We start from the raw sequence: 115,343 nt of genomic DNA, 5'->3' as shown, positions 1-115,343 counted from the left end.
CCGTTCAGCAAGCATATCAACGAAGAACTTGCTGTTATCGAAGAATATGAGCCTAATTTATACAAGGCGGCAATGCACTTGTTCGGAAAATCATACGAATACACAGCAAAATACAGAGCCTTTGCAAAAGAGATGAAGGCTAAGGAAAGAGAGGAAAAGAAACGTGCTAAGTTATCTGCCAACAGTGCTGATACTGTCGATGATCCTGTCGCTTCTGATAGGAGTGCCGTATCAGCTTGAAAAGGCTCTTATCAAAGCGGAAGGCGGTGACGAAATATAATGTTTGAGCCTGATTTTCAAAGAAGAATACTTGCTCTTATCATGGGTTTCATCGTACATAATGCAGATGTTCCGCCCGAGATCACCGAAGTATCTGTCGAAGGTTTGGAAGTATCAACGATTTCCGTTTCCTGCTTAAAAGTCGAATGGGAGTCCGAGCCTGACAGAGATTACACTGTCACCTGTGAAGCGGTCTCGCCCGATTATGCCTACTATGACAATATGTACTTTGAGTTCAAATCGGACAGCCTGTGCTACATCACGGGTCTGCGTGAGGGTACGGAGTACACGGTGATGGTAGAGCCTGTTATTCTTTCTGAGGAAGAAAATACCGAAGCTGTACCTGTATCGGAGAACGGCAAGACCGAAACGGTTGAAGTCATTTGGGATTTTCCCCATGAGGACGGCTGGACTAACTGCTTTGCCGGCGAGAGGGCTTCGGGCTTGAAAGCACAGCCTGCTTCGGGTGCGATATATGGTTCTGTGGTCGATCCGATCACAAACACGGGCATTCGCCGTGATGAATACGGTGATTACTGCGCCGCATTAGGCTTGTTTTACGGCTATGATTGGGACAGGTACTTAGTGGAGCTTGAAAACGGAACTCAGTTTACCGTCAAGCAATGCGACAGCAAAGGCTGGGCTGATGATGGCGAGGGGAAATATCATAACTTCGGCGGTGACGGCAAATGTATCGTTGAGTTTATCTATGATGATAACAGTGTGCCGTCCTGTGTGGCATTTTCAGGCTCCTGGGGTTACTACAATTGGTGTGGTCTTGACCTCGGAGCGAACATAAAGTCAATCAAAAAAATCAACTATGGCGATCCCATAGAGTATTAACGGAGGGTTTTTATATGAATATCAAGAAGATCATCAAGTGTGTGGCAGGTCTCGGCGCTGTGGGCGGTATCGCTTATGCAGCGTACAAGTTCGGTGAGTGCAACGGTGAAGCCAATGCGAAGTTCCGTGACAAGTACGGCGATGACCTCGATGATTTTGACGAGGACGATGATGAGGACTTAGACAACTACTACGGCACTTGCTTTGAGCATAAGTATGATGAGCCTGATGACGGGTGTGTTGCTCCCAATAAGTACAAGATCGAACCTGAAAAAGATGTGGTGATGTATGTTTCCGACGGGGGTGCAATTGATTGAGCGTTCTTATTCTTGCCGAGAAACCCTCGGTCGGGAGAGCCTTGTCCTCGGTGGTGGGTGCTAACAAAACCAACAAGGGCTGCATCGAAGGCAGTGGCTACATTGTGTCATGGTGTGTCGGTCACTTGGTCGGGCTTAAAAATCCCAACGAATACGGCTGTGGGTGGGAGCAGAAATGGAGTTTTTCTCAGCTCCCTATGATACCCGAATCATGGCAGTTCAAGGTCACGGAAAGCACTAAGGAGCAGTTCGGCATTGTCAAGGCGCTTATGGGGCGTGATGACGTGACCGAGATCATCTGTGCCACGGACGCTGACCGTGAGGGAGAATGTATTTTCCGCTATGTCTATCAAATGGCTCGGTGCAGAAAGCCCGTCAAGCGTTTGTGGGTTTCTTCTTTGGAAGAATCGGCTATCAGGCAGGCACTCAATTCCATGAAGCCAATGTCCGCATACGATAACCTGTTCTATGCAGGCTTTTCACGGGCTAAGGCTGACTGGCTTGTTGGCATGAACGGTTCTCGGCTGTTCTCCTGTCGGTACGGCGGTAAGCTGAATATTGGCAGAGTGCAGACACCTACGCTTGCAATGCTTGTAAAGCGTAACTATGACGTTAAGCATTTCATCAAGCAGAAGTATTTTACTGCGGATATAGTCTGTGACGGCTTTACCCTGTCCTCTGCAAGAATCAACGATGAAACTGCGGTCAATGACCTGATTTCTTCTTGTGAGGGAAAGCCTGTTACGGTGAAGGCGGTCAAAAAGGAAGTCACAACGATCAGCGCACCAAAACTCTATGACCTTACCACCTTACAGCGTGAAGCCAACAAAACCTACGGTTACACTGCCCAGCAGACTCTTGACTACACGCAAAATCTGTATGAAAAGAAGCTGGTCACATATCCCCGAACAGACAGTCAATTCTTATCGGACGATATGGAGCAGACGGCGCTTGATGTGCTGAGGCTCTGCAATACCTATCTCGGCTTCAATATGGTGCATACTCCCGATCTGCGTAAAGTTATTAACAACAAGAAAGTCACGGGACACCATGCAATTATCCCCACAAGCGGTATTGCCACGGCTGACCTTAACGGACTTCCGGCAGGAGAAAAGAATATCCTTGTTCTTGTGGCGAGAAAGCTGATGTGTGCTTCTGCTCCTGCACATAAGTATGAATCGGTCAAAGTGACGGCTGAGTGCGGTGGTACTGAGTTTACGGCAAGCGGTAAGACCGTCCTTGATATGGGCTGGAAACGCTATGCGGTGAAATCCGCCGATGATAAGGAAGATGACAAGTCGCTCCCTGTCTTGACTGAGGGTCAAGTCCTGACCGGCAGTTTAAGCAAGGACGAACACTTCACAAGTCCGCCGAAGCCTTACACCGAAGATACTCTCTTATCCGCTATGGAACACGCCGGACAGGACGAATATGATGACGAATCCGAGAAAAAGGGCTTAGGTACGCCTGCAACAAGGGCCGCTGTCATCGAAAGTCTTGTCAAGAACGGCTATGCGGAACGCAAGGGCAAACAGATCATTCCCACCGACAGGGGCATTGACCTTGTGAGCGTAGTCCCCGATGAAGTGAAGTCGGCAAAGCTGACGGCTGAATGGGAAATGAAGCTCCGGCAGGTTGAACACGGACAGTATTCTGCTGACAGCTTTATGTCGGAGATCGAGCAGAATGTCCGTGAAATGTGCGGTAAATACGGCAAGTCCGATAATTCTGTTTCTTTTTCAGACGGCAAGTTTGAATCGGCGGGCAGATGCCCTAAGTGCGGTGCTGAGGTCATCAACGGCAAGTTCGGGTGGTACTGCAAGGGCAAGTGCGGAATGAATGTTGCTAAGGTCTTTGGTGTAACGCTGTCCGATGCTCAGGTCAAGGGGCTTCTGAACGGCAAAAGCACAAGCTACATGAAAATCGGCAGAAAGACTATCGTTTTGCCCGAAGTCGTTCCCAACGAATATCAGGGCAAGACATACTACAACTGGAAAACGGAGGGTAAGAAGAAATGAACGATTTAGACTATTCGGCTATCGAAAAGACGCTCGGTGTAGAGCCTGAAACTATCGCTACTATGCCCGAGGAGATCAGGGCGAAGATGAAAACCGTCCTTGAAACTATCGTGGTGAGGACTGATGAGGACAGAAAAGAGCTTTACAATGCCCTTGATCTGCTGTGGCAGAAAGGCTCTGTGCTTCTCACACTTGAAAAGGTATCTAAGGCAACGGGCATTCCTATGGTCACGCTGTCAAACCTTGACTTTGAGACACAGCAGGTCATTGTGTTTGAGTACCTTGCCAACAGTGCGAACACAAAGCAGATCTATATGCTCACTAATTCGGCGCTTGCGGTTATCGAGCTTGACAAGATCGCAAAGCTCATCGCTGTGCCTGTCAGAGAGCTAAGAAAACTCCCTCGCCGTATTCAGGAGCAGATGTGCGGTGCGTATGCAATGGAATTTGACAAGGACAGCACCAATGCGGAGCTTGTCGGTGAACTGAGAGGAATGATGCAGCAGTGAGTGACCATATTTTTTCCTTTGGTGAGGATAACTTTCCAAAAGACAGCAGAGAGTACGTCACACTTGATACCGACAAGGGCAAGCTGTTGGCAATCGCCCTTAAAACAAGCGGTGTACCGCATATCGGCACTTTTACGGATAAGCAGATGCGCTTTTCCTATGATGCCGATTATAAGGACACGGTTGATGAGATCGTGAAGAAAGCAAGTTCCGATGAGTTTGAAGAAATGCTCCGTGAGATCAAGGAGCATAAAGATGACAGCAGTTATCTTGTGCTTCTCCCCTCGGTGGCGCACTATCTCAATGTAACGGAAGGCACATTACGGAACAGACCGAACGAACTGCAAGTCCAGCTGTGCCGTATGTTTACACGGCTCTGGTACTGTGACACGCCCACCATTCAGCGTGAGCTGACAAGGGCGTATACTGCCAACAGGCAGACGGAGCGTGACCTGGAAGAAGCAAAGGAACGTGAGGTACAGCAGAACAATACTCCCGAAAAGCGTGAGACTGTATATTTTGCAGATACTCAGCACAGGCAGAATGTTCTCAAGGGTGACGAAGATCATCGGGACAAGGCTGAACTTGCGGACAAAGAGGAAGTCCGCACAGGGCTTATTTCAAGAGAAGTCATTCGCCGTCAGGCTGAAATGGTAAGACGCAAACAGGCGGTCAAGGACAAGCTGACCGCCGAGAAAACTGAAAGAGAAAGGAAATTCGGACAATGAAGAAGTTTATTATCATCACAAGCGCTGTTGTTACAGCAGTGACCGCAGGTATCATCGTTTTCGTTAAGAGAAGAAAGTGAGGTAGCCAATGCCCGTACAGGATAATGATGACAAGCGCACCAATGACCAGCCTGTGACTGACGCAGAGGAAGAACTTCGCAGAAAACAGGCACAGGCTCAGGAACATGAGCATGAGAACAATATTCAGAAATCGGGAAAACTTCTTCCTTTTCTGAATGCCAAAGCGGAACATCATCAGAGCCGTATCGACTCCCTTGATGAGAAGATCGCCAATCAGACGGACAAGATAGACCGAAACAGAGCGAAAATCGAAGCCCTGTCCGCTAAGGCTGACAAGCTGGAAGATACCAACCGTATGCTCTCGGCTACTCTCGGCGGTGTTCCCCTTGTGCAGAGCATGATCCGCCGTAATGAAGAACGTATCACGGCTATCCGTGAGGATAAGATCCCCAAGCGTGAGCAGAAGATTGAAAACGGCTGGAAGAAGATAGATGCCATGACCGCAAAGCGTGACACTATCTCCCACAAGCTGGACAGAGTGGTTGCTCTCAGCGATGCGATCAAGAGTTTTTCTATCGGCTTTAACAAGCACCGCCGTGAAGCCTTTTCCGATGCTATGGACAGGCTCAATGAAGCGACATTCAACTGTCTTATGGATAAGAAGAAGGCTCTTACCGCTAAAAAAGACAGTATCGTAGAGAAATACAATTCTCCCGAGACCAGCGTTGTTGACAAGTACAAACTGCAACAGCAGATAAATACGCTTTCAGAGCGTATTCAGTCTGTTGACGAGCGTATTGACAAGGTTCATCAGCCCGATGAGTTCTACTCCATGCAGGACAATGACACCCTTGACGCTCAGATGAAGCTGACAAGCGACAAGCTGGCTGATGTGGCTGAAAACGGCATTGAGACAACTTCGGGACTTGCGGAAGATACGCTTTTCTATGCTCAGGAGACCGAGGAACTTGACAAGTCGCAGATCGCTTCGCTGGCTGATAAGTTCAACTTGACGGTCGAGGAACAGCTTGAAGATGACTACAACATGATAGACGGCATTATCAACAACGGTTCAAAGGCTGACCTTGAAAAGACAAGGGCTGATTTAGCGGAGTCTATTGAAGCGGCGCAGACCATTGCGGACAATCCGCATATCAGACAGGAAATGCGTGAAATGGCAAACGAGGATATTGCAAGGCTTCAAGGCGAACTTGCGGTAGTCGAAAAGGCTCTTTCTTCCTTAGATGCCGTAAATGAAGAACGCACCCATGAGGAAGAAGTTTCCGAGGTGCAGGACTGGCTTCTTGATATGGTCGCTGACGGCAAGGCAGAGATGAATGAGGACGGCGCTTTCCGTGTCAATCCCGATTATTACAAGGAACTGCCGAGGAATGACCGCCACATTGAGAGCATGACCGAAGCACAGGCGGTCTCTGTTATGGCGGCGCTTTCCAATGCAGGCATTGAGTTTTCCGCCGCCGCTCGTGGCGATGACAAGGTGGGTATCACGGTATCAAAGAAAGACCTTGTGGCTCTCAATGACATTATGTACTCCACTATCGGCAAGATCGCCAAGACACAGGCGGCTAAGGAGAATGCAGGCAAAGGCGAGAAAGGCAAATACCAAACGATCAACCCCGAATACTATGCTTCTCTTTCCAAAGAGCAGAGACATTCCCGTGTTGAAGCGACAGAGGTTGCTCGTGAGATCGTAAAGGGGCTTATGGCTGAGAAAATTCCGTATTCTGCCGTAGTCCGCAAGAATGATACTGTTGCGATCACCGTATCGAAAGACAATGCTAAGGTTTACAAGCAGATAGAAAATAAGGTCAAGGGTGTGCGGGCTGCGGAGTATATCAATCCCGAATTTTACAAGGCTCTGCCCAAAGAGTTCAGGGTAACTCTGCCGATGACCGAGGAACAGGCAAAAGCAAAGGTCGCTGAACTTGACAAGAAAGGCATTGCACACTCCGCTGTTATGAACGGCGATAAGTCGGCTGTTACGGTATCGAAGAAAGACCAGGGACGGGCGTTTTTCTCACGTTCACAGCTGAAACGAGAGGTTCAGCGTATCAGCGGACAGGGCAAGAAACAGCCCCAGAAGCAGAAGTCACCCAAAAAGAAAGATACACAGGGGTTAGGCTAAATGAGACTGAGTGAAGAACAGATAGAAAGGGCAAGTACGGTCAATCTTCCGCAATTTCTTATGCAGAACGGCTTTGACCTGAAACGTGTGGGGCGAGAATACATCTGGAAAGACCATGACAGTATGCACATCAAGGACAATGCCCCCGGCGAACGTGGAGTATGGCACAGGTTCAGTACGGACGAGGGCGGTGACAACATCGCCTTCCTCCGTCAGTATATGAATATGTCGTTTGTCGAAGCGGTGGAAGCCCTGAACGGCGAACACTATGAACGCACATATACCCCGCCTCATACCGACACTCCCAAGAAAACTGCTGAAAAAGAGGGAGTGCCGGAAATAAATGAAGCAGATAACTGTAAACGTGTGTTTGCTTATCTTTGCAAAACAAGAGGACTTGACTATGACCTCATAGTTTCGCTTGTAAAACAGGGCTTGATCTCTCAGGAAGAAAAGAGAGGAAATGTTCTGTTCAAATTTTTTGATGAAAACGGTAAGGTCATCGGTGCAGAAAAAGTCGGTACATCAACTGAATACAGATTTAAGGGTATAGCTGAGTATTCGGCAGAAGGACACGGCTTTGAAGTCGTTCGTGGTAAAGGAGATAAAGCATTTTTCTTTGAGAGTGCGATAGATATGCTTTCTTATCTGCAAATGCACGATAAGGAACTTGATAACTGCCGTATGGTGTCCATGATGGGCTTGAAACCGAGTATTGTCCTTGATACGATACTTCGTTACAATATCCCGCCTCAGAATGTATTTTTATGCTCCGACAACGATGAAAAAGGCAATCAGTTTGCCGAAAGGCTTATGAGTGAATATCCCGATATGAAGCGTATCGTCACTCCCGATACATATAAAGACTGGAACGATATGCTCAGGGGTATCCCCAAAAAAGAGATAGATACAGAACAAAAGACAGAAGTAAAAAAGGAGGCTGACAGAATGGCTGCAATAGGCAATGAATATTGGAACTCTGCTACTGATAACAGGGACAAGGCTGTTATCAGCATGAGTGTTGAAGATTTCAGTGCTTTGTTTCAGAAACTCGAAGATTCGGGCTTGAATTATCGTGCATACAGAGTGGCAAGCGGTTTCAAAATGGCGGTAAATGCCGCTGATGTCGGAACAATAAGACAGCTTGCAGGCAAAAATCTTGAAGCGGCAGGCTCAACTGTTCCGTTTTCTCCGCCCGAAAAGAACATCATCGGCAATGTGGAATACAGATATATCCCCAACAAGGAGTACATTTCCGCTGACCGTGACCTTATCCTGAAAATGGCTGACACTCTGGACAAACAGGGTATCAAGTTTTCGGGAAGAATTTACCCGACAGGCAAAGGCACTTTGACCGTCAGCCGTAACGATCTTGCTTATGTGAGGTCTGTTCGTGACAATATCATCGGCAAGCGCCGTCAGGTCGGTATTGGCGAAAAGGGACAGGTCATCGGAAACCGTTCCGTTTCGGCACAGAACAGACATTTGTATATGTCAACCCTCACCCCGAAACAGTATGAGGAAGTCAAACCCTTTATCGAAACTAACGCAAGATACAGCGGTGTTATCCGTGACGGCAAAGTGATGTTCTCGGTTGACCGTGATGAAGCACAGGCTTTTCACAGGGCATTAGATACCGCAAAGCGTGAGGTGGGGCTTATCCACACCATGCAGGATCAGGAGCTTCCAATGGAGCAGATGATAGCGCTTTCGCCCGTAATGCACAGGCTGGCGGTGGAAGATGCACAGCTTCAGCTTTCTGACTTTTTCGATAAGCGTTATGATGAAGCACAGTTCGGTGAAATGCTGTCTCTTGTCAATGCCTATCTCGATCAGCCTGCTTCGGAGCGTTACGGCGAACACTCCAAGCTGAATGATATGCTTGAAGCGAAAAGCAGTTTTGACCGTACTATCGAACTTTCCGATTTCTTTTTCCAGCATGATTTCAGCGAAGAACAGAAGTCTGCGATAGCCACTATGTTTGTCGGTGAAGTCACAAGAGGGCAGATCGACAGCATTGACGAAACTTTCACCGCTGAGGATATTCAGGAGTATGCGGAGATACTGCAAAGTGCTTTGCAGGAATCGGATATTGAGGATTTCCTTGCAGAACACGCACATTCCGTACAGAAACAGGCTGACAGAGATCAGGCACTTGCCGATGCCCTTGCTTCACACAAGGATATACAGCTTTCGGGAAGCAGTGATGATCTCACAAATTTCCGTCTGCACTATGATACGGAGATCAACAACGGCGAAGGTGGTTATAACCTGATTGCTGACCGCACCGCAGCACCTATCATAAAGGATATGAGTATTTCGGTGCTTTCCGATGATATTTCCTTCGATACATTTAAGGACTTCCTTTCTTCTCACAATTTAGCTTTTGAGAGTGTGATCGACACGATCGTACCTGAGAAACAGGCAACTGAGGAAGAAGTGCTGTTCTCCAATGCTGACCTTGCCCGTTTCCTTGCGGAGCATACTCTGTCCTCCGATGAGTGGGAAAGCATGGCATATCCGCTGTTTGAGCGTGGGTATCTTGAAAAGCACCAGCCCAGCGATAATTCTTCTTTCGGCTATCATCTGCCCGAAAAAGAGCTGTATGCACTTGCGGAGCGTTATCATCAGGGTGATGATATTCGCCGTGAGCTTGCGCTCGGTCTGATGATCCACGCTTCTGATAATATCGCAGATAAGGATAAGGTGGAGTTCGTCTTTGAGGACGGCAAGATCTCTGACCGCACCTATTATTATGCCGAAAATCTCCGTCACACAATGCATCTGTCCTACGGCGATGACGGCATCACTTGTTCTTTCAGTGGTATGGAGCGTTTCGTTTCCTTTCAGGAGATTGGACAGGCTTTCATTGACCGTATTCATGAGGAATTTGACGACCTCGCATTTTGGTGGGTGCGTGACGATATTCAGGCGGCTGTTCCCGATATTTCCGATGAAAAGATCGCTGACCTCCTGACAGCTTTTGACGGTGCAGCTATGGCAGATTGGGAAAAGGGCGATAATCAGCCGAAGATCAATCGCATCAAAAAGGCTCTCTATGATATTCTCGGTGATGAAGCGCAGACAGAACAGGTATTTGCTATCATTGCAAAGGAAAAGTATCATGTGACTTTTGAGCCTGAGAGAAAGCCCGACAGCCTTGAATTTCAGTTCGGCTATTCTAAGGACGGCAATGACCGCTGGTTTACCGAAAGTGGTCTGCTGAGTGATTTTGCGGAGGAACACGGCGAGATCAGCTTTGCGCTTGCAAATGCTCTTATGGAGTATCTTGACGATAAACAGCATCAGGAGCGTATGATCCCCGACCTCAACGCAGGCTATTATAAGAAAACAAACTTTGAGATCAGGGCTGTTGTGGACGGACAGGAGTTTAATTTCTCCAACAGGTTTGACATAGGTGACGGCAAGGGTACTGGCGGTGGAAGTCTTATTGACCATATCCGCACTATCTGTGAAAATGCTCTTGCTTCGACAGCTTATCCCTACAACACACCCGAAAGCAAGGAAACTCCCCGAAATATGCTGAATGTCCTTGTTCCTTATCTGGAAGCCCATTCTTCGCTTACCGCTGAGGAACAGAAGATACTTGACGATTTCAAGGAGAAAAATCCTATCCGCACCATTGATGATGTGGAAAAGGCACAGGGTAAGTTTCAGATCTATCAGCTCCCAGGCGGTGACAAGTATCATGGTGTCCGCTTTGAGGGGCTTGACAGGCTGAAAGCAGAGGGCGTACAGCTCAACAAGGACGATTATGAGCTTGTGTATGAGGGCTTAGTCGGTGAGTTCAGAGGAAATGCGACTCTTGAGGGCATTTTCACTCAGTTCAACACTAATCACCCCGAAGATTTCCGTGGCCACTCGCTGTCTGTTTCCGATGTTATCGTCATTTCCGTGGACGATAAGGACACGGCATATTATTGCGACAGCTTTGGCTTTACCGAAATGCCCGATTTTTTCCTTGAAAAAGAAAAGGAACAGGAGAAGTCTGCGCCGTCTGTTGCCGATCTTGAAGTCGGTGATATTATAATGTATGACGGCGCTCGCCGTGAGATCGAGGAAATCAGCGCTGACCGTATCAAGATGAAAGACCTTGACGCACCCGATTACGGCGGTATTCTGATCGGCACTTCCGATGTGCTTGCCTATGACGGCTGGCAGCAGGATATGGAGAAAAAGGGCTTTGAGATTCTGTCTAAGGCAGAAAAGCCTGTACCTGTTGTAGATACTCCCGAACAGGCAGAACCGGAGGATAAAGGTCCGGTATCGATCCGCAAGGTCGGTGACTTTTACGAGATGTACGGCAAAAATGCGGAGATCGGTGAAGAAGTCCTCGGACTGCGTATGCTCTCCAAAAATGGGCAGCCTATGGTCGGTTTTCCCGATCATGTTAAGGACGAATACTCTGCAAAGCTCCGTGAAGCAGGATATACCGTCCTGATCGAACAGGCATTTGAGCTGAACCCTCCGAAGCGTGAAGCGGAAAAACTCCAGACCTTACAGCAGGTCGTTGACAAGTTCTTCGGCACTGACTGCGAATCTGCGGAAACAGAGGGCGGAACATGGAAAATTGCTATTGCTGACGGCGATAAGGTAGGAGAGCTTTTCTATGGTGGCGATCCCGTCTGCGGTATCTATAACCGTGTCGATAAGATGGAGATAGAGCCGTACCGTGAGCTGTCCACATTCCCGAAGCTCCTGCAAACGGCGATGCTTGAACATAACCCCGATAAGCCCGTAGAGATCATGGAGTATCAGCGTACCTTTGAAACTCCGCTTGACAAAGCAAAATGGCTTATCAACGATTTCTGTGAAGCTGAATATCGTGAGGGTGCTGATTTTGATGATCTGCACAATGTCGGTCTTGCGTTTACTACGCTGACGGACGATGAGCTGCCGATTCAGGTGACGGCTGACCTTGTGGATTTCAAGATCACTCACGAATTTGACGGTGAAGTGTATAACACTGAGAAGTATGACAGCATTGAGGATATGATCGAGAACGGTCTGACAGATCTTGATTTCAGCGACCTCATTTCCGTTCCCGATGAAGTAATCGAGCGTCATACTGGTAAGGACGAACAGACGGTAGAGCTTATGAGCGATGCCGCTGATGTTTCCGATACTTCTTCTCCTGCGGAAGATGTTCCGTCTGTTACGCTGAAATACAAGGGAGACAGCGAAAGTCTTGACGAGATCAAGGATAAGGCACTTTCCCTCGGTGCTACGGTTATCGTGGACAATGCGGAGGGTATCATTTCCATTGATACCTATGCAGACCACAAGAACGAGTTGGATAATCTTGCCTATGAACTGGGTGTAATGTCGGTTGACGATGTTCCTGTTTCAGATGTTCCTGCTAAGGAAACGGAAGAAATCTACGATGATGCTCCGCTGTTTGCCGATGATGATGTTATCGAACAGATACAGGCGGACGAAAAGGCAGATATTCCGTTTTGGCAGAAGCCCGACATTGAGGGCGAACAGCTTTCTCTGTTCGGTGATCCCGAGCCTATCCAGACCAAAACACCTGATAAGGCAAAAGTGGAGTTTGCTCCGGGGCCTGTTGTGGACGGTGTTCAGGTGTTTGAAGCGTTGGCTGCTGAAATTGACCGTGGAACAGGCTTTGTAAACGGCAAGATCAGAGTTCAGGAGTTCTATGAAAAGAGCAAAAGTGAGCCTAATCACCCGACAATTCAGGAGCTTGCAGACTTCTTGAAAAAGGAATATGGTATCGGCGGTCACAGCGGTGAGGGAAATATCTCGCTTGTTGACTATGACAGTAAGGGAATGACTTTCTCTTTTGAGAACGGCGAAAAGTTCCGTCACAGCTGGCACGATGTTGCTGTCATGACAGAATCAAGGCTGAAAGACAATACTTATCTTTCGCCCGAACAGCAGGAGCAGTGGCAGGCTATGAAAGCCGAACGCTCGGCTGAGGAAAACTTTGAGCCGTACAAGGTTGAAATCGGAGACAAGTTTCGCAACAAGGCTACGGGCGTGGTTTCAGAGGTTGTTTCGCTGACAGGTGCTTTGCCCTATTACACAGACGATTGCACTGTCAAGAGGTTAAGCGGAGCGTTTGAGATCACCGAAAATATCTCCTATGACAAACTGCTCAACAGCGGACTTTATGAGTATATCGGCAGAGATGAGCCTGAAAAGGAACAGTCTGCACCCGTGAAGCCTGAAAATGCTAAGGTCACACCCGATAATTCTGCGGTCGCTCCCAAAGCAGAAAAGCCCGAAATCCCTACTGTCAAGAACCTGTCTCAGCTCAAAAAGGCGATCAAGCCGGGAATGATGTTTGAGATAACTGACCACCTCCGTCCCGAATGTATTGGAGAGCGCCGTATTGTAACAGGCGTAAGCACTGTTGATTTTACTTCCCGAAAGCTCGATGAAAACGGCGAGCCTGCGGGCAAGGATATTCACATGGAGTTTGACAGAGCCAAAAACTGGACGTTTGACGGCGGTGAGCTGACTTCTCGGCTTGACAACGGCGATATGCTTATGAGCTTTCATTTCATTGACAGCTTGGAGCGTGAGCAGACAATTCATGCTGAGAAAGAGCCTATACCTTTATATACAGGAGAATGGGCTGTTGCGGATAACCGTGAGCTTTACAGAGAGATCGTTTCTGAAAACGAGCGATTTGCAAAAATGGCGAATGAGGTTATTGGAAACGGCAAAAATCCCGTTGACAGTGTAAAGGCTCTTGTTGGTGAGTTTGGTATGGAGCGTACTGCGTTTCTTACAGCTTTGAATATTGTCGCTCACCCAGGTGACGGCAGATTTTATCCTGTGGATAAGGAGTGGGCTTGTAAAGTTCTTTCCCCGTATTTGGAAGTCTCGCCCGATGAAGTAATTCATCGTACTCCTAAAAAAGAACAGCTTTTTGAGCGTATGATTGACGGTGGTAAGCTGTTTTCTATCCACAACACACATCTCGCTGAGTTTGCAGAAACACTTATGCCTGAATATGAGAAGTATTTGGAAAAGTCACGCTCTGCCGAAAAGACTTCGCCTGAGCTTTCTGTCGGAGATCATCTTGAATATAAGGGCAAGGAATACAAGGTCGAAAGCATTGATATGGGTGGATTTATCACACTTGCAGACACAGCACTTGAAGATGCTCCGAGACTTATGTCCCGTGTAACATTCCTTACTGACGAGTTTATCCGCAGCGGTGAATATAAGAAAATCACTCCTACGGTCGATGCTCCTGCACCGGAAGTTACTGCACCAGAAAAGGACGATGCTCTCAGCAGTAATAATGCCAATAGTGAAGAACATACCGATTTTTCTCAACATGACGATCTTCTAAAGAGTATGTTTGCGGTTAATCCTGAATTTTTCAGAGGATTGCTGCCTGACGAAATGATTGACGAGCAGGAGCAAGTTATCCAAAATGCTGTTGGTAATATCAGTCATGAGGATAGAATGGCTGTTCTTCATGAAATGATGAATGGTGAAGATACTCCAGAAGCTGATGATGAGGGTGAACGGCTGCCGGAAGAAAAAAGCAGTAACTTTGCGATTACAGACGATTCTCTCGGTGAGGGCGGTTCTAAGGCGAAATTCCGTGCCAATGTCGATGCGATCAGAACGCTGAAAACGCTTGAAGCTGAAAAGCGTCCTGCAACGGCAGAGGAAAAGGAAACGCTTTCACGCTATGTGGGCTGGGGGGCGATTCCGCAGGCTTTCGATAAGTCGGCGGATAAGTGGTCGGCTGAATACAAGGAACTTTCGGAACTGCTCACTCCCGAAGAATACAGACAGGCACGTTCTACCGTTGGCGATGCTTTTTATACCAGCCCGACAATCATTGAGGGCATTTATGAAGCACTCGGAAACTTCGGATTTGAGGGCGGTAATGTCCTTGAGCCTGCAATGGGTGTCGGCAATTTCTTCGGCTGTATGCCAAAAGAAATGCAGGACAGCTCTCACCTTTACGGTGTGGAGATCGACAGCATTTCGGGACGTATTGCTCAGGCTCTTTACCCCGATGCAGATATTGCGATAAGCGGTTTTGAGAAAAACAGCTTTCAGAACGGCTGTTTTGATGTTGCCGTAGGCAATGTTCCGTTCGGTGAGCTGGGCTTTAAGGACGAAAAACATTCCACCACAAAACTTCACGATTACTTCTTCATGGAGGCTATGGACAAAGTGAAGAACGGGGGCATTGTCGCTTTCGTCACTTCGGCAGGAACGCTCGATAAGCGTGATGAAAATGTCCGCCAGATGTTGGCTGACAAGGCTGACCTGATCGGTGCTATCCGTCTGCCTGGCGGTAAAAACGGTGCTTTCCATGACAATGCCGGTACGGACGTAACGACGGATATTATTTTTTTGCAGAAGCATGAGGGCAAGTCTGTTGCCGAAATGTCCAATATTCCCGATTGGGTGCATATTGGTGAAACGGCTGACGGTCTGCCGATCAACAAGTATTTTGAACAGCACCCCGATATGGTGCTTGGTACGGTGGTCGAGGGCAACAAGCTCTACGGCAGCGGTACTATGGTTATCGCTGAGGACGGTTTTGACCTGAGATCTGCACTTCATGAAGCGGTCGGTAAGCTCACCGCTGAGATCAGCCATGACAAAGCCCGTGACGTTTATGCTAAGACCGAACAGGGGCTTGCGGTGAAGATTCCGTCCGATCTGCGTAATTTCAGTTTCTTTATGCAGGACGATGCTATCTATTTCAAGAAAAATGCTGTTTCTTTTGAGCAGAGGTTTGACAAGAAAAACGCACAGTTCAGCAGATACAAGGCTTTTATCGAGCTGAGGGATATTACCCGTGAGCTTATTCAGGCTCAGGAGCTTAACAAGCCCGACAGCGTTATTGCTGACTTGCAGGCGAAACTCGGAAAGTCCTACGATGACTTCTATAATAAGTATGGGCTTATTCACAGCAAGACCAACAAACGCTATTTCAATGAGGATATTTCGTATAACCTTGTTGCAGGCTTAGAAAAGAAAATCGACAAGGATAAACTTGTCGAGAAGTCGGATATTTTCACAAAGCGCACCATTTGTCCTCCGAAGGCGGTTGAGTGCGTGGAGACAGCAATGGAAGCCCTCACGCTTTCGGTGGCTGAAAAAGCAAAAGTTGACTTTGATTATATGTCAAAGCTCACGGGAATGTCGGAAGATGAGCTGAAACAGGAGCTTGTGGGTGAAATTTTCAAAATTCCCCATACCGAAAACACTTATCAGACGGCAAGCGAATACTTGTCGGGCGATATTCGTGCGAAACTGCGTGAAGCGGAGGAAATTGCGGAGTATGACTCCGATTTCAATATCAACGTGAACGCTTTGCAGAAAGCAATGCCCGAGCCGTTAAAGGCTGGCGATATTGATGTGAAAATCGGCGCTACATGGTTAGACCCGAAGTATTACGATCAGTTTATGTATGAATTGCTCGGCACTCCCGACAACAACAGGGCTGACAAACCTCAGAGCCGTTGGTTCAAGCACTCTCTTATACAGGCGGAATATTCCGAACACTCCAACAGCTGGCATATCGCCAACAAAAAGGCTGACAGGTCGGTGCTTGTCAACCAAAAATACGGCTCTGGTAAGATGAACGCTTATGAGATCATGGAGCATTTGCTCAACCTGAAAGAGCCGAAAGTCTACAAGACTATCGAAGTTCCTGACGGCTTGGGCGATACTAAGGAAAAGCGTGTTATCGACGAAGAAGCTACCCGTGTCGTTCAGAAAAAGGCTAAGGAGATCAAGAAGGCTTTCAAGACATGGATATTCAAGGACGCTGAGCGCCGTGAAGCTATCGTTGACAGGTACAATGAACTTTTCAACTCCATTCGTCCCCGTGAGTTCGACGGCAGCGCTCTTTCTTTCCCGATGATGAACAGCAGTATTCATCTGCACGATCATCAGCGAAACGCAATAGCACACGCTATGTTTGGCGGTAACACGCTGTTTGCGCATAGTGTGGGTGCGGGCAAAACTTTTGAAATGATTGCAACTGCGATGGAATCAAAAAGGCTCGGTCTTTGCACAAAATCGCTGTTTGCCGTACCGAATCATCTGACGGAGCAGATCGGTGATGACTTTATGAAGCTCTATCCGGGCGCTAACATCTTGGTAGCGACTAAAAAGGACTTTCAGAAAGCAAACCGTCAGCAGTTATTTGCAAAAATTGCAACAGGCAATTATGATGCGGTGATCATCGGTCACTCACAGCTTGGCATGATACCGATGTCAAGAGAACGTCAGGAAATGGTTATCCAGAGCCAGATCGACGATATTCTTGAAGGCATTGAGGAACTGAAACGGAGCGAAGGTTCAAAGTTCCAGATCAAAGCCATGGAGAAAACAAGAAAGAGCTTGCAGAAACAGCTCGACAGGCTTGAAAAGGTCAACCAGGACGGCACTATCACCTTTGAACAGCTTGGAGTGGACAAGTTATTCGTCGATGAGGCCCATGAATTTAAGAATTTGTTCACCCCGACAAAGCTGACGAACGTGGCAGGCATATCCAATTCTGCTTCTCAGAAAGCCCTTGACTTGTTCCTGAAATGCCGTTATTTAGACGAAAAGACAGGCGGTAAGGGTGTGGTTTTTGCCACGGGAACGCCAATTTCTAATTCCGTAACAGAACTTCATACAATGATGCGTTACCTGGAATATGACTTCCTGAAAGACCACGGCTTACAGCACTTTGACAACTGGGTATCGACTTTCGGAGAGCAAAAGACCGATTGGGAGTTAAAACCGGCAGGAAATGGCTTCAAAGAGCGCACAAGAGTTGCTCAGTACACGGGTATGCCTGAGCTTATGAGTATGTTCAAGCAGGTGGCGGACATCAGGACGGCGGACACGCTGAAACTCGATGTACCCGACTGCGACTACAAGGTAGTTCAGGTGGAAGCTACTCCTTTTCAGGTGGAGCTTGTGCAGGAACTTTCCGACAGAGCCGATGCTATCAACAGCGGAAATGTCGATCCGTCTATCGACAATATGTTGAAGATAACGAGCGACGGACGCAAACTCGGTCTTGACCCGCGCCTTATTGATCCTGCGTTTGAGGATAACCCCGATACAAAGCTGAACAGGTGCGTTGAAAACGTTGCCCGTATCCACGCTGAAACGGCTGAGGACAAGCTGACACAGATCATCTTCTGTGACCTGGGTGTACCTCACAAGAACGCCGATGAAGTGAAATACGATGAGGACGGCGAAGTCATTTTCGATGACAGCAAGTCCGCTGCGGAACGTGAAGCGTTAGAGGAAGAATGTGACTTCTGTGTGTATGACGATATAAAGGCGAAACTTGTCGCTAAGGGTATTCCTGCTGATGAGATAGCCTACATACACGATGCTAAGTCCGAAAAGCAGAAAAGCGAGCTGTTTGAAAAGGTGCGTTCGGGAGAAGTGAGAATACTCCTCGGAAGCACCGCAAAAATGGGAACAGGCACTAACGTTCAGGACAAGCTGATAGCCGTTCACGATCTGGATATTCCGTGGAGACCGGCTGACCTGGACCAGCGCGCAGGACGTATTATCCGTCAGGGCAATCAAAACAAGAATGTTGAGATATACCGCTATGTGACGAAGGGTACGTTTGACGCTTACAGCTATCAGACACTTGAAAACAAGCAGAAGTTTATCAGCCAGATCATGACTTCAAAGGAACCGGCAAGAAAATGCGAGGACGTAGACCAGCAGGCACTCACTTACTCGGAGATCAAGGCACTCTGTACGGGCGATGAGCGTATCAAAGAAAAACTCATGCTCGACAACGAGGTCAAGGAGCTTAAAACGCTCTCCGCTGAGTACGCAAACACGGTTTACGAAATGCAGGACAAGATCAAGGCTTTCCCGATGAAGGAGGAACAGCTCACAACTGCACTCAGCAATTTGCAGGCTGACCGCAAGGCGCTGAAAGCTCTGCCGATTGATCCCGAAACGAAACTCCCCGTATTCAAAATGAAGGTCGGTGATGTGGAGTATACGGACAAGAAAGAAGCGGCAAAGGCTCTTGAAGAAGTGGCTCTCTCGATCAGGATAGCCGATACTCCTGTCAAGGTCGGTGAGTTTCAGGGCTTTCCGCTGTCCATTACCGTACACAGTCCTGCAATGGGCGGCGGTATGACAGCAACGATGCAGGGCGAATATCAGCACTCTGCAAAGCTGATAAGCAGTTTTGCCCATAACATGAGCCGTATCGAAGCAGGGCTGTACAACATTGACCGCCGTATAGATCAGGTCAAGACCAATCTCTCAAAGCTGAGAGTGGATTATGAAGAAGCACAGAAGATCGTTTCAGCACCTTTCCCTCAGCAAGCAGAACTTGAAAGCAAGTCGGAAAGGCTTGAAAAGCTGACAACCGCGCTTAACTTGGCGGCTATCGAAGCAAAGAAAAATGCTCCCAAACGTGATCAGACTTGCTATTTCCAGAGAGCGCAGTTAAAGCGTGAAGCCGCAAGGATAGCGAAGAAGAAGTCTGTACCTAAGAGAACAAAGGCTCAGGATAAGAAGAAACCGGGGCTGGAATAATCAACCTTGATCCCAATGGATTCAAGGTTGGCACAAAGCATTAAGCAAAAATGTGGTCAAACAGAGTGCAGCAATGCACTCTGAACCGCATTTTAAAATAAAAAAACCGTTTATGCAACGCAAAAACGGCAGAATAGTTTTCGTAAATTTCGGTACTCAAAAACAATCCACTTTAAAAGTGCCTATATTTCGGTATATTCAATTTTCAAGCTACGGTATTTTTGACGGCATAAAAATCAAGCTACATCAAGCGACAGCATATCCATACACTGCCGTTTCCTTTCAATGGACGAATGCACATAGCGATTGAGAGTTATTTCTACGGAGCTATGCCCTAAAATCTCCGAGAGTGTCTTTATATCAAAACCTAGTTCGACACAATTCGTGGCAAACAGATGGCGGAGTGAATGAAAATTGAGCGGTCTCAGGCCAATTCTAGCGAGCAGAGCCTTGAAGCGATACTGTATGGTTCTCGGATCAGGGAGCTTACAATTGCCCGTGATGATAAAAGCATCGACATTTGACGGCTTGAATGCTTTAAGCATACGGACAAGAAACTCAGGAATGGGGATTGTTCTCACCGAGGACTGACTTTTGGGAGTAGATACTACAAGCTCTGTTCTGTTTGCTTTACCCCTTACACGAATACGCTGTATAGTGCGTTCGATGTGGAGGGTTTTAGTTGCAAAGTCGATATCAGTCCACTTCAAACCGCAAAGCTCTCCGATGCGGACACCCGTGAATAGAGCAAGCATGATTACAAGTTTAGTAATATCCATATCAGTGAGCAGTACCGACTTTAAGCGGTTCTGCTCACTTTTATTGTAGAGATCAAGCTCGTGCTTTTCTTTCTTTGGAAGCTCAACATCGGCGATTGGATTTACACAATGGTGTACCTTAGACGCATATCTCGTCATGTTCTTGAGAACAATGATGAGATCGGAGATATACTTGTTTGAAAGCCCCTTGGTACGCTTTCCCATGATAAATTCATACACCTTACTCGGTGACAGTTTTTCAATCTTCAAACTGCCAAACGCCGGGATAAGATGTTTTTCCGCTTTGAAAGCGTAGTTTGCATAGGTTGAAGCCTTCGTCTGCGTCTGCTTCGCAGAGAGCCACTCGGTAAAAAGTTCTTTGACCGTCAATCCGCTTTCCCTATCTGGTGTAATTACCCTTGCTTTGATTTGCAGAAGCTTGTCCTTGACCTCAGTATAGGTTCTCCCATAGATAGAACGATACTTTTTTTTACCGTCCTTCCCGTATCCATCTGCGTAGCGTCCCTCGTATCTGCCGTCCTTACGGCGATAGATGTTAAGTCCTCTTTTGCTCATACATATTCCTTCCTTTCGTTCCCTGATTATTTGCATAAAACCATTATAACAATTGAGCAAAATCAACCGTCAGTATATACTACAAGAAATTTGACGGCTGATTTTGTTCAAACTGTATTAAAATATCCGTTGCAATTATCCATGTTCGACAAAATTATAAAATTAGCGCCAACTTTCTACATGTCTATTGACTTTTTATCGTGAATGTGCTATAATATTATAAATAATATTTGAGTGGATTTGGCAAATTAACACAATGATATTTTTGCTTTAAATACCGAAATTTACGAAAATTTAACGATTAAACTTTGGGAAAAGTTTACTTAGTGTTATTTTGCTCAATGAAAACTAAAATATTATTGCAATACCCTTTTAGGGGGAATTTATTACAAAGGAGCGATCGTAAATGGATGAAGATGGAATCGGCGCATTGATTGGTTTGGTGATCATTCTTGCTATTGTTGCATTTGTAATCTACTGCATTGTCATGCTCGCTGGTATTATTGCATCTGTTGCAGGAGCTGGTGGCTTGCTTTGGGGTGGCGGAACAGCAATAGCAAATTACGGAAAATCTTTTAAGGAAAATATGGTTGATAGCAACCGCGCTACTGCTTGAAATACATATTTGTGGTGTTCATCACGGCACTGGAGAGAATACATCTCTCTCCGGTGTCTCCTACTTTCAACTATTTTTGAAATGAAATGGAGATGGGTGTATTATGGCTTCAACACCACAACCTGCTAAAAAAAGCTACTTTTTCGATAAAGGATATAAAGACCTTGGCAATACAATCAAAGGTGCGTGGGTCAGAAATTGGGAATCAGTAAAAAACTATGCAGATAATCTCAAGGATTTAGGGGATAAATCCGCTGCTGGAAAATGGTTTTTTGGCATTCTTAATGTAATAGCTATTATTGCTGTTTTTGTTTTTGGCTCTGCTATTACCGCAGTGATTACAGTGTTACATATTGTAATTTTACTGCTGTTTATGCTTTTAGTGTATATCGGGTTTAGTTGTATTTGGCTTGTTGATAGAATTTATCTTTTGAGGAATAAAATCTTTACAGCTTGCCATGAATGCAAAGAAAAGAGTCTCATACCCACTTATATTTGTCCTAAATGCGGTGCAAAACACACGAATCTCACACCAGGTATATACGGAATACTGCACAGAACTTGTAACTGTGGTGAGAAATTGCCTGTTACATTCTTTAATGGAAGAAAAGAACTATCAGCAGAATGCCCTCATTGTGGTCATGCACTTTCTGATAGAGAGAGCAGACCTATTTGTATCCCTATTGTAGGTGGCAGATCTGTTGGCAAGACTGCTTTTATTACCGCATTTTCAAAAGAGTTTATTGAAAATATTGCACCTTCTAAAAGCATTGACATTGAGTTTTATAACAGTAGAAAAGAGGATATTTATAGAGAAATCAAACAAGACTATGATACTGGAAGCACCAGAATGACAGATCGTCCACAAGATGTGACGCAAGCAAGTTCAGTATCATTTAGCTTTTTTGCGAAGCATCCTACTTTCACGCCTGAAAGACTTATTCATGTATACGATATTGCAGGCGAGGTTTTTACTGATAATAATGAAAACGAAGTGCAAAAGCAGTATGAATACTGTCAAGGAATTGTATTGATTATTGATCCGTTTGCTATTCCTTCAATTCGATATAAGTATGAGGAACTTCTCGAACCCGAAGATGTAGCAGGTATTGGTAAAGCTGATATTAACGAAATAATAAATTCGTTTTTAAACAAACTGAGAGAAGTTACAGGTATGAGCGATAATAAAATGTCGAATGTTCCTTTAGCTATTGTTATCAGTAAAATAGACTCGGCAGGATTAGATCAAGACGTTGGTGAAATGGCAGTAAACAAATTGATGAGATCCCAGCCTGATAAGTTTACAGACTATTACGATACACAAGATTATCTTTGCCGAAAATTCTTGAAAGAAAACGATATGAGTAGTTTTCTAAGCAATGTTACCATACAGTTTAAAGTGAATAGGTTTTTTGCTTGTAGTGCAATCGGTCATACTAGAGATAAAGGTAAATATCAGCCCAAAGGTGTATTAGCACCTATGCAGTGGCTTTTTGGTTTGGCTGATAATAAAATGGGACAAGTCTGGAATGATATATCATTTTCAAAAAAGCCCACATATTTTGATGAATAGGAGGAGCAAGTGAATGGACGATTTCAAACCGTTAGACCTGTTTGGCGAAGGAATAGTGCAAAAAAAAGCAACTACCGAATCTGAAGATATTGATGAATCTGTAAAGGAATCCGTCGTTGAGGATTCATCCAAAAATGAAAAACAGGATGACAAACTATCTTTGACAGATGATACAACAACTGATACTGAAGAAACAGATGATAATATCATTAATGATAACGAAGACTCTTCACAATGCTTACCAGAAAGCAGCGGTGCTGTTCTTGAAAAGTTAGGAGTAATAGAGTCGTTTTGTCAAAATTTCTCTACACAATTATCAGATTTGGAACAGTTATTCAGCAAGAGAATAATGCACGCTGATTATGAGGATAAGGTAATTGATCAGATGCACTCTGAACTCCAAAAGTACAAAGAGGATATGTATGCTCAGCTTGTACGTCCTATTTTACTTGACATAATTGAAGTAAGAGATAGCATTTTACGTATAGCGGCTACTTATCAGAGTAAACCAGAGGGTGAACGAGATATACCAAATAAAACCTTTTCTGATTATTCTTATGATTTACAAGATATTCTTGAGAAGAATAATGTTGAGATTTACAGAAGCAAAATTGGTGACGATTTTATCCCGATAAGACAAAGAGCGATGAAAAAGGAAGTAACCCACGATGAGAGTTTACACGGAAAAATAGCTGAATCTTTATCATGCGGTTACTGTTATAATGGACGTGTTATCTCGGCAGAGAAAGTATCTGTATATTATTACGAAAAACTTGAAGAAACCAAAATTGAAAGTGAGGAAAATGCAAATGGCTAAGTATGTATTTGGAATTGATCTCGGAACAACATATTCCTGCATCGCCTATGTCGATGAAACAGGAAATGCTGTTGTTGTTAAAAACCAGGAAGGAAGCAACACTACCCCATCTGTAGTAAATTTTGCCGATCCTTCTCATGTTGTTGTTGGACAAGTTGCTAAAGAAACAGCAGTTATCGATCCGCAGAATACAGTTGCTCTCGTAAAAACTCTAATGGGAAAAAGCAACTTTGCAATTAATTATAACGGTGAGGACTTATCTCCTGAATATGTATCTAATTTTATACTGCGTAAAGTAGCAGAAGATGCAAGTAAAGCTTTAAACACCGAAGTAAAGGATGTAGTAATTACTTGTCCTGCTTATTTTGGTACTGCTGAAGCTGAAGCTACAAAACAGGCTGGAATAATTGCAGGACTGAATGTAATTGAGATTATTAGAGAACCTACTGCAGCAGCAATTTGTTATGGTGTTACAAAGGCAGAAGGAAAGAAAACAATTCTTGTATATGATCTTGGCGGTGGAACATTTGATGTTACGGTAATGAGCGTAGACAATGGTAACATTGAAGTAATCTGTTCAGATGGAAATCATCAGCTTGGTGGTAAGGATTGGGATACTGAGGTAATGAATTATCTTGCCACACAGTTCTGTTCAGAAACAGGTTTTGACGGCGACTTTGATGAGTATGCTCAGCAAGATTTAAGATTAAAAGCAGAAAAAGCAAAACAGCAGTTGACTGCTCGTGAAGAAGTTCCTGTAATGCTCGATGCTGCCGGTCTTAGAGCAAGAGTTATGCTCTCTAGGGCAACATTTGATGATATTACACAGGTTTTACTTAACGAAACAATTGAAAAAACAGATGCAGCTATAGCAGTTGCTGAATCAAAAGGTTATAAGATTGATGAAATTCTTCTTTGTGGAGGCTCCACTAGAATGCCACAGGTTGAGAAGGCATTAACTGAAAAGTATGGTATTTCTCCACAAAAGACTCTTGATCCTGATGAAGCTGTTGCAAAGGGTGCTGCGATATATGCGCTTCTCGCCTATAACAATCCGAAACCCGATCCGACTCCTTCATCAAATCCCGATCCATCACCAGAACCTCCAAAGGAAAAAACAACTGTTAATCCAGAAATAATTGAAAATAAAGTTGGAGGTAAGATTGGTATTACATTTGCCACGACTAAAAGCTATGCGTTGGAAGTATTAGACCACGGCGAACTGAAATGCCGAAATATGATTATAAAAGATGAGAAAATGGATAACGGCATCGTAAGTGTAACAAAACAGTTCGGAACAGCTGTTGCCAATCAGGAAACAGCAGATCTTGTTGTGTACGAATCTGATTTTAAATCTGAATACTTTGATGTTGATGAAGACTATAAGCTTGGTTCGGCATCGCTTGAACTTCCTGGCAATTTGCCAGAAAATTCACCTCTTGAAGTAACATTTACACTTAACAATGAAGGAATACTGAGCGTAACAGGTGTTGATATAACAAGCGGAAAAGAAATACATGCAACGATGCAGGCAACTGCCGGCACAACAATGTCCAAAGAAGATGTAGCGGCTGCAAGAGCTAAGTCAAATAACATTGTTGTTCAGTAAGAGATCGTGCCTGCCATGATGCAAGATTCGTGGCAGGCATTTTCTATATGGAGGTAAATAAATGGGAATAAGAGCTGGTATTGACTTAGGTACAACATTTAGTGCTGTCGCAAGAATAGATCCGATTACAGGAAAACCCTGTGTTATTAAGAATAGTTTTGGCTCTGCTATAACTCCTTCAGTTTTATGCTTTGAGATGAACGGTAACATACTTTTTGGAGAAGATGCAAAAAATATGCAGGCTGCCGGTGACACAAATGCAATAGCATTTTTCAAAAGAAGTATGGGTAAAGACTTGTTTTCAGTTGATTTTTTTGGAAAGAGCTATTCAGCAACGGATTTATCTTCCATATTGCTTAGAAAACTTAAAGAAGAAGCGGAACAGGAAATCGGAGAAAAGATTGAAAGTGCGGTTATTACCGTTCCTGCATACTTCACACATAAAGAACGTTCTGCTACTATTGAAGCCGGAAAGAAAGCAGGTCTTGATGTACTTGCCATAATCAATGAGCCTACAGCCGCCGCTTTCGCTTACGGATTGAACGAAAAAGATAGTGAGCAAACTGTTTTGATTTATGATCTAGGCGGAGGAACATTTGATGTTACACTCGCTAAAATCAATCATGATGAAATCAATATTATTGGAAGTGATGGCGATCATGAGTTAGGCGGTAAAGACTGGGACGATTGTATTGCAAGGTATCTTGCTGGTGAGTTTTCAGAGCGATATGGTATAGATATAAGTGATGATCCAGAAATGGTTGCGTCTTTACTTGTTACTGCTGAAAATGTCAAAAAGCAACTTACTTCTAGGGATACAGTAAATGTACCGATTATATGTAAGTCAACTCGTGGAAATATAGAAATTACGGAAGAAATCTTTGAACAGATTTCGGAATTTTTGCTTGGAACAACCCGAGATGTAATTGATCGGCTATTTTCGTCAGTTAATATGTCATGGCAGCATATAGATGGAGTTATTCTTGTTGGAGGTTCAACTAGAATGAGAATGATCCATAAATATGTAAAGGAAATGTCTGGTAAAGAGCCGTTGAGCGGAGTTAATGTAGATGAAGCGGTTGCACTTGGTGCTGCTATACGAGCTAATATAACTACAAAGGGAGAAGCATTGCCACAAATTGGTGGTTCGACAAAGAGGACTTCAAATGATTTAAGAATCATGGGAGCAAAGGCTGTAACTGATGTAACTGCTCATTCATTAGGAATGGTAGCTGTTAGTACAGATGGCGAAAGGTATATCAATAGTATAATCATAAAGAAGAATACGAAAATTCCAGCTAGTAATACAAGACCATATAAGCTAAAAACTAGAGCAAAGGATAATGAACTTGAAGTATATGTGCTTCAAGGTGAATTTGAACGTCCGCTTGATAACACCGTAATAAACAAATATGTTATATACGATATTGAGCGAACAAGTCCGCCTATGTCAGTTATTGAAGTCACATATGAGTATAATTCCAATGGAGTAATCGGCGTGACAGCGGTTCAAAAAGAAACCGGAAAATCATTACCTATAAGAATAGAGCCTGTACCTGATGATATGAGCTGGACAGATGGCTCTCCCAAGGACAATCAGCAATCCGGCGGTATTCCCGATGTTGCTGTATTTCTTACAATTGATTTGTCCGGTAGTATGGCTGGTGATCCTATTAAAGAAGCACAAAAAGCAATGAAAAAATTTGTTGATGAAATGGATAGCTCTTTTACAAAGATTGGTTTAATCCCATTTGCGACTACTGTAGACTGTCCACTATCATTAACCGATGATTTCCGAAAAGTCAAGCGAGCTATTGATAGATTTGATATAGGAGATAAGTATGGCTATGGCAATAGCGCACACCCATTTGATTTGGCATACTCGGCTCTTAATAATTCTGATGCTGATGTAAAATATGTTATTGTTCTAACAGATGGCGTTTGGAGTTGTACTGATGTAGCAATTTCCTCGGCAAAAAAATGTCATACAGCAGGAATAGAGGTAATGGCACTTGGTTTTGGTGAAGCCGACTATGCTTTTTTAAAAAAGATTGCCTCTACTGATGAATTTGCTTCCCTTACTGATTTGTCTGAATTGGGTGGCTCATTCTCCAAGATTGCTCAGGCCATCGGAGATGGTTCTACAAATATTTCTGTATTATAAAAATCCACATTACGAATATATAAAACGAAAGGATATGATGGTATGAAACAGTATAAAGCAGTTGCAGGTCCTAAAAACATCAATGTAGATAAAGGTGGAACACAAACAGCATTCAATATGTTTGCTGACATCATTAACCAGGAAGCTCGTGGTGGTTGGGAGTATCACTCAATGGAGACAATTTCGGTAACAGAAAAACCCGGTTGCCTCCAGCAAGCAATTCCTGTAAATTATTATATGCTTATTTTTGTTAAGGACGTATAAGAATATCATAAATGTGGATTTTTGAGGAGGATGCTCCGTGCGGTCATTTCAATTTAACGAAGATCAATTATGCGATATAGGCAAATTAGCGCAGTCATTGCTTCAAGATGAAAATGATCCTCGGAGCAGCTCTTATAAGCGAATACTAATCCGCCCTAAAATAAATTGGCTATTATTTGTTACTTGGCTTATTTGTCCCATTATTCTTTGTGTTTTAGTATTTACAGCATATAAGTTATGGCAATATAGCCCTGAGTATAACTTGCCAATTATGATAATTATTGTTTTGACGTACTTAGTGTGTACCGCAAAAAGAATGATTATATTTTCTATCAGGGTGTATCAAAGATACGCTCCAGATAGTATTAGATTAAAGTGCCGTTTTGAGCCGTCATGTTCAGAATATATGATTCAGTCTATTCAGAAATATGGTTTGATAAAAGGCTTAGTAAGAGGAATGAAGAGATTAAGCAGATGTAATATAGACGGAGGAGGATATGACTATCCGTAAATCGTTACATTAAGAATGAAAACAAAGGGTGAGTAATATGGCTGATAACTGGTATATAGTGCTTGAATTGGAATTTGATCCGCCTGTTGAGGACGAAAAAACCATAGCCAATCGTATAGAAGAAAAGAGTAAGTTTTGGTCTACACACTTTAATGATTTTAAAATGGGCGCACAATATCGTTCTTGGCATCAAAACATTCCAAAAATCAAGAAGGATATGATAGGTCCAGATAATATCAGAAAACAGTTAGCTGCTGATGCTTGCACACAAGTATATGGTCCTGTTGATAAATTTTTAAAAACAATCGGACGAAAAGGCAATATTACCTCAGACGAGGGAGACAAACTTGCTAAGAAATTAAAGATCTCTATTGATATTGTTAAGAAAAGAGCAAAGTCCCTTGGAATTACTTGGACAAGTGCTAAGTCGGTAGATTACCAAACGACTTATGATAAGTATTACAAAACGAAACCGCAAAATGCAGCTTCTTTTGAAGGAATGAAACAAATGCTTTCTTCATTTGGTGTCGATAACCTCTATGATTTTCTTTATCAAAATACATCAATAAAGAATGCTAATCGTTTGCCCTGTGAAACCCTTAGACAAAGAGCAGCCGAAAAGAAGAAAACAGAGTTTTATAAAAACGATAGTGTAAGCGGAACTGGTTCAAAGCTGTGTGGTCAATGTGACATTGTTTTTAAAGATGAAAAAAGCAAGGATATTTACGATAAATACCTTGAGTATATAAAAAGAAAAGCTATCTTAGATGATGCTAAAAGTATAGCTGACATCTCCGGCGAATTAACTATTGAGCAAGGCGAAGATATTATCGGACAATTAACGCAACTATTCCGTGATCGGAATCTAGCCGAAGAAGTCTTAATTGCTTTTTGCAAGGTTGAAAAAATCGCTTACAATACAGGTTCTGCACCTGACAATAGGAAGAACATCAAGATATGTCGTTGTGGTTGTATGAATGATGTGTCTGATGGAAGAAAAGTATGTAGCAATTGCGGCCTTGAGCTAGCAATTAAATGTCCCAAATGTGGTACTGAGAATGATGCCAATATTAGGGTTTGCAAATGCGGATTCAAATTTGAAAATCTTGATAAAGCAGTTGCGTTGTGTGAACAAGCTGAAATTGCAATCGAAACGCTTGATTTTGATGTCGCTCAAGCTCATCTAAACGATGCTGAACGCTATTGGAGTGGCAGCAGCAAAGTCGCTTCACTTAGACAGAAGCTGAAGGAGTTTAAAGACCGAGTAGGTGCTGAAGTTGCTAGAATGCGTGAAGCAATAAAGTTAAAAAAGTATCACGAAGCAAAGAAACAGTATCAAACCATAAAGAAACTCTTTACTAGCTATTCAGATGTTGAGATTGAAAATGAAATCGAACAAGCAATATCTAATGCAAAAAAACTATTTGAACAAGCAAAATCAACTAAAGACGAAAAGAAGATTCTTGAGCTGTGTGCATTAGCTTATGATGCTTGCGCGGATTATCCTGGAATCAAGGAACTTATGCCTGCGCCTGCAAATGTTACAGGCTTTAAGGTGACTTGTAATAATCGCTCCAATATAATCTCATGGACTGCAACATCTGATCGTTCTGTGCGCTATGTTGTAGTTAGGAGCGAGAGTGGCTGGATTGATAATATATCTAGTGGTGAAGTGATTTTTCGTGGGAGTGCTTCATCATATGCTGATAAAAAAATAGAAGCCGGTGTTCCCTACTACTACAATGTTTTTGCGGAAAGGGCAGGTGTATACTCAAAAGGAGCAATTGGCGAGTTCAAGGAAACAATAAATCTGTTTGAAGTCGAAAATGTAACTATATCCTCAGCAGATTCTTCTCTTAATATTACTTGGGATAATATTCCTCGTAATGCAACAGTAGAAATATATGAACTTCAAAGCAACGGATCATCCCGCCATATTACTTCTACTACATCAAATAGTTATCTCGTAACTGGGCTTGCAAATGATACAGTTTACAAGTTTCAGGTTTCTTTGTCTTACGTTATTTTAGGAAAACGTAGAGAAACAACAGGAGTAGTTGTTAGCGGAACACCTGTTACTCCTCCAATTCCAATTGATACTTTGCATATTAAACTGGTTCAGGAAGGCAGATTTGATGCTGTATGGGTTAAGCCTAAAGTTGGCGAAGTAGCATTATACAGTTCGACGGTCAAACCGAAGTATAGAATCGGGGATACTATTTCAGTATCTGAATTAAACAGAACAATGACTCAATTGCAGCAGAAGCCTCTCTCTGTTCAAACAAACGGGACTTTAAAGAATGATGAAACAGGTGCAGGATTTGATTACTCAGGTAGTGATGTGCTTTTTGTTTCTGCTGTTGTAATCAAGTCTGGTTCAGCCGTTTTTGGAAATCTTTCAAGAGCTAGTATCGGAGAAACAGTTGCAATTAAATCAATTAGAGCTGTTAATGGCAAGATAAATATTTATCTTGATGTTCCTCATAATGCAACTGGATTTGTTGTACTGTATCGTCACGATCAATTTCCTACCGATATCAGTGACATAAAAACTGTAAGAAAGCACGTTCCAATTAAACAGTATCAGCTCAATAGCGCAATTGTATTGGATTCGTTGGAAGAAAAGAAATATTACTTCTCAGTTTTTGCTGAATTTAAAAATGATGGCGAGAATGATTATTCGGCAGGAGCAGATTATCTTTTTGACAATACATCCAAAGTTAATATATCTTACTCTATTGCAATAAGCAAACGGCTATTTGGAGAAAGCTATATTATTCTTGAATTTGAAGCAGATAGCAAGGAGTTTTTCTTACCCGATATAGATGTTATGTCTGCAATCGGAAATACTCCAATGTTTAAAAATTCTGCTAAACTTATGCACTCGATCTCAGCACAATCAGTATCAGGTAGCGTACAGATAAAGATTCCGATGCCAAAGGATCTACCAAGAGATACATATATTAAGGCTTTTTTCAAAGATGAAGCATCTCAAAAAGGAAGTCAACTGAGATTGAAACTCAAATCAAATTACAAGATTAGTTAGGGGGATGCTACATGGCATCAAAAAGTACATTTATCTGTCCATATTGCTTTGAAAAGCATAAATTATCAGCGGTTCAGTTCCGCTGTACTAATAGACGGTGTAAAGATGTACCAGATATAGAAATGACAAAATATGAGAATGGTAATATCAAGATACCTAAACAAGGAAAAATAACTTTTACCTCTCCCAGCAAGAATCCATTCCTTGTTCCTTTATCTGCACCTTGTCCTGAATGCAAAAACGTGACATATAAGAGAGTATGTCCGTCCTGTCATAACGAACTGCCTGAAAGCACCCTTACTGGAAAAGACATGATCATTTCCGTTGTTGGTTCTCGTGCAACAGGCAAAAGTCATTTTGTTGGTGTAATAATAAAAGAACTACGAGATCGAATCTCTATTAGCTTTGGAGGTTCTCTTGAGGGATTCTCAGACAGCTATCAAAGATGGGAAAAGAACTTTGGCAACCAGCTTTATAATAATAATGAGAAGCTAGAATTAACTCAAAGTAGTGTCCAGAATGTTGATAATGGTGCTTATAGGCCACTCATTTTTAAATTGAAATTGAAAAAGAAAAAGTTTTTTGGCAGAGATGAGATTGAGAGCTTTACTTTTGTATTCTTTGATACCGCTGGTGAAGACTTAAATGACGAAGATACGATGAGTACCGTAAACAAGTATATCTGCAAATCCGCAGGAATAATATTTCTGCTTGATCCAATGCAGATTCCTGCTGTTTCAAATCAGCTTGATGAGTCGGTTGTAAGCCGAGCCGCTGGTATAGATTGGAGAAAAGCTGCTAAAGCAGATGATATTATGACAAGGGTTTCAAACCTTATCCGAAAGGATAAAGGTATGTCAGAAACGCAGAAAATAGATATTCCAGTCGCTGCTGTATTCTCCAAATTTGATGTAATCGAAAACATTGTTCCGCCTGATTGTACAGTGCATAACCCCAGTCCACATTGTTCAGAAAAGTGCTTTTGTCTTTCTGACTGGCATAATGTTAATTCAGAGATACTCGCACTTCTGCATGAGTGGAAGGCTGATGCTTTCATTTCTCAATTAGAAACTAATTATACTACATATTCCTATTTCACAGCATCTGCTTTAGGACTGAATAATAATCCTACAAGTGATGGAAGAATAGAAAGACCAAGACCTCATAGAATCGAAGATGCGTTACTGTGGATTCTCAAAGAAAACGACGTTATAAAGGGCAAAAAATAAGGGGGTTATTATGGAACGAAGTTATAATAATCCAGAATATATAGCATATATAAAAAACAATATCAAACACGCAAAAGACACTTACATATGTGTTAGCTGCTTTGACACCAAAGAACGTAAAGTAAAAAAAGAAAACATAGTTAGAATTCCTAAAAGAACAATGTATTTCCGTGAATGTGATACCTGTGGTGCAAACAAAAATGGCACCTGCCAATGGTGTCCGGAAGGAGACACATTAGGAATTAGTGATTATGATGAAGTTCCGCTTACGCATAGATGTCATTATGGAAATCTAGATAAAAATGGAAATGTTGCATCTATGTCAGAATTGTGTTGCCCTGTATGCCATAAACCCGTCCACAAAATCGTGGGCAATAATATAATCATTTCCATAATCGGTTCCAGAGATTCAGGAAAAAGTCATTATATCGGAGTGTTAATACATGAGATCATAAATGATATTGCTAAGAAATTAGATTGGGTTGTTATTCCTGAAGCAAACACAATGCGCCTCTACGAAACAAATTTTTCAAGAATTTATACGGCAAATCAGATACTTAATTTAACAAGCAAAAACTATGACGGGTTTTATGATCCTTACATTTTCTACATCACTGATAAAAAAGGAAAGACCTTTACGCTAACTCTTTATGATACAGCGGGTGAAGATTTTGAATCAGATGACTTGATGGAGAACTCGGCAAGGCACGCTTTTCACGCAGATGGAATTGTCTTCTTGATTGATCCATTAAAAATAGCTAATGTATACACATCATTAAGTCAAGATGTGGTTTCCAATTCTTCAAGTGTATCGGCTAGTAAGGCCTTTCAAAATGATGCAATACTTAGTATTTTATCTGCAAGTTTAAGAAGGCATCATAAGATAAAAGAAAATAAGAAGATTCCGATTCCTCTTGCTGTGCTTATTCCAAAGTTAGATGTTCTAGCACCAGGATTTCCACCACATTATGCTTGCCTATTTCCAAGCGGTCATGCGAAAAATCAGGGGTTTAATGTTGCTGAAAACCGACGTGTAAATACAGAAATCAGAAAATGGTTGGCTAGTGTTGGCGATGGGGCAACTAACTCATATATAGCTCAATTAGAGATGAACTATACTACTTTTTCATATTTTGGAGCTTCTTCTTTAGGAATGAAGAACGCTCCGGATAAAGATGGTGTGTTCTCTGCACCAAATCCCCATAGAGTTGAAGATCCGATACTTTGGATACTAAAAGAGAATGGCATACTTAAAGAGAAAAAATAATTAGCGAGGTGTTGAAAAATGAGCTTACATCAGGTTATCTACACGTCATGTATGCGTGGAATTAAAGGCGTTAATGATGGACAACAGGTTTTTTCTTATGATTCCCAGTTTACTGATTCAGACAATGATGAAGTTAAAAGTCTGTACTCGTATAAGCCACCCGAACTTGATCCTGGTGTACGAATGTCAGAAGAAATAGCTTTAACATTACCTAAATCTTATATATTTAGGAGACTTGATGACGGAAGATGTACGTTAAGCCTAAGTACTTATCTTGGCAGAGATTATATGGGGAGTGCAGGCAGATTTGGAAATCATCTTAGCCATGTTATTGTAGCAGATCAAGAGGATTTCAAATCGTATCCATGTGAATACTATGGCGGTTCCTCGTTAAGAGATCATATGGAGTTTGAAGAAGTGAACAATCCAGATCCCCCGGAATATCTTCCTGCTCCTACTTTGGATAAAGGATATACTGTTGATGTTGATGCTGTATTAGAATTTCTCAGCATTGAGGACAGACTAAATATTTACAAGAATATGTTGTATGCAATGCTTTCTTTCAATAGGGAGCAAAAAAGAGTGGTTATCTGTGATGAGCAAGAGAACATCATCATGTGGATTGCTGCTCTTGAGTACGCCTTACCGTTACAAACGGCTTTAAAGATCAATTTTACTACATATGAATATGATCCCACTCTATCCGCTTCACAAATATGTGGTGTGGTTTCAAAAGGAACAAGGTTTACCGATGAGAGTAAAAGGTTACATCATGTATTTGATTTCATTAAGAACGAGTATGCAGAGTTTGAAAAAGATTCAGATTTTTATGATTTTATAGATACTGTGTTTTCGCTTTCTTTTGATAGCATACAAGATTTCCACTCCTTTATTTTGAATGGATACACTTATAACTCTGCTGATGAGGACATATATTCGGCCTACGCATTATATAGCATTATATCTGACGGAGTTACAGGTATTAATATAAACAAACTAACATCTGCCTTAACTTTTGCAGAAAAATATGCTTATGATAATGAAAAAACTTCAATTGTAAATAATCTTATGTCTCAGTACAATGAACTATTAAGTACTGACAAAGCCGTTTTTACAAGTGTATTGCGTTATGTTCTATCAATGAGATCGAAGATTACACAATCAAGTCCTTCTGACATAAAACAGCTTGCTGTTGATAGGATTTTGAGTGAATTTTCAGATGCTGCTGTTCAAGAACAGAGCTTTAGTTCTTTCTATAATGATATTGATAAGCTTTGTAAGCAGTCTGACATTAATCTTGCAACGGAAATAATGTCAGAAAGGAACAGAACCCGATTATTTTCTGTTGTTCAGGTATCCCCCGATCCGTGGAAAATCGCATTTATAATTCGTATTATTTCTCGGTTTGCTAAGAGCCAAAAACTACCCATTGCCGAACTATCACCCGATAGACCTTTTGGAAAGATTTACTACGAACTGATTCAAAAGGTACAAGAAAATGATAGCTCAAGTATTTCGTTCTTAGTAGAGTGTATTCTTGATGAATTCGACGATAAGTGTGAATATCTTGTAAATATGGCTCTTAATTGTGAAGGAATGATTCTTGATACTCATACAGCAAGTGAAACCGTTCCTGCGCTTTGGAAGTGCTTTATTAAGAAAATGTCCGAGAAACAAGCAAAGAACTACGATGTTGCATATAAAATATTTCTTGAATACGATTGTAGTGAGCAACTTTTTATGCTTTTTAAAAGTGAACTTCAAAGCTGTCAGGATGCTGCTTCTTTAAAAGGCATTTTTGACAAGCATTATGCCAAAGTCATCGGAGAGAGTCGTTCGTATTCATCTAAGTTCAAAGATGAGGTTTTAAACCTGTATTATCACACTTTGATAAAGTTTGATAAAAATGACACTGATGTTGCAAAGAAAGAATTGTTCGGTGTTATTGTTGATGCCCAACTTGAACCAGCTTTTGTTGATGAATTGATTGACAGCATTGTTACGGGAATTCCTCTTTCCCCTCCAAATAAATCCAATGAACGTTTCATTAAAACTGCGTTCCAATACACTTATAACCTTAGACATAAGCCGATTCGTGGTAAAGAATTATTACTTTTAATCGGTATAATTATGGATACTATAAGCATAAAGGAACAGGTTGAAAAGAAACTTGATCAACTTGAGGTTTTAACAAACCATAACTTCGCCGATTTGACATCACTTTCTGATAATGCACTTACTGAATATTATAATTGGATACTTCCGACTGTATTCAAATGGTGCAAAAAAATTGAATTTCTTAATCAGTTTTATGATTTGTTTGAGATGAGTAATACGTCAAAGCAACGGTTTATACTAGACTTGACGAATATTTACTTCAAGGACGCTAAAGAAAGCAAGGACAATACTGGATTTGTGTATTATTTTCAGTTTGTTAGTGAGAATGGAACTTCTGCAATCAGAAAAGAATTAGGAAAAACTCTTTGTAAGCTCAACAAAAATAAAATGATGGAACTTGATGTAGCAATGAGAGATTGTTATATAAAGAATAAACAGGTTCTTGCTCATTGGGAAGAAGTTAAAGAGGTCGCTGATTCTACTAATCCTATTTTGAATAATATTGCCAATCTGTTTCGCAGAAAGAAGAAGGAGGATTAAACGATGGGAAAGTCATGGGAACTTACAGATGATCAAAAAAAGGAGATCGAACAACGATCGCGCGAAATCGCAGCTCAGTACGATCCCGAAACTGGTAAAAAGAAGAACGCTGTTGATAATGTCGATAACCCTGATGATGATGAAGTCGAGGGAATGGAAAATGGAAGACAACGTAAGATCGATGATGATAATATAAGGTGACAATTGATACAGGGGAAGTATAGCTTCATGCATCTTCCCCTTTGTTTCCATGAAAATCGGAGGTTAGATCAATGGCAAGCGAAGAAAAGAAAAATGAGTTGATGACTCGTGCTACCGAACTAATGAACAGCGGTATGGAGTTAGTAGATTTGTTTGTTAATAAGAACTACTTAATTGCGCTTGATAAGTGTGAACCTATCGCTCTTGATGCCTCTCAAAAATCTTTTTCATACCTTTCACTTTTTGAAATAACTAAGATAGTTTATGATCGAGATGAAAACATTAACGATAAGCTGGTAAGTGTTTATAGTGCCTTATCTAACTTTGGAAGTTCGGCTTTACTTGTTTTATTTAGCGATGAGACAGGTGTGAAATTTTACTTGGGAACGAGAGATACAAATCAACCTAATGTTGCGAAGGCTATATTACAAAAAAGTTTAAAAGGTAACTTTCCAGGTATTGAGATTAAAGAGCAAGTATCCAGTCAAATAGAGAGATTGCTAGAGAATCACATTCCTGATGTGTATTCAAATATGGCAGTCACATCGGTATCAATCGTTCCTAGTCCTAGAGATGATGATAAAGAGCATTTCATTCAAGGACTTGAAAAATTCATTGATTCCATGTCAGGAGAAAAATATACTGCTATTTTTATATCCTCACCTTTAAGCAAAACTGAGCTTGAAGCAAAGAAACGAGGATATGAAGAACTCTATTCTGCACTTTCTCAATATTCACAAGTTAATCTGACATTTGGAGAGAATGAAAGTGAAGCAATTGCTAAAGGTATCAGTGAAACATTCTCGACAGCTATAAATGAAGGGATTAGCGATACAACAGGTACGAATTCAGGTTCAAACAGGAATGTTACCAGATCGCACAATCACGGTAGCAGTTTCAATTTTTTTAGTGTTGGACATAATTCTGGAAGCGGAAAAGCGACCACAACAGGCACTTTTGAGGGAGAGAATCAATCCCATACTGACACGCAATCTAAAACTGATACTGAAGCTAAAGGCAAAACTGATACTACAACACAAACTAAAGGAACTACGTCTACTATCGCATTGACACGTCAAAACAAGACCGTCCAGGTTTTGCTATCCAAAATTGATGAACAACTGGAGAGAATAAAAAACTGCGAATCCTATGGATTGTGGGATAGTGCTTGCTATTTCATTGCTGATAATCAAGAAACATCTATTGTAGCTGCTAACACATTTAAAGCATTAGTTGCCGGAGAAAAAACATCTGTTGAGAATTCTTTTGTAAACCTTTGGGATAATGATTATTATAATTCTGAGCATAGTTTAACTGTAATGGACTATTTAAGATATGGGTTACATCCGAGGTTTCGGTATATCCCACAAAACGGGCAGAGCTTTTCAAGTCAAATTGTTACACCTGCAAGCCTAATTAGCGGTTTGGAACTGCCTGTACTCATGGGATTCCCTCACAAATCTGTAAATGGTGTAAGTTCAATTATATCTGCTGAGTTTGGAAGAAACGTTTTTACAAGTAATGGAAAGAAAAGTTATAAGAATATTGACTTAGGTTCTATCTATCATATGGGAGAGGTTTTCCCTAAAAATCGTGTTAGGCTTGATTTAGAAACACTCACCTCACACTGTTTTATTACGGGTTCAACAGGTTCAGGAAAATCAAATACAACGTATAAAATTATAGATGAACTTACAACAAGCAAAAACTCTGTAAAGTTTCTTGTAATAGAACCGGCTAAGGGAGAATACAAATTAGCTTTTGGGAGTATGCCAAACATTAATATTTTTACGACAAACCCTAAGTTTTTCAGTATGCTGAGTATAAACCCGTTTGAATTTAATGAACAGGTTCATGTATTAGAGCATTTAGATAGACTTATTGAAATATTTAGTGCTTGCTGGCCGCTTTATGCTGCTATGCCTGCCTTATTGAAAGCCTCTTTTGAGCAAGCTTATATCAGTCATGGCTGGGATTTAAATCACTCTATTTACATTGATAGAAAAAATGGTAAATTTCCAACATTTAAAGATATTGTTAGGATTTTGCCCGTACTATTAGATAAATCAGATTTTTCAGCTCAAACTAAAGGCGATTATGTTGGTTCTTTGGTTACAAGAGTTGAATCCTTAACAAATGGTTTGCTTGGGCAAATCTTTTCTGAGAAAGCAGTAGAAGATAAAGTTTTATTTGATGAGAATACTATTGTTGATCTTAGTAGAATAGGCTCTGCTGAAACGAAAGCTCTTTTGATGGGAGTATTAGTTCTGAAACTAAGTGAGTATCGGCAATCAACGTCAGTTGGAACAGACTTGCCTTTGAAACACGTTACAATTCTTGAAGAAGCACACAATCTGCTTAAGCGTACATCTACTGAACAAGGTCAGGAATCTGCTAATGTGCAGGGAAAATCTGTCGAGATGATAAGTAATTCTATTGCTGAAATGAGAACTTATGGTGAAGGATTCATCATTGTCGATCAATCTCCAAGTGCAGTTGACATTTCAGCAATTAAGAATACAAACACTAAAATTATAATGAGATTGCCTGAATTTTCAGATTGTGAAGCTGTTGGACATTCAATTGGATTAGCTGAGGATCAAATTCTGGAACTTAGCAAGCTAGACAAAGGCGTTGCGGCAATTTTTCAAAATAACTGGCTTGAAGCTGTTCTATGTAAAATTGATAAATGCAGTGATAGTTATAAATCAAAATCAATTACTGTTAACGATCGAAAGAACCAACTACAACTTATTGGCGATCTTCTGTCTGAGTTAATAACACAAGACGAAGCAAAAGACTTTAATATGTCGTGGTTCAGTACAATACTTAATGGTGCTAAAGTACCTGAGTATGTAAAGGAGCGGTGCCGTGCATTATTATTTGATTATCAACAAATCTGGAAAACTCCAGAAAAGAACATTGGCTTTTCAACCCTAATAGCAAAGTTACTTAATTGCGGAGACTTGATAAGAATCTTTGAAGATAAATTGCCGCCAACAATCAAGAAGAAGCAAGATATTGATAAGAAATATAGACAGATGTGCGATGAATGGGTGGATTGTATCTATGACAACCTAGATGCTTACGCTGAGTTTTTTGACAAGAAAACAAAAGATGTTTCATTTATGAGTGTGCTGCTCTATACAATCGCAACATCTAGTGGCAAAGAATCCGCACGATACAAACTTATTTTATATTGCATCACTTAATATATCAATTAAAGACATCATATTTGGAAAAGAAGGAAATGAAACAAAGGATACGGTTTGTTATTTTTGACTAAAAATCTTAGAAGTAATCGGTGGTTCATTCCTTTTCAATAGAAAGGAGTTGAAGTGTTTGAACAATTATAAAATTGGATATGAGCAATTAACTCCACCTGAAAAGAAAGCATATGGTATTTTTGAAAAGGCATTTTCTTCATGTGCAAAATCAGTAGATAGCAGTGCCATTAACAGAAGTGTTGATGTGATGAAAGTTCTTCAAGTCGCTTTAGGTGATAATCCACGCGTGATATACTTTAACAAGACTCAAATCAAAGTGTCAAGTAGTTTATTAGGCGGCAAACAGATTCACTTCTGTGGTACATATTCGTCAAGTCAAATCAGAAGAATGAATCAGGAGATTGATAAGGTAGTATCTTCGATTACAGAAGAATTATTATTGCTGAATCCATTGTCCGATTATGACAAGTTGATGTGTATATACGAGTATCTTCAAGATCATGTAGTATATGATTCAAAAGAACTCGAATATACTTGTAAACACGGCTCTAGTTTAAACCCTAAATCTCATAATGCCTATGGTGCTTTAGTTGAAAAGAGGGCTGTTTGTGATGGGATATCAGCAGCTTTCTCGCTATTAGCACAAGAAATGGGCTACTCTTGTACAATAGTAAGTGGTTCTGCTACTTTTATGACAAATGGTTTTTCTTCTCATGCGTGGAATCTTATTCGTGTAGGAGATAAGTATTATCATATTGATGCAACATGGGATATAAACCATTATCATCAGACAAATGAATATTCTTATGAGTATTTTTGCGTCAATGATGATTCAATTAATACTGATCACAATTGGGATATTAACACAACACCGGCTTGCAATTATGAAGATCTATCATTTTACATTAAAAGCGGCTGCTATGCAAATACTCTATCTCAGATTGATGAGATATTTACAAGATATGCCAAAAGCAAAACTCAGGTTGTTAGATTAAGAGTTTCAGATCGAATTGCTATCCCTGAGCCAAGCGATACATTTCTTGCCCAAAAGCTAATTGATATTAGTTCCCATTATAGAGGAGGTTCATCAATCCAATTCGGTTGGAATAAAGACACTCGATGCTTTTTTGCATTATATACATAGAGGGGTGGGTTATGCATTATTCATTATGTCCATTTTGTTTCAATGAGTTATTATCATCTATAGAATCAAATGCAGCGACTATATCGTGTTCACATTGCAAAAATAGTTTTTTACAAAAGTTGTGTATATCAGACAATGACATTATAATTCCGATCATCACTTCAGAATTAACAAAAGAACTAACAAAAGAACTGCTACAGTGTATTTTAAATTTGACAATTGGTTTTTCCGAATCTTCTAATAGCACGATTACAAAGATTGAACGTGTGAGTTTTCATTTGGATGAATATTCTCCTATTGTAAAACTTACTGACTCAAGAATCACATCAATTGGTGATTATAATACATCAGTAAGGTACAGATTTACTAAGAGGCGCTTTATAATAAACACTAGCTTTAATGTAATATTCGTTTTTGGTAGAGGTGATGGGTTATGGCGTGACGATTATTCCCCGTATAATTACCTCAAATATGCAAAGAAATTAATAATTGCGCCTAATAATAATAATAATATAAAGACGATTATTTCTTATTTTGCTCATTTATTTAAATCGCTGAATAATATCGTCGAATCCAAAAAGATTTATGTTCCTATAGCATTATTTAATGTATCTGATTTATCTGATAATTCTTTATTCATTATAGAAGCCGAATTAGGAAATTATACTATAATCCCTTATGTTAAAAATATTGAGGAGCAAAGAATTATAGACTATTCTTTACTGATAAAATGGATAACCGAACGTTAATAATCCGAAAGGAGTTGAATTGAATGAGTGAAATAAATGGTGGGGAAGTCAACGATACTAGTGAAGTTACCGAAGTGAATGAATCTAACGAAACAGAGGAAATTGATGAAGATTTTGAAAAGGAATTAGACGAAAAATATGAGAGCAAACTTAATGATCCTACAAGTTATGAACACAAATCCTCTGAAGTAAAACAAAACGGTGAAAAGAATAAGGTTGACAACCCGGAAAATTCCAAGTATAATGATAATGCTGAAACACAACCCGAAAGAATCAAATCCAGAAACGAAAGCCTTGAAGGACAAGAACACCCTGAAACTGGTGTGCCTTTTGAAAAAAGACAAGTTGAGGTGGACGGTAAACAGTACGAAGTTGTTGCTCCTAGATTTGAAAGTGCCTACGATGCTCAGTTACCAGAAGATAAACTGAAATCTACAGACAGAGAGCAGTTTAAGGAGTGCAATGCTCAACTTAAAGAAGCTGTTGAGAATGATCCTGAACTTCGTGAAAAGTTTGATGAAGAACAGTTGGAACAGATTGAAAACGGCGATACTCCTGACGGATACACATGGCACCATGATGTTGATGTCGGAAAAATGCAATTAGTTGATACTGAAACACACCAAAAAACCGCTCATACTGGAGGACGCGCTATTTGGGGTGGTGGTTCAGATAATAGATATTAGGAGGAGGTTATTTAGTTATGGAATGGAAATATGTTAAACAACTTTCATCTGAGGAGAATATTAACGATTTTGAATGTATGGTAAAGTACTGTTTTCCTGACGAATTCAGAAAGTGTGTTATTCAACATAATGGTGGTCGCCCAAGTTGCAAAGTATTTGATACCAACAAGACCAAGGAAAGAGAATTGAAATCATTTCTCTCTTTTAATAAAGAAGATAGAGAAACTGTATGGAAAATTCATGAATGGAATGCTGAGGAGTTATCAAACAGGTATATTGCCTTTGCAATTGATAATTATGGAAATCTGATTTGCTTTGATGCTAATAATGATAGCATTGTTTTCCTCAATCATGAAAATTTGGAGATAGAAATAATCGCTCCGAATTTTAATACTTTTATTGAAAATTTGTATGAATGATTTCCAATATCAAATTTGATTCCAGACCTGATTCAAGGTGAAAGCGGAGACCCATTTTGAGTTTCCGCTTTATTTTTATACAGATAAATAAATTAAAATCAAAAAAGGATATTTCACAAAAAAATTGTCTGATTTCAGTAAAATACTAACTTTTTACTTGAAATATATGTTATTTTGTGCTATAATGGAATATAAGTATATTCATAATCCGGAGGGACGCTATGCTAACTCAGAATTTATCTCAAAAACAAATTGATGCCGTAAACGCTATTGATGATGATGTCGAAATTATAGCGTGTGCTGGAGCTGGAAAAACAGGTGTCGTTACACGACGTATCATTAACATTCTTAAATCAAAGCCTGAAATATCTCCTGAGAATATCGTGGCTTTTACCTTCACCAAAAAAGCTGCGGAAGAACTGAAAAGCCGTATCTACACTATGGGACAAGCTGTTCTTGGCAATACACAGGGTTTTGCTAATATGTACATCGGTACAATTCACGGATTTTGCTTGAATATGCTCCAAGAATTTCTGCCTGAGTTCCAGCCTTTTTCCGTTCTTGACGAAATACACGCCAAACTTTTTGTAGAACGTTACTACACAGAAGTTGGTATGGAAGATATGGGGCTGCAAAAATATATTGAAACCAATCTTTTCGTGCAGGCTATGAGCCTACTTAATGAAAACTGGTTTGATGAGCATAAATGGGACGACAATGTACGCTCTGCATTTAAAAAGTATAAGAATAAGTTGTATTCGGAGAAGTATTTTGACTATTCACTTATTCTTCGTGAAATGGTAGAGCAGTTAGAGAGCAACATAATTTTTCGTGGTATTGTTGCCGATAAAGTGAAATATCTGACTGTTGACGAATATCAAGACACCAATCCTGTGCAGGAACGGTTAATTTCAATACTAAAGGAGTTGGGGGCTAACCTTTGTGTTGTTGGTGATGATGATCAAACAATCTATCAGTTCAGAGGTAGTGATTCTTCCAACATTCTGACATTCATGCAAAGATATAATGTGCAAAAGTATATTGTGCTTGATACAGACTACCGCAGTACCGAAGGAATTATAAGTGTTGCAAAAAATGTAATCACGAATAATTCAAACAGACTGCCGAAGGAAATGGAATCTGGTTGCAAAACTCCTTACGATGAAGGTGACGTAGTATTTAAGGAAGTTACCTTGCCTGAAGATGAGTATGAATTTATTGCAGAGAACATTGAAAAACTGCATAGCATAGGTGTGCCTTATTCTGAAATCGCAATACTACTTCGTAAGAGAAAAATAGGTGCAGAAATTGCCGATGTACTTGATAAACATGATATTCCTTTTATTATAGAGGGAATGAATGATCTTATGTATACCGCTGAATGTAGGGCTGCAAAGGGCATTTTTGATTATCTGAACGGCGAAATAGATATGATGACGCTGTATGAGTTGTGGCAAAATGTGGACTATCCGTTTACAAGGAACGACTTGGGTAATGCGATTCAAACTATTATGACGATAGACATCTCACAGATGAAGCATTTTACAGATTTAAACTTACAGCGTATTTATCAGGATTTTTTGAAAAATGCCGTTCTTGTGGAAGATGGTCGAAAAGAGACAGAGATGATACTCTATAATCTCGGCAAATTCAGTCAGGTGATCGGTGACTATGAGGTAATTAACTTCACCCGAAAACCTAAATCGAAGTTGGATAGCTTCTGTAAGTTCTTACACTATACCGCTGACGGAAACTATCCCGAAGGCTATCTTTCCAATGATTATATCAAGCCAGATGCGGTGTCAATAATGACTGTACACCAATCAAAAGGGCTTGAATACGCAGCGGTGTTCATTCCGGGGCTGAATAAGAATTACTTTCCGGCTCAAAAGGTCGGTGGAAAAAGTGTATGGCACGTTATTCACCGAGAATGGATAACTGGATCAAGCCGTTTTGACGGCGATTTGGAAGATGAACGCAAGCTGTTCTATGTGGCTGTTACAAGGGCAAAGAAATATCTGTTTATTTCAAGAGCGAAAGAGGCAAGAGATAAAACGGTATCGACATTCTTCTTGGAGGCTCAGTGTTCACCTTGTATGCTACCGTATGACAGTAATACAGTATATGATTCGGCACATTTACCTGATCTTCGTCATAACAAAATACCCTTGACGTTGAACTTTTCACTGTTGGAAGATTATTTTGACTGCCCTTATCGTTTCAAACTGACGGTGTTCTATGGATTTAATTCCCCACTTACTGAACTTATCGGCTACGGTAATGCACTTCATGCGGTCATACGCAATATAAATCTGGCAGCTATTGACGGCACGAAGATAACAGACAAGTTCATTGAAAAGACCTTTGAACAGGTGTTCCATTTGCCGTATGCGATAGAAGCACAGCGAGAAAGAATGCTGAAATCCGCAAAGGACTGCGTAAAACGGTACTTGGAACACAAGGACAGGCTTGGCGAAATACGTTTAGCTGAATCGCCAATAGAGATTGATCTCGGTGACGGCATCACGGTGAATGGTAGAATAGATATGGTGAAAGAAGTTGAGGAAGGCGGTCAGAAAAAGACTGTTATCGTTGACTTTAAGACCGCTAACAAGCGTGTGCTTGATGCTATAAATACCGAACAGCTAAAAATATACGCTCTCGGCTATCAGCATTTGACAGGACAAATAGCTGATTTTATGGAGATATACCACCTCAACTCAGAGAACAGTGCAAGAGAACCGATAACGGCAGAAACCGTTCAGGGAGTTGAGAACGAAATAAAGACGGCAGCCGATCACATACGTCGGAATGATCTGCCAAAGCGTTGTGGTGCGGAAAGCTGTGCAAAGTGCAGAATGGCTCATCTGTGCCTGAACAAATCGGAACGCAAAAAATATTTAGGAGGATAACTATGGCGAATTTATCACAGGAAAGGCGCGAGAAAATGCTTGCTTTTCTGGAAACGCTGAAAGAACAGCACTCTGACGATGAATCGCTGATTGCGCTCGGTGAGATAGAGCGTGAACTGAAAGCGAAGAAGTACGGTCTGGTGTGGGAAGAACATGAGGAAGAAGTGGACGTGAAAATGCGTACACATATTCCTGTGTTTACGGCAGATGATAGCAAAGAGATCAACGCCGACACGACCACTGAAAGATATAATTTTCTCCTGGAGGGTGACAACTTACATTCTTTGCAGTTATTGGAGAAAACACATAGAGGACAGATCGATGTTATCTACATAGATCCTCCGTATAATACTGGGGCTAATGATTTTGTTTATGATGATGAATATGTAGACACGATAGATGGTTTTAGGCATAGCAAGTGGATTTCATTTATGGCTCGTCGTTTACAAATAGCACAAAAGCTCCTGTCGAATCACGGTGTTATTTTCATAAGTATAGATGACAATGAAATGGCACAGCTAAAGCTACTATGTGACGATATTTTTGGTATGTCAAATTTTGTTGGAATGATACTTTGGAAAAAGAAAACTAATGGAAATAATATGGGGTGGCTACCACCTGTACATGATTATATCTTATGCTATGCCAAAAATATTGAGCAAATATACGATATGGGATTTGAGGTAACAGAAGAAGAACTATTGGCAAAATACTCCAATCCAGATAATGATCCGAGAGGACCGTGGACAACAACAGATTTATCTGCGAATCATGTTGGACCTTCTTTTCCAATAACCAATCCTAAAACTGGACAGGTTTTTAACCCTCCTGCTGGGAGATATTGGGTATTTAATGAGCAAGAAGTTCTTAGAAGAATTGAAGATGGAAGAATCATATTTGGTAAAAGTGGGGATGCACGTCCAGTACAAAGAGTTTTTGCAAAAGAAAGAGGAGTTTCTAAACGAAAAGCAGAATCGTGGTGGGATAAAACTGGTATGAACTCTGATGCAACTCAGGAGCTAAAAGACGTATTCAACCAAGCGAAAGTTTTTACACACCCTAAGCCTGTTCAATTGATAAAAGATTTAATACGCATTTCTTGTGATAAAAATGATAGTATCATACTTGATTTTTTTGCAGGGTCTGGCACTACCGCACAAGCGGTTCTTGAATTAAATCAGCAAGATGGCGGCAATCGCAAATTCATTTTGTGTACAAACAACGAGAATAATATTTGTGAAACATTGACATACCAGAGAATTAGGACTATTGCTACTGGTGTTCGTCGAGATGGCAGTACTTATTCCAGAGAAAAAGCCAATAAAGTTATTCTGTTAGAACGTAAGTTGAAAGTAACCGATTTAGGAAAGCAATCACTTCAAGACGAGATTACACAAATCAGAGAAGATAATAATGGTAAATATAGTAAGATTCAAACTGAGATAAAAGATGCCACCCTGTTTATTTATGGAATAAAAAAGAGTGGACCAGCAGAAGTAATCCCTACCAACCTTATGTATTTCCGCACCGATTTCGTTGATAAAGAATCCGATGAACTCTCGGACGAACTGCTTGCCCATATCCGTGAGATGATACAGCTCGAACACGGTATCAAGATAGATGACCGCAAGTATGTAGTAATTCTGACAGAGGAAGAAATGGACGAATTTGAGGAGAATATCGCTGATTATCCCGACTTAAAGGCAGTATTCATCAACTCCGATATTTTCCTGTCTGCAAAGCAGCAGAAAATGCTGAATGATGTGGACTCCTATATAATTCCTGACTATTATTTTGATTTTGAGCTGAGGGAGGCTGGCGAGATATGGTAAACGGCATAGAACAGTATGAATTTCAGGACGATTGTGCTGAGTTCCTCTACGACAAGACAACTGCGTCTGACACAAAACAGGTCGTGACCGTTAAAGCACCGACAGGAGCCGGCAAGACCGTCATTCTGATAAAGTATGTGGATCTGTTCTACAAGAATACAGACGGCAAGACTGCCTTCGTATGGCTTTGCCCCGGCAAGGGCAACCTTGAAGAACAGAGCATGGAGAAGATGCAGAATCTTGCTCCGCACATAGACGCACGTCCTCTTGCGACTTCCATGATGTTCGGTTTTGAGGAACGCAGCGTAACATTTATCAATTGGGAGATCGTTACCAAAAAGACAAACAACGTGCTGAAAAGCCGTGAAAAGGATAATCTCTTTGAGAAAATCGAAAAGGCTCACGCAGCAGGAATACGTTTTATCGTCATCATTGATGAGGAGCATTCAAACAATACTGCTAAGGCAAGTGCTATGATAGAAGCCTTTAAGCCGGAGCATATTATTCGTGTATCAGCAACCCCTGTTAAGGTTAAACACCAGGAGTTCTACGAAATACCTGAGAATGAAGTTATTGCTGCCGGACTGATTACAGAAGCTATTGTTGTTAATGAGGGCGTTACCGACTCAACACGCATTTCGGACGATTATAACGTATTACTTAAACTTGCAGATGAAAAACGAAAAGAGATACAGTTTGAGTATGAACAACAAATGGAACAAGGCGAATGTGATACGGAGATACGTCCGTTAGTTATCGTTCAATTTCCGGCTGGTCAACCTGAAACAATCAAGGCGGTTGAAGATAAACTTGCTGAGTTCGGTTACACCTACGATAACGGAATGGTAGCTATTTGGATGAGCGATCAGAAGCTCAACACAGAGAACATTACCGATATGAATGGTACTCCCGCATTCCTTCTTATGAAACAGGCTATCGCAACAGGTTGGGACTGTCCTCGTGCAAAGATACTCGTTAAACTGCGTGAGGGCGGTGATGAGAGCTTTCAGATACAGACTATTGGCAGAATACGCCGTATGCCTGAACGTAAGCACTATGTGTTCTGCTATACTCTTAATAACTGCTATATCTACACTCTCGACAGTACCTATAAGAATGACCTCTTATCTCAGCTCGATAAAGCATATCAGGTTAGAAGATTGTTTGTCAAGGATATTGTTCATGACTTCTCACTAACAAAAGAAATGCGCAACCTCGATGTAGATAGCGGTCTTGATGAAAAGGAACTGCTCAAAAAGATACATAAGCATTTTGTTGACAAGTATGGCATCACAACCAGAACGGTAGAAAATCAGCAGATATTGGAACGTAACGATTATAATTTCTCCCATGAAATTGATAGCCGTATACTTCATGGTGAATTTCACTCTACTGGAGAATTATCGAATGCTGCACCGTCAAAAACTATGGCGATCAAAACTACAATAAACACACATACGCATGGTATCTATTTACAGCACGTTGCAGATGAGATCAAGAAGATCACCACCATACCTACTGCCCGTGTAAAAAAGATACTTCGTCGCCTGTTTTTCAGATCGAAAAAACAGAAAAATTATCGTATCACTTCGCTCGACAATCAGGATTTCTATGCTTTCGTTATCAATAATGCAAGCCGATTAAAGCAGGAGTTCCGTGAAATAATGGCGGATTCTGAGGGCGTACAGTTGACATTTGGCGAGCTGGCAAAAACCTCAAAGTTTACTATTCCTGAATCAGACCTGTTCAAATTTGGTGTGGTTAAAGATGTAAAACTTATGAGCAAGAATGTATACAAGGACTACACCACAGAATTTGTATCGTCTGACACTCGAAAGAGCAAACCTGAACGTCTGTTTGAGCGCTATTGCGAGACTGCTGATTCTGTTGAGTGGATATACAAAAATGGTGATACAGGTCAAGACTACCTATCCATTGTTTATAAAGATAATTTAAACAAGCAGTGGCTTTTCTACCCCGATTACATCATTAAGCTGACAAATGGAGAGGTTTGGATCATTGAAGCAAAGGGTGGAGAACAGGACGGTCATACTAAAAACATTGATATGAAAGTTGAACAGAAATTTGCAGCATTAAAAGCCTATGCCGAACGGTATAAGGTAAACTGGGGCTTTGTTCGTGATATTGATGAGGATCTGTATTTCTGTAATACTGAGTATACAGAAGATATGTCAAGCGATAACTGGAAAATTTTGAGCAGTGTATTAAAATAATCATGAATACTTGATGATCTAAGGCTGTCTCATCAAATGAAAAAAACAATACATCAACTTTGATCCCACTGGATTCAAGGTTCTACTGAAATAGAAAACGCTGGCACATTAGCCAGCGTTTTCTATCATTATCCGTTCAAAGCCTTTATCATCTGTAAGGCAAGGTCTGCTTTATCTTTGGAAAGTGTTCTGAACCCTGCCACAAGCTCCTTTTCTGTATCGGTGAGAATAGAAACCTCTCCGTCCTCGTTGAAAAACTCGGCAAGGGTAACGCCCATAGGCGTAAGCAGCTTTTGAAGTGTCTCGATCGTGGGCTGATTGATGCACTTTTCCAAGTCGCTGATATGCCCCTGAGACAAGCCAGACTCCTTGTGAAGTTTATACATACTAAATCCCTTTGCCTTGCGTATCTCTCTTAACCTTGTTCCGTACTCCATTTCTCCGAATCTCCTTTGCCGTGTCCTTACTATTATTATAATGCTTTCGTTCGGATTTTATAATTCATAAGCCCCGAACTATTTACTAATCTATTCCGATATAGTATAATAGAAGGAGTGGAGGTGTTGCACTATGAAGAAATCAGTATGCTTTACAGGACACAGAACCATAGCTGAGGATAAGGAAAAGCTCTCAGCTCGACTCTATACTTTGCTTGAACGCTTAGTGACAGAACAAAAGGTCACAGACTTTTACACAGGCGGAGCTGTTGGGTGGGACGCTCTCGTAGCCCTGACCGTTCTGAAACTGCGTGAGAGCTATCCAGAGGTCAAACTGCACCTTGTATTACCTTGCCCATTTGAGGAGCAGTCTGCGAAATGGAATGAAGAACAGAAAGCGGAACACAAGCACATCGCTTCGCTTGCTGATTCCAAAGAATTTACCTCGGAGCATTTAGGCAAAAACGCAATGAAGATCAGAAATGCCCGTCTTGTGGAGCTTGCATCTGATTACTGTATCTGCTACTGGAATCCCAAACACTACCGCAGCGGAACAGGACAGACAGTGCGTATGGCGCAGAAGAAAGGCACAGAGATCATAAATATGCTTGATATGCCTTGAATTTGCAAATCATTCAAATGTTTACAATGCGATAGATATATGATATAATTCATTTGAATTACTGAGGGAGGTAGATTGTTTGAAACACAGATTGCTCTGTGCAGTTTTTACTATTATTCTGTTAATGACTGCCTGCGCTCCTTCGGGTGCATTATTTGGTGTATCGTCTGATGAGCAAGCATTTACTGAAACAACTCAGACCGAAACAGATCAAGTTGCAACAGAAGAAAAGACTACATCTACAACGAGTGAAACCTCACTTACAGAAACTACAACTCTCTCTGAAAGCACTTCCGTCACAGAAGTTACCACAACAGAGCCAGCACGGGTTAATGTATCATTTACACTTGATGATATTCCACCTTTCGATGATTCACCATATTATGTTGTAAATGATAATATACCGTTCTTTACACCCGATGAAATTATCATAAGCTCGTATGAGTTTTATCCTAATCTTGATGAATTGGGTCGCTGTGGTGCTTGTATAGCCTGCATATCACTTGATATGATGCCGACTGCTGAAAGAGAGGGCATAGGAATGATAAAGCCCTCCGGCTGGCAGATAAGCAAGTATGATTTTGTTGAAGGAAAATACTTGTACAACCGTTGTCACTTGATCGGCTATCAGCTCACAGGCGAAAATGCGAACCTAAGCAACTTGATAACAGGCACCAGATACATGAATACTCAAGGTATGCTGCCGTTTGAAAACAAAACGGCTGATTATATCAGATCGACTGGGAATCATGTAATGTATAGAGTTACGCCTGTCTTTGAAGGTGAAAATTTGGTTGCAACAGGCGTTCTTATGGAGGGATTGTCTGTTGAGGATAATGGTCAAGGAATATGTTTCAATGTGTTCTGCTATAATTCTCAGCCAGGAGTGGGGATAGACTATGCAACTGGTGACAACTGGCTCGATACGGATAGCGACATCGTGCTTGATAATTATGTGGAAGAAGAATCGCAAATTGCAGATGATAGATCAATTCCAGGTACAAAAGATGATGTTTCTCAGACTTATATACTAAACAAAAACACGAAGAAAATCCATTATCCGTGGTGTTCCTCGGTTGAAGATATGGCGGAACACAACAAGCAAGAGTTCACAGGTAATATAGATGAGGTAATCGAACAAGGCTATTCACCATGTAAAAGGTGTAACCCAACATAATGATGTAAAGGAGCTATGCTATCATGTGTACTTGGTTTTATGCAGATTATAAGTCTTTATCGCCAATAATAGATAAAGCTCAACAACTCCCGCTTGCATTTAGCATGATGAACGCTATGTCAAAGCCTAAAACAATGTCGGGCAATATCCGTCCTACCGATATGGCAGCGGTGTTCGCTCCGAACAAGCAAGGCAATATGGCTGTGTTCCCGATGATATGGGGTTTCACGGTCGAACAATCATCAAAACCGCTTATCAATTGCCGTATCGAAACAGCGGACCAGAAGCCCGTATGGAAAGACTCTTGGTTCAGGCGGAGATGCGTGATACCAGCATCGTGGTACTACGAATGGGGCATACCGCCCTCTGAGGTCGGCTACCATAACGCAAATGAACAGCGGAACATCAAAAAAGAAAAGTATGCGATACAGCCGGAAGGGGCTGAGATCACATACCTTGCAGGACTGTACCGCTTTGAGGAGCATAGAGGTGTCCAGATACCGATGTTTGCCGTGATAACAAGAGAATCGGTCGAACCCGTAAGCTCTATCCATGACCGAATGCCCCTTATCCTCGGCAAAGACAGCTTGCGTGAGTGGGTGCGTCCTGATGGTGATCCCAGCAGGATAGCGAAGAAGGCTCTGACGAACATGGTTATGGAGAAAGCAAAGGACTATCCTGAGCCGAAACCTGCGTTTATGCAGACATAGAATATTATCTCCTTCATAGATAACAAGAGGGCTTCTGCATTGCGCAAAAGCCCCCTTGTAATAATTATTTCCTGATTATCCAGCTTGACCGTTCAAACGGCTGTACATAGGTTTCATTGTCTGCAAGGTCATAACCGAGCGACTGAGCAAGAGTTACCGCCCGTTCCGAAGCCTTCTGTCCGTCCGGCAGCTTACGGATATAACCGCTTATATGCTTGACCTCGGTTTCATAGCGGTCATCTCCTGCAATGGTACGGATATGCTTGGTTTCCGTTGGAACTCTCAGCTTCCCACCGATTGAAGTGAATGTGATCTCTGCGTTTGGATCGCTGAGGTACTCGTTATAGGACGCTGCGGTCGGCAGAATACTTGTATCCGATCCTACAAATGCCGCATAACACCATAGAATCGTATTCTCGATATAGTTTCCCAACAGAGTAGTTTGTTCCTCGGTGTGTGTGAACATCGAAACGAATTGCTTTGTCTGCGTATTATAGAAGCCTGCCGTTTCACCCTGAGTAGTTTCTATTCGGTAAAGGCATATGATCGCACCGTTATGATAAATCTCTTTGAGCAGCACATCTTTTGTGAAAGTGCTGTTTTCAAAATGAATCTTCAATCCGTTTGCAGAGAGCGTTTTGCGACGGTGACAGAGGGTTTCTTTGAAAGCATCGCTGTTTTTAACTAAGACCGGAACATCTTTCAGATACTCTCTGAGGACAGGACTGAAACTTGCCTGTGGGATAATATCTATCGTAAATTCATTGATGTATGGAGTTAAATACGCCACTACATTGGTGTGGAGCTGTTGTGTAACACGAAGAATCTCCGTATCTTCCCACGAATTGACCTTATAGCCACGCTTAGCATACACTTTTAACATGGTATCAGGTGTTAGCTTATCAGGTGTCATGAGTGCTATATGCTCTATTTCATGAACGCAGAAGTCCAGGCTCGGACAGATGTCATCAACCTCGATCAACTCGCCCTTTGTTGTCACACCGGCGACCATTTTATTCAGTTCAAACTTGTTCCTGCGTAAAAATTCTGTCTGATTCATCAGCAGATTGACATAAGCCCGATAAACGAGCTGCCGTTTTGCGTCCATAGCTCGCATATCTTCATTCTGAAAATAGGACATAAACTCAAAGAACCCCTGATAATAATTGTTCTTCTTTATGTCCGCAGACATTTTCAGATAGAATTCGTATAGCTGTTCGGCGAAAGTATCGGGCTTTTCCTTAGCTATTTCCAATACATACTGGTATCTGCCTACAAAACTTCCAAATTCCTTATCCTTGACAAGCATATACAGCTCAAGGAACAGATCGTCGGCTGGAATATCATTGATAAGGTCGATTATACTTTTTGCTGTTTGTAGTGTTCTGCGATGCAGAACATAAATCGACTCGCCTTTGGCATAATACTTCTTATCCAGCTTTTTGGCGTGTTTCATGTACCATTCCATTTTATCAAACATACTATGTTTCTCCATTGATTTGGTTTATAGCTTATCATAAAGCTATGTTCTTCGTATTCTATTATAGCACATTTCGCCGCATACTTCAATATAAAGGCACAAAATGATGTTATACAATTCAAAATTGATAAGGAATACTAATGTTGCAGTACATCTAATAAAATCCACGCAAATCGTTTGTGATCTGCGTGGATTTTATCATTCCAGTAATTCCGTTGTGAGCCTTGCTCCATACTTAATACCGTACAAGATGGCAGCGTGAAACATAGCATTTGTTACGTCATTGACGAGCGAGTCTATTTCATGTGATTTCTCAGGCGGCAGCTCGTTTTCAATGAAGTTGTGCAATCTTTCTTCTGCATTGGTGTATTCTTCATCGACCAATAGAGTTTGGTCAAAGTCCAAGCGTATGTGTTCCACTATATCTTTCAAAATGTCCATAGGTTGACCTCCTTGTAATGGCTATAATATAAGTATAGAGCAATGCAGGCTGAAAGTCCAGTCTTTCAGATAATGTCTGGATATGCGCCGCAAAAAAGGCCTCTGAAAGCAATTTCCCCATAACATAGCGCACAAAACAGAACAGGGAGCGTAACTTCGCTCCCTGTTTTGTCATTTCTGTATCTCGATCACAAATTTCCCCTCAACGATTTTCAGTTTCAAGGTCTTGACATACCGATTACAGAAATTCTCCATTTCCTTTTTCGTAGCCGTCACCCTTGATTCTTCGTATAGTTTGTGGGTAAGCTCCAATGGGTTCTCACCTATGAGCGTAGGCAGGTGCTTTTCAAGCTCCGCAAAGAGTACCGCACGTTTCATGTCCTCGGTGCCGGCAGAACAAAAATCGTCTATCGAACAGTAGTAAATACCGTGTTGAGTGAGGGCGTTCTTTATCGCTGAACCGCATTTTTCGTACTCATACATCACAAGGAAGTTTGCGTCGGGCAGGCTCTCGATCAAACCCCAATAGTCCGAGTCGCTCGATACGATGATGAACGAAGTCACTCCGTTCCGATAGAAGTCAGTGACCACGCTTGCGGTCATTCTAACGTCTACAAGCGACTTTCTGTCCGTCACTCGGTCGATCTCAATATGCTCAACAGGTATCTGCGTGAATTTCGACAGCCAGTCCCAGCCTGTTGTAGTGTTCGGATCATCATAGAGCGTGATTTTTTCGATCCTGGCAAGTTCTTCTTGATTTAAGCCTTTAAGAACACTGTACAGTTTGAATGGGTTTGAATTTTCGCAGTCAACAGCAATTGCGGTCTTGGCTGAACTGTCTATAAAATTATAAATGTTGTTTCTGGTATCGTCATCGGCATCACGGTACTTCGTGTAATCGGAAAATACATCGCCGTTCATTTCATACAGAAGTTTGAGAAACTTGCGGTCAGATGAAAGAATACCGCCGTGATTGCCGGGGGTCCAGTATATGTACTGCTGAAACGGATAATACTCGATGTTCGCCATGTACTTAGTAAACTCGTCTTTCATCACGTTCGGCTTATTGTATTTCGGGACGTAAAACAGGTTTCTGATATAGTCCCAATTTATCCAATCGTAGAAAAGCCCCGAACAGCTGTCAATATGTTCATTTATAAGCCGTGTGAGATCCTGCATATACTTTTCGGAACGGTAATTTGCCTGAATGACCTGTATTCCCCATTTCTCAAGCTGTCGGATATTTTCTTTGTCATACCATTCAAGAGAGGTCAGGTTTTTCAGGTCAAAGCGCATAGCGTCATCGGTCTTTTTGAAATGCTGGAACAATGAAGTCCTCAGCTTGCTCAGATAGCGGATAATAGTTGCTTCTTTGCTGGCATAGAGAGTGTCGAGGGTATCGGGACATTCTTCCCTGAAACTCGTTTCCAATGCCGATTTTCTTACTCCAATCAGGTAGGCTATGGCAGTTACTACCTCTTTTGTATCAACGGTCAAGGTTATCCTCCTTTATCGCTTGTGTTTTCGATATGCTTATCAATGACCGACATTGTTTCTTGAAGTCTGCTCTCACCAATGCCTTTGATACAAGCTAAATCGGCTTTGAGCTTATCATAGTCAATACTCTGTGCCTGTGCATCATTATATCCCTGCTGATACACGTTTTTTACGAAGTTGTCCATTGACTTGATCTTCTTATATAATGCTCGGTCAATAGTTGGTTGGTTTTCCATTGCAATCACCTCCGATCTGCTCTATGAGTCAATTATAGCACGAACGACGGTATATTGCAATGAAAAGGGTGTGAAAAAGTGTGCAGAGATTGACTTTTTCGGGGCGGTTTGGTATAATAGTGGTAAGTGAGAGAACAATACGGCTCTCTCTGCTAAATCGGAATTTGTGAGGTGGTATAATGAATAAAATTAAGCTGACTGCACTTCCTTGTATATGTGCAGATGTTTTTTACGGTACTGAAATAATCAGACCGGGAGGAGAAGCATTGAATTTTGCTGCTCATGCCTCGCACTTTAAGGATATAGATGTTACGCTTCTTGGTGTTGTCGGAAAAGATAAATATGCAGAAGCGATAATGGATTCAATATCAAAGCTTGATATTGATAAAAACCATATACGCATTGATGAAAGGTATCAGACTGCAAATAATATGACTTACCTTACAGAATCGGGCGATAGGTATTATAAAGATGATTCATGGAACGGAAAAATTCTCGATAACATCGTACTGAATTATAATGAAATCAAAATCTTATCAAGGTCCGATGTAGTCTTTGTCCATTTCTGGGCTTCGTGTTTTTCGCAAGTAGTTGAACTGAAGGAAACTCTTGGCTTTAAGCTTGCGGTAGATTTTGATGTATATAGAGATTTTGCAGATATGGAACGATTTGCTCCGCATGTTGATTTCTTTATGATAAGCGGCTCGGAAGAACTCCTGCCGAAGTTCAAAGAATTATCGAATAAATACCGTTGCCTGTTCAACGTGTCACTTGCAGAACGTGGAAGCGTTACATACTGTAATGGACAGGAATTCAAAGTTCAAGCTGTGAAAGTTGAACGCATAATTGACACGACCGGTTGTGGTGACAGCTATCACGCCGGATTTGTTTGCTCATATATGCTCGAAAATAATATTGAAAAGGCTATGAATGTCGGTTCCGAAATTGCAGCAGAAACCTTAAAACATTACGGTGGATTCTGAATAATCAGAAACACAACTTCTGATTTAGCTTAGTAACTGAATATACTCAAACACGGATAGACCGTCCTCATAAGACGGCTATCCGTTTCTTATTCCGCATACCCACAATCCGAAACGGTCAGCTCGGTATGCTCGCTGTCCTGCGGATCGTAAATATCATATATCACTGAACTGCACCCCATAGACTTGCAGAACTCTGTTGCCTTGCTCAGAAAATCAGACGGAATATCAGTGAGAGATCCATTGTTCTTTAAAAGCATAACTCCGCTTTTCCGCAAGTCCTCTACAAATTCCTCACTCGTCATCATCATTCACCTCAACACGTTCTTCGCCCTCGCTGGTCTCAAGGGTCACAGCGTGGGCATAGATCAGCCAGTCATTCAGGCAGTCAAGGGTGCAGAAGCTCTGGTTTGTGTCCTGATGCTTGTAATAAGCCTTGCCTGCGGGTATCTCCTTGTAACAGTTCGCACAAAACATGACCGCACCTCACACATATATCATCGCTTCAAACACGCTTTCCCTTGCCTGCTGCTGAAGCAGATTTCCTATCGCACACTCAGTGACAATATCGCCCTTTTCGTGGGCTTCCTGAAACTCACGGCTGTTCGCTTTCAAAAGTTCCTCCTGACTGTCAAGAGCGTCGAACACCCTGTTGTCAAGGTCAGAGAGATACTGAAATATCTCCCCATTGTCCACAAGTTTCTGCAAGCGCTCGGGATTTTCTTCCTCCGAATAGTGCAGATGATAGCGGATATAGTCACGGAAGAAACGGTGTTCCTCGGTCTTGAATGTCTTAGGGTGAACGTGCGTGACCGTCTGCGTGTCCGTATCCACTGACCACACGGGCATTTCGCCACGCTCAGGCACATTCACAAGCTCCTTGCTCTTAAAGATCATAGCGTACCTCACTTTTTCTTCTTCATCATAAAGTAACCGCCAACTCCGACACCTGCGGCGATAGCCACTCCTGCGATGATCGGCATAGGGTTACTCTCAGACGCACCTGAACGGCTCTCAGAAACGCTTGAAGCGGTGTCGGGTGTAACTTCACTGTCTGCACCAGAAGCCGCCTCAGAAGCCGATTCCGTTCCGCCTGAGACCTTGCCGATAACTCTCGGTGAGCCGTTGCCGTCATCGTCAATGTGCCTGCCCTGCGGCACTGCGGGTTCTTCATCGTCCTTTAAGGTGCTGAACGGCGGAAAGCTGTCTACGGTGTTGCCGTTTTCATCGGTCATGATCCAATTGTCCTGCCAATAGGTGAAAGAATAGCTGTGTTCGGGTGTTTCAATGGTCCAGTTGCCGTTGTCATCATCGTTGAAGTCGAAGTCCTCAATGTAACTGCGGTAGTAGTCCTTGTATTCGTATTTCAGTTCACCCAGCTCGGACCAGTCATATTCGTCCAAGCCGTAGTTCTCGTCAAGCCACTTGTCAAGCAGGTGGTGCTTGTACGATGCTTCGGGAAAGTCGATACCGTTGTCTCCCTTGCCGTTCCACATATCGTCCCAGATCTCGGCTTCAATGTAGTCTCGGTCAAGGTTTTCGGCGGCATAAGCCGTAACGGAAAACGGCATTGACGTTATGATAAATGCGGATAACGTTATAATAAACTTCTTCATCGTTATATTCTCCTTTAACCTGTCATCTGCCCGATCAAGACAGATGCTTCATATTTGCTAAGGTCATTGACCTGAATGTCTTTTCGTTTTTTCTTACGGGCAAGTCGCTGTATCAGGGCTTTCTGCTTGTCCGATGCAGGCACGTTCGCCCAGCGCATAACGTGTGGAATGTCCCATAGGTAGATAGCCTGCTGATAGTCGCACACCAGGATATGATGCACCTCGTCAAGAATGTCCTGCATAGGTGCGGTGGGAACAGTCCTCACAATAATATCATCATGTTTGAGATACGCACTGCTGTTGCCCGTGATGTCCTCGGCGGTCACTCGGAAAATTCGCCCTTCACCGATAGAACAGGTCATGTCTCCGTTGGGGAGAACAACATAGTTGACATTGTGGGTGTCATAGTTTCCGTTGTCAGCAAACAGCTTGATAAGCTGGACGTTGATCTTCCAGTCGGGAGGCGGTGCAGGCTTGTTCAGTTCCTCCGTGACCATTTCTTCGATCTCTGTCAGGAGTTTGCCCTGCAATTTCTCGGGAGGAATATCTTTCGGTATCTCACCAATGCCGAACAGGTCGGGAGCCTGGCAAATATCCAGCTTGCCTGTGATGCCCACACAATCTATCAGATTGAGAGCGTCCTTGCCTTCGTGCGTCCTCAGACCTCTGCCCACCATTTGGGTGTAAAGGCTTGCATTTCGTGTCGGTCTGGCGATGATGACCGTTTCGATCAGGGGCATATCTGTACCCTCGGTGAATACCATACAGTTAACAAGACAGGGTATCTCACGGTTTGTGAAACGCTCGATGATCTCCGCACGATTCTGCGTTTCTGCCGTCACCACAACAGCGCCGTCTATCAGCTCTGCGATATGATAAGCGTGCTGTACCGTAGTGGCAAAGATAAGCGTCTGACCGACAGCCTTTTCATAGTAAGCTCTTGCAACAGCTTCGTTTTGAAGCGGATTGTCCACCGCACTTGAAAGCTCCGCAAGGTTGAGGTCATCGCACTGCTTGTGGACTTCCGAAAGGTCAAAGCCTATGTCCACGGTAAAGCACTTCACATCGGTGAGGTACTTGTGGTCGATACCCCATTTGAGGTTTCGTTCGTAGATGATCTTGCTGTATATCTCCCCCAGCTTTACGTTGTCGGCTCTGTTCGGAGTAGCTGTAAAGCCGATGTGTAGCCGTGGCTTGAAATAGTCATAGATACGGCGGTATGTGTCTGCAACAGCGTGGTGTGCCTCGTCCGTGATGATTATATCAAAATCATCGGGCGAAAAGCTGTCCAGCCGTCTGACAAGGCTCTGCACACTTGCCGACACGACTTCCTCACCGTTGCTATGGTTGTCGGCTTGCTCAACACCGAAGGTGCAGTCAAAATACTTGCGTGGCTGCCACACCAATTCCTCACGGTGGGAGAGGATCAGCATACGTCCTCTCCGCTTAATGTGAGAAAAGATAACGGTCTTTCCCAGGCCCGTTGCAACAGCGACAAGATACGATCCGCTTTCGGTATTGTTGATGATATTCACGCACTCCTGCTGGTAGTCTCTGAGGGTAATTGTCTCCATTCTTGCTCCTTTTTATCTCTTATAGGTCTGAGAAATGGAAGTATGTATCTGCACAGTTCATAAAACCCGGATGATACTCTTCCATTTTTGATATAATAACCTCATATATGTCCGATATATTCTCAATGTCGGGAAAGTATTTAACATCACTATTCCACTTATTCCATATCATATTCAGTTCATCGGCGTGTGGAGAGTTTATTTCATAGTCGATTGCCGTCCATAACTCTTTGATTATATCACTGCAAGTCATAGTATTACCGACTGCGTATGTTCCGCACGATGACGACGTGCTGAACAACTTTCTGTATTTATCCCACTTTATGAGCCTAATGACATCTGCAATAAATCCGCCGACAGCGATAAGCTGTTCCCAATCAGACATATCTTCGTTTATATATTTTCTGAAACTTCTAAGTTTCTCGATGAGCATTACATTTGCCTGTTCCTCTCTGATAATCATGTATTGCACCTGTTTGTATTTCATTCTCTGTCCTCCTCACTGACATTCGCAAAATAGAAAGCCAGCGCCTTTTCGATAGTCTCCGTGACCTGTGCTTTCTTCGTGCCAGGTTCAAAGTATTTGTAGAATGTTTCCTCGCTGATCTTCACGCTCTTAGGCTTCGGCTTTACGTCTGCTGTGCCTGTGATGATACGGACGATAGCAGCGGTGTCGATATTGCCTTCCTTGTCGGCGGCATCGTGGAGAGCCTTAGACTTCTTCATGTCAACCTTGAAATCCTCAGCCTGTTCAGCAACAACAGCCTGTGCCTTTTCGGACAGGAACGACAGTTCAACTCCTGCTCGGATAGCAATATCTCCACTGTCAACAAGTGCTTTCAAAGCGTCCGTCAGTTTGTTTATGCGGATAAGGCGTACAACTGAACCTTTGCTTAGTCCGTACTCTTTACCGACTTGATCGTTCGTATCTAACCTTGATCCCATTGGATTCAAGGTTGCTGTATCGTCCGTTTCGGCTTCGGGATTTTCAAGAAGAACAAGTTCTCTCTGAATGTCGCTTCGCTTGCCGGGAGAAAACATTTCACTGTGTCGGCTTGCAACAACTGCCGCCTGTTCACTGATTAGAAGATTATCGAATCCACGCTGGATCACATTACTCTCAACAGTGTACAAAAATGCTTCTTCTTCGGTAAGTCCTGTCTTAACGATAGCAGGAACGGTCGGCAGACCGGCGATCTTTGAAGCATTCCAGCGGTTATGCCCGATAAGTATCTCATATCCGTCACCGTCAGGCTGTACGATGACAGGCGAAAGCACACCGTTTTCCTTTATGCTTGCCACCATATCATCAAGTCTTTCGCCCGTGTAAAGCTCAAACTTGTGATTGTGATAGGGGTGCAGTTTTTCGCATGGTAACTGCTGTACGGCGGTCTGTATAGCGGGAGCAGACAGCATTGCTCCCAGATCAAATGCAGGCTTGTTCATTTCTTACCCTCCAATTCCTTTATACGCTGTTTCAGCTCGATGTTTTCCATTTCGGATTTCATCAGCCGTGACTTGATGTTTTTGATCGTAACGTCCGCACGAACAATGGTGTCTGCAAACTTCATCAGTGTGAGCTTGTATCGGCGCTGATTGTAGCAGAAGTCGTACCATACCTCGCCCGAGAGCCTGTCACGGCTCTCGGAAAGGCTTGCGATAACGTCCCTTGCCACGACTGATACGCTCTTTTCGTGATCGCCCGAGAAGTATTCGTCAAGTTCTCCCTCGCTGTGAGGGGCGAAAAGGAACGGCGTACCCTCGGTGTCAAATCTCTTAGGCATAGCTCAGTCCTCCTCGTCCTCGTCGGTGCAGAAGTCAAGCCCGTTCTCAAGCTGAATGTAGATGCCTGAATATCTGTCGTGTTCAGAGCCTTCCGAGTTCATCATCGCTTCAAGGAAGAATGCCTTTGCTTCTTCACGGTCAGCCCATACCCGGACTTCGCCGTAGCACTTGGTCTTTACCTTGCGGTTGGGATTCATTGCGAGTTCTGACATACTTAACATCTTGAAAGCACCTCCATTGCCAATTTTTCATATTCCGTACCCAGTTTGCTGTCGGTCATGCAAAGCGGAACTCTGCTGACAGAACTTTTCGCCGCTTCGACAGACTTGCTGATGCTCGTTTCAAATACCATTTCGCCGTACTTTTCATTCAGTTCCGCAAGGGATTCACGGCTCACCTTTGTTCGGTCAACCATTGTCGGCAGAACACCCAGCATTGACAGCTTGGGGTTGATAGCACCCTTGATCTGCTGATACAGATTATCAAGAGCCTGCAAACCGTCAAGGCTGAACTTCTGTGTCTGAACAGGTATCAGCACCTTGTCCGCAGCGGTGAGTGCGTTGATAAGGAGCGTACTCAGGGACGGCAGACAGTCTATGATTATAAAGTCGTAGCCCTTGACGTTATCCTCGGAGAGTATCCTGCGGAGTATCGTTTCCCTTGACAGAGCCGTTGACATGAGCGTTTCGCTGTTAGCAAGGTTGATGTCGGCAGGAATGTAGTCCACGTCAGCCGACTCACAATGCCGTATCGCCGTCCTTACAATGTCGGGTGTCAGCTGACCGCCTGTGCAGGCTGTCATAACAAGCTGTGTCATGGTGGGAAGTCCGTCAGGCTCGTAGCCGAGATATTCGCTGAGGTTAGCCTGCGGATCAATGTCCGCCAAAAGCACCCTCTTTCCCTGTTTCAGTGCAAGGCAAGCCCCGAGATTGAAGGCGGAAGTTGACTTGCCGACACCGCCTTTTTGGTTAGAGATAGCAATGATGATGCCCATTTTTATTTCCTCCTATCTGTGTTTAGAACAGCACTCCGCTGTCTGTACTGTCATAGAAACCGCCGTTGTTGTCGGCATTTTCGCTGTTGTTCTCGCCCTCGGTCTTTCTGCGTGTTCCGGGGAAGTGTACCTCGTTTACCTTGATCTCCACGGACGAACGCTTCTCGCCGTTCTTCTCAAAGGTGGAACTTCTCAGGTTGCCGACTACGGTGATCATCTCGCCCTTAGAGAACATATCATTGATGAACTCTGCATTGTGATTCCAGGCGGTGCAGTTGAAGAAATCTGTCTCGGGCTTGTCAGCACCCTTCTTTTTGGGGCGGTCAACTGCAATGCGGAACTTGCAGAGGGGTGTCTCGCCTGTGTAGCGGAGTTCGGGATCGGCAGTAAGTCTGCCTGTTTCGATTACGATGTTGGTCATAGTAATTACCTTTCCTTTCTTGGTTTCGGGTTTCTTTTCGTTTGCTGTGATTATATTATATTATACTATGCAATATCCCTATTGTCAAGTATAATTTTCGGAAGTTTTTGAATTTCGGCAATGCGCAGCACAAATGACATTTTCCTCGGTGTACTTTCACCAAAATTCCGATTATACTTGACATATCCCTATCTATATGATAGAATGGATATAATAACCGAAATCGGGGTGATAAGATGTATAAACACACCTGTCAGCTCTGCGGAATGGAGTTTGAATCGCCGTCCGCAAGAGCGAAATACTGCATTTACTGCCGTGACAAGGCACAAGTCCTGCGCAACAAGGCTTACAAGGAGAAAAAGCAAGCCGGTGAAGCGGTAGCTATCGGGAGCGAACAGGTCTGCTCCCTCTGCGGAAAGACCTACACGGTGACGGCAGGCTCACAAAAATACTGCAAGGAATGCCAGGGAAAACAGGCTCGTTCAAAGAAAATATCCTCAAACGCTCAGTATGCCAAAGCAAATTACAAGACGTTAAAGCTGTATGTGTCCGCCGAGGAGCGTGATGCGATCAAGGCTTATGCGGAGTCGCTCGGTATGAGTGTCAATAAGCTGATGCTCACGGCGTTGGAGGAATATCATAAAAATCATGAATCCAAATAAGAGTTTTACTGACTTAAAGATGAAACAGCGTGAGAAAATTTCTGAATGGCTCTATGAAGAAACCAATAAGTATTATAAACAATATAGCCGTATGCCTGGTAAATCTCAGCGTGAGGCTATCCTTTTTTCTGTTTATGATAAAATTCAAAGTGCAGAAATATTGATACCTTATCAAGAAGTAAAGAAATACTATCTGTCACGGCTGATTCACTTTGAAAAACGCATCATTCGTAGTCTCGGATAATCACTCCAGATCCCCACTCTTCTTCCTTTTCCTGCGCTGTTCTTCCTCGGCTCGCTCCTGTTCGTTGCCGAGATACTGCTCGATCTTCTGCAAGCTCTTTGACAGCGTTTCGGTCTCGTCGGCAGTCTGAGTGTAAAGCTGTTTCTTCTGCTTCTGCTCGGCTTCAAGATCACCAATAGTTTTCCTTAAAAGCTCAAGGCTCGGTACACTTCCCGAAGGATACCAGTCTTTGAGCTTTTTTACTGCCTTTTGGTACTCGTCAAGTTCGTAACAGTATTCGCTGTGAAACTTCTTTTTCTCCCTGCCCGTAAGCATTTTGAAGTGTTCGTTGTAAGGTCTGTACTTAACATACAGCTCCACAAGTTTCAGCTGTTTGCTGAGGTCTCCGATCTGCATACGGATACGGTCCAGCTCGTCCTGCAACTTCATCTGCCTGCCGAAAGACTCCTGCGCTGCACTCACGGTTTCTTCATAGGTAAGCCCACGCTTGGCGATCTCGTTCATCGCCTTGCTGACTTCCTTCATATTTGCCCTGTCAGCCCAGCGTGTGAGGGCAGGCGCTTGCAGAAATTTGTCGGCGGTAGTCCTGATGATCTTTGCCCTCGGAGCATAAGCCATAAACTGCTTGTTGTTTTCAATGCGGGACTTTATGCGAGGAGTTTCGTAAAACCACCCCAAAGTCCTCGCTCTGGTCATCTTGGCTCTCGGGTTGTTCTCCCTCTGTTCCGCAAGCATAAATTTGAGGTCTATCTTATGATTCGGATTGTATTCAACAAGCACACCGAAGTCGGCGCACTTTTTAAGAAAGTCCTCAAAATTATCGCTCACCTTGATGACCTGATCTATCGCATATTTCAGCTTGGACTTCCACGAAAGATGAAGCTGATCCACCGTCCATTCGTAATAGGATTTGCCCTTTGAACTTTCGTGATCCTCGATGACCGACAAGCCGTGTTCATGGCATATCTCATCTGAAAGATCAATGAGCTTTTTCCACGATCTTTCTTTGACATTTCCTTGATTGTGAAGCGTTTCAAAAGTTCTGCCGTCATTAAGGCTTACATTATTAAAAATACAATGCACATGAATGTGGTTTGTATCGGTATGAACAGCAAGATAATATTGAAAGTTTCCCTGAAGCAGTCTGTCAGCTAATTCCTTGCCGACTTCAAGAGCCTTTTCGGGAGTGATTTCTCCGGGTGCAAAGCTCTGGATAAGATGCTGACAAAGCACCGAACTTCGTCCCGTCCCAATATCGTTTCGTATCTCCTGAAACTTCTTTGCCGCTGTATAGGGATCATCATCACAATAAAATGAAGTAACTAACCTTCTGTTGTCTGTTTTGGCTGGGCTGGCGATGTATGCGAGGGCCTTACTTTCAGTAGTAGTGATTGGAAAAATCTTAGTTGTTGCCAAATCTTGTTTACTCCGTTCTTGATCTCGGCTATGTCCTCGGCGTAGATATTTCCCGAAGCATTGAGCCGTAAAGCAATCTGATTTATGTTATTGGAAACGCTTGTATACTTTCTGCGGAAATCTCTGACAAAATCATCGCTGACCTTTATGATCTGCCCTTGAAAAATCATCATACGAATGAAGTCGCTTTTTGATTTCATTCCGCTGTTTTGGAACTTTTGCTCTATCCATTCTGCTTCTTCCTTATTCACACGCAAATTGAGAATAATATTGCGTGGCTCGTAATCTTCTTTTGGTCTCGTTTTCATCATCTCTTTTCATAATCGGGGTCTTAGGGGTTTGTCCCTCTAACAAGCCGTTGTATTTCGTTTATGTAAAACGAAATACCGAGCTTGCTGGGTTTGAAAAAATGCTCTCCGAGCATTTTTTTCGATTTGAGCATTTTAGCTCGAAGCAGCCTCTCTCCGTAGAGGGTTTGGAGCATTGCGACTTGGCTCTGAAATGCTCCGTTCATTTCAGAGGCTATACCCCTTCACTTATTAACCGAAAAATTTGAGGATTTCCCCATAAAATGCCCGAAAGTTCATAGAATGTTTACAAATAGAACCACTGATACTATAAAAGTCCAGAATGTTATACTTAGATATTCCGAAGCGGATTGATGTTGAACGGCAGATTTGGTATAATAATTACAGCGGTTGTGCGACAGTCTGCTGAAAGAAAAAACTAAACAGGAAACAGAAAGATCCCTGTTCTGACGGAGTGACAGAGCAGGGATTTCTTAAAATATGTGTGGGAGGATAAAATGGACCAGGAACGCATTATATTCATCATAGATTACCTATCAAGATTTACCGACAAGAACAGGTATGTGTCTATCAAGGATATTCAGGATCATCTGTGCGAAGTAACCAATCTGAAACGTGTCGCTGAGGTCACTATCCGCCGTGACCTTGACAGGCTGACAAATATGGGCAACAACATAGTGAGAGTTACCCGAGAACACGGCACTGCTTACTATGCCTTGCTTGACAACAGTATCACCTTTAATGAGATACGTTTTATCGTTGATTCGATCTCCATAAACAAGTTTCTGAGTTCAGCTCAGAAAAAGTCGCTTATCCATAAGTTTGAGGGCTTGTGTTCCGATGCCGAGATCAGACAGCTTATCAGCAGGGTAACGCTCAATGACCGATGCTCAAACAGCCTTGACCTTATCCATAATCTTGATGTGATACACAGCCTTATCGCTGACAGGAGAAAAATAAACTTTGAGTACGGCAAGATAGATACCAAAAAGCAGATGCAGTATTACTACAAGCGGAGAGAGATTATCCCCGTAAGCGTGATATACTTCCACGAACACTTCTACCTGAAATGTTTCAATGAAGCTGACGGGAAATGGAGAACGTACCGTGTTGACCGCATGAAGGACATTAAGGGCGGTGAGGTTTCCGAAGTACAGCTCCCGAAGGAAGAAAAAGTCGATGCCTTTGTGACGGATATGTTTTCTCCCGATTACTATGAATACATAACGCTGAGGGTGAAGCGGTATCTTCTTGATGAAATGGTTGAGAATTTCGGTGATCTGGCTCATGTCCGTCCCGACGAAAATGAGGAGTACGTTCTGATAAACGTGAAAGCCGGCATAAACCGAAAGCTGTACCTCTGGATAATGCAGTACGGTGACGGAATTGAATTGGTCGCTCCTGCAAAAGAGAGAGCCGAGTATCTGAACGAAGTGAGGAAAATGCTCGGTGCGTATCCTGAGTTTGCTGTATAAATTGTTTTCGGACAAACGGTGCTTGACACTCCCGTTCCGCTGTTGTATAATAATACAAGTGTGTTTATTCAGGAGGTCATAGTAATGATAGATGAAGTAACAGCAGGAGCAAAGGTCAAGCTCAGAGAGAAGATAAGCGACAGCGTTCCCATAGGCACTATTGCCACGGTCTTATACATCGACGATCTCGACAATGTTTTCATAGAATGGGTGAGCAATGGACGGCTGACTTCGTTCTCAAAGAAGAACTTCAAGAGCCTGTTCGATACAGCGGAATAAAACAGATGTGACGGAGCTGTTGCTATTAAGGCAACGGCTCTTTTCTTTTCCAGAAGTACAAATTTTGTCTATCTGAAATGGTATAATAAAATTTTAGGAATAATCGGTCAGAAGTGAAAATTTTGTCCACCTGCTTTGATATAATGATAGCAGACAGAAAAACTCTATGCTTTTGTGAGATCATATCAGTTCCGAGCAAGACATGAGAAGCAAATGATTTTGTTCTTGGAGGTGGTCAAGATGAGTTGTACAGCAACAAACACATAGCTATCTGCAAAGATTGCCGTGGGCATTGTTTTGTGCTTCACAAGAGAAATCAGTCTGAGGGGGAATATCCGATGACGAAAGAGTTATCCGGGCGGTCTGAGCAGTTCAGGCCGCCCTTTTTCTGTCTGTAAATTCGGAAGGAGGGATATAAATTGTAAAATTTCTATGAACATTCCACCCTATGTGGCATTGGCGGAGAAGCATATCACACTGCTTTTGCCCATGCCTGCGGTGCTTTTTGGACTTCTCTATGTTTTGACTTCTTTTTGTGGAAAACTCCGTTTCTCTTGTAAAATCAAGGAAAAGAGAAAAGTGGGTATGCCACTTGGAGTGGCACTGCAAAGTTTGATTTTTCGGCGGTTATAGTGCATAATAGAAGATGTAGCGTTATAAGTCTACAACAATTATTGTGCCTGTCTGCGCAGAGGAATCTCGGTCACAATAAGCTGAACTGAATACATGGTCAATCAAATGGTACTGAGAGTTTGGTTGTCGGACGGGATACTGCCCGAATGACAGGCTAACTATGTTCATTTGCGTAAATCTCGTCTTAAATCAACGATAAGGAGAGATTTACCGATGAGCGATAACAATGACGGACTCCATGTAAGGCTCTTCACGGAACGTGAGGAGCCGGAGGACTATGAACGTTACATACACGGGCCTGAACCTGATTCGGACACAATCGGCAAAGCATTGAAGCGATTTTCAGATGACAGCGGTATCACTCAGGGACAGATCTCACTGCTGACGGGGATTTCGAGGTCATGTCTTTATTACTACTGCAAAGACCAGAGGAAAATCGGCTATGAAAACCTTATATTGCTCTGTGTTGCACTCAGGCTTCACCCTCTTAGGCAGGAATATCTGTTCAGCTTGACTCCCCATAAGGTACGCAAAAGCGATCCAAGATACAGTATAATCCGTCTTTTCCTTGCAAACTGTGCATTTATGGAGAAATACACGGTCAAGGCACTTAATGAGTGCATTAAGGCTGAGGGCAAAGAACCGCTTATCTCTAAAAAGAGGGCAGGCTGGAATGAGTAAGTTTCAGTATACACACTTCGGTGACGAAGTTCCGAGAGAGGTGGAGAAAGAATACAACCGCATGGGGCGGAGGGAGCATTACCTTGAAGAACAGGACGCTGCACACGATGTTATGTACCTTGACCACAAGGACATTAGCAGGATACCCGATTATCCTGCCGATGAGCTGTCTCCGGCTGATCTGCTCAGAGAAGCAAGGCTCTGCTATCTGCCCGTAGCATTGGAGCTGATGAGAATGGACTATCCCTTTGAGTATCAGCTTATCAGGGACTATTATCTGTCTGAAAAGGCGGTATCTATGATGTATCTGGCTAAGAAATATGCTGTGTCACCGAAGAAAGTTGAGTACAGGATCAACAAAGCAAAGAGACTGCTTAGGGAATACATCATAGCGCACGAAAATGAAGAATGATTTTTGTGCATAACAACGATTTTTTCTTTTCAGCCGAAAAAACACACTCAAATCATGAGGAAATCTTCGTTTTTTTCGGTTATAGAGTAGAGGGGTGTGAGCCGTGACAGGAAATCACGGTTACGGCACTCCGAACTCCTTGCATTTGGTATCAGGGACGGCAAGACAGTTTATGCCCATTTGCTGTCTGCCGTCTGTGGTACTGATATTTTATCAAGACTTCATGTTATACTCCTATTTTCATATTGATAGGCGATGTCCTATCGGGAGATACCCTGTGTCATGCAGGGTGTCTGCCAATAGTACATCAATCTTGGACATAGAAATAACTGACAGACCTGGTGTACGCCGTCCGAAACGGTCGGCACAGCATCTTGAAAACTTAATATGAAACATCAACGCTTTTAGTATTGCATAGCAGTACAGTTTTCTATTTCTTCTTTTGCGAGAGGAGTTTTGATTATGGACGATACATCTGAAATAACAGAAACAGAGGAAAGTCAGCCGAACACCAATGACGTTTATCATACCATGTTTGCTGACTATCCCGATATTGTAGGTGCAAAACAGCTTTGCGAAATGCTTGACCTGAAATACAGAACGGTGTGCAAGTTTGTAAGAGAAGGTAAGATACCCCGAATGCCTCACGGACGCAAGATCCGAGTGGCGAAGATTGAGGTCATAAATTACGTTCTGCAACGCGCACAAAACAAGCCGTGAAAACCGGTCAATGCGCCGAAAATAGAGAATTGCGGTTGGTAGGTCTTGCATTATATTACGATTCGCGCTATAATTGAATAGTCAACAGCAGACTTCTACCGCTTTCAATGCAAGGAGGAAATTATAATGAAAGCAAGTCTGCCCTATAAATACATCACTTCCGTGAAGAACGGAAAACAGTATGTTGTTTTTGACTACAAGGACAAAGCAGGAAAGCGTAAGCGCAAGTGGGTGTCAACAGGACTGCCTGAGAAATGCACTAAAAAAGCACTGAATGAAGCTGTCGAGGAGATTGTGGCTGATTTTGCTGATAAGTGGAACAACAATCAGGTGGTTTTCAATACAGCACCCAAGAAGAATACTGAGGACGAGAGTGAGCCTGTTGTCATCAATCAGGAGCTTAGTGATTTCTTTTCAGAGTGGCTGACGGCTATCAAGCCCAATGCCGCCCGTACCACATACCAGTGCTACAAGAGGATCATGGAGCGTTTTATGAAGTACATGAGTGCGGAATATCCCGATGTGACACTTGCCGATCTCAACCATTCTCAGATTCAGACATTCCTTAATTACAAGATGGATCAGGGCTTAAAGGGAAGCTCGGTCAAACAGTATTACCTTGCGATCCACTCCGCATTTATGTGGGCGGTGAAAATGGAGATACTGCCACAGCACCCTATGGATAAAATGGTGATGCCGAGAGCCGAAAGACACGAAGCCGTTTTCTACAACGAGGACGAGCTGAATGAACTGTTTGAGGTTTTCAAGGATCACAAGCTGGAGCTTATCGTTCATATCGCCGCATACTACGGTCTGAGAAGATGTGAGATCCTCGGCTTGAAGTGGGACTCTATCGACTTCAAGAAAAAGACTATCTCTATCGAGCGTAAGGTCGTAAGCGACTATGACGAAAACGGCAAGCCGAAGCTCTTTGTGGAGACCAGGCTGAAAACCAATTCCACAAGAAGAACCCTTCCGCTGATACCTCACATTGAGGAAATGCTTCTTGAAAAGAAGAAAATGGACAAGCACTACAAAAAGCTCGGCGGTAAGGAATACAGCACCGAGTTTGAGGGCTTTGTCTGCTGTGATCCGTATGGAAAGCTCATCAGCCCTAATACAGTAACGCACGACTTCCACGAGGTCATCAAGAAGAACGGTCTGAAAATGCTCCGTTTCCATGATCTCCGTCACAGCTGTGCCAGCCTTTTGCTTGCAAACGATATTCCGATGAAGGCTATTCAGGAGTGGCTTGGTCATGCGACATTCAATATCACGGCGAACCTTTACAGTCACCTTGAATACAATGCAAAGGTAGCATCGGCTGAGACAATTTCAAGAGTGCTTGGTGCAAAGAAGGAGGAAACTCCTGCCGAGAGCGAACAGTCAGCAAAGACTGAAACGGAAAGTGAAAAGCCTGCACCTAAGAAGTCAAACAGCAGAAAAAAGAAAAAAGACGCACCTGCGGAATCGTCACATCCCACAGCTGTGTAATTATATAATATAATGTGACAAGACCGATGAAGAAATGGAAAATTTCAAAAAAGAGCGATTTTGGTAGAAAATTTGGTAGAAATTTCTGGTAGAAGTCAATTATATGACTTAGAGGAAAGTTCTCCAAATGCCCTAAAATCCGATGAAAGCACGAATAAAAATGGAATTGTTAATATAATGTGCTTGATATTGCTCCGATTTTGTGATATAATGTAAAAGTAATTTAGATTAGGAGTGATAATTTGAATACTATAGCAATAATCGGAGCAATGCCTTCAGAGCTTGCTGATATAAGACAAATACTTGGTGAAGCAGATATAAAACATATTTCCGGCTTCGATTTTTACATTAACAGCATTAACGGCAAAACTGTGATAAACGCCTGCTGCGGTATAGCTAAGGTAAATGCAGCGCTTTGTACACAGGTCATGATAGATAATTTCCACCCTGATTGTGTGATAAATACGGGTATCGCAGGCGGAATGAACAGTGCAGTAAAGGTTTGCGATGTCGTAATATCCACAGAGGTCCTTCCTCACGATCTCGATCTTCATTTCCTCAAGGATTATCCTCCTTACTGCGGTATTTTCAAGGCAGATGGCGAGCTTATGGATACTGCTGAAAAGGTTTGCGGAGAGTTTGGCGTTAAATCGTTCAGAGGGCGTATCGTTTCAGGCGAAGCTTTTATTACAAGCAATGAAGTAAAAAAAGCTATACAGGAAAAATTCGATCCTTATGCCGTTGATATGGAGAGCGCGGCAGTAGGTCACTGCTGTTATCTCAACAAGCTTCCTTATGTTAGTGTGCGCTGCATATCAGATAATGCAGATGATGAGGGAGCTATGTCTTTTGACGAATTTGAAAAGATCGCAGCTAAGCGGGTTGCGGAGATAGTTCTTCGTATGGCTGAGCTGCTCTGAAAGGAGTTTTTACAATGAAAAAATTTATTTCTATTTTATCATCAGCAGCTATCGCTGCAGGTATGGTGTCAGCATTAGCTGTAAACGCTGCTGACGAGGCACCGTCTATCTACTTTACAGTAGATGATAAGGCTAACGGAGTTGAAACACTTAAATTCGGTGGAATTTTTGTAAATACAAAAGAGAATACTTCAGCTATTCCATGTGCTATGTATATAAAGGACACCAGCAAGAAGGCTGGACAGATTTTCGTAAAGGCTACAGCTGACGAGTCTCTCAAGCTTACTAACCTGACAGGTCCTATCGCTCTTTACAAGGGTGCTCCTTATAAGGGATTTGATACTGATGACAGCATGAACCTCAATGTTTTTGAGAATCTTAATGTTGTTGCTGTAAACTATTCAAACATCTCTTCTGAGAAGCCTATGGAGCTTAACGGTGAGAATTCCGATTCATATCCTCTGGCTTGCTTCGATGCAAAGTTTGCTTCTGATGCAGCAGGCGGTTCCTATAACTTAAAGGTATACAGTGAGGGCGCTTACTTCAGTGGTATCATTGCTCGTAACGGTGACGGTACATTTAAGGAGTATGATCCTTCCAAGAACAGCAAGCCTCTTCTTATAAATGCTTCTGACAGAAAGCTCGGCGATATCAATAATGACGGCAAGTGGGACTCAGTTGACGTTTCAGGTATCATGAAGGAGTATACAAGACAGTCAGCAGGTAAGGAAGGAATATTTGACGGTAACCAGAGAGCTGCTGCTGATATCAACGGCGATGGATTAGTAGATGCTGTTGATGCAAGTAATCTCCTTGCTTATTATGCTTATCTTTCAGGTAGCGGTGAATCCTCACTCAATGATTTCGTAAAGAACAGAAAGTAATAATAAAAAAGCAGCCGCAAGGCTGCTTTTTTATTAGAAAGCAGTAATAGAAAAATCGGGAACAGATTATGTTCCCGATAGTTTTTTTATTTTGCTTCATTGAGACTGCTGAATGCATTCTCTACTACCTTATCCTCAGGTGCCTTTGTAAAGCTGCTTATTATCGGTACGAGAACAAGCGAAAGGATCATTGAAAATGCTCCTGCATTGATAGGTGAGAGAAGATTTAACGGGCAGTTCATATCGATAACAGACTGTCTGATACCGCTGAATGCTTCAATATTCATGCTGAAGAGTACCATGTGTGCTACGCTTATGCCAACACCTGTGATAAAGCTTGTCCAGCAGGCAGCCTTTGATGCCTTCTTCATAAACAGACCATAGAGGAATGGTCCAAGGAACGCACCTGAAAGTGCTCCCCATGAGTAAGACATAAGAGTTGAGATAGAAGCGTTCTTATTGCAGGCAATGATTACAGAGATTACAAGGAATACTGCAATGAAAACACGCATGAATTTTACCTGATGCTTGTCATCAAAATTCTTGATACGTGGCTTGATGAGATCGTTTGTAAGTGTTGAGCTTGAAGTAAGTACAAGTGATGAAAGAGTTGAAAGTGAAGCGGAAAGAACAAGTACTACAACAAGTCCGATAAGAAGATTTGGAAGTGCCTGATGAATAAGAGCAGGTACCATTGTATCATATACAGGCTTTCCGTCTACAGTCTGGATAAGTGCCTTTCCTGATGTGTCAGCACTGTCGAGTGTGCAGTAAAGTCTTACAAATCCGCCCATGAAGTATGAGCCGCCTGCTACAACGATAGCAAAGAATGTGGAAATGATAGCACCCTTTTTGATAGCCTGTTCGTCCTTGATAGCATAGAACTTCTGAACCATCTGAGGAAGTCCCCATGTACCAAGAGAAGTAAGTATAACAACGCCGAGGAGGTTTATCGGGTCAGGTCCGAACCTCGAACCGAGAGTGCCTGCTTCGGTCTTGCTGTCTGAAATGGTATTGAGTGCGTCAAGTGCAGCAGAAAGACCGTCTTTCTTCTGTACAGTGAGTGCTACAACAGTACCGATACCGATAAGCATTATGATTCCCTGGAAGAAATCGTTGAGTGCTGTTGCCTTATATCCGCCGAGAGTAACGTATACAGCGGAAAGTATAGCCATTGCGATGATTATGTATGTACCGCCGTTTTCACCAAGATCAAATACCATTCCGAACAGACGGGAAAGTCCGTTGTATACAGAAGCTGTATAAGGAATGAGGAAGATGAAAACAATAAGTGCAGATGCGGTTTTCAGTTTTTTGGAGTCAAAACGATGCTCGAAGTATTCAGGCATTGTTTTTGCACCGAGGTGATTTGTCATAAGACGAGTTCTTCTGCCTAAAAGGAAGAACGGTATAAGGCTTCCGATTATGGCATTGCCTATTCCTACCCATGTTGCTGATGCACCATACATCCAGCCGAACTGTCCGGCGTAGCCAATGAAGACAACTGCTGAGAAGTAAGTTGTTCCGTATGAGAATGCTGTCAGCCATGAACCGACGTTTCTTCCGCCAAGCATAAAGTCCTCAGAAGACTTTGTACGTTTTGACATATAGATTCCTATACCCACCATTATAGTGATATAAATGGCGAGTATGATGAATGTTGCGGTTTTTGAGCCAATTTCCATTTGTATCCCGACCTTTCAGTTTGCTTACAGTGTAAATTGATATTCCTGTAAAGCTTTAAATGAATAAAGTTGTAAACTAAGACTAATTATACAATATTATTCATAAATTGTCAATACCTAATTATGAAAAACACCTATTTTACGTAAAAAATTTGTTATACCAATCAAACTATAAAAATTAAATCGTGGATTATTGACTTTGGAATTGCAATATGGTACAATATAAGCGATGAATTATGCTTTAATTTAATAATGGATTTAATAATACAACTCGTCAGATTCTCCCTAAAGATCTGAAAGTGAAGATTTGGAGAAGATATTATGGGAATGCTGGATTTTCTTAAAGTAAGCAAAGGTATCGCAAATAATATGAATTTTATAAGCTCTGTTCTTGGAACAGGTGTCTACTCCGGACACGTTGGTTCGGGAAGGAAACCCGAGGGACGCGGAGTTTTCATCAATGACCTTGACATAGAGTACGACGGCGAATGGAAAGACGGCAAGCTTTGCGGTTTTGGACGTAAATACGCAAAGGGTTACTATGATATCGGTCAGGGCGATGGTGATGAGGCAAGCAAATCCCTTGTATATGCAGGAGATTTTGTTGACGACAGATTTCATGGCAGTGGTAAGCAGTACTGGCAGACAGGCAAACTCGAATATGACGGCGAATGGATGTACGGCTGGAGATGCGGCGAGGGCACTGAATTCTATGAAAACGGCATGACAAAATATGTAGGTTCATGGAGCAGAAGCAGATATCACGGCAGAGGTGTGTTCACTTATAAAAACGGTGACGTTATCGAGGGCGAATGGATAGAAGGACTTCTTGAAGGGGAGGCTATGTTCAAGACCCGTGATGATAACTGCGTTTACAAGCGAAATTATAAAGAAGGCAAGATAGTAAGCGAGGAGCTTATCAGCGGAACTCCGAAGCCTTCTCCCGATTCTAAGAGATTTCTCGAATTCGATAACGGAAAATATGAAGGTGAAGTCGGCTTTACAGGTAAAATGCACGGAAAGGGCGTATTTACCTATAATAACGGTAATGTGTATGAGGGCAGCTTCAACGAAGGCGTAAAGCAGGGCAAAGGAGTATTCACATTCGCTGACGGAAATATTTACGACGGAGAATATGAAAATGATATGAGAAACGGCCGCGGCGTGTTCACTTATAATAACGGCAATAAATATGACGGTGAGTGGTGCGATAATGTCAAAAGCGGTCAGGGTATCTTCTATTATAATAATGGTGACAGATACGAAGGACGCTTTGAGAACAGTCTTAAGCAGGGGCATGGCACTTATTTCTACAAAAACGGTGATGTTTTTGAGGGAGAGTGGGAAAGTGACCTGCGTCACGGAAAAGGCATATTCACCTGTGCTGACGGCGTAAAAAGAATACAGAAATGGGATAGGGACAAGATGATAAGCGAATCTCCTATATTCCAGTAATTCAAACAAATCAGAGCAGCTCTGAGCTTACTTACTCAGCTGCTCATTTTTATTATAAGTAAAATTTATATAGTAAAAAAATAAAAATAATTATATTATTGATATTTTTACTTGACATCACTGCTCATTTGATGTATAATATTAATGCTGTCCGAGGTGTGGCTCAGTTTGGTAGAGTACTACGTTCGGGACGTAGGGGCCGCAGGTTCAAATCCTGTCACCTCGACCAAAAAAGCGGTGTAAACCAAATACACCGCAGAATATTTGCCGCTGTGGTGGAATTGGCAGACACAAGGGACTTAAAATCCCTCGGTAGCAATATCGTACCGGTTCAAGTCCGGTCAGCGGCACTTATAAACGCACGAGTTTATTCCCGTGCGTTTATTTTTTTATAGCATATAACTAATATAAAAAACGCTTCAGTATAACCTGAAGCGTTTTTTACATATATTTTATTTTATAACGATAGGCTCTGTCCAGTAATCCTGATTGTAAATATCAGAGAAGCGGTAGAGGATATGGCACGCGCCGTCACCTACAGATGTATTGCTTATGGTCATATTGTCGCTGTAAGTTACCTGTTCACCTATCATGTAGCTGTCCTGATAATTCATATCATAGTCGTAGTAGTCGCATATGAAGTCAAGCTTGTCGCCGTTGTTGAGTTCTGTAAGGTTCTTTGCTACAGCATTTGTTTCGCCGTTGACATAGTCTGTTGAAGCTCCTGCGATAAAGCCGTTAGGATTAGCGTTGTTGAATACGATTATAAGGTTTACGCGTTCACCGTTAAGGAAAGCAGGTACATAGCCTGTTATAATAGTATCATCGCCGCTTGTAGTCGTATCAGTATGATAGTAAGCTACAACGTTACCGTTGATAGAGAGCCAGTTCTTTTCTGTATCAGCTAAGAGATCACCATCCTCAGTCCAGTCGTAGATGTTATCGAGACCAAGGTCGATGTAACCCTCGCCGTCATCGTAGAACATATTGAGATCAAGCTTGTGGACCATGCTCCACTGATCTTCTGAAAGCTTCATGGTGTAGCTGTCGTTCTGTTTTTCCCATACAAGCTTTGAAGCGTCGAAATAGTGAGTTGAAAGGTATTCGGCTGTATCCTCAACATCTGTATCCTGCATGAAAGAGGTATTTGAGTCGTCAAGACCCGTGATACTTCTTCCACCGCCGCCAAGGAAGCTGGAGAGAAGTGAACCGATCATGTCTGAGCTGCCCGATGAACCTGATGAACCGCCAAGTCCGAAGAGTGAGCTGAGAGGTGAGCCTGAGCCGCCTGCTGCGATCTGTCCGCCTGTTTCAAGCTTTGCAAACTGCTTGATGCACTTTGAATACTCAGAGTCCATACCGATCTGGTTGTATGTATTGCAGGCTGTATCAACATAAGATGTACGCTGATAAGGGAAGTAGATAGATACACCGTATGCATTTGTCATATTTGTTGATGTGCGGTTGTACTTTACTGCCTTTTTAAGAGTGTCTGCAAGTGCCTTACCTTCGGGAGTACCAACATTCTCAGCAAGATTTACAAGGTCTACCTGGTCTATACGTGTACTTTCGGCAAACTCACGGGTAGAGTATCTTGCGTTGGAAATGTCCTTGTATTCGTCCTTTGATATCTTTGCACTTACTGACTTTGCAAACGCATTGAGATCCTTAGGTACTGTATTTGAGAATTCAGCAAGGTCGATAACTGAAAGTGTTGTCTTCTGACCTCTGCACTTCTTTGCACACTCGGAAACGAAATCGTCAACGATGTTCTTACCGATATCAAGAGTTGACATAGAAGTATTGCTGCCCAGCTTTGTGAGCCAGTTTGTGTAGTACCAGCCGATACCAGGTTCTGTTTCCTCAGATGCGATAAGGTAATCAGCGTGTTCATTAAGCATGAGAGCAGTTTCAGCTGTTGCCATGAGGCAAGCGTCAAATCCGATGAAATCGAATTTTACTCCGCCGCTCTTGAGTGCCTGATTAACACCTGCAAGACTCATAGAACCGCTGCTCTTGTTTTTTTCGTCGTAGCCGTAGCCTGTTACAGATCCGCCGCCGTGATCCCAAAGGATAAGCTCGTTTCTGTTGGCAGGGAAGTTCTGAGCACAATACTTGATAAACCATGAAAGGTTGTTTGGGTCTGTCATTGCCTTTGTGCCTGCATCTTCGACAAGTCTTCCTACCTGTCCGTTCTTTATCTGATATACCTGATTTACCTTATTGCTTATGCCTGTGGACTTCCACTTTGAGCAGCCGCCTGTGAATACGATAACATTTACATTATCGCCGTAGGAAGCAGCACTCATTTCCTGCATATCTGAGGAGGCCATGCCGTATTTAGACTCAAGATCGGTTCCGCACATATATACCATGATAGTAACAACGTCCTCGTTGTTGCCCTTGATGACTGTACGTTTTTCTCTTGAACCTGTTGCAACTGAAGTATCTACAGCAGCGTCGCTTGTAGTACTGCCCGATGCAGTATCCTCTGTGCTGAAATCAAAGCCTGATGGAGCCGAACCGCCGCCTAAAAGTGAGCCGAGGAGATTTCCGCCGCCTCCGCCGTTGCTTGTGCCGCCGCCTGCGCCGCTTCCGCCCATGAATTTAAATAAAATGATACCGATTATAACCAGTAAGGACAGTCCTCCGCCGCCGGCAGCAGCTCTTTTCATTCCGCCGCCTCCGCCTGTTGAGCCGCCTGTATAGCTGCCCGAACCTACAGGACCTGTACCGAGTCCGTCACCGCGTCTATGTGCGCCATTTCCACCAGAGGTAACGTTCTTGCGTCTGCCCTGGGGTCTGTTTTGTTTAGGATCCATATTTGACCTCCGTAAATATTCTCTTTAGCAGGTCAAATAGACCTACTTAATATTATTTTACACACTTTCACAAGTAATGTCAAGTTAAAATGGGTTACAAATTTGTATTTTGTCAAAAAATAGGCGCAGCCGCAAGCTTTATGCTTACGAGCTGCGCTGAGGTCCGTTATTTGCTTATAAGAAGCTTTCTAAGAGCTATACTGTCGAAGATATCAACCATGCTGTCACCGTTTATATCCGAGAGTTCGGGACGAGTAACAGGGGAATTATTCAGAAGGAACTTTTGCAGCATTACAAGATCTGCGATATCAAGAATATCATCGCCGTTTATATCGCCCTTTACAGTTCGTTTTATCTCTTCGGGAACGGCAGGTTCGAGCACAAATTTCTGTGTATATGCACCTGTGAAGCTGTTTGTGAAAAATCCTGCTTCATCAGTATCGTTTTTTTCTATCTCGATGCAAACGTCATTGCAGAAGAATGAATAGCTGCCGTCTTTATTGCATATTATCTTGAATTTTTGATCGTTTCCACCTGTTGCAGTCTCAACAGTCAGTTTATCTGAGCCGTCAACAGCAAGTGCCTGACCGTTCTGATTTTTTATGGTATAGCATCCGTCGCTGAGTTTTGTGAAGCTCCATATCTGATCGTTGAGAGTAAACGGCATATTTCCGAACATATCAGGCTGGACAGATTTGCCTCTTGCATCGAACTGAGTTACTTTGCCGTTCATATCGAATATAAATAGCTCGTTGTCGATGCTGCGTATCATGTAGTTTCCGTCAGTGACCTGTGGGTGAACGGGGGAAAGGCTCCATAGCTGGCAGCTGCCCTCCCAGTAATTCCACTGATTTACGTTGCCGCCGTTTTCCTTTGACCATTCGTAAACATCAAGTCCGCCTGTGTCGCCTGAGCATTTTGAAACTATTCCGTAATCTGAGCCGCATTTTTTTATTTTGAAGAGCTGATTATCCTTGCCTTCGTATTTTTGCAGTTCTATATTTACGCCGTCATCGGCAGAGCTTTGTGCAGCTGCGATACACATTGATTCATTACCTACAGAAACGATACGACAGTAGTTCTTATCGACTGCGATTATGCGCCATTGCTGAGCCCAGCTCCCGTTGCGTTCCCACTGCTGGATATTTGTGCCTGCGTCAAGCTTGCCGTTGGGTAGGTCTATAGCCATTCCGCTGTTCTGATTGATGATGTAGTAGGGAACACCGCTTATAAGTTCCGTTCCGCTGAGCTTTACCGCTGCACCGCTTCCACTGACTGTATCAGCTTTATTTATCAGCTGTGAGTTTGTATCTGTAAAATCGGCAAGTCCCGAACGATCCTTTCCTGTGAATTCTTTAGTCTGAACGCCCCATATGGTCTGATTATTTTTTCCAACTGCTGTGAATGACATCACTTTTTTCCCGTTTTCGTCCTTAGCTGCAAGGAAATAACCGCTGTATCCCTGACCGCCTATTGTTATTTCGGCAGCTGCGCTGTCCTGTGCCTGCGTCCATTTTCCTGTAACTGCGCCGCTTATGCTTCCGTCAGCATTTAACTTTATATTACTGTAGCCGATTATCTTTCCGTCTGTGGAAGTTCCGTGGTTAATGAACTCATACTCGCCGATTATATCATTATCGTCATAGCCTGTTGCGGATATTTCATCGCCTGCATATTCATAAGGCGCTGCAACAGGCCAGCCCTCCTCATTGAAGTACATTGAATGTACACGCACCTCATGGAATTCTGCTCCGTCATCAAATCTGGTATGGTATACAAGATACCATTTTCCGTCATCATCGCGAAGTACCGAGTTATGTCCGCAAGCCATATAAGCCTTGCTCAGTGAACTGAATTTATAGTTGCCCATGACCTTTAGTCCTGTTGCATCGAGGTTTGGATTAGTGGGCAGCACCGCCTGTCTGCCTGCCGGATCGGTAAATGGTCCTGTAGGTGAGACAGAGCGGAACACGCGCATATTATAGCCGCCTGTTGATGTTAGTCCGCCGTATGTAACCCATAAATAATAGTAGCCTGTATCGGCATTGTACTCGATGAAAGGACCTTCTCCCGATTTGCCGTAGCCGCCAGAAATTTTGGTTCCGAAATAGCTGTCGATCATTCTGCCGTCGGAGGTAGTGCCTGTTTTCGGGTGTATGCACTGTCCTGTTTTCGGGTCTATTTCAAGAGTGAAGATACCGCCTGACCACGAACCGTAACACATATACATTTTGCCGTTTGTATCGTAGTATATGGTAGGGTCTATTGCATTTGGGAAAAGCTGGTTATTGTAGTCATTGTTTCTGAACCAGTTATTATTGAAGCTTACCTGTCCGGCGGCAATAAGCTCGTCTATATTGGTAGAGGTATACTTCTTGTTTACATTCTTTGTGGAACTTTTTACATATGCGTCATTATTGGTGAAGCCTGAATAGATAAGTGTATCCACAAATGTGTACGGACCTTCTATTGTTTTTGAAGCAGCATAGGCAATTACAGAGCGCATATACGTTGAGGAGGTGCAGAAATATATGAGGTACGCACCCTTGCTTCCGTCTGAGTTTATAAAATCTGCGTCCCAAACCACATCAGGTGCCCATACCGCAAAGCCTCCTGCGCAGTCCTCCAGGTCTTCACCTGCCCATGCAAAGGCTTTTTTCAAGTTTTGAGAGAGATCACCGAATTCAACATTGTTTTTAGTGGCATAGCCGTTTGAAAATCTTCTCCAGTTTTTTAGATCGTTGGTCTTTGCGGCTTCTATATGTGAGCCGAATACGTAATATGTCCCGTCAGCTTTGATTATCGACGGATCGTGTACAGATACGCGCTGATTTGCAGCATAAGAGCCTATACACGTAAAAGTCGACATGAATAAGCAGCTTGAAATAGCTGCGGATATAAGTTTTTTCAGTTTCATACTATCGCACCTCCGAATACATATCGTTTATACAATTATATCGTATTTTTTGCCGTAATGTCAAGGAATTTGGCGTGTACAAAAGTGTTCAATCCGTTACTTATAGTGTTAAAGTTCATATAACGCGTTCTTGCATATATTTTTTTGTAAAAGAAAGGACTATTTTTGTAAAAAGTTACGATTTTCATTCAAACTATTGGAAATACGGGAAATCTGTGATATAATGTGTTTTGTATTCATGGATATTATAATCAAATAAGGTAATCGGTGCCTTTCAGCTTCGGCTGGAAAGGGTAAAAGGGAAGCAGGTGAGATGCCTGCACGATCTCGTCACTGTGAACAGACAGCATTTTTTCACGTATACAGGTACAGCCACTGAGTAATATCGGGAAGGCGAAAAAATGTGTTATTGTCTGCAAGTCAGGAAACCTGCCGCTTATCGGTACATGGGCAAGGTCCCAAGGATCACGAGGCATTGATCGTACCATTGTCGCCCGCAGGGAAAACGGGCTTATTGTGATGCCTTCTGCCTTAGCGGAAGGTTTTTTTGCGCACGACCATGTCTCCTGAAAATCAGGAGGAAAAGAAAATGAAAATGAGAAAAATGATCGCAGCCGCTGCTGCACTTACACTTACTGCTGCTTGCTTTGTTTCATGCGGAGACAGTGAAAAGAAGGAAAGCAATACTCAGACAACAACAGAGGCACCTACAGCCGCTGACACAACTGCTGCTGATACTACCGATGCTGCAGAGGTTGAAACAACTACTGAGGCTAAGGAAGAAGACGAGGAAAACTACGATACAGGAGATGCTTCTCTCGATAATATAAGAAATCAGGACGAGATCGGCGACAGTGAGCTTCTTGTTATAAGCTTCGGTACAAGCTTCAACGACAGCAGACGTCTTACTATCGGTGCTATCGAGAATGCTCTCGAAAAGGCTTTCCCTGATTACGCAGTACGCCGCGGCTTCACAGCAAATATAGTTATAGATCACGTAAACAAGAGAGATGGAGTTCTCATTGATGATATCGACGCTGCTCTCAAGAGAGCTGTTGACAATAAAGTAAAGACTCTCGTTGTTCAGCCTACACACCTTATGAACGGACTTGAATACGAGGAAGTTACAGATAAGATAGCTGAGTATTCAGATGCTTTCGATAAGGTAGTTATCGGCGAGCCTCTCCTCACAAGCGATGACGATTTCGCTAAGGTAGAAAAGGCTATTACAGACTGGACTAAGGATTACGATGACGGTGAGACAGCTATCTGCTTCATGGGTCATGGTACAGAGGCTGCTTCAAATGCTGTATACCAGAAGATGCAGGATCTCCTTACAAAGGACGGTTTCACCAATTACTATGTAGGTACTGTTGAGGCTGAGCCTTCACTGGAAGATGTTATCGCAAAGGTAAAGGAAGGCAATTACAAGAAGGTAGTTCTTGAACCTCTTATGGTAGTTGCAGGCGACCATGCTAATAATGATATGGCAGGCGATGAAGAAGATTCATGGAAGTCTGAATTCCTTGCTGAGGGCTTTGAGGTAGAGTGCTTACTGAGAGGTCTTGGTGAGAACGAGGATATCCAGAAGATATATGTTGAGCACGCTCAGAAAGCTATTGATTCTGTAAAGTAAAAATATTATGCAGCCGACCTTGTGTCGGCTGATTCTTTAAGAGGTAATTATTATGAATAAAAAAATTGCTATAGTATCGATCCTGTTGGCTGCTGTACTTGCATCATGCGGTGACAAGAGCAATAAAGCTTCATCGAAGGAAGAAACGACTACAACTGTTGCTGCAACAACTGAGGAAGTAACTACAGCTGCCGAGACTGAGGCTGAACCGACTACCGAAAAGGCTACTGCTCCGCAGCAGGAGATAGGATATGAGGGCATGGAGGCTGTTACAGCCGATAAGCTCAATGAGGGCGAGTATGATATCAATGTTGATTCAAGCTCTTCCATGTTCAAGATAACAAAATGTAAGCTTACAGTTGCTGACGGAAAGATGACAGCTAAGATGACTATGAGTGGCAGCGGCTATGAATACTTATTCATGGGAACAAGCGTAGATGCGGAAAAGGCTTTGGAAAGTGAATATATACAGGCAGAAAACGACAGCGATCATGTTATATTCACTGTTCCTGTGGAGGCTCTTGATAAGGAGATAGACTGTGCCGCATTCAGCAAGCGTAAGGAACTGTGGTATGACAGAAAGCTTGTTTTCCGCGCAGATTCACTTCCCACAGATGCACTCGGTGATGGAGCATATGCTACCGTTGAGTCTCTCGGACTTGCTGACGGAGAGTACAAAGTCGATGTCAAGCTTGAAGGAGGCTCGGGAAAGGCTTCAATACAGTCTCCTGCAAAGCTTACAGTAAAGGACGGCAAGGCATCTGCCGAAGTTATATGGAGCAGCAATAAGTATGATTACATGGTAGTGGGTGATGAAAAGATAATGCCTGTAAGCATTGATGAATTTTCGATTTTTGAGGTGCCTGTAACAGGCTTTGACTATAAAATGCCTGTTAAGGCTGACACTACGGCTATGAGTACTCCTCATGAGATAGATTATACGATTTTCTTTGATTCTTCCACTATAGCAGAATAATATGCTGAAGCGTTTGATTTGCGGAGCTGCTGCTCTTGTTCTGCTCACAGGCTGCGGCGGCAGGAAAAGTACAGCGGTCGTATCTCACGATGGAAAAATGCTTGAGCTTAAATATGCGAAGCAGTTTTCTGCGGAGTATATCGACAATGACTGTGTTCTTATAACTATAGGCGAGGATAAGTATGTAATTGTTCCCGAAAACGGTGCAGTACCAAAGTCGGCAGGTGATGCAGCTGTGATTCGACAGCCTTTGAATAATGTTTATAATGCAGCTTCATCGGCTATGGACCTTATTGACGGTGCAGGTGCGCTTGAATTTGTGGATATGACCTCAACCAAGTATGATGACTGGAGCCTGCAAAATATCCGCGATCGTATGGACTGCGGAGATATAACTTATATCGGCAAGTACAGTGCTCCGGATTATGAGGCTCTTCTTGAAGAGGAATGCAGCCTTGCTATCGAGTCCACAATGATATATCACAGCCCCGAAGTAAAGGAGCAGATAGAAGCCCTCGGAATTCCTGTACTGGTTGAAAGATCAAGCTACGAGAAGGATCCTCTTGGCAGAATGGAATGGATAAAGCTTTACGGTCTGCTTTTCGGCTGTGAGGAAAAGGCAGAGAAGCTTTTTGATGAAAAGATCAGAGAGATCGAGGATATCCTTTCTGAGGAAAAAACAGGCAAAAAGGCTGCTTTTTTCTATATAAATTCAGCAGGAGGAGTTGTTGTACGCAAGCCTGCGGATTATGTTCCCGAAATGATGAGAATGGCAGGCGGAGAGTATATTTTCAGTAATGATGACCTGAAAACAGATGAAAATGCTCTCTCTACAATGACAATACAGCCTGAGACATTTTATGAGAAGGCATGGGACGCTGATATTATTTTCTATAACAGCGATATTACAGGCGGTGTTGACAGTATTGATGATATCATAAGGAATTATCCTCTGTTGAAGGATTTTACTGCCGTGAAGAACGGCAATGTATGGTGTACCGAGAAAAATATCTATCAGCAGACTACGGGGGCTGCGGATATGATAAAGGAGTTTCACAGCGTTTTCAAGGGTGAAGCTGATGATAAGATGAATTATATGTATCGTCTGGAGTGATAATTATGGAATTACAGCGGCAGCGTATTATATTGGGATATATGATACTTTTCGTTATGCTTGTATCCCTTGCGGTACTGAATATATGTGCGGGAAGCGCAGATATATCCGTTCAGCGAATGATAAATGCACTATCAGATCCTGAGTCGGATAAGGCTGCATACAATATAATAACAAGACTCAGGATCCCTCGTACTGCTGCTGCTGTTGTTCTCGGAGGTGCATTATCGGTCTCGGGATTCCTTTTGCAGAATTTCTTTGCAAATCCTATAGCAGGTCCCTATATCTTAGGCATATCATCAGGTGCTAAGCTCATGGTTGCTCTGCTGATGGTGTTTTCACTGTCAAGGGGATTTACTGTAAGTTCGTTCGGCATGGTGGCAGCTGCTTTTATAGGTTCCATGATATCAATGGGGATAATTCTCATTATATCGGGAAAAGTAAAGCGTATGTCAGTGCTGATAGTATGCGGAGTTATGATAGGCTATATCTGCTCGGCTGTTACGGAGCTTGTTGTAAATTTCTCCGATGACTCTAATATCGTAAATCTACATAACTGGTCTATGGGAAGTTTTTCGGGCATCACAAAGGGAGATGTTATTACTGCGGCAGCTATAGTTTTTCCTGCCTGTTTACTTGCATTTATGCTGTCAAAGCCTATGAATGCTTATCAGCTTGGTGAAGAATATGCTGTGAATTCAGGTGTGCGCATAAGAGCTTTCAGAGCATCTCTGATATTGCTCTCGAGTGTACTGTCTGCCTGTGTTACAGCTTTTGCAGGACCTGTTTCCTTTGTGGGGGTGGCTGTTCCGCATATAGTGAAAAGCGGTTTCGGTACGGCTAAGCCTATACGCATACTGCCTGCCTGCTTTCTTGGCGGTGCGGTGTTCTGTCTGTTGTGCGATCTTATAACGAGAACACTTTTTGCTCCTACGGAGCTGAGTATAAGCACCGTAACTGCGGTATTCGGTGCGCCTGTTGTTATTTATATGCTTCTTCACAAGGAAAGGAGAGGCGAAAATGAATGAGATAAAGTTAAGTACAGAAGCTCTTTCAGCAGGATACGATAAGAAGGTCATAGTTGAGGGCGTGGAGATAAAAGCAGAGCAGGGCAAGATTCTGACTTTAATAGGACCAAACGGTGCAGGAAAATCCACTATACTAAAAACTATCTGCCGACAGCTTAGACCTCTTGGCGGTGCTGTATATATTGGAAAGGACAGACTCGAGGAACTCAGCGGAAATCAGCTTGCGAGGTCGGTATCTGTTCTGCTTACAGGGCGTATCAAGACTGAATATATGCGGTGTATTGATGTTGTGGAAACAGGTCGTTATCCTTACACGGGAAATCTCGGTATCCTTTCGGATAAGGACAGGGATAAGGTAAAGGAGGCAATAAGGCTTGTTGATGCTGAGGATATCGCGGAGTGCGATTTTGACAGGATAAGCGATGGTCAGCGTCAGAGGATAATGCTTGCGGGAGCTATCTGCCGTGAGCCTGATATACTTATTCTCGATGAGCCAACGACTTTTCTTGATATAAAATATAAGCTGGAGCTAATGAATATACTGAAAAAGCTTGCGGCAGAGCGCCATATCGCTGTAATAATGTCCCTCCATGAGCTTGAACTGGCTCAGCGAGTTTCAGATACTATTGTATGCATAAAGGGGAATTGTATCTATCGTACAGGAACTCCCGAGGAAATATTCTCTGGAAGCTGTATCGAGGAGCTTTACGGAGTTGAGAAAGGGAGCTTCTGTGAGGCGTACGGTTCTCCTGAGCTTGGCAAGATATCTTCTCAGCCTGCGGTGTTCGTTATCGGAGGCGGAGGAAGCGGAATTGCTCTTTACAGAAGTCTGCGACGTAAAGGCATTGCATTTGCGGCAGGTATAATTCATGAGAATGATATCGAATATCCTGTGATTCGTGCGCTTGCTTCAGAGTTCGTTTCGGAGAAGGCTTTTGAGGCTGTTTCTCAGGAAAAGTACGAAAAGGCTCTGGAGATCATGAAGAATTGCGAAAATGCAGTTTGTACGCTGAAGGACTTTGGCACTATGAATGAAAGGTGCAGGGAGCTCATGTATAAGGCTGAGGAAATAGGGATATTGAGAGGTATTGATGTCTATGAGTGATAAGCCGGTACTTACTAAAAAAATAGTTGTTATTCCGCTTACTATGCTGTGCTGTCTGCTTTGGGGAAGTGCGTTCCCGTGCATAAAGCTTGGCTGTGGTTATTCTAAAATAGCCTCAGATGATGCCTGTACTCAGATCTTGTATGCAGGACTGAGATTCACTCTTGCAGGTATCCTTGCACTTCTTATCGGCAGTGTTATCGAAAGAAGGCTGCTTATCCCTAAGAGGGAGACTTTTCCAAAGGCTGCTAAGCTGTCGCTATTTCAGACTATTCTGCAATACACATTCTTTTATATCGGATTATCAAGAAGTACGGGTATGAAAAGTTCTGTTATTACGGCTTCAAATGTGTTCTTGTCGATAATAGTTGCGGCTTTAGTGTTTCGTACCGAGAAGCTTACATTGCGGAAAATAGCAGGCTGTCTTATAGGCTTTTCGGGAGTCGTGCTCATAAATCTCAGTGGGATAGGCGGAGGTTTCAGATTTACAGGTGAGGGCTTTGTATTTCTGTCAGCTCTTTCATATGCGTTTTCCGCAGGACTTATCAAACGTTATTCGCGTACTGAGGACACTGTTCTGCTTAGCGGCTGGCAGTTCGTTTTAGGCGGTATTTTTATGACTTTTCTTGGCTTTGTCGCAGGCGGAAGGATATCTGTCATAAATACAAAGGGCGTTATGATGCTTATTTATCTTGCTTTTGTTTCTGCGGCTGCATTTTCAATATGGGGCATACTTCTGAAGCATAATCCCGTTTCCATGATTTCTGTATTTGGGTTTATGAACCCTGTTTTCGGTGTAATACTCTCTTATCTGCTTCTTTCGGAAAGAAGTGATGCAGGTCTGTACAGAGTTGCAGTTGCACTTATACTTGTTGCGGCAGGTATCATAACAGTCAATCTTTCTCCTAAACGGGGAAGTTCAGTGAAAATAAAAAGTGAATAGTCATATATCTGAGGTGTAGAGTAACGGTAATGACTTTCTATAAGAGGGCAAAAAGTACCATTTTTTCAATGGAAAACCATTGATTATTGAAGAAATATATTTTGAATTCTGTATTTTGTACAAAAATGAAAGATGTTTTTGTGCGGTTCTACAGATATATTTGATGACGAGCTGGCAAAACGCGGCTAAAATATATAGATATAATATATCACTTTGGCAATAAGGGACTGAGATATGTATCAGTCCCTTAAATTATTATCCTGATTATTGATTTGCCGGGAAAAATGTGTTATAATACTCTTTAAACAGACTATTTGAACGGAGTTGGGTGGTTTTGAACAAAATATTGCTTGTGGAAGATGACAAGGAAATTATTGCCAATCTTACCGAGTATTTGTCCGATGAGGGGTTCAGCGTTAAAAATGCAAACGGTCAGACAAAGGCACTTGAAATGGTGGAAAATGAGACATTCGATCTTGTACTGCTCGATGTTTCTCTTGCTGAGGGAAATGGCTTTGCAGTGTGCTCAGCTATAAAGAGCAACACCTGCATACCGGTTATATTCCTTACTGCTTCCGGTGACGAATTCAGTACTGTTACAGGTTTTGATCTCGGTGCGGATGATTATATCTCCAAGCCATTCCGTCCCCGTGAGCTGGTATCAAGAATAAAGAATATTCTCAGACTTACAGGCAGTACGGGCAATGTTACTCAGCTGGGCGATGTGCTTGTGGATACTGTAAAGGGTACAGCAAGTAAAAACGGCAGGGATCTGTTTCTGTCAGCACTTGAATACAGGCTCCTCCTTGTTTTTATCAATAACAGGGGAGCAGTTATGACGAGGACGAAGCTTCTTGAGTCTATATGGGATATTGCAGGAGAGTTTGTAAATGACAATACCCTTACCGTATACATAAAGCGCCTGAGGGAAAAGATAGAGGACGATCCGCAAAATCCTACTATCATCAAGACTGTGAGAGGTATGGGATACAGGGTCGATTTATGATGAAGATATTGAGAAATACAGATGTTTTTTATTCGGTTATTGTTTTTGGGGCATTGTCTGTTGTTGCAATAATTGCAGCATGGATATTTGACGACAGGCTTCTTATACCTGTGATCATACTATGCCTCGGATTTACTGCTGTACACTATGCTACTCTTATTTTCAGATACAGGAAAATAACGGAGCTGACCTGTAATATCGACAAAATTCTTCACGGTGAAGAAAATATCAGCATTGAAGAATATACTGAGGGTGAGCTTGCTCTGCTTCAGAGTGAGGTTTATAAAATGACAATCAGACTGCGTGAGCAGCAGTCTAAGCTTGTGGAGGACAAGATGTATCTTGCGGATTTCCTTGCAGATGTTTCGCATCAGATAAGGACTCCGCTGACTTCTATAAATATACTTGTTTCTATGCTTTCAGAACCTGATATGAGCTTTGAAAAGCGTGAGCAGACAGTTCATAAGCTTTACGGGCTTCTCTCACGTATCGACTGGCTTATAACCGCTCTTCTTAAAATGTCTAAACTTGATGCGGGAACCATAAAATTTCATGAAGAAAGAGTTACTATGCAGCAGCTGCTTGATAAGGCTTGTATGCCTGTAAGAGTGCCTATAGAGCTTCACGGTCAGGAACTTACGGTCGAGGCTGAGGGGGAGCTTGAATGTGATGTTGCGTGGAGCTGTGAGGCTATCGGAAATATCGTCAAGAACTGTATGGAGCATACTCCCGACGGCGGTGCTATCAAGGTGATAGGTAAGGATAATTCGCTTTACTCCGAGATAATTATTACCGACAGCGGAAGCGGTATAGCTTCGGAGGACCTTCCTCATATTTTTGAGCGTTTTTACAAGGGACGTTCATCTGAGGATAAGGGTGGTTTCGGTATAGGGCTTGCGCTTGCACGAATGATAGTTACAGGTCAGAACGGTACGCTGAAAGCGGAGAATTACAGCGGCGGCGCGATGTTTACCATAAAATTTTATAAGACTACAGTCTGAGGCAGGAGATTTCCTGCCTTTTGTTTTTGTGACGGATTTGTTATTTTAGAGTCACTGAATAGTCATATTGACATGGTAAAATGTATTCAGAAACTCAGAAAGGTAGTGCTCTTATGGAAATATTAAAGGTTGAAAATCTCTGTAAAACTTACGGAAGCGGTGAGAATGAAGTCCATGCGCTTGACAATGTAAGCTTTTCAGTCGAAAAAGGAGAATTTATCGCAATAATAGGTCCTTCGGGCTCGGGAAAATCTACTCTTCTGCACATACTTGGTGGTGTAGATAAACCTACGTCGGGCAATGTATTTATGGACGGTAATGATGTATATGCTCAGAATGATGAGCAGCTGGCTGTTTTCAGACGCAGACAGGTGGGGCTTATCTATCAGTTCTATAATCTTATCCCTGTTCTCAATGTTACAGAAAACATAACACTTCCGGTCCTTATGGACGGTCAGCAGGTAAATGAAAGCCGTCTGAAGGAGTTAATAACTACTCTAAAGCTGAACGGCCGTGAGGAGCATCTTCCAAATCAGTTATCAGGCGGTCAGCAGCAGCGTGTTTCGATCGGAAGAGCTCTTATGAACGCTCCCGCAGTAGTTCTGGCAGATGAGCCTACCGGTAATCTTGACAGCAAGAACAGTCAGGAAATTGTAGAGCTGCTGAAGCTTTCAAATCAGAAATACAATCAGACACTTATAATAATCACTCACGATGAGAATATCGCACTTCAGGCTGACAGGATCCTTGCTATAGAAGACGGTAGGATCACACGAGATGAGGTGATACGAAAATGAATATATTCAGCAAGGTAACTATACAGTCGCTGAAAAAGAACAGGGCAAGGACTATAGTTACTATTATAGGTATTATTCTTTCAACAGCTCTTATCTGTGCTGTAACTACATCTATAGCTTCTGTTCAGCGTTATGCTGTTAATTATTTTGAGTATACCGAAGGAAAATGGCACGGATATGAAAAATCCAGCGATATCGGTGTGTACAATAAAATAAAAAACTCGGATAAGGTGTCGGGAGCCGGCTGCCTCAGCTATATCGGCTATGCGGATATCGACAGTGAGAATGAATATAAGCCTTATCTGTATATATGCGGTTTTGAGGAGAATATGGACGGTCTTATACCTGTTCATATTATTACGGGACGTATGCCCGAGAACAGAAATGAGATACTTATTCCCGAGCATCTTGACGATAACGGTGGTGTCAACTATAATGTAGGTGACAAGATCACTCTGGAGATAGGTGACAGAAAGGCTGATCCCGATAAGATTGCTGAAATAGGTATCTCAACAGGCGATAAAGATTCGGAGTACTTTGAGCACAATATACTTACACAGCAAAATCCGATGACAGCTGTTGGATCAAATGATAATATAGTTCTTACAGCGGAATATATTGACGTCAGGGAGACAAGAGAATTTACTGTTGTAGGTAAATATATGCGTCCTGATTTCGAGGATTATTTTGCCCCGGGATATACTGCGCTTACCGTTCCTGATGACGTCGATGATTTTACGGCAGCTGATGTATTCTACCGAATGAAGAAAGCGAAGGATATATACGACTTCAAGGAAGAAAACGGTCTTGGCGGCAGAACTCACAGTGAGGTGCTGCTTCTTACAGGCGTATCAAGATACGATAGCTTCTATAGCTTTATTTTGGGTATGGCTGCTGTCATAATCGGTCTTATCATGTTCGGTTCTATAATGCTTATATATAATGCCTTTGCTATTTCGGTATCAGAAAGGACAAAGCAGTTTGGTCTGCTTTCTTCTATCGGTGCTACAAAGAAGCAGCTTAGAAAAATGGTGCGGTTTGAGGCGTTAACATTGGGCATTATCGGTATACCGCTTGGAATAATAGTCGGTATCGTTGGTATGTGGATCACTTTTCTTGCTATTGGAAGTAAATTTACTATTTTCTCCGATTATAATTATGCCGAGCCTATGCGTGTGCGCGTTTCGGTTGTAGCTATAGTAGCTGCCTGCATAATCGCATTTGTAACTATTATGATCTCTGCATGGATACCTTCAAAAAGGGCTACAAGGATATCGGCTGTTGAAGCTATCAGGCAGAATTCGGATATCAAGCAGAAAAAATATATCAGGACACCTAAGATCATTACTAAAATATTCGGGCTTCCGGGTATGCTTGCTCATAAGTACTTCAAACGAAGCAAAAAGAAGTATCGTGCTACTATAATAAGTCTGTTTATGAGTATTGTTTTGTTCGTATCTGCTTATGCTTTCACTGCTTATCTTGTAGGGGCGGTAAGCGATACGTATGAGACATTTGGAATGGATTACAGCTATTATGTTTATAATAATGATGATGTGCCGGAACCAGAAAAGATCAATGAGCTTATAAAGAATACCGAACATATCACAGATTCAACGTACACAGTCGATGATTGTGCTTGTTTTGCAATAGAAAGAAAAAACCTTAGAAAAGAAGTTATTGAAAAAGAGTATATTTACGATGATACAGGTTATATTCCTGTAGAGCCGGATAAAGCATATCAATATATTGGTCTTAGTTTTGTTGAGGATAAGAAGTTCCGCAAATTTGCAGAGGAATGTAAGCTTGATGCTGATGAGTATATGAATTTAGAGAGCCCTCAGGGTATAGTTGTTGATAATTCTCTTGATTTTAATACTGAAACAGGCAAAACAGAGCGTGTGAGATATTTCATCAAACCTGATTTCGATATGACTTCTCGTATATATGATGACATAGAAGGGTATTATTTCTATCAATTAGATAATGGAAATGCTATTTATGTAAAAAAGTATGCCGAAGATATAAACGATAATACCACTAAAAAAATACCTATTGATAAGTGCAGCAGAGAGTTTACTGTTCATGTAGGTGCCATCACCGATAAAAAGCCAGGATTTATCGAGTCATCAATGGCGACTGTTGTTTATCCCTACAGCGCATTGAGAGCAGTGTTCGGCGAGAGCGCAGATAAGATCAGAGATATTTCATTCAGTATTAATTCAGATGATATATTCGGAGGATATGAGGCTCTCAAAACTTCACTTAAAGAAAACGGATATTCTACAGCGGAGCTTTATAACTATGCTGACGAGGTAGAGTCAAAAAGAAATATGGTCATAATCGTAAAGGTTTTTGCATATGGTTTTATCATATTGATATCCCTTATTGCAGCAGCTAATGTTTTCAATACCATTACTACTAATATCAACCTCAGAAGAAGAGATTTTGCTATGCTCAAATCTGTAGGCATGACCACAAACGGAATGAGAAAAATGCTTAATTATGAATGTATCATGTATGGTACAAAGGCACTTGTTTGGGGACTTCCGGTATCAGTGCTCGTTACCTTCTTTATATACAAGGCTGTAAATGAGGGCGTAGATACTGACTTCTATATTCCGTGGGCAGCTGTTATAGTTGCTGTTCTAAGTGTATTTATAGTTGTTTTCTCGACTATGATGTTCTCAATGTCAAAGATCAAAAAAGATAATCCTATTGATGCACTGAAAAATGAAAATCTTTAAAATACTTTTAAACAAAAACAGTCACAGGTTCATAAATGTTCCTGTGACTGTTTATTTATTATTTTCTTCTGCGTTCAGGATATTTTTCGTAAAAGAACTGTTTATCAGCGTACATACGCTTATCGGCAACGCTCATAGCCTGTCGGATATCAATTTCACCTTCAGAATAGCAATATCCCAGAGCGAAGCTGACTTCCTCCGAACCTGTTCTGTACAATCTCAGGCTTTCAAGTCTTTCTTCAAGTTCTTTTTCCGAAATATTTGCTGCCAGTACCATGAATTCATCGCCTCCTGCGCGGTATATATCGCTGTCGGCAAATGTGTTTTTCAATATATCGGCAGAAAGCTTCAGGAGTCTGTCTCCTGTTGCATGACCGCCGTTGTCGTTGATCTGCTTCAAGCCATTGAGGTCGACAAATATAACAGCTGTTTTCTCGGGAAGATTATCTTTGCCATCAATAATATCGTCAATTCTCTGATTCATCGCATTTCGGTTTTTTACACCCGTAAGAATATCGAAGGAGCTTATTTTCCTTAGCTTATCCATAAGCTGGCGGTTGACTATCTCAGAAGCAATGAAAAACGAAGAGCTTTCAAGCGTTGCACGTATCTGTGTAGTTTTTTCTGTTGCAAAGTTGAGTGCCCATATATATCCTATGGTCTCATCATCGTTCTTCAATGGAAAAAGGACGATAGTCTTTACGTTTACCAGCTTCAGGGATTCGCACCAAACGGGATTTCGTTCATTAAGAACGCTCATGTCTTTTTCATTCTGTATTATCAGACAGGTACTGCCTGCAATAGTATCTTCCCATGTTTCTATGATATCATAGAAATCCTCGTAGTTGGCACGAAGATAGTCTTCAACAGGATAATTTCCTTCGGGAGTAGAGGCTGCTTCACTTAGCACGGAAAAGCTTCGTTTCTGTGCGTCGGTAAGTATCAGGCACACCTTATCAGCTTCACAAAGGCTTCTTATGTCACTTATAACTTCGTCCATAGTATTTTTAAAGTCCTTTGTACCGCGAAGCTTTATACAGGTCTCAATTACAGCTGATGTAACAGCAGCATCAAGATTTGACATACGGCTGCTGATAGCATCGGAAGTGAGTTCCTGAGAGTATGCAAGATAATATGTATTGCCTTCATCGGCAGTGAGCGGCATCATATACATATCTACCCAGAAATCATATCTTTTGGGGTGGATATATGTGTGGAACGGTTTTTTCATAACGGCGCAGCGATAGCACGCATCTTCAAAATTAAGGTCCTTTGGAATATATCTTTCGTATGGCGAATCCGGTATGAATTTGTTTTTCAACATTACAGAAAAAGCTATATTATCAGGATTTTCTATAGAATCAACATATGGCTTGTTTCCGCAAACTATACGGATATTTCCATAGCTTCCGTCATCAAAGACCTGAACAGACATAATGCAGGTCATAGGCACAAAGCTGTCTGCGATTTGCTGTAGATTCATTTTTATACCTCCAATTATGTAATATTAATTAAGTATCAGGTATATTGGTAATGAAAAAAGTAATATTAATGTGAGAAGTCAGTATTATTAGCAATATCTGAAACAAGCTTTTCAGCATCTTCTGCGGACATAGGACGTCCCCATATAAAGCCCTGAATAAAGTCGCAGCCGATACTGCGGAGCACTTCTACCTGTTCAGACTTTTCAACACCCTCTGAGATAACATCAAGTCCCATGATATGACCCATTGAGATCATTGCCTTGACATACTGATTTGAGGATTCGTTAGAATTTATCCTGTCGATGAAGGATTTATCGATTTTCAGAAGATTTACAGGTATCTTGTTCAGGTAGCTCAGTGATGAATAGCCTGTGCCGAAATCGTCTATTGCAAATTTTACACCTATGCTTTTCAGCTCGTTTATACACTGTAAAGCTTTTTCGGCAGAGTCTATAAGTATAGATTCGGTTATCTCTATTTCAAGCTGATCTGTTGAAAGACCACTGTTTTTGATGAGATCACATATTTCTTCGACGAACCCGTTTTTCATAATATGCCTTACCGATGCGTTTATACTCAGAGTCAGATCGAGACCTGTCTTTTTGATAAGACTGCTGAAAAACAGTGTTGCTTTTTGAAAGACCATGCTGTCTACTTTGTCGATCAGACCGACCTTTTCGGCTATAGGTATGAATTCACCGGGTGAGATAGGGGTACCGTCTGTATCCTTCATACGGGCAAGTGCTTCAAAGCCGCGGAGTTTATGGTCCATATCATACTGTGGCTGTAAATTGAAGTAAATAGTGTTATTTTCGAGGGCAGCCCTTATCTTGTTCTCAACTTCGAGGATATGCTCATTTCTGAGAATATCAGAAGTAAAGCCCAGGATATGGTCACTGCTGTTGGCTTTTTTTATCTCGTTCATAGCAGCGTCTGCGTGCGAAATGAGGGAATCAGCCGTTTGCGCATCTGTCGGGTATTCTGCGTATCCGAAGCTTGCGGTTATGTAGAGGTCACAGCCGTCTACTGTCAGCGGCTCGCTTAGGGCATCAGCATATTTCTCTATGATGTCTTTTAGCTCTTCGTCTGAGTTGTAATCACATATGACCAGCATGAATTCATCGCCGTTTATTCGCGTGATAAAATTCTGCACGGCAGTAGTCTCATCGCCCGATAAAGCCTTCCAGCGTTCGGAGATTTCAATAAGCACCTGATTTCCTGCTTCAAGTCCGAGAGAATCGTTTATGCTTTTGAAGTGGTTAAGGTCTATAGATACAGCAGTGAATTTTTTTCTGCGGCTAATAAGGTCTGCGATATGATCTGTACAGGCAAAACGGTTTGGGAGCTCTGTAAGTGCGTCAGTGTAGCTCATATGTTTAAGGTGTTTGATAACCTTATATCTGGCTATATGAGACGAAACAAAAAAGGTAGTAAGTTCAAGGGTCTCCTTTATTCGCATTGTATCATCGGTATCGAAATTTGTTGCCCAGATGAAGCCGAGAATTTCGAGTCCCTGACGGAGAGGGAAGAGTACAACGCTTTCAACGCCTGCTTCTACAAGTGTAAGATACCAGGGATTGTTTATTCGGCTGTAATAATCCATATCAGCTTTATCCTGAATGATAATGCAATCGTTTTCGTTTCCTATCATGCTGATCCATGAGGTAGCAATATCATAGAAGCCCTCAAATTCCGTGACACGTTTCAGCTTGCTGTTGGTCTTGAAGTCTGTTGCAAGTATAGAATAGGTTGCCTCGGCATCGTTAAGCAGCAGCACTGTACAGCACTCTGCTTTGCATATAGCTCGTATCTCGGAAATAACGTTTTCCATGGCGTCTTTGAGATTATTGGCTTTATGAAGCTTGATGCAGGTTTTTAGTACATCATTCGATGTCTGTACGGTATTGGCTGTATTAAAGATAATATCTGCATTTTTGCTTGGGGTAACGGTGTATGCACAGTAACAGACATCTTCGTCTTCAAGCTCAAGCGGGACAGCATAGATATCGAACCATATATCCACATTATCTACATGACCGTATGTGTGAACAGGTATTTTCTGTATTGCAGCCTTGTAGCATACGTCCTCAAAGCTTCGGCTTTTCGGGAAATATTTACTGTACAGTGAATTCGGGACAAACGTATCTCCGGCATCTTCAGAAACATAGAACTCCTTGTTGTTTATCCGCATATCGATCATTTCAATATATTTTTTATTTCCTGCTGCAAGACGGATATCCCCATAACCGCCGTCAGCTTTCTTTTGAACCGATACGATACAAGCAGGAGAAAAAAAGGTATCGGCAAATTTCTGTATATCCATATTTTCTCCTTTCTGTTATAGAGTGTATATTATTTAACAGAAAAACAGCTTTAGATACTATGATATTAGAGTAGATTATTATACAATAATATTATATATCTATATTATATAAATAGCAATAGATAAACTATAAACAATATCTTTTCAGAGCATTTTTTACATGATTTTATAAGGAGATTTCCCGTTTTTGCTTTGAGACTATTTGCTGCTGGCGAAAAGATCAAGGATATTTCATAAGCTTACTAAATAATAAAATGAGCCTTGCTCCGTTTCGGAGCAAGGCTATTGTCATACTTTTATCTGATTTTCGGGAATTAATGAAGGATCGAACATTACCTCGGAATGATTATCGAGTACAAGATTTTTTGATATCAGCTTGCCTGATGCTCTGTCAAAGACTTGCTTATATATCTTGGATACTCTGAAGTATTTGCTTCCTTCCTTACGGAAATGGTGATCTTCCTCAACAAGCTTGTATGTTGTAGGGAATTCCTTATCGCTTCGCAGTTCGATGTGGAGATTATCTTCATCGCACCATGCAAGAAGCTGAACATTCTGATCTGTATTATTTATAAATCTGTAATCTATATAGTTGTAGTTTACAGAAGTTCCCGAACTGAAAGGAACTCGTTTTCCTTCGTCAGGGGCAAGTGCATCTGAATGAGAATGAAATTCAGTCACCTCAAGGGGACTATGGAGTATAGTTCTGTGAATAGTATTGCTGAGGTTGCAAAGTCCGCCGCCTATTCCAGGGATAAGCTTCCCCTGAACGATTACTCTTCCGTCCTTGTAACCGCGGCGTTTTGTAGTTTTGCCAACAGTATGCCAGAAGGAAAAGGTTTCATTGGGACGTACTATAAGTCCGTTGATCCTTTGGCAGGCAAGGCGGATATTTACAGCCTTGTTTATCTGCAATGTAAGATCAATGCCGGGACCGCGCTTTATGAGGTGAGAATCCTGTCTGTATACAAGATTTGGAAGTTTTCTTTTGTATCTTGTTTCGGCATAATTTGTTTTATTCAGAAAATTTTTGATATGCCTGATACATATACCTTTTTGTTCGGATATAGCGTAGCAGGTAGGATTAAGATCACAAAATAATTTATCTTTGTTCCAGAGCATTTTCAACTTCCTTTTTTATGTAAATATCGCCCAGTTGGCTTCTGTACTTCTTGTTTCTGCGGTAGAACCACAGAATAAACTTTTCAATATATCTTTTTTTACCGATATGCTTTTCTTCGGGCAGCTGAATAAAGTGTACAAGAATACTCGGTATACCGCATCGGTTTGCACCTATTATATCAATAAACATCTGATCGCCTATAAAAACAGTTTCTTCTTTGCTTACGCCAAGCATTTCGATTGCTTTCATATATGAAGCAGGCTTTGGCTTATCTGCATCACAGATATATTGAGTATCAATATTCTTTATAAACCTTAGTACACGTTCTTCATCGTTATTTGTAAGAAGCAAGGTCTTTAAGCCTGTATTATGTATTTTACGGAAAAGCTCGTCCACTTCGGGAGTTGAATTGTCACCGTGATGAACGAGAGTGTTGTCAATATCAAAAATAACAGCACGAAATCCCTTATTATACAGCTTTGCATAGTCTATTGAAAATACACTTCTGACATATGCACATGGATAGAAACGTCTGAGCATTATTTATTCACCGCTGTTCTCGATGTATTCGCAGACCTTATCGATCTGTTCGGCAAAGCTGCCGTTGAATTTATTATCGAATAAAGCACTTCCGATCGTAAAAGCACACGGAGATATGCTGCTTATCTCATCAAGACGCTTGAAGCTGTCAACACTTCCCGCGATGCATACGGGTGAGCCTACTTCGTTGACAATACGTCTGTTGAGTTCGTAAGAGTCACCTGTATATCTGTAGCCAAGAAGGTCAATACCGTAAACTCCTTTTGCAATATATGACTTAGCCTCAGCGACCATATCGTCTATACTGCCTTCAAGTACCGAAGGTCTGTCTGTAACGCTGCCAACGAAAGGCATATACTTTATATTGTTTTTTTTGCATATCTCATTGATCTTGTCTGAATAGACAGTGCCCATAAGAATGTCGCAGCCACACTCAACAGCAAGCATAGCTCCTTCAATACATTTTTCTTCGGTGTAAGCAACTACCTCAAGAACAGTAGTCTTTCCACATTCCTTCATGTATTTATAAAGAGACTTCATTTCATCATGCGGAAGAGGTTCTTCCTTGAAGCCCCAGTATTGAGCTTTAGTATTCTTACAGCTGTCAAAAATTTCATAGGCGTTTTTGACAGTTCTGTCATTATAAGTAAGCATAACTATAAGAATAGGTTTGTTTTTCATTGTTTACACCGACCTGTAAAAAAGTTGCAAAAATAAATAACACAATGATTATATCACATATCCTTTTATGTGTCAAACAATATCGAAAAGAGAAGGTTATGTATTGGAATGGGTGATTATTACGAAAAATATATAGCTTTTAACGGGAAAAGAGTAGTTTTTTATCAAAAACAGCGTATGTATCATATGTACATACGCTGTTTTGCAGAAGTTTTAATTTGATTTTTACAGTTGCTACTTTACAAGAACGCTTATGTAATCGGTATAAAGCACCTGTCCTGATACGTCTGTTATCCTGCAGGCATAGTATCCTGTTTCGGTAACATTGTATACAGAGCTTGTTGCGCCCGTTATCATATTGTTAAATGTGTTTTTATACCACTGATATGAATACGGCTGTGTTCCTCCCTTTACACTGAACGATACAGGAAGACTTGTACCTTTTTTGATAGTTGTTCCCTGTGTTTTCCCTGTCTGCTGAAGCTTCAGGCAGGCATAGCAGATATTTGTCTTTAGTGTCTGACCGTATTCGTCCCATATCCTACAGGTATAATTACCTGTAGCGTATATGTTATAGTCGCTGCTTGTTGCGCCGCTTATTGCGTGACCGTTTCGATACCACTGATATCTTACCCTGCCATATCCGCCTGATGTTTTGACGGAAACAGGTGTTTTTGATGTATATGTTGCCATAATAGCACATTTTACAGGCTGTTTTGTGATCTTTAGTTTTTCGATAACGTTTATGTATCCTGTTTCAACTTTCTGACCTAAAGAGTCCTTTATTACACAGGAATACCTTCCGGGTGTCGTTGTTCTGTAGCTGGAGCTTGTAGCACCTTTGATCTTGATGCCTGTTTCATACCACTGGTAAGTATATTCCGGTGAGCCGCCTGTGACAGAAACGCTCAGAGTTGTAAAAACGCCCTTGTTAATGATTTTGTCACTCGACTGTGAAGATAAATAAAGCTCGTCATAAAGCTTGGCTTCATTGCTGAAAATTGTTTGTCCGAGACTGTCACTTACCTTGCAGAAGTATGTTCCGCCGCAAGTTGCGGTGTATGTACTCTTTGTTGCGCCTAAAATAATAGTACCGTTTTTGTACCATTGATATGTTTTACTGCCGTATCCGCCTGTTGTATATACAGTATAAGTGTGTCCGCTGTCTTTACGATAGAGTATTAATGATTCAGGAAGTTTATTTGTTATAGCAAGTTTATCTGCAACCGTAATCTGAGCTGTATATGAGGATACTTCCTGATTTAAAGCGTCCTTTACTACGCAGTAATATGAACCGCTTGTGTATGCGTAATAGAAATCAGATGTTGCGTATGATATTGGATTTCCGCCTTTGTACCACTGGTAAGAATACGGAGCTGCTCCGCCTTTGACACTTATACTGAGCTTTGCGCTTTTTCCCGGCGCGATAATAGCTGAAGACGGGTTAGATGCGATGCTGAGCTTTTCAACGATCTTGCACACTTTGCTCTTTACGGTCTGACCAAGACTGTCAGTTACTATGCAGTAATAATTGCCTGCTGTAGAAGTTACATAGTCGGAAGATTTTGCTCCGCTGATAGGTGAGTCGTCTTTATACCATTGATATGAAAGCGAACCGTAGCCGCCTGATGTTTGGATACGAAGGCGTGTGCCGCTTCCGGGGGTTATCTGGCTTTCGTTCAGATCAACAGATATTCTGAGCTCGGGAGCAATTGAAACTGTTCCGTATCTTCCTGTTATCGACTGACCGAGTGAGTCGGTTACCTTGCATTTATATTGTCCTGCTGATGTTGCGGTATATGTGGCAGAGTTGGAATTCGGTATTTCGACATTGTTCTTATACCAAAGGTATGTATAAGGAGCAAGTCCGCCTGATATCTCAACTGACATATCAGCACTGCTGCCTTGAATGATAGTGACATTTTCAGGGAGCTTAGCGAACGATAGTGTTGATACTACATTTATAGTACCTGTTGAACTTTTGAGACCTACGGAATCGGTAACTGTGCAGGAGTATCTCGCAGGCTCAGTTGCAGTATATGTATCAGATGTTGCGCCCTTTATAATAACTCCGTTTTTGAACCACTTATATGATAGATCACCTATACCGCCATCGGCGTATGCTTTTAGTTCGGCTGTTTCACCGTATTTGAGTACGCATGAACTTATATTGGCTCTTACATTTAATTTAACTTCTTCATATTCATTTGTCTTATCAAAGACGTATACTTCAAATAAAGGTGATAAAATGTCAATTGTTTCTGCTATCATATCAGAGGTCATATCTGTACAGAAGATCGCACCGCCGTTATTGGAGCCGGTAGCCTTCAATAAAGCGGTTCCAAGCTCCTCAGGGAGACTGTTAAGTACTATTTCAATTATATCATTATTTGGACGCTTCGCTCTTTTGATAACAACTATATAATCGCCTTTTTCTTCGTCAACGCCAAGTTCAATTAAAGGTTCTTTGCCTGTAATCTGGTATGCGAAGCTGAAATCTTTCTGATTTTTATTTGGACGTTTTAAGTTGATCTCAGAAAAATCAGTATTCTTTTTTTCTGAAGTTTCTGATTGATCATAGAGTATTATCTCTTTTTGAGCTTGTATAGTTTTTTCAGATGCTGCTACTGCTGAAATAGCTGTTATGCCGCTGCAAATCGTTGATATGCTGATAAGTAATGCAGCAATTTTGTTTGAATGTCTTTTCATTTTTCTCAACCTCCGTTTTGTATTATAATGTCTTTTTTACGTTGAAATGGATATATCCGTCCTTTACTGTAATAATCATAGCATACTTTTTGAGGATTTGGAATGTGTCATTTGTCACTTTCATAGTGATATTTGTCACTATTTTTGCAGAAAAGCGGGCTCTTTGGCTCAGCCATTTGTAAAAACTTGTTTATGAGTTTAATTGTATCTATTCTAATATCCGGATAAAATTATAGTAGTTTTATGGTTGGTAATATACAAAATGCTTGAAAATGTGTGAAAGATATTGACACATTTGTATAAATATAATATAATAAGGCATAGTAAATTTCATATATCATCACAAAACAAATGACAAAAAGGAGGTATTTCCATGTTAAAGAAAAGATACATCGGTAGAATGATATCTGTATTTGCGGCTATTGCTATAGCATGTACTCAGATGTTCGGTATTATGCCACTCAATGCAGCAGCTGAAAATGATGAAGTTACGTTACAGACAGAAGAATCAAATGATGATGAAGCCATACTGTGGACAGACGAAACGTCGCTTCCTACGTCAGGTAAGTATAAACTTGGTTGTGATGTTGAAACGGACAGGATAACTGTTAGCGATAGGCTTGATCTTGATCTTAACGGTAAAGCAGTTAGAATTGAGCAAATTGTTGTTGATGGCGAATGTGCTATAAGAGATAGTTGTGGTATTTTGCCGGACAAAGGTATTGAAGGTACAACATACGAGTCACTTTTTGAGGTTAATGGTAAGCTTGATGTCTATGGAGCGTATATCATTGCGAATAATGCATTAATATACGGAGGTGTTGTTACTCAGGAAATGGAAGATAATACTAAACCCACAATTAAATTAAATGACAATTCAGTCTTTAATTTATATAATGGTTATATTCGTTCATATTATGGAATCGCAATATATGTAGGCGCAAATGCAACTGATGTTAATCTTATGGGCGGCTATGTTTCTGGCGGTTTTGGAAATATTATTTATGATACTACTGGTAAATTTGCAGCGGTTTATATTGATAAAGGTTATTCTGGGAAAATTAATCTTAATGGAGTGAGGATTGTTTCTTGTACATCAGGAATATACACTGAATCTTCTACTGGCATATTGAATATTTCAGATGCATATATTCGCTCTGATTTCGAGTATGGCATAAACTGTAAGGCTAATATGCCGATTAATCTTAACGGTAAGCTTGCAATAAAAGCGCATAGGTGCGGTATTTCACTTGTTAAAGGACAAAAAATAAATATTGTTGGTAAAATTGATGTTTGGAATTTTGACGTTTGTTGTGATGAATCAGGTGTATTTACTGACGGTTTTAGTAAGTATTGTAATTCTTCTGAATTAATTGATTATATTTCTCTTATTAATACAAAATGTAAAGTTTATCTTGACAAGAGTGGCGAGCTTTATATGGATCAGTATGATGATATGCGTATATATTTAACTTTAATAGATGACAATAATAATATTATACTTGCTGATGAGCCAATTTATGTTAAAGATCTCAATAATGATGGAGCTATTTGGGGAGATGAAATGCTTTACTGTGCTCATGAACAGCATTATTCAGGCGGTGCTGCTTTAGGATATAATGTAATAGTTGGTCAAGATGGTAAAAGAGATGTTGAAAAGCTATGGGGAAAAAAATGTAATAATGCATGGAGTGGATATCAGGCTTCATTTAACGACCTACTTTTGGGAATTTATTCAAGATTATATGAAGGTGATAAAATTACCGTATTCATATACAAGGATAAAAACGAATTAAGTGACATTTTGGTTAAAGGTTTTATAGAAGATTCATATTTATATGAATTGGATAAAACATATTCGTTTAGTCTTTGGGGGGATAATTTACCAAATCAAAAATTTGACGGTAATGATTTTTAGGTTAAAGAGTATTCCTTAGAAGGTGCTGAGATAGTATTAAACGGTAAAAATACAGGTATTTATATAGATAAAAATAAAAGATGTCAATTGAAGTTTTCAGAACCCGGTAGAAATGTAATAAGCGCAAGACATGACAAATTAAATATTGTTACACCTGTAAGTGTTGTTAATGTCATCGGAAAGTCAGAGCAGGATATAACACCGCCCGATACGACAACTTCATCAAATACAAGCACTGCAACAACATCGTTTACTACTACCACAACCGAAAGTACAACAAAAGAAGGTATTACAACCGAGAAAACTACTACCGAAAGCACAGCAACAGAAAGTACCACAACTAAAAAAACTACAACCAAAATTACAACGAGTGAAAGTACAACAACACAAACTACTACATTGCCGCAGACGGGCTATCCTTTAGATTATAATGCAATTGCATTTCTTGCTTTTATGGTAACTTTTGGCGGTGCGGTGATAGTTATACGAAATAGAAAAGAAGGCTAAAACACAAAGGCAGCATCGGCTTTAAAGTCGATGCTGCCATATACAATAAGAATATGAAAAAGAAAAAACTGCGCATTTTAGGCTATGCCATGATATTTTGCGGTCTTTCTGTACTTGGATTTTTTACATATAGAAAGGTCAGCAGAGAGATTTATCTGCGTAAGCTGCTGAAAGAGAATATCGTTTTTGAAATACCAAGGCTTGAAATAAAAGTTCCTGTTCTTGAAGGAACGGGTAAGAAAGAGCTTGAAGCATCGGCAGGACATTTTGTTGGGACCGGTTCGCCCGGGCATGGGAATTTTTGCATTGCAGGTCATAACAGCACCATATATGCCGAGGTATTCAATGATCTTGACAAGGTGCAAAAGGGTGATACCATGTACGTAACTGATATCGACGATAATCGCACAAAATACACTTATGTCGTTACGGATTATCAGATAATTTCTCCCGACAAGACAGAAGTACTGAATGAATTCGGCGATGACAGGATAACTGTTATATCATGTACTGATGACGGTAAACTCAGACAGGCAGTTGTCGGCAAGCTAAGTAAATAAGTATGTTTAAAAAAAATGCGGACAGTTCTATGCCCGCATTTTTTTAATTATTCTTGTGAAATTGCGTTACTCTTTAGTATAGCCACTTTGAAGCAAATGTGTCAGCGAAGGAGTCTTTATTTTTAGGAAGTGCAAAAACAGAAGTCTGAAGCTCGTCGAGGTTTATTTTAGACTTTATTCCATAAACGTGATAATCGAAGTACTGGATCATTTTTTCGACATCTTCCGCTATAACTGCATGACCTGATTTATGAATATTGATAGCAAGATGATCGGATAAGCCTACATAATCCCAGATATGCTTCATACCAAGATATGCCATCCATACAGAAGGTGCATTTACCCAGTCTTCGCTCTCACATGAGCCGATTATAAAGAGGTATCTGTTCGGATCGCAGCAGAGTGAACCCAGCATATGCTGATCCATAGGGAACTGGTTTGCATCTCTGAATTCCATAAATCTTCCGTTGAACCAGCCTTGTTCACCTGAAGCCTGTAAGCTGCCGAGAGGTTCATTTTCCTTATATGTATAAGATGAAGAACCTCCCTTGCTTGAAAAATCATATGTTTTTCCTACGGAGCTGTATCTGTAAAGTGCAAGTCCGCCTGCGCCGGAGCATGAAGGAGCACACATCTTGATACGTGTCTCAAAAGCTCCGCAAACAGCTGCTGCCTTGCCGTATCTTGAAACGCCTGTTACGATAGAACTGTCCGGATTTATATTGAGTTCCTTAGCGGCACCTGCATAAAGCGCGTCGAGTATCCTGCTTATGCCCCATGACCACGCCATAAGGTCGCCTGTCTGTTCGTCCCAGTTCCTGCCATATGGATAAAGGTCGTAGAAAGCGCCCTTATGCTGGTTGTTATCCTGTGCTGTACCGGGAGCGTTGAACATACCGTCGCTGTCATATGTTATTACAGCATATCCGTTTGATGTAGCAGTGCTTTCGGAAACACCCTTGTGCATACCTAAAATAACAGGAGCTCCGCCCTCGTGACGAACGTTCTTAGGAAGATTGATAATTGCTTTGAAGGAAGCTGTTTTACCTGTACTCTTACGCTTGACGTTAATAGTCATACTGTTTCCGCTGATGCTGTATGTTGTTTCGTCGTCTGAACCGTCTATCCATTTGCCGTACATATAATACTCATACATACAGCTTATTTCATTCTGACGCTTCCACCAGTCATCAGTTGATTCAACTTTTGAACCGTCCATAAAAATAAACGGATCAGGGATATCCTTTGAGCTCTTTAGCTGATTTACGGAAGGGAAGTTGTATGTCTTTTCAAAAAATGGCTTTTCGGTAGTTGGTTTTTCAGCAACTGTGAATTCCTTTATCTTACCGAGGATAAAGCTTTGTAGTTGGACAAGGTCAGCTATTTCTGGCTTTCCGTTCTGATCTATGTCAGCAGCTTTTTTTACTGAATTATCCTTGAAATCACCGATAAGCCCCTTTCGCATAATAAGCAGATCAAGGGAGGTTATTGTCTTATCGCCATCAAGGTCACCATATATAAACTCTGGATCGTTATTTACGGGAGTGGGTGGAGTAGTTTCAGAGGACTGTGAAATATCGGGAGATTTTAAATAGCTTTCAATCTTTTCAAACCAGTATTTTCCCATTTTTTCGTAGCCGCCTGCATTCGGGTGTACTCCGTCAGCGAGATCCTTAGAAGCGTCAATTACGCTGTGGATATCAGCATAAATAACATTTTTGCTGCTGTAGTCATTTGCTACTTTTTTAATGAGTTCATTGTATTTTGCGATATCTCCATTTGAATTACCGCCCCAGCCTGTATTGCCAAGATCCGGTATAGTTGTAAGAAAAATCTTTCCGTCAGATGGCATTTTTTCTTTCAGATAATCAAGAAGAGTATGCAGCCGTTCTTCCGAGCCGTCCAGATGACCGTTTGACACATCGTTAGTACCAATCTGAAGAAGAATAATATCAGGAGAATACTTTTTTATATAATCTCCGCCCTGCATTGTTTCAAGGATACCGTTGAGCTGACCAAACCAGCCTCCTTGTAGATTTGTTATAGTATAACCGCTGTAACCGGCGTGATTGTCGTCATAATTTACTTTCTGACCGTTATAATTGAAAGAAGCCGAATCCTTTCCTTCAGGACCGACAAGATCAACATTGCTGTAGCCGTTTTGCTGTAAAAAATAACTCAGGTATTTTCTGTAACCGCCTTCATCAGCCATACCGTATGTGATAGAATCGCCTAAAGGCATTATTTTTATGGTATCAGCGGCAAATACAGCTTGTTTAGGAGTGGACGGAAATAAACTCAGGGTGGATAATGCCAGTACAAGAGATGTGCCGATTTTCATGAAACGCTTTAAAATAACTTTTGTTTCATTAAAATTAAAGTGTTTTTTCATAAGTACCTCCCAAATAAAGTTAATTAAATTTTCGCTTTAGTTTTACAGCGACTTTTTTGAGCTATGTGGATAGTGTATGTTTTTTGCAACTTAAAACATAACACTATTGTACAATAACTCTTAAAAATAATATACATCATATAAGAATGTATTGTAAAGCATATAATTGTACCTCAGCAATTATTGGTCACAATACCGCAAAATATGATTAATTAGTTAGTAATGTCATGATATAATAGGCAATAATATATCAATATATTTACGTTTTGGAAAGGATGGTATTACTTTGATAATGTAAAAATAGAATCGGGAAATAATCAGAACAATTTTATGTTGTAATATGTAATTTTTCTGCTGGCATTTATACTTAAATGAAATAAATAAGTTAAACAATCAATGGCGTTTATGTATCTTTGATAAGTAATTATATAAGGATATCACGGATTCGTTTTTATACATATTATAATTGACACATTATAGCTGAAATGATATGATATAATTGAAAATTACAAAAAATCTGAAATTTGTAAAATTTAGATGCGTAAAATCAAAAGTTCATACGTCTAATATATAGAAAGCAAATTTGCCTTAATATTTTAAGGAGGGAATCATATGGGAAACGATGCAGATCGCTACCGCCGTTTCCTTGATGGTGATGATAATGGATTAATAGAAATAATTGATGAATATCATGAGGGAATGTCGCTTTACCTCAATAGTATAGTGAATGATATGAATCTTGCGGAAGACATAATGCAGGATACCTTTGTTAAGCTTGCTATAAAAAAGCCTGCTTTCAAAGGAAAATGTTCATTTAAAACATGGCTGTTCACTATTGCGAGGAACTGTGCAATCGACCATCTGAGGAAAAATCAAAAAATTTCAGATCTATCTCTTGATGAGCAGCTGCATATATCCGATGTCACAGATACAGAGAAGGAATTTCTTAGGGAAGAGCAGAATGTTGAACTTTATAAAGCTATGAAACGCCTTAATCCTGATTATTATCAGGTGCTTTACCTTATGTATTTTGAGGACCTTGATACTTCGGATATTGCTCAAATTATGCACAAAGCCAAACGACAGGTCAGCGATCTGATTTTTAGAGCGAGAAAGTCGTTAAAAATTGAACTGGAAAGGAAGGGCTTTATTTATGAGAAATACTAAAGATATTGCTGATGCAGTATTCAGGATAAGGGACGAATATCTTGAGCAGAAGAAGAAAAAGCGTATACGCATAGAAAAAGCCTGTGCCACGGTTTCAGCCATAGCTGCTGCAGGTCTGATAACAGTTGGAGCTGTTAACTATTTCTCCTATAGTCAGCCTTTAAAGGATAACGAGGTAATATCATTTACTGATGCGACAACGGTGCTCCCGACTGAGACCGTTACAACTGTGTATAACGCTTCAGAACATACAATTACATACACAACGGCTGTTTCAGAAACAGAAAAGAAAGCGGTTACCACAGTTTCTTCAGCTTCAAAAAGCACGTCCTCAGTGATAACATCGGCTGTGTCACATACAAATTCAAATGCAGTATCACCTGTTATTGCAACAACTGCTCAGACAGCTGATACAACTGTTCCACAAATACCGATAACAACAGATCTAAGTGATATTGATTGCAAGGAGGTAATCAGAATGAAGGTCGTAAACGTAAAAAAATATCTTGCTGCTCTCTCAGCAGCAGCTATGGCATCATCAGGCGCAGTTCAGATGCCTGCAAATGCAGAAGCCATGTACACCCCTAAGCCTTTCGGTCCTCTCACGGACGCTGTCCTTTACATCGAGGATAATCTCGATAAAATGGACTTTGACGGCAGCGGAAAGCTGGACATCTTCGATTCATATGCGCTTTTCACATTTATGAACGAGCCGCAGTCGCTTCCCGAGGGCTATGCTGCAAGATGTGCTGCATACGGAGATTTCAACAAGGATGGAGCTGTAGATACTCTCGATACCGATCTGCTCAGAGAGGTATGTGAACTCAGGTATATGCCGGAAGATTACGGAAATTATATAGATAATACCGAATATCTGCTCCCTGCGAATACAGATCCTGTTACGCACGTTCACAGAACAGTATCTCCCGATGCTCCTGACGAGCTGAGAGAAAAGCTGCTTCATAATGTTTATGTTGATGAGAGCTATACCTATGGTTCGGACGAGAACAAAAACAGCTTTATAGACTATTTCTTCTATGATTTAAGAAGCCATATATTTCCTAATGAGTATACCTTTGATAAGTATAATGACGCATATTATAAGAGATTCGTTGAAAACTATGACGCAGACAAGTACAGCTTTGACATAAATGAGGACGGAGTCGTTGATCTGAAAGACCTCTACGATATTTATATCTATGAAGTGGCTTCTGCCGATGAGGGCGGTCCGATATGCAAGGAAGGTTATTTCGCACAGTTTAATAATGTCGAAAAAATTATCAACGGTCAGACATGGATCGTTGACGATAAAGATAATCCTCTTCGCAAGCGTCTTCCTATGTCAGAGGAGTTCAAGCAGCACCTATGGGATAAGTGCGAGCCGTTATACGACTATGTTTATTCGTCTATAAATCACTACAATGACGATATGTACCTGTGCGATCAGACGGTATTTGAAGTTATCGCAAGATATATCGTCAGCAATACAGAGCTTGATATGATAAATATGAGCAGTCTGTATTATGTGCAGTATCACGGAGACCTTATCCTTTGCGATCATTCTTTAAGTGATAGCTTCAGAGATGAGTTATCATGGATATTAAACAAATTCTTTAACAAGTCAGATAGTCAGAATAATAATATTTACGAAAGAAAACAGTCCGAAAAGTATCATACAGCTATCGCAGATCACGATTATATGCATGATAACGACATTTACAGAGCACTGATAGATGAGGCAAAGGGTGTGCTGAAAAGCGGTCTCAAAAATGATATGTTCGACATAAACAAGGACGGCGAGATAAACTATCTGGATTCATATGTCTTTGAGCTGTATATTAACGACCTTGCCAAAGGAATAACTGCTGAGGAAAGCATACTTCCTGCTGTTATGTGGAATTTTATCGACCGGAATGTAGAGCTTGACAATGATGATATCCCCGGAACATTCGGCGATTTCATGCTATTCCAAGCCGCTGTAGGCTGGCCTTTTGAACAGCCTCAGTACAAGCTTGATATCTACTACCTCCAGCTCCTTGAGAAAAAGGGACTTGTTGACCTCAGCGATATCAGACCATATATCGAGCAGCTCTGCAAGGACAAGGAAGCAGGCGATGTTGACCTTGACGGCAAATTAACAGCAGTTGACTCGTGCGAAGTCCTCAAATACTATTCTCAGATGTCCGTTGAAGCAGATATCTCTCCTGTAACCGAAGCCAAAATGGAGTATCTTGCAGATTACAATGGTGACGGTGCCATAGACAGCGTTGATGCATCTTCAATTCTTACAACTTACTCTGAAAACTCAGTTCAGAAATAATGATATAGATTTATACATGAAAAGCCATGTAAGCTCATTATGCTTGCATGGTTTTTCTATTTGATTCATTTACTCGGATTAAGCGTATTCGATAAAAAGCTGAAATAATAGTTGAAAACAATTTGCATATAATAGCTTGAAGTGTCTGAAACTGACAAATAGCGTTGTTTAAGATATATTATTTGTCCCAAAAGTGTTTTTGTAAATGTTACGAAATTGTAAATTTCACACTTGAAATATTGCTTTTATGGTAAATTAGATATATAATGCAATATAAGCCGAAAGGCTAATGATATTAAAGGAGTAAAAAATATGAAGATCAAAAGAATTATTGCTGCGGTAATGGCACTTGTGCTCGTTGGGGGAGCATATCCATTTAATACTGCAAACACATTTAATATCAGCAAATCATACGCTGCTGATTCGACAAAAGAAATTGTCACAAGTAATGGCATCAAGTATTCCTTCAGAGGAGACACTGCTATTGTTGAAGGACTTGCTGATACTAAACTGAAGGATATTATTATCCCTGCAGAAGTAAACGGCTGTCCCGTAACAAACATCGAATATTCTGCATTCAGAGATACAGCTATAGAAACGGTCGTTCTCGGTGAGAATGTAGATTGCATTGATATCTACGCTTTTGAAAATTGTTCTTTACTTAAAGAAGTAACACTTAATGACAAACTGAGAAGAATAGATTCATGTGCATTTAAGAGTTGTGTTAGCCTTGCTAAGGTAAATGGTGGAAGCAATCTTGAGCGTATTGGTGATATGGCATTTGAAAATTGTCTTCTTTTATCTGAGTTTGAGATCGGCGAAAAAGTTACATATCTCGGCGATTCTGTATTCGCAAGAACCAGTATCAAGAAGCTTGTTATTCCCGAAGGTGTAAAAAAGCTTTATGACTGTCCTGCTGGTATGAGCCCTGCAACAACGAGTACAAATTATAATGCTAATGCTGAAATTATAATCAAAAACCATGAATGCGAGCTTCTTATAAACACTGTCAGCAAAAAAAGCAATTGGGATAAGTGCCTGATCGTATGTGATGAAGAATCTAAAGCACATGAATTCGCTGTAAAATACAACGTAAGATTTTGTACTCCCGAGCAGTACGAAAACGGCGATTACGAGAAATTTGAACTTTCTGCTATTGACGAATTAGAGTGTCTTAAAAAGTATGGAATGACATTTGCAGAATGTGAAGGCGGACTCGAAGTTGCATATATAGATAAATTAGTTGATGATACACTTATTATACCTGATGAAGTAGGCGGAGTGCCTGTTGTAAAGTATAATTTAAATCCTGGTGAGTATAAAGTTTCATCTCCTTCAATATATTTTCAGATAAAGAAAATAGTTATAGGTAAAAATGTTAAGGTTATAGGTGATCAGGCTTTCGCTCCCTGCATGAACATTGTCAGCATTGAAGGTTGTGAAGGACTTGAAAGCATTGGCTCCAGCGCTTTCTTTGGATTGAATAAGCTTGAAAGCTTTCCTTTCGGAAGCAAACTGAAAACAATAGGTACTACCGCATTTTGCGGCTGTGCGGGATTAAAATCTCTTGAACTTCCCGACAGTCTTGAAACTATAGGTGAATCTGCTTTTGCAGGTTGTTATTCAGTTGAAAGCATAAAGTTCGGAAGTGGATTAAAAACTATAGGAAAGTCTGCGTTCGCCGACAACAGGCTTGTTTCTACGCTCGAAATGCCGCAGTCTCTTGAGAGTATTGGCGAAAAAGCATTTTATGAGTGTTTGGTGCTTACAGACCTTAAACTCAATGAAGGACTTACTGACATTGGAAGCAGTGCATTTAAATACTGTGTAAGACTAAAGAATGCAAAAATACCTTCTACAATGACAGAGATCAAAGATGAAACGTTCTTTGGAACAAATATCGATGATCTTATTATACCTGAAAATATAACTAAAATAGGCAAACAGATACACAATTTTGTATCGGGAAATGTTATTTTACCTGGTAACGTAAAGGTAGAAAATGTTCCTGCTACCGATAAGATCAGCATCACTGTATATAACCCTAAATGTGAAATACCAAGCGACGGTTTTACTGATTTTGATGTTATATACGGTTATAAAGGTTCTACAGCTGAAGAATTTGCAAATAATCGTAATGCAGACAAATTCAAGGCTATTGATGAAGAACTTACAAATAAAGAAACTGTAAAATTTGAGACATCAAAGACTACTTACATGATCGGCGAGCCCATTACAGTAGTAGCTGAGAATGTTGACGTATTGGATTGCAAGTTCTCTACAAATAACCTTAAGAAAACCGAAGTTAAGCCCACAAGCAAAGACAGCGGAACTATCGAATTCAAGGGTATTGAGAGCGGAAAAGCATGGGTAACTATTACATA

The 115,343-nt window shown here is 41.6% G+C and carries 89 protein-coding genes, 2 tRNA genes and 1 riboswitch (1 of these 92 running past the window's edge); of the genes, 61 read left to right on the top strand and 30 right to left on the bottom strand.

The genetic code is table 11. The annotated features are described in order from the left end of the window. From BUB28_RS04290 to BUB28_RS04255, 8 genes are all read left to right on the top strand, one after another. Window positions 1-240 carry the final stretch of a phosphoadenosine phosphosulfate reductase domain-containing protein gene (locus BUB28_RS04290; protein WP_072949156.1) on the top strand. The gene continues 849 nt to the left of window position 1, outside the view, so 240 of the gene's 1,089 nt are visible here — the last part of the coding sequence; the start codon falls outside the window, past its left edge; its stop codon occupies window positions 238-240. A 39-nt stretch (window positions 241-279) separates the two neighbouring features. After that, window positions 280-1,122, top strand: coding sequence for a fibronectin type III domain-containing protein (locus tag BUB28_RS17330; protein ID WP_242939931.1), 843 nt, complete (start codon window positions 280-282; stop codon window positions 1,120-1,122). 14 nt (window positions 1,123-1,136) lie between these two features. Beyond that, window positions 1,137-1,439 carry a hypothetical protein gene (locus BUB28_RS04280; RefSeq protein ID WP_072949154.1) on the top strand — a complete coding sequence of 101 codons (303 nt, stop codon included), beginning with the start codon at window positions 1,137-1,139 and terminating at the stop codon, window positions 1,437-1,439. After that, window positions 1,436-3,457, top strand: a complete 2,022-nt coding sequence (locus BUB28_RS04275; protein ID WP_072949152.1) for a DNA topoisomerase 3 — start codon at window positions 1,436-1,438, stop codon at window positions 3,455-3,457. The genes BUB28_RS04280 and BUB28_RS04275 overlap by 4 nt, the downstream gene beginning before the upstream one ends. Further along, window positions 3,454-3,966, top strand: a complete 513-nt coding sequence (locus BUB28_RS04270) for a hypothetical protein (protein ID WP_072949150.1) — start codon at window positions 3,454-3,456, stop codon at window positions 3,964-3,966. Before BUB28_RS04275 ends, BUB28_RS04270 begins: the two co-directional genes overlap by 4 nt. Beyond that, window positions 3,963-4,694, top strand: coding sequence for a hypothetical protein (locus tag BUB28_RS04265; RefSeq protein ID WP_072949148.1), 732 nt, complete (start codon window positions 3,963-3,965; stop codon window positions 4,692-4,694). The genes BUB28_RS04270 and BUB28_RS04265 overlap by 4 nt, the downstream gene beginning before the upstream one ends. Window positions 4,695-4,782: 88 nt before the next feature. Then, window positions 4,783-6,861, top strand: coding sequence for a DUF4316 domain-containing protein (locus BUB28_RS04260; protein WP_072949146.1), 2,079 nt, complete (start codon window positions 4,783-4,785; stop codon window positions 6,859-6,861). Continuing rightward, entirely contained in the window at window positions 6,862-19,410 is a 12,549-nt protein-coding gene (locus tag BUB28_RS04255; RefSeq protein WP_072949137.1) for a YodL domain-containing protein, read from the top strand. It abuts the gene before it with no gap. A gap of 236 nt (window positions 19,411-19,646) precedes the next feature. Here the strand turns inward: BUB28_RS04255 and BUB28_RS04250 are convergent, their stop codons facing one another. Then, window positions 19,647-20,744, bottom strand: coding sequence for a tyrosine-type recombinase/integrase (locus BUB28_RS04250; protein ID WP_072949134.1), 1,098 nt, complete (start codon window positions 20,742-20,744; stop codon window positions 19,647-19,649). Between the two features lie 406 nt (window positions 20,745-21,150). On the opposite strand from BUB28_RS04250, the gene BUB28_RS04245 reads away from it, so the two are divergent. From BUB28_RS04245 to BUB28_RS04150, 20 genes are all read left to right on the top strand, one after another. Next, entirely contained in the window at window positions 21,151-21,360 is a 210-nt protein-coding gene (locus BUB28_RS04245; protein ID WP_072949131.1) for a hypothetical protein, read from the top strand. A gap of 103 nt (window positions 21,361-21,463) precedes the next feature. Then, window positions 21,464-22,933 carry a TRAFAC clade GTPase domain-containing protein gene (locus BUB28_RS04240; protein WP_072949128.1) on the top strand — a complete coding sequence of 490 codons (1,470 nt, stop codon included), beginning with the start codon at window positions 21,464-21,466 and terminating at the stop codon, window positions 22,931-22,933. Window positions 22,934-22,946: 13 nt separating this feature from the next. Then, on the top strand, window positions 22,947-23,750 hold the full coding sequence (gene grpE / locus BUB28_RS04235; protein ID WP_072949126.1) for a nucleotide exchange factor GrpE: 804 nt from the start codon (window positions 22,947-22,949) through the stop codon (window positions 23,748-23,750). After that, a complete protein-coding gene (locus tag BUB28_RS04230; RefSeq protein ID WP_072949123.1) occupies window positions 23,743-25,359 on the top strand; it encodes an Hsp70 family protein in 1,617 nt (538 codons plus the stop codon). Before grpE ends, BUB28_RS04230 begins: the two co-directional genes overlap by 8 nt. Window positions 25,360-25,420: 61 nt before the next feature. Continuing rightward, window positions 25,421-27,523 (top strand): Hsp70 family protein, encoded by a 2,103-nt coding sequence (locus tag BUB28_RS04225; RefSeq protein ID WP_072949121.1) that lies wholly within the window; start codon window positions 25,421-25,423, stop codon window positions 27,521-27,523. Window positions 27,524-27,565: 42 nt separating this feature from the next. Next, window positions 27,566-27,787, top strand: coding sequence for a DUF4177 domain-containing protein (locus BUB28_RS04220; RefSeq protein ID WP_072949119.1), 222 nt, complete (start codon window positions 27,566-27,568; stop codon window positions 27,785-27,787). Between the two features lie 271 nt (window positions 27,788-28,058). Further along, window positions 28,059-28,298 (top strand): membrane protein insertion efficiency factor YidD, encoded by a 240-nt coding sequence (gene yidD / locus BUB28_RS04215; RefSeq protein ID WP_072949523.1) that lies wholly within the window; start codon window positions 28,059-28,061, stop codon window positions 28,296-28,298. A gap of 37 nt (window positions 28,299-28,335) precedes the next feature. Further along, window positions 28,336-31,344 (top strand): fibronectin type III domain-containing protein, encoded by a 3,009-nt coding sequence (locus BUB28_RS04210; RefSeq protein WP_072949117.1) that lies wholly within the window; start codon window positions 28,336-28,338, stop codon window positions 31,342-31,344. Window positions 31,345-31,355: 11 nt separating this feature from the next. Beyond that, window positions 31,356-32,573: a hypothetical protein gene (locus BUB28_RS04205; RefSeq protein ID WP_072949115.1), complete on the top strand. Its 1,218-nt coding sequence runs from the start codon at window positions 31,356-31,358 to the stop codon at window positions 32,571-32,573. A 10-nt stretch (window positions 32,574-32,583) separates the two neighbouring features. Beyond that, entirely contained in the window at window positions 32,584-33,840 is a 1,257-nt protein-coding gene (locus BUB28_RS04200) for a GTPase domain-containing protein (RefSeq protein ID WP_072949113.1), read from the top strand. Window positions 33,841-33,858: 18 nt separating this feature from the next. Next, entirely contained in the window at window positions 33,859-36,498 is a 2,640-nt protein-coding gene (locus BUB28_RS04195; protein ID WP_072949111.1) for a GAP1-N2 domain-containing protein, read from the top strand. Between the two features lie 3 nt (window positions 36,499-36,501). Next, window positions 36,502-36,699 (top strand): hypothetical protein, encoded by a 198-nt coding sequence (locus BUB28_RS04190; protein ID WP_072949109.1) that lies wholly within the window; start codon window positions 36,502-36,504, stop codon window positions 36,697-36,699. Window positions 36,700-36,770: 71 nt separating this feature from the next. Continuing rightward, window positions 36,771-39,911, top strand: a complete 3,141-nt coding sequence (locus tag BUB28_RS04185) for an ATP-binding protein (RefSeq protein ID WP_072949106.1) — start codon at window positions 36,771-36,773, stop codon at window positions 39,909-39,911. A 130-nt stretch (window positions 39,912-40,041) separates the two neighbouring features. Further along, window positions 40,042-41,070: a transglutaminase domain-containing protein gene (locus tag BUB28_RS04180; RefSeq protein ID WP_072949104.1), complete on the top strand. Its 1,029-nt coding sequence runs from the start codon at window positions 40,042-40,044 to the stop codon at window positions 41,068-41,070. Window positions 41,071-41,081: 11 nt separating this feature from the next. Further along, on the top strand, window positions 41,082-41,819 hold the full coding sequence (locus BUB28_RS04175; RefSeq protein ID WP_072949101.1) for a hypothetical protein: 738 nt from the start codon (window positions 41,082-41,084) through the stop codon (window positions 41,817-41,819). A 23-nt stretch (window positions 41,820-41,842) separates the two neighbouring features. Next, a complete protein-coding gene (locus BUB28_RS04170) occupies window positions 41,843-42,505 on the top strand; it encodes an HNH endonuclease (RefSeq protein ID WP_072949099.1) in 663 nt (220 codons plus the stop codon). Between the two features lie 17 nt (window positions 42,506-42,522). Beyond that, window positions 42,523-42,924, top strand: a complete 402-nt coding sequence (locus tag BUB28_RS04165) for an SMI1/KNR4 family protein (RefSeq protein ID WP_072949097.1) — start codon at window positions 42,523-42,525, stop codon at window positions 42,922-42,924. Window positions 42,925-43,145: 221 nt separating this feature from the next. Beyond that, window positions 43,146-45,836, top strand: coding sequence for an ATP-dependent helicase (locus BUB28_RS04160; protein WP_072949095.1), 2,691 nt, complete (start codon window positions 43,146-43,148; stop codon window positions 45,834-45,836). A gap of 2 nt (window positions 45,837-45,838) precedes the next feature. Further along, window positions 45,839-47,668: a site-specific DNA-methyltransferase gene (locus tag BUB28_RS04155; RefSeq protein WP_072949093.1), complete on the top strand. Its 1,830-nt coding sequence runs from the start codon at window positions 45,839-45,841 to the stop codon at window positions 47,666-47,668. Then, complete coding sequence (locus tag BUB28_RS04150; protein WP_072949091.1) at window positions 47,662-49,902, top strand: DEAD/DEAH box helicase; 2,241 nt, start codon at window positions 47,662-47,664, stop codon at window positions 49,900-49,902. Before BUB28_RS04155 ends, BUB28_RS04150 begins: the two co-directional genes overlap by 7 nt. Before the next feature lie 128 nt (window positions 49,903-50,030). On the opposite strand, the gene BUB28_RS04145 is transcribed toward BUB28_RS04150, so the two are convergent. Continuing rightward, window positions 50,031-50,339: a helix-turn-helix domain-containing protein gene (locus tag BUB28_RS04145; protein WP_072949089.1), complete on the bottom strand. Its 309-nt coding sequence runs from the start codon at window positions 50,337-50,339 to the stop codon at window positions 50,031-50,033. Between the two features lie 133 nt (window positions 50,340-50,472). On the opposite strand from BUB28_RS04145, the gene BUB28_RS04140 reads away from it, so the two are divergent. From BUB28_RS04140 to BUB28_RS04130, 3 genes are all read left to right on the top strand, one after another. After that, on the top strand, window positions 50,473-50,961 hold the full coding sequence (locus BUB28_RS04140) for an SLOG family protein (RefSeq protein WP_072949086.1): 489 nt from the start codon (window positions 50,473-50,475) through the stop codon (window positions 50,959-50,961). A 79-nt stretch (window positions 50,962-51,040) separates the two neighbouring features. Then, the gene (locus BUB28_RS04135) at window positions 51,041-52,138 is read left to right on the top strand and encodes a DNA/RNA non-specific endonuclease (RefSeq protein ID WP_072949083.1); all 1,098 of its coding nucleotides are present in this window, start codon (window positions 51,041-51,043) and stop codon (window positions 52,136-52,138) included. Between the two features lie 23 nt (window positions 52,139-52,161). Beyond that, entirely contained in the window at window positions 52,162-52,848 is a 687-nt protein-coding gene (locus tag BUB28_RS04130) for an SOS response-associated peptidase (RefSeq protein WP_072949080.1), read from the top strand. Window positions 52,849-52,912: 64 nt separating this feature from the next. On the opposite strand, the gene BUB28_RS04125 is transcribed toward BUB28_RS04130, so the two are convergent. The 4 genes from BUB28_RS04125 to BUB28_RS04110 form a co-directional block, all read right to left on the bottom strand. Continuing rightward, window positions 52,913-54,328, bottom strand: coding sequence for a hypothetical protein (locus BUB28_RS04125; protein WP_072949077.1), 1,416 nt, complete (start codon window positions 54,326-54,328; stop codon window positions 52,913-52,915). Between the two features lie 198 nt (window positions 54,329-54,526). Continuing rightward, on the bottom strand, window positions 54,527-54,769 hold the full coding sequence (locus BUB28_RS04120) for a hypothetical protein (protein WP_072949075.1): 243 nt from the start codon (window positions 54,767-54,769) through the stop codon (window positions 54,527-54,529). A gap of 171 nt (window positions 54,770-54,940) precedes the next feature. Next, window positions 54,941-56,266, bottom strand: coding sequence for an NYN domain-containing protein (locus BUB28_RS04115; RefSeq protein WP_072949072.1), 1,326 nt, complete (start codon window positions 56,264-56,266; stop codon window positions 54,941-54,943). 2 nt (window positions 56,267-56,268) lie between these two features. After that, complete coding sequence (locus BUB28_RS04110; RefSeq protein ID WP_072949070.1) at window positions 56,269-56,502, bottom strand: hypothetical protein; 234 nt, start codon at window positions 56,500-56,502, stop codon at window positions 56,269-56,271. A gap of 179 nt (window positions 56,503-56,681) precedes the next feature. Here BUB28_RS04110 and BUB28_RS04105 point away from each other — a divergent pair, with 179 nt between their 5' ends. Then, on the top strand, window positions 56,682-57,485 hold the full coding sequence (locus tag BUB28_RS04105; protein ID WP_072949068.1) for a PfkB family carbohydrate kinase: 804 nt from the start codon (window positions 56,682-56,684) through the stop codon (window positions 57,483-57,485). Between the two features lie 89 nt (window positions 57,486-57,574). On the opposite strand, the gene BUB28_RS04100 is transcribed toward BUB28_RS04105, so the two are convergent. Genes BUB28_RS04100 through BUB28_RS04050 form a run of 11 tightly spaced genes read right to left on the bottom strand, consistent with a single transcriptional unit; the run spans window position 57,575 to window position 63,875 of the window. After that, window positions 57,575-57,796, bottom strand: coding sequence for a hypothetical protein (locus BUB28_RS04100; RefSeq protein WP_139277505.1), 222 nt, complete (start codon window positions 57,794-57,796; stop codon window positions 57,575-57,577). After that, a complete protein-coding gene (locus BUB28_RS04095) occupies window positions 57,780-57,962 on the bottom strand; it encodes a hypothetical protein (RefSeq protein WP_072949064.1) in 183 nt (60 codons plus the stop codon). Before BUB28_RS04095 ends, BUB28_RS04100 begins: the two co-directional genes overlap by 17 nt. 9 nt (window positions 57,963-57,971) lie before the next feature. Then, window positions 57,972-58,382, bottom strand: a complete 411-nt coding sequence (locus tag BUB28_RS04090) for a hypothetical protein (RefSeq protein ID WP_072949061.1) — start codon at window positions 58,380-58,382, stop codon at window positions 57,972-57,974. An 8-nt stretch (window positions 58,383-58,390) separates the two neighbouring features. Continuing rightward, on the bottom strand, window positions 58,391-59,101 hold the full coding sequence (locus BUB28_RS04085) for a hypothetical protein (protein WP_072949058.1): 711 nt from the start codon (window positions 59,099-59,101) through the stop codon (window positions 58,391-58,393). Window positions 59,102-59,115: 14 nt separating this feature from the next. Further along, window positions 59,116-60,675, bottom strand: a complete 1,560-nt coding sequence (locus BUB28_RS04080; RefSeq protein ID WP_072949055.1) for a DEAD/DEAH box helicase — start codon at window positions 60,673-60,675, stop codon at window positions 59,116-59,118. A gap of 19 nt (window positions 60,676-60,694) precedes the next feature. Next, window positions 60,695-61,162, bottom strand: a complete 468-nt coding sequence (locus tag BUB28_RS04075; RefSeq protein WP_072949052.1) for a hypothetical protein — start codon at window positions 61,160-61,162, stop codon at window positions 60,695-60,697. Then, entirely contained in the window at window positions 61,159-62,121 is a 963-nt protein-coding gene (locus BUB28_RS04070) for a ParB N-terminal domain-containing protein (RefSeq protein WP_072949050.1), read from the bottom strand. The genes BUB28_RS04075 and BUB28_RS04070 overlap by 4 nt, the downstream gene beginning before the upstream one ends. Next, window positions 62,118-62,459 (bottom strand): hypothetical protein, encoded by a 342-nt coding sequence (locus tag BUB28_RS04065; protein WP_072949048.1) that lies wholly within the window; start codon window positions 62,457-62,459, stop codon window positions 62,118-62,120. Before BUB28_RS04065 ends, BUB28_RS04070 begins: the two co-directional genes overlap by 4 nt. Window positions 62,460-62,462: 3 nt before the next feature. Next, window positions 62,463-62,672, bottom strand: a complete 210-nt coding sequence (locus tag BUB28_RS04060) for a hypothetical protein (protein WP_431767969.1) — start codon at window positions 62,670-62,672, stop codon at window positions 62,463-62,465. A 2-nt stretch (window positions 62,673-62,674) separates the two neighbouring features. Further along, the gene (locus tag BUB28_RS04055) at window positions 62,675-63,454 is read right to left on the bottom strand and encodes a ParA family protein (RefSeq protein WP_072949044.1); all 780 of its coding nucleotides are present in this window, start codon (window positions 63,452-63,454) and stop codon (window positions 62,675-62,677) included. A gap of 22 nt (window positions 63,455-63,476) precedes the next feature. After that, window positions 63,477-63,875, bottom strand: coding sequence for a single-stranded DNA-binding protein (locus BUB28_RS04050; RefSeq protein ID WP_072949042.1), 399 nt, complete (start codon window positions 63,873-63,875; stop codon window positions 63,477-63,479). A gap of 236 nt (window positions 63,876-64,111) precedes the next feature. Here BUB28_RS04050 and BUB28_RS04045 point away from each other — a divergent pair, with 236 nt between their 5' ends. Together BUB28_RS04045 and BUB28_RS04040 are read left to right on the top strand one after the other, a co-directional pair. Further along, window positions 64,112-64,537, top strand: coding sequence for a hypothetical protein (locus tag BUB28_RS04045; protein ID WP_072949040.1), 426 nt, complete (start codon window positions 64,112-64,114; stop codon window positions 64,535-64,537). Next, entirely contained in the window at window positions 64,524-64,781 is a 258-nt protein-coding gene (locus BUB28_RS04040) for a hypothetical protein (protein ID WP_072949038.1), read from the top strand. The genes BUB28_RS04045 and BUB28_RS04040 overlap by 14 nt, the downstream gene beginning before the upstream one ends. Here BUB28_RS04040 and BUB28_RS04035 read toward each other — a convergent pair whose 3' ends face one another. The 3 genes from BUB28_RS04035 to BUB28_RS17220 are packed head-to-tail and all read right to left on the bottom strand — an operon-like array spanning window position 64,782 to window position 66,711. Continuing rightward, the gene (locus BUB28_RS04035; protein WP_072949035.1) at window positions 64,782-66,197 is read right to left on the bottom strand and encodes a relaxase/mobilization nuclease domain-containing protein; all 1,416 of its coding nucleotides are present in this window, start codon (window positions 66,195-66,197) and stop codon (window positions 64,782-64,784) included. It abuts the gene before it with no gap. Beyond that, the gene (locus BUB28_RS04030) at window positions 66,104-66,505 is read right to left on the bottom strand and encodes a plasmid mobilization protein (RefSeq protein WP_072949033.1); all 402 of its coding nucleotides are present in this window, start codon (window positions 66,503-66,505) and stop codon (window positions 66,104-66,106) included. The genes BUB28_RS04035 and BUB28_RS04030 overlap by 94 nt, the downstream gene beginning before the upstream one ends. Before the next feature lie 23 nt (window positions 66,506-66,528). Further along, window positions 66,529-66,711: a hypothetical protein gene (locus BUB28_RS17220; protein ID WP_072949031.1), complete on the bottom strand. Its 183-nt coding sequence runs from the start codon at window positions 66,709-66,711 to the stop codon at window positions 66,529-66,531. A gap of 291 nt (window positions 66,712-67,002) precedes the next feature. Here BUB28_RS17220 and BUB28_RS04020 point away from each other — a divergent pair, with 291 nt between their 5' ends. The 8 genes from BUB28_RS04020 to BUB28_RS03980 all read left to right on the top strand — a co-directional run bounded on the left by BUB28_RS04020 (window position 67,003) and on the right by BUB28_RS03980 (window position 74,003). Beyond that, complete coding sequence (locus BUB28_RS04020; protein WP_072949029.1) at window positions 67,003-67,980, top strand: helix-turn-helix transcriptional regulator; 978 nt, start codon at window positions 67,003-67,005, stop codon at window positions 67,978-67,980. 84 nt (window positions 67,981-68,064) lie between these two features. Further along, a complete protein-coding gene (locus BUB28_RS04015; protein ID WP_081373369.1) occupies window positions 68,065-68,259 on the top strand; it encodes a hypothetical protein in 195 nt (64 codons plus the stop codon). Between the two features lie 846 nt (window positions 68,260-69,105). Continuing rightward, entirely contained in the window at window positions 69,106-69,573 is a 468-nt protein-coding gene (locus tag BUB28_RS04005; RefSeq protein WP_072949025.1) for a helix-turn-helix domain-containing protein, read from the top strand. Beyond that, window positions 69,566-69,985: a hypothetical protein gene (locus tag BUB28_RS04000; RefSeq protein WP_072949023.1), complete on the top strand. Its 420-nt coding sequence runs from the start codon at window positions 69,566-69,568 to the stop codon at window positions 69,983-69,985. The genes BUB28_RS04005 and BUB28_RS04000 overlap by 8 nt, the downstream gene beginning before the upstream one ends. Before the next feature lie 462 nt (window positions 69,986-70,447). Then, a complete protein-coding gene (locus BUB28_RS03995; protein ID WP_072949021.1) occupies window positions 70,448-70,705 on the top strand; it encodes a helix-turn-helix domain-containing protein in 258 nt (85 codons plus the stop codon). A gap of 126 nt (window positions 70,706-70,831) precedes the next feature. Continuing rightward, on the top strand, window positions 70,832-72,199 hold the full coding sequence (locus tag BUB28_RS03990; protein WP_072949018.1) for a tyrosine-type recombinase/integrase: 1,368 nt from the start codon (window positions 70,832-70,834) through the stop codon (window positions 72,197-72,199). A 242-nt stretch (window positions 72,200-72,441) separates the two neighbouring features. After that, complete coding sequence (locus tag BUB28_RS03985) at window positions 72,442-73,119, top strand: 5'-methylthioadenosine/adenosylhomocysteine nucleosidase (protein ID WP_072949016.1); 678 nt, start codon at window positions 72,442-72,444, stop codon at window positions 73,117-73,119. Window positions 73,120-73,133: 14 nt separating this feature from the next. Next, complete coding sequence (locus tag BUB28_RS03980; protein ID WP_072949013.1) at window positions 73,134-74,003, top strand: dockerin type I domain-containing protein; 870 nt, start codon at window positions 73,134-73,136, stop codon at window positions 74,001-74,003. Between the two features lie 86 nt (window positions 74,004-74,089). On the opposite strand, the gene BUB28_RS03975 is transcribed toward BUB28_RS03980, so the two are convergent. Continuing rightward, complete coding sequence (locus BUB28_RS03975; RefSeq protein WP_072949011.1) at window positions 74,090-75,688, bottom strand: sodium:solute symporter family protein; 1,599 nt, start codon at window positions 75,686-75,688, stop codon at window positions 74,090-74,092. 321 nt (window positions 75,689-76,009) lie between these two features. On the opposite strand from BUB28_RS03975, the gene BUB28_RS03970 reads away from it, so the two are divergent. The 3 genes from BUB28_RS03970 (at window position 76,010) to BUB28_RS03960 (ending at window position 77,493) form a co-directional block, all read left to right on the top strand. Continuing rightward, complete coding sequence (locus tag BUB28_RS03970; RefSeq protein WP_072949009.1) at window positions 76,010-77,143, top strand: MORN repeat-containing protein; 1,134 nt, start codon at window positions 76,010-76,012, stop codon at window positions 77,141-77,143. Between the two features lie 152 nt (window positions 77,144-77,295). Then, window positions 77,296-77,372, top strand: a tRNA-Pro gene (locus BUB28_RS03965). A gap of 37 nt (window positions 77,373-77,409) precedes the next feature. Beyond that, window positions 77,410-77,493: transfer RNA gene (locus BUB28_RS03960), tRNA-Leu, on the top strand. Window positions 77,494-77,595: 102 nt separating this feature from the next. Here the strand turns inward: BUB28_RS03960 and BUB28_RS03955 are convergent. Both BUB28_RS03955 and BUB28_RS03950 read right to left on the bottom strand, forming a co-directional pair. Next, entirely contained in the window at window positions 77,596-79,965 is a 2,370-nt protein-coding gene (locus tag BUB28_RS03955; protein ID WP_072949007.1) for a clostripain-related cysteine peptidase, read from the bottom strand. 166 nt (window positions 79,966-80,131) lie between these two features. After that, the gene (locus BUB28_RS03950; protein ID WP_072949005.1) at window positions 80,132-82,882 is read right to left on the bottom strand and encodes an RICIN domain-containing protein; all 2,751 of its coding nucleotides are present in this window, start codon (window positions 82,880-82,882) and stop codon (window positions 80,132-80,134) included. A gap of 248 nt (window positions 82,883-83,130) precedes the next feature. Further along, window positions 83,131-83,333: riboswitch (cobalamin riboswitch) on the top strand. Between the two features lie 138 nt (window positions 83,334-83,471). Here BUB28_RS03950 and BUB28_RS03945 point away from each other — a divergent pair. The 10 genes from BUB28_RS03945 (at window position 83,472) to BUB28_RS03900 (ending at window position 95,235) form a co-directional block, all read left to right on the top strand. Further along, complete coding sequence (locus BUB28_RS03945) at window positions 83,472-84,518, top strand: sirohydrochlorin cobaltochelatase (RefSeq protein WP_072949003.1); 1,047 nt, start codon at window positions 83,472-83,474, stop codon at window positions 84,516-84,518. Window positions 84,519-84,570: 52 nt separating this feature from the next. Then, window positions 84,571-85,494 (top strand): hypothetical protein, encoded by a 924-nt coding sequence (locus BUB28_RS03940; protein ID WP_072949001.1) that lies wholly within the window; start codon window positions 84,571-84,573, stop codon window positions 85,492-85,494. 1 nt (window position 85,495) lies between these two features. Then, window positions 85,496-86,608 carry an ABC transporter substrate-binding protein gene (locus tag BUB28_RS03935; protein WP_072948999.1) on the top strand — a complete coding sequence of 371 codons (1,113 nt, stop codon included), beginning with the start codon at window positions 85,496-85,498 and terminating at the stop codon, window positions 86,606-86,608. Window positions 86,609-86,613: 5 nt separating this feature from the next. Beyond that, on the top strand, window positions 86,614-87,636 hold the full coding sequence (locus tag BUB28_RS03930) for a FecCD family ABC transporter permease (RefSeq protein ID WP_072948997.1): 1,023 nt from the start codon (window positions 86,614-86,616) through the stop codon (window positions 87,634-87,636). Then, window positions 87,629-88,741 (top strand): ABC transporter ATP-binding protein, encoded by a 1,113-nt coding sequence (locus tag BUB28_RS03925; RefSeq protein ID WP_072948995.1) that lies wholly within the window; start codon window positions 87,629-87,631, stop codon window positions 88,739-88,741. Before BUB28_RS03930 ends, BUB28_RS03925 begins: the two co-directional genes overlap by 8 nt. Next, on the top strand, window positions 88,734-89,684 hold the full coding sequence (locus BUB28_RS03920) for a DMT family transporter (RefSeq protein WP_081373383.1): 951 nt from the start codon (window positions 88,734-88,736) through the stop codon (window positions 89,682-89,684). The genes BUB28_RS03925 and BUB28_RS03920 overlap by 8 nt, the downstream gene beginning before the upstream one ends. Before the next feature lie 334 nt (window positions 89,685-90,018). After that, the gene (locus tag BUB28_RS03915; RefSeq protein WP_072948991.1) at window positions 90,019-90,690 is read left to right on the top strand and encodes a response regulator transcription factor; all 672 of its coding nucleotides are present in this window, start codon (window positions 90,019-90,021) and stop codon (window positions 90,688-90,690) included. Further along, on the top strand, window positions 90,687-91,691 hold the full coding sequence (locus BUB28_RS03910; protein WP_072948989.1) for a sensor histidine kinase: 1,005 nt from the start codon (window positions 90,687-90,689) through the stop codon (window positions 91,689-91,691). The genes BUB28_RS03915 and BUB28_RS03910 overlap by 4 nt, the downstream gene beginning before the upstream one ends. A gap of 113 nt (window positions 91,692-91,804) precedes the next feature. Further along, on the top strand, window positions 91,805-92,488 hold the full coding sequence (locus BUB28_RS03905; RefSeq protein ID WP_072948986.1) for an ABC transporter ATP-binding protein: 684 nt from the start codon (window positions 91,805-91,807) through the stop codon (window positions 92,486-92,488). Beyond that, entirely contained in the window at window positions 92,485-95,235 is a 2,751-nt protein-coding gene (locus tag BUB28_RS03900; RefSeq protein WP_072948984.1) for an ABC transporter permease, read from the top strand. Before BUB28_RS03905 ends, BUB28_RS03900 begins: the two co-directional genes overlap by 4 nt. A 58-nt stretch (window positions 95,236-95,293) precedes the next feature. Here the strand turns inward: BUB28_RS03900 and BUB28_RS03895 are convergent, their stop codons facing one another. From BUB28_RS03895 to BUB28_RS03870, 6 genes are all read right to left on the bottom strand, one after another. Beyond that, a complete protein-coding gene (locus BUB28_RS03895) occupies window positions 95,294-96,718 on the bottom strand; it encodes a sensor domain-containing diguanylate cyclase (RefSeq protein WP_072948982.1) in 1,425 nt (474 codons plus the stop codon). Between the two features lie 65 nt (window positions 96,719-96,783). Beyond that, a complete protein-coding gene (locus tag BUB28_RS03890; RefSeq protein WP_072948980.1) occupies window positions 96,784-99,042 on the bottom strand; it encodes a sensor domain-containing phosphodiesterase in 2,259 nt (752 codons plus the stop codon). Between the two features lie 288 nt (window positions 99,043-99,330). Continuing rightward, the gene (locus BUB28_RS03885; RefSeq protein ID WP_072948978.1) at window positions 99,331-100,164 is read right to left on the bottom strand and encodes a VanW family protein; all 834 of its coding nucleotides are present in this window, start codon (window positions 100,162-100,164) and stop codon (window positions 99,331-99,333) included. Next, window positions 100,145-100,705 carry a YqeG family HAD IIIA-type phosphatase gene (locus tag BUB28_RS03880; protein WP_072948975.1) on the bottom strand — a complete coding sequence of 187 codons (561 nt, stop codon included), beginning with the start codon at window positions 100,703-100,705 and terminating at the stop codon, window positions 100,145-100,147. Before BUB28_RS03880 ends, BUB28_RS03885 begins: the two co-directional genes overlap by 20 nt. Before the next feature lie 3 nt (window positions 100,706-100,708). Then, window positions 100,709-101,386 carry a hypothetical protein gene (locus BUB28_RS03875; protein WP_072948973.1) on the bottom strand — a complete coding sequence of 226 codons (678 nt, stop codon included), beginning with the start codon at window positions 101,384-101,386 and terminating at the stop codon, window positions 100,709-100,711. A 234-nt stretch (window positions 101,387-101,620) separates the two neighbouring features. After that, on the bottom strand, window positions 101,621-104,095 hold the full coding sequence (locus tag BUB28_RS03870; RefSeq protein WP_072948970.1) for an immunoglobulin domain-containing protein: 2,475 nt from the start codon (window positions 104,093-104,095) through the stop codon (window positions 101,621-101,623). A gap of 373 nt (window positions 104,096-104,468) precedes the next feature. Here BUB28_RS03870 and BUB28_RS03865 point away from each other — a divergent pair, with 373 nt between their 5' ends. The 3 genes from BUB28_RS03865 (at window position 104,469) to BUB28_RS03855 (ending at window position 107,080) form a co-directional block, all read left to right on the top strand. Further along, entirely contained in the window at window positions 104,469-106,013 is a 1,545-nt protein-coding gene (locus BUB28_RS03865) for a hypothetical protein (RefSeq protein ID WP_072948968.1), read from the top strand. Between the two features lie 87 nt (window positions 106,014-106,100). Continuing rightward, window positions 106,101-106,520, top strand: coding sequence for an LPXTG cell wall anchor domain-containing protein (locus BUB28_RS03860; RefSeq protein ID WP_072948966.1), 420 nt, complete (start codon window positions 106,101-106,103; stop codon window positions 106,518-106,520). A 53-nt stretch (window positions 106,521-106,573) separates the two neighbouring features. After that, on the top strand, window positions 106,574-107,080 hold the full coding sequence (locus BUB28_RS03855; protein ID WP_081373368.1) for a class D sortase: 507 nt from the start codon (window positions 106,574-106,576) through the stop codon (window positions 107,078-107,080). A gap of 73 nt (window positions 107,081-107,153) precedes the next feature. On the opposite strand, the gene BUB28_RS03850 is transcribed toward BUB28_RS03855, so the two are convergent. Then, a complete protein-coding gene (locus BUB28_RS03850; protein ID WP_072948961.1) occupies window positions 107,154-109,472 on the bottom strand; it encodes a glucuronyl esterase domain-containing protein in 2,319 nt (772 codons plus the stop codon). A gap of 612 nt (window positions 109,473-110,084) precedes the next feature. Between BUB28_RS03850 and BUB28_RS03845 the strand changes: the two genes are divergently transcribed. The 3 genes from BUB28_RS03845 to BUB28_RS03835 all read left to right on the top strand — a co-directional run. Beyond that, entirely contained in the window at window positions 110,085-110,639 is a 555-nt protein-coding gene (locus BUB28_RS03845) for an RNA polymerase sigma factor (RefSeq protein ID WP_072948959.1), read from the top strand. After that, window positions 110,626-112,959 (top strand): dockerin type I domain-containing protein, encoded by a 2,334-nt coding sequence (locus BUB28_RS03840; protein ID WP_072948957.1) that lies wholly within the window; start codon window positions 110,626-110,628, stop codon window positions 112,957-112,959. Before BUB28_RS03845 ends, BUB28_RS03840 begins: the two co-directional genes overlap by 14 nt. A gap of 312 nt (window positions 112,960-113,271) precedes the next feature. Next, window positions 113,272-115,343, top strand: a 2,072-nt coding sequence (locus BUB28_RS03835) for a leucine-rich repeat domain-containing protein (protein WP_139277504.1), incomplete at its 3' end; no start/stop codon positions are given.

Source organism: Ruminococcus flavefaciens (assembly GCF_900143025.1).
Classification (GTDB): Bacteria; Bacillota; Clostridia; order Oscillospirales; family Ruminococcaceae; genus Ruminococcus; species Ruminococcus flavefaciens_I.
The sequence above is the reverse complement of the archived record's forward strand: the minus strand, read 5'-3'. Positions and strand labels throughout refer to the sequence as shown.

What these genes read in the sequence shown, in the direction of transcription:
- BUB28_RS17330 (WP_242939931.1), top strand. Translation starts at nt 280, where the DNA reads ATGTTTGAGCCTGATTTTCAAAGAAGAATACTTGCTCTTATCATGGGT.
- BUB28_RS04280 (WP_072949154.1), top strand. Translation starts at nt 1,137, where the DNA reads ATGAATATCAAGAAGATCATCAAGTGTGTGGCAGGTCTCGGCGCTGTG.
- BUB28_RS04270 (WP_072949150.1), top strand. Translation starts at nt 3,454, where the DNA reads ATGAACGATTTAGACTATTCGGCTATCGAAAAGACGCTCGGTGTAGAG.
- BUB28_RS04260 (WP_072949146.1), top strand. Translation starts at nt 4,783, where the DNA reads ATGCCCGTACAGGATAATGATGACAAGCGCACCAATGACCAGCCTGTG.
- BUB28_RS04255 (WP_072949137.1), top strand. Translation starts at nt 6,862, where the DNA reads ATGAGACTGAGTGAAGAACAGATAGAAAGGGCAAGTACGGTCAATCTT.
- BUB28_RS04250 (WP_072949134.1), bottom strand. Translation starts at nt 20,744, where the DNA reads ATGAGCAAAAGAGGACTTAACATCTATCGCCGTAAGGACGGCAGATAC.
- BUB28_RS04245 (WP_072949131.1), top strand. Translation starts at nt 21,151, where the DNA reads ATGGATGAAGATGGAATCGGCGCATTGATTGGTTTGGTGATCATTCTT.
- BUB28_RS04240 (WP_072949128.1), top strand. Translation starts at nt 21,464, where the DNA reads ATGGCTTCAACACCACAACCTGCTAAAAAAAGCTACTTTTTCGATAAA.
- grpE (WP_072949126.1), top strand. Translation starts at nt 22,947, where the DNA reads ATGGACGATTTCAAACCGTTAGACCTGTTTGGCGAAGGAATAGTGCAA.
- BUB28_RS04230 (WP_072949123.1), top strand. Translation starts at nt 23,743, where the DNA reads ATGGCTAAGTATGTATTTGGAATTGATCTCGGAACAACATATTCCTGC.
- BUB28_RS04225 (WP_072949121.1), top strand. Translation starts at nt 25,421, where the DNA reads ATGGGAATAAGAGCTGGTATTGACTTAGGTACAACATTTAGTGCTGTC.
- BUB28_RS04220 (WP_072949119.1), top strand. Translation starts at nt 27,566, where the DNA reads ATGAAACAGTATAAAGCAGTTGCAGGTCCTAAAAACATCAATGTAGAT.
- yidD (WP_072949523.1), top strand. Translation starts at nt 28,059, where the DNA reads ATGATAATTATTGTTTTGACGTACTTAGTGTGTACCGCAAAAAGAATG.
- BUB28_RS04210 (WP_072949117.1), top strand. Translation starts at nt 28,336, where the DNA reads ATGGCTGATAACTGGTATATAGTGCTTGAATTGGAATTTGATCCGCCT.
- BUB28_RS04205 (WP_072949115.1), top strand. Translation starts at nt 31,356, where the DNA reads ATGGCATCAAAAAGTACATTTATCTGTCCATATTGCTTTGAAAAGCAT.
- BUB28_RS04200 (WP_072949113.1), top strand. Translation starts at nt 32,584, where the DNA reads ATGGAACGAAGTTATAATAATCCAGAATATATAGCATATATAAAAAAC.
- BUB28_RS04195 (WP_072949111.1), top strand. Translation starts at nt 33,859, where the DNA reads ATGAGCTTACATCAGGTTATCTACACGTCATGTATGCGTGGAATTAAA.
- BUB28_RS04190 (WP_072949109.1), top strand. Translation starts at nt 36,502, where the DNA reads ATGGGAAAGTCATGGGAACTTACAGATGATCAAAAAAAGGAGATCGAA.
- BUB28_RS04185 (WP_072949106.1), top strand. Translation starts at nt 36,771, where the DNA reads ATGGCAAGCGAAGAAAAGAAAAATGAGTTGATGACTCGTGCTACCGAA.
- BUB28_RS04175 (WP_072949101.1), top strand. Translation starts at nt 41,082, where the DNA reads ATGCATTATTCATTATGTCCATTTTGTTTCAATGAGTTATTATCATCT.
- BUB28_RS04170 (WP_072949099.1), top strand. Translation starts at nt 41,843, where the DNA reads ATGAGTGAAATAAATGGTGGGGAAGTCAACGATACTAGTGAAGTTACC.
- BUB28_RS04165 (WP_072949097.1), top strand. Translation starts at nt 42,523, where the DNA reads ATGGAATGGAAATATGTTAAACAACTTTCATCTGAGGAGAATATTAAC.
- BUB28_RS04160 (WP_072949095.1), top strand. Translation starts at nt 43,146, where the DNA reads ATGCTAACTCAGAATTTATCTCAAAAACAAATTGATGCCGTAAACGCT.
- BUB28_RS04155 (WP_072949093.1), top strand. Translation starts at nt 45,839, where the DNA reads ATGGCGAATTTATCACAGGAAAGGCGCGAGAAAATGCTTGCTTTTCTG.
- BUB28_RS04150 (WP_072949091.1), top strand. Translation starts at nt 47,662, where the DNA reads ATGGTAAACGGCATAGAACAGTATGAATTTCAGGACGATTGTGCTGAG.
- BUB28_RS04145 (WP_072949089.1), bottom strand. Translation starts at nt 50,339, where the DNA reads ATGGAGTACGGAACAAGGTTAAGAGAGATACGCAAGGCAAAGGGATTT.
- BUB28_RS04140 (WP_072949086.1), top strand. Translation starts at nt 50,473, where the DNA reads ATGAAGAAATCAGTATGCTTTACAGGACACAGAACCATAGCTGAGGAT.
- BUB28_RS04130 (WP_072949080.1), top strand. Translation starts at nt 52,162, where the DNA reads ATGTGTACTTGGTTTTATGCAGATTATAAGTCTTTATCGCCAATAATA.
- BUB28_RS04125 (WP_072949077.1), bottom strand. Translation starts at nt 54,328, where the DNA reads ATGTTTGATAAAATGGAATGGTACATGAAACACGCCAAAAAGCTGGAT.
- BUB28_RS04120 (WP_072949075.1), bottom strand. Translation starts at nt 54,769, where the DNA reads ATGGACATTTTGAAAGATATAGTGGAACACATACGCTTGGACTTTGAC.
- BUB28_RS04110 (WP_072949070.1), bottom strand. Translation starts at nt 56,502, where the DNA reads ATGGAAAACCAACCAACTATTGACCGAGCATTATATAAGAAGATCAAG.
- BUB28_RS04105 (WP_072949068.1), top strand. Translation starts at nt 56,682, where the DNA reads ATGAATAAAATTAAGCTGACTGCACTTCCTTGTATATGTGCAGATGTT.
- BUB28_RS04100 (WP_139277505.1), bottom strand. Translation starts at nt 57,796, where the DNA reads ATGATGATGACGAGTGAGGAATTTGTAGAGGACTTGCGGAAAAGCGGA.
- BUB28_RS04095 (WP_072949064.1), bottom strand. Translation starts at nt 57,962, where the DNA reads ATGTTTTGTGCGAACTGTTACAAGGAGATACCCGCAGGCAAGGCTTAT.
- BUB28_RS04090 (WP_072949061.1), bottom strand. Translation starts at nt 58,382, where the DNA reads ATGATCTTTAAGAGCAAGGAGCTTGTGAATGTGCCTGAGCGTGGCGAA.
- BUB28_RS04085 (WP_072949058.1), bottom strand. Translation starts at nt 59,101, where the DNA reads ATGAAGAAGTTTATTATAACGTTATCCGCATTTATCATAACGTCAATG.
- BUB28_RS04080 (WP_072949055.1), bottom strand. Translation starts at nt 60,675, where the DNA reads ATGGAGACAATTACCCTCAGAGACTACCAGCAGGAGTGCGTGAATATC.
- BUB28_RS04075 (WP_072949052.1), bottom strand. Translation starts at nt 61,162, where the DNA reads ATGAAATACAAACAGGTGCAATACATGATTATCAGAGAGGAACAGGCA.
- BUB28_RS04070 (WP_072949050.1), bottom strand. Translation starts at nt 62,121, where the DNA reads ATGAACAAGCCTGCATTTGATCTGGGAGCAATGCTGTCTGCTCCCGCT.
- BUB28_RS04065 (WP_072949048.1), bottom strand. Translation starts at nt 62,459, where the DNA reads ATGCCTAAGAGATTTGACACCGAGGGTACGCCGTTCCTTTTCGCCCCT.
- BUB28_RS04060 (WP_431767969.1), bottom strand. Translation starts at nt 62,672, where the DNA reads ATGTCAGAACTCGCAATGAATCCCAACCGCAAGGTAAAGACCAAGTGC.
- BUB28_RS04055 (WP_072949044.1), bottom strand. Translation starts at nt 63,454, where the DNA reads ATGGGCATCATCATTGCTATCTCTAACCAAAAAGGCGGTGTCGGCAAG.
- BUB28_RS04050 (WP_072949042.1), bottom strand. Translation starts at nt 63,875, where the DNA reads ATGACCAACATCGTAATCGAAACAGGCAGACTTACTGCCGATCCCGAA.
- BUB28_RS04045 (WP_072949040.1), top strand. Translation starts at nt 64,112, where the DNA reads ATGTATAAACACACCTGTCAGCTCTGCGGAATGGAGTTTGAATCGCCG.
- BUB28_RS04040 (WP_072949038.1), top strand. Translation starts at nt 64,524, where the DNA reads ATGAATCCAAATAAGAGTTTTACTGACTTAAAGATGAAACAGCGTGAG.
- BUB28_RS04030 (WP_072949033.1), bottom strand. Translation starts at nt 66,505, where the DNA reads ATGAAAACGAGACCAAAAGAAGATTACGAGCCACGCAATATTATTCTC.
- BUB28_RS17220 (WP_072949031.1), bottom strand. Translation starts at nt 66,711, where the DNA reads ATGAACGGAGCATTTCAGAGCCAAGTCGCAATGCTCCAAACCCTCTAC.
- BUB28_RS04020 (WP_072949029.1), top strand. Translation starts at nt 67,003, where the DNA reads ATGGACCAGGAACGCATTATATTCATCATAGATTACCTATCAAGATTT.
- BUB28_RS04015 (WP_081373369.1), top strand. Translation starts at nt 68,065, where the DNA reads ATGATAGATGAAGTAACAGCAGGAGCAAAGGTCAAGCTCAGAGAGAAG.
- BUB28_RS04005 (WP_072949025.1), top strand. Translation starts at nt 69,106, where the DNA reads ATGAGCGATAACAATGACGGACTCCATGTAAGGCTCTTCACGGAACGT.
- BUB28_RS04000 (WP_072949023.1), top strand. Translation starts at nt 69,566, where the DNA reads ATGAGTAAGTTTCAGTATACACACTTCGGTGACGAAGTTCCGAGAGAG.
- BUB28_RS03995 (WP_072949021.1), top strand. Translation starts at nt 70,448, where the DNA reads ATGGACGATACATCTGAAATAACAGAAACAGAGGAAAGTCAGCCGAAC.
- BUB28_RS03990 (WP_072949018.1), top strand. Translation starts at nt 70,832, where the DNA reads ATGAAAGCAAGTCTGCCCTATAAATACATCACTTCCGTGAAGAACGGA.
- BUB28_RS03980 (WP_072949013.1), top strand. Translation starts at nt 73,134, where the DNA reads ATGAAAAAATTTATTTCTATTTTATCATCAGCAGCTATCGCTGCAGGT.
- BUB28_RS03975 (WP_072949011.1), bottom strand. Translation starts at nt 75,688, where the DNA reads ATGGAAATTGGCTCAAAAACCGCAACATTCATCATACTCGCCATTTAT.
- BUB28_RS03970 (WP_072949009.1), top strand. Translation starts at nt 76,010, where the DNA reads ATGGGAATGCTGGATTTTCTTAAAGTAAGCAAAGGTATCGCAAATAAT.
- BUB28_RS03955 (WP_072949007.1), bottom strand. Translation starts at nt 79,965, where the DNA reads ATGGATCCTAAACAAAACAGACCCCAGGGCAGACGCAAGAACGTTACC.
- BUB28_RS03950 (WP_072949005.1), bottom strand. Translation starts at nt 82,882, where the DNA reads ATGAAACTGAAAAAACTTATATCCGCAGCTATTTCAAGCTGCTTATTC.
- BUB28_RS03945 (WP_072949003.1), top strand. Translation starts at nt 83,472, where the DNA reads ATGAAAATGAGAAAAATGATCGCAGCCGCTGCTGCACTTACACTTACT.
- BUB28_RS03940 (WP_072949001.1), top strand. Translation starts at nt 84,571, where the DNA reads ATGAATAAAAAAATTGCTATAGTATCGATCCTGTTGGCTGCTGTACTT.
- BUB28_RS03935 (WP_072948999.1), top strand. Translation starts at nt 85,496, where the DNA reads ATGCTGAAGCGTTTGATTTGCGGAGCTGCTGCTCTTGTTCTGCTCACA.
- BUB28_RS03930 (WP_072948997.1), top strand. Translation starts at nt 86,614, where the DNA reads ATGGAATTACAGCGGCAGCGTATTATATTGGGATATATGATACTTTTC.
- BUB28_RS03925 (WP_072948995.1), top strand. Translation starts at nt 87,629, where the DNA reads ATGAATGAGATAAAGTTAAGTACAGAAGCTCTTTCAGCAGGATACGAT.
- BUB28_RS03920 (WP_081373383.1), top strand. Translation starts at nt 88,734, where the DNA reads ATGAGTGATAAGCCGGTACTTACTAAAAAAATAGTTGTTATTCCGCTT.
- BUB28_RS03910 (WP_072948989.1), top strand. Translation starts at nt 90,687, where the DNA reads ATGATGAAGATATTGAGAAATACAGATGTTTTTTATTCGGTTATTGTT.
- BUB28_RS03905 (WP_072948986.1), top strand. Translation starts at nt 91,805, where the DNA reads ATGGAAATATTAAAGGTTGAAAATCTCTGTAAAACTTACGGAAGCGGT.
- BUB28_RS03900 (WP_072948984.1), top strand. Translation starts at nt 92,485, where the DNA reads ATGAATATATTCAGCAAGGTAACTATACAGTCGCTGAAAAAGAACAGG.
- BUB28_RS03895 (WP_072948982.1), bottom strand. Translation starts at nt 96,718, where the DNA reads ATGAATCTACAGCAAATCGCAGACAGCTTTGTGCCTATGACCTGCATT.
- BUB28_RS03890 (WP_072948980.1), bottom strand. Translation starts at nt 99,042, where the DNA reads ATGGATATACAGAAATTTGCCGATACCTTTTTTTCTCCTGCTTGTATC.
- BUB28_RS03885 (WP_072948978.1), bottom strand. Translation starts at nt 100,164, where the DNA reads ATGCTCTGGAACAAAGATAAATTATTTTGTGATCTTAATCCTACCTGC.
- BUB28_RS03880 (WP_072948975.1), bottom strand. Translation starts at nt 100,705, where the DNA reads ATGCTCAGACGTTTCTATCCATGTGCATATGTCAGAAGTGTATTTTCA.
- BUB28_RS03875 (WP_072948973.1), bottom strand. Translation starts at nt 101,386, where the DNA reads ATGAAAAACAAACCTATTCTTATAGTTATGCTTACTTATAATGACAGA.
- BUB28_RS03870 (WP_072948970.1), bottom strand. Translation starts at nt 104,095, where the DNA reads ATGAAAAGACATTCAAACAAAATTGCTGCATTACTTATCAGCATATCA.
- BUB28_RS03865 (WP_072948968.1), top strand. Translation starts at nt 104,469, where the DNA reads ATGTTAAAGAAAAGATACATCGGTAGAATGATATCTGTATTTGCGGCT.
- BUB28_RS03855 (WP_081373368.1), top strand. Translation starts at nt 106,574, where the DNA reads ATGAAAAAGAAAAAACTGCGCATTTTAGGCTATGCCATGATATTTTGC.
- BUB28_RS03850 (WP_072948961.1), bottom strand. Translation starts at nt 109,472, where the DNA reads ATGAAAAAACACTTTAATTTTAATGAAACAAAAGTTATTTTAAAGCGT.
- BUB28_RS03845 (WP_072948959.1), top strand. Translation starts at nt 110,085, where the DNA reads ATGGGAAACGATGCAGATCGCTACCGCCGTTTCCTTGATGGTGATGAT.
- BUB28_RS03840 (WP_072948957.1), top strand. Translation starts at nt 110,626, where the DNA reads ATGAGAAATACTAAAGATATTGCTGATGCAGTATTCAGGATAAGGGAC.